The 112,522-nt window shown below is 71.8% G+C and carries 106 protein-coding genes, 2 tRNA genes, 1 rRNA gene and 1 riboswitch (1 of these 110 cut by a window edge); of the genes, 63 read left to right on the top strand and 46 right to left on the bottom strand.

Features of this window, described 5'->3' with window-relative positions:
• A protein-coding gene (locus ACBR40_RS44070; protein WP_344207048.1) for a TetR/AcrR family transcriptional regulator crosses the window boundary here: on the top strand, positions 1–56 show its 3' portion. 538 nt of this gene lie to the left of the window's left edge; 56 of the gene's 594 nt are visible here — the last part of the coding sequence; its start codon lies off the left edge, out of view; the stop codon is at positions 54–56.
• A gap of 69 nt (positions 57–125) precedes the next feature.
• On the opposite strand, the gene ACBR40_RS44065 is transcribed toward ACBR40_RS44070, so the two are convergent.
• Genes ACBR40_RS44065 through ACBR40_RS44040 form a run of 6 tightly spaced genes read right to left on the bottom strand, consistent with a single transcriptional unit; the run spans position 126 to position 6,339 of the window.
• Positions 126–1,757: a serine/threonine-protein kinase gene (locus tag ACBR40_RS44065; RefSeq protein WP_371252573.1), complete on the bottom strand. Its 1,632-nt coding sequence runs from the start codon at positions 1,755–1,757 to the stop codon at positions 126–128.
• 42 nt (positions 1,758–1,799) lie between these two features.
• A complete protein-coding gene (locus ACBR40_RS44060) occupies positions 1,800–2,429 on the bottom strand; it encodes an HAD family hydrolase (protein ID WP_371252572.1) in 630 nt (209 codons plus the stop codon).
• A complete protein-coding gene (locus ACBR40_RS44055; RefSeq protein WP_344207051.1) occupies positions 2,419–3,522 on the bottom strand; it encodes an ABC transporter ATP-binding protein in 1,104 nt (367 codons plus the stop codon). The genes ACBR40_RS44060 and ACBR40_RS44055 overlap by 11 nt, the downstream gene beginning before the upstream one ends.
• Positions 3,519–4,376 carry an ABC transporter permease subunit gene (locus tag ACBR40_RS44050; RefSeq protein ID WP_344207052.1) on the bottom strand — a complete coding sequence of 286 codons (858 nt, stop codon included), beginning with the start codon at positions 4,374–4,376 and terminating at the stop codon, positions 3,519–3,521. Before ACBR40_RS44050 ends, ACBR40_RS44055 begins: the two co-directional genes overlap by 4 nt.
• Positions 4,364–5,188, bottom strand: a complete 825-nt coding sequence (locus tag ACBR40_RS44045; protein ID WP_020542070.1) for an ABC transporter permease subunit — start codon at positions 5,186–5,188, stop codon at positions 4,364–4,366. The genes ACBR40_RS44050 and ACBR40_RS44045 overlap by 13 nt, the downstream gene beginning before the upstream one ends.
• On the bottom strand, positions 5,185–6,339 hold the full coding sequence (locus ACBR40_RS44040) for an ABC transporter substrate-binding protein (RefSeq protein WP_371252571.1): 1,155 nt from the start codon (positions 6,337–6,339) through the stop codon (positions 5,185–5,187). The genes ACBR40_RS44045 and ACBR40_RS44040 overlap by 4 nt, the downstream gene beginning before the upstream one ends.
• Positions 6,340–6,451: 112 nt before the next feature.
• Here ACBR40_RS44040 and ACBR40_RS44035 point away from each other — a divergent pair, with 112 nt between their 5' ends.
• From ACBR40_RS44035 to ACBR40_RS44025, 3 genes are read left to right on the top strand one after another with little or no spacing between them, the layout of a single operon-like run.
• Complete coding sequence (locus ACBR40_RS44035) at positions 6,452–7,219, top strand: GntR family transcriptional regulator (protein ID WP_371252570.1); 768 nt, start codon at positions 6,452–6,454, stop codon at positions 7,217–7,219.
• A 59-nt stretch (positions 7,220–7,278) separates the two neighbouring features.
• Entirely contained in the window at positions 7,279–7,545 is a 267-nt protein-coding gene (locus ACBR40_RS44030; protein ID WP_026214111.1) for a DUF6504 family protein, read from the top strand.
• The gene (locus tag ACBR40_RS44025; protein WP_371252576.1) at positions 7,545–11,171 is read left to right on the top strand and encodes a DNA polymerase III subunit alpha; all 3,627 of its coding nucleotides are present in this window, start codon (positions 7,545–7,547) and stop codon (positions 11,169–11,171) included. The genes ACBR40_RS44030 and ACBR40_RS44025 overlap by 1 nt, the downstream gene beginning before the upstream one ends.
• A gap of 4 nt (positions 11,172–11,175) precedes the next feature.
• Here ACBR40_RS44025 and ACBR40_RS44020 read toward each other — a convergent pair whose 3' ends face one another.
• Both ACBR40_RS44020 and ACBR40_RS44015 read right to left on the bottom strand, forming a co-directional pair.
• Positions 11,176–11,859 carry a DUF4328 domain-containing protein gene (locus tag ACBR40_RS44020; protein WP_344207055.1) on the bottom strand — a complete coding sequence of 228 codons (684 nt, stop codon included), beginning with the start codon at positions 11,857–11,859 and terminating at the stop codon, positions 11,176–11,178.
• A gap of 65 nt (positions 11,860–11,924) precedes the next feature.
• Entirely contained in the window at positions 11,925–12,575 is a 651-nt protein-coding gene (locus ACBR40_RS44015; RefSeq protein WP_091093801.1) for a response regulator transcription factor, read from the bottom strand.
• Positions 12,576–12,668: 93 nt separating this feature from the next.
• Between ACBR40_RS44015 and ACBR40_RS44010 the strand changes: the two genes are divergently transcribed.
• The 3 genes from ACBR40_RS44010 (at position 12,669) to ACBR40_RS44000 (ending at position 16,993) form a co-directional block, all read left to right on the top strand.
• Complete coding sequence (locus ACBR40_RS44010) at positions 12,669–13,349, top strand: ABC transporter ATP-binding protein (protein WP_344207056.1); 681 nt, start codon at positions 12,669–12,671, stop codon at positions 13,347–13,349.
• Entirely contained in the window at positions 13,346–15,280 is a 1,935-nt protein-coding gene (locus tag ACBR40_RS44005; protein ID WP_371252569.1) for an FtsX-like permease family protein, read from the top strand. Before ACBR40_RS44010 ends, ACBR40_RS44005 begins: the two co-directional genes overlap by 4 nt.
• 75 nt (positions 15,281–15,355) lie before the next feature.
• Complete coding sequence (locus tag ACBR40_RS44000; RefSeq protein WP_371252568.1) at positions 15,356–16,993, top strand: IS1634 family transposase; 1,638 nt, start codon at positions 15,356–15,358, stop codon at positions 16,991–16,993.
• A 26-nt stretch (positions 16,994–17,019) separates the two neighbouring features.
• Here the strand turns inward: ACBR40_RS44000 and ACBR40_RS43995 are convergent, their stop codons facing one another.
• Positions 17,020–18,021 (bottom strand): LLM class F420-dependent oxidoreductase, encoded by a 1,002-nt coding sequence (locus ACBR40_RS43995; protein WP_344207058.1) that lies wholly within the window; start codon positions 18,019–18,021, stop codon positions 17,020–17,022.
• Positions 18,022–18,147: 126 nt separating this feature from the next.
• On the opposite strand from ACBR40_RS43995, the gene ACBR40_RS43990 reads away from it, so the two are divergent.
• The gene (locus tag ACBR40_RS43990) at positions 18,148–19,533 is read left to right on the top strand and encodes a sulfatase (RefSeq protein ID WP_371252567.1); all 1,386 of its coding nucleotides are present in this window, start codon (positions 18,148–18,150) and stop codon (positions 19,531–19,533) included.
• Between the two features lie 44 nt (positions 19,534–19,577).
• On the opposite strand, the gene ACBR40_RS43985 is transcribed toward ACBR40_RS43990, so the two are convergent.
• Together ACBR40_RS43985 and ACBR40_RS43980 are read right to left on the bottom strand one after the other, a co-directional pair.
• Positions 19,578–20,774 carry an RNA-guided endonuclease InsQ/TnpB family protein gene (locus ACBR40_RS43985; RefSeq protein WP_371252566.1) on the bottom strand — a complete coding sequence of 399 codons (1,197 nt, stop codon included), beginning with the start codon at positions 20,772–20,774 and terminating at the stop codon, positions 19,578–19,580.
• Positions 20,775–20,871: 97 nt separating this feature from the next.
• A complete protein-coding gene (locus tag ACBR40_RS43980) occupies positions 20,872–21,585 on the bottom strand; it encodes a FadR/GntR family transcriptional regulator (RefSeq protein ID WP_371252565.1) in 714 nt (237 codons plus the stop codon).
• Between the two features lie 87 nt (positions 21,586–21,672).
• On the opposite strand from ACBR40_RS43980, the gene ACBR40_RS43975 reads away from it, so the two are divergent.
• From ACBR40_RS43975 to ACBR40_RS43965, 3 genes are read left to right on the top strand one after another with little or no spacing between them, the layout of a single operon-like run.
• Positions 21,673–22,404, top strand: a complete 732-nt coding sequence (locus ACBR40_RS43975; RefSeq protein WP_344207062.1) for a (Fe-S)-binding protein — start codon at positions 21,673–21,675, stop codon at positions 22,402–22,404.
• The gene (locus tag ACBR40_RS43970) at positions 22,401–23,795 is read left to right on the top strand and encodes a lactate utilization protein B (RefSeq protein ID WP_371252564.1); all 1,395 of its coding nucleotides are present in this window, start codon (positions 22,401–22,403) and stop codon (positions 23,793–23,795) included. The genes ACBR40_RS43975 and ACBR40_RS43970 overlap by 4 nt, the downstream gene beginning before the upstream one ends.
• A complete protein-coding gene (locus tag ACBR40_RS43965) occupies positions 23,782–24,345 on the top strand; it encodes a lactate utilization protein C (RefSeq protein ID WP_371252563.1) in 564 nt (187 codons plus the stop codon). The genes ACBR40_RS43970 and ACBR40_RS43965 overlap by 14 nt, the downstream gene beginning before the upstream one ends.
• On the opposite strand, the gene ACBR40_RS43960 is transcribed toward ACBR40_RS43965, so the two are convergent.
• Both ACBR40_RS43960 and ACBR40_RS43955 read right to left on the bottom strand, forming a co-directional pair.
• A complete protein-coding gene (locus ACBR40_RS43960) occupies positions 24,335–25,345 on the bottom strand; it encodes a Vms1/Ankzf1 family peptidyl-tRNA hydrolase (RefSeq protein WP_371252562.1) in 1,011 nt (336 codons plus the stop codon). The two genes, ACBR40_RS43965 and ACBR40_RS43960, sit on opposite strands and share 11 nt — an antisense overlap.
• Positions 25,346–25,348: 3 nt before the next feature.
• Complete coding sequence (locus tag ACBR40_RS43955; RefSeq protein ID WP_344207066.1) at positions 25,349–25,756, bottom strand: DUF2795 domain-containing protein; 408 nt, start codon at positions 25,754–25,756, stop codon at positions 25,349–25,351.
• Positions 25,757–25,833: 77 nt separating this feature from the next.
• Here ACBR40_RS43955 and ACBR40_RS43950 point away from each other — a divergent pair, with 77 nt between their 5' ends.
• From ACBR40_RS43950 to ettA, 11 genes are all read left to right on the top strand, one after another.
• A complete protein-coding gene (locus ACBR40_RS43950) occupies positions 25,834–26,922 on the top strand; it encodes a GNAT family N-acetyltransferase (protein ID WP_371252561.1) in 1,089 nt (362 codons plus the stop codon).
• Positions 26,923–27,007: 85 nt separating this feature from the next.
• Positions 27,008–28,186: a precorrin-6Y C5,15-methyltransferase (decarboxylating) subunit CbiT gene (locus ACBR40_RS43945; RefSeq protein WP_371252560.1), complete on the top strand. Its 1,179-nt coding sequence runs from the start codon at positions 27,008–27,010 to the stop codon at positions 28,184–28,186.
• A 70-nt stretch (positions 28,187–28,256) separates the two neighbouring features.
• Positions 28,257–29,096 carry a sirohydrochlorin chelatase gene (locus tag ACBR40_RS43940; RefSeq protein WP_344207069.1) on the top strand — a complete coding sequence of 280 codons (840 nt, stop codon included), beginning with the start codon at positions 28,257–28,259 and terminating at the stop codon, positions 29,094–29,096.
• Positions 29,097–29,129: 33 nt separating this feature from the next.
• Complete coding sequence (gene cobT, locus ACBR40_RS43935) at positions 29,130–30,206, top strand: nicotinate-nucleotide--dimethylbenzimidazole phosphoribosyltransferase (protein ID WP_371252559.1); 1,077 nt, start codon at positions 29,130–29,132, stop codon at positions 30,204–30,206.
• A gap of 27 nt (positions 30,207–30,233) precedes the next feature.
• A complete protein-coding gene (speB, locus tag ACBR40_RS43930) occupies positions 30,234–31,247 on the top strand; it encodes an agmatinase (protein WP_344207071.1) in 1,014 nt (337 codons plus the stop codon).
• A 93-nt stretch (positions 31,248–31,340) separates the two neighbouring features.
• Positions 31,341–32,573, top strand: coding sequence for a uroporphyrinogen-III C-methyltransferase (cobA, locus tag ACBR40_RS43925; RefSeq protein ID WP_371252558.1), 1,233 nt, complete (start codon positions 31,341–31,343; stop codon positions 32,571–32,573).
• Complete coding sequence (locus tag ACBR40_RS43920) at positions 32,570–35,962, top strand: dynamin family protein (RefSeq protein ID WP_371252557.1); 3,393 nt, start codon at positions 32,570–32,572, stop codon at positions 35,960–35,962. Before cobA ends, ACBR40_RS43920 begins: the two co-directional genes overlap by 4 nt.
• Positions 35,959–37,584 (top strand): GTP-binding protein, encoded by a 1,626-nt coding sequence (locus tag ACBR40_RS43915; protein ID WP_371252556.1) that lies wholly within the window; start codon positions 35,959–35,961, stop codon positions 37,582–37,584. The genes ACBR40_RS43920 and ACBR40_RS43915 overlap by 4 nt, the downstream gene beginning before the upstream one ends.
• Positions 37,585–37,750: 166 nt before the next feature.
• On the top strand, positions 37,751–38,308 hold the full coding sequence (locus ACBR40_RS43910) for a single-stranded DNA-binding protein (protein WP_344207075.1): 558 nt from the start codon (positions 37,751–37,753) through the stop codon (positions 38,306–38,308).
• Between the two features lie 811 nt (positions 38,309–39,119).
• Positions 39,120–40,895 carry a diguanylate cyclase gene (locus ACBR40_RS43905; RefSeq protein WP_371252555.1) on the top strand — a complete coding sequence of 592 codons (1,776 nt, stop codon included), beginning with the start codon at positions 39,120–39,122 and terminating at the stop codon, positions 40,893–40,895.
• 112 nt (positions 40,896–41,007) lie between these two features.
• Positions 41,008–42,672, top strand: a complete 1,665-nt coding sequence (gene ettA / locus ACBR40_RS43900; protein ID WP_344207077.1) for an energy-dependent translational throttle protein EttA — start codon at positions 41,008–41,010, stop codon at positions 42,670–42,672.
• Positions 42,673–42,745: 73 nt separating this feature from the next.
• Here ettA and ACBR40_RS43895 read toward each other — a convergent pair whose 3' ends face one another.
• A complete protein-coding gene (locus ACBR40_RS43895) occupies positions 42,746–44,059 on the bottom strand; it encodes an MFS transporter (RefSeq protein ID WP_344207078.1) in 1,314 nt (437 codons plus the stop codon).
• A gap of 164 nt (positions 44,060–44,223) precedes the next feature.
• Between ACBR40_RS43895 and ACBR40_RS43890 the strand changes: the two genes are divergently transcribed.
• The 3 genes from ACBR40_RS43890 (at position 44,224) to ACBR40_RS43880 (ending at position 46,355) form a co-directional block, all read left to right on the top strand.
• The gene (locus tag ACBR40_RS43890) at positions 44,224–44,736 is read left to right on the top strand and encodes a VOC family protein (protein ID WP_371252554.1); all 513 of its coding nucleotides are present in this window, start codon (positions 44,224–44,226) and stop codon (positions 44,734–44,736) included.
• Between the two features lie 75 nt (positions 44,737–44,811).
• A complete protein-coding gene (locus tag ACBR40_RS43885; protein ID WP_344207080.1) occupies positions 44,812–45,231 on the top strand; it encodes a Zn-ribbon domain-containing OB-fold protein in 420 nt (139 codons plus the stop codon).
• Positions 45,228–46,355: a thiolase gene (locus ACBR40_RS43880; RefSeq protein ID WP_344207081.1), complete on the top strand. Its 1,128-nt coding sequence runs from the start codon at positions 45,228–45,230 to the stop codon at positions 46,353–46,355. The genes ACBR40_RS43885 and ACBR40_RS43880 overlap by 4 nt, the downstream gene beginning before the upstream one ends.
• 46 nt (positions 46,356–46,401) lie before the next feature.
• Here the strand turns inward: ACBR40_RS43880 and ACBR40_RS43875 are convergent, their stop codons facing one another.
• The gene (locus ACBR40_RS43875) at positions 46,402–48,489 is read right to left on the bottom strand and encodes an acetate--CoA ligase family protein (RefSeq protein ID WP_371252553.1); all 2,088 of its coding nucleotides are present in this window, start codon (positions 48,487–48,489) and stop codon (positions 46,402–46,404) included.
• A 4-nt stretch (positions 48,490–48,493) separates the two neighbouring features.
• Positions 48,494–49,648, bottom strand: a complete 1,155-nt coding sequence (locus ACBR40_RS43870) for an acyl-CoA dehydrogenase family protein (protein WP_371252552.1) — start codon at positions 49,646–49,648, stop codon at positions 48,494–48,496.
• A gap of 115 nt (positions 49,649–49,763) precedes the next feature.
• On the opposite strand from ACBR40_RS43870, the gene ACBR40_RS43865 reads away from it, so the two are divergent.
• Entirely contained in the window at positions 49,764–50,375 is a 612-nt protein-coding gene (locus ACBR40_RS43865) for a TetR/AcrR family transcriptional regulator (RefSeq protein ID WP_020542109.1), read from the top strand.
• A 9-nt stretch (positions 50,376–50,384) separates the two neighbouring features.
• Here the strand turns inward: ACBR40_RS43865 and ACBR40_RS43860 are convergent, their stop codons facing one another.
• Positions 50,385–51,203 carry a MaoC/PaaZ C-terminal domain-containing protein gene (locus ACBR40_RS43860; protein ID WP_344207084.1) on the bottom strand — a complete coding sequence of 273 codons (819 nt, stop codon included), beginning with the start codon at positions 51,201–51,203 and terminating at the stop codon, positions 50,385–50,387.
• A gap of 1 nt (position 51,204) precedes the next feature.
• Positions 51,205–52,104: an SDR family oxidoreductase gene (locus ACBR40_RS43855; RefSeq protein WP_371252551.1), complete on the bottom strand. Its 900-nt coding sequence runs from the start codon at positions 52,102–52,104 to the stop codon at positions 51,205–51,207.
• 77 nt (positions 52,105–52,181) lie between these two features.
• Between ACBR40_RS43855 and ACBR40_RS43850 the strand changes: the two genes are divergently transcribed.
• Genes ACBR40_RS43850 through ACBR40_RS43840 form a run of 3 tightly spaced genes read left to right on the top strand, consistent with a single transcriptional unit; the run spans position 52,182 to position 55,217 of the window.
• A complete protein-coding gene (locus tag ACBR40_RS43850; RefSeq protein ID WP_371252550.1) occupies positions 52,182–53,615 on the top strand; it encodes an MFS transporter in 1,434 nt (477 codons plus the stop codon).
• Between the two features lie 22 nt (positions 53,616–53,637).
• Complete coding sequence (locus ACBR40_RS43845; protein ID WP_344207086.1) at positions 53,638–54,054, top strand: thioesterase family protein; 417 nt, start codon at positions 53,638–53,640, stop codon at positions 54,052–54,054.
• Positions 54,054–55,217, top strand: coding sequence for an MFS transporter (locus ACBR40_RS43840; protein WP_371252549.1), 1,164 nt, complete (start codon positions 54,054–54,056; stop codon positions 55,215–55,217). Before ACBR40_RS43845 ends, ACBR40_RS43840 begins: the two co-directional genes overlap by 1 nt.
• Before the next feature lie 3 nt (positions 55,218–55,220).
• Here the strand turns inward: ACBR40_RS43840 and ACBR40_RS43835 are convergent, their stop codons facing one another.
• The 4 genes from ACBR40_RS43835 to ACBR40_RS43820 all read right to left on the bottom strand — a co-directional run bounded on the left by ACBR40_RS43835 (position 55,221) and on the right by ACBR40_RS43820 (position 58,871).
• The gene (locus ACBR40_RS43835) at positions 55,221–56,729 is read right to left on the bottom strand and encodes a glycoside hydrolase family 13 protein (RefSeq protein WP_344207089.1); all 1,509 of its coding nucleotides are present in this window, start codon (positions 56,727–56,729) and stop codon (positions 55,221–55,223) included.
• Positions 56,730–56,746: 17 nt separating this feature from the next.
• The gene (locus ACBR40_RS43830; RefSeq protein WP_344207090.1) at positions 56,747–57,127 is read right to left on the bottom strand and encodes a globin; all 381 of its coding nucleotides are present in this window, start codon (positions 57,125–57,127) and stop codon (positions 56,747–56,749) included.
• Between the two features lie 9 nt (positions 57,128–57,136).
• On the bottom strand, positions 57,137–58,132 hold the full coding sequence (locus ACBR40_RS43825; RefSeq protein WP_344207091.1) for a mechanosensitive ion channel family protein: 996 nt from the start codon (positions 58,130–58,132) through the stop codon (positions 57,137–57,139).
• A 454-nt stretch (positions 58,133–58,586) separates the two neighbouring features.
• Complete coding sequence (locus ACBR40_RS43820) at positions 58,587–58,871, bottom strand: hypothetical protein (RefSeq protein ID WP_344207092.1); 285 nt, start codon at positions 58,869–58,871, stop codon at positions 58,587–58,589.
• A gap of 271 nt (positions 58,872–59,142) precedes the next feature.
• Here ACBR40_RS43820 and ACBR40_RS43815 point away from each other — a divergent pair, with 271 nt between their 5' ends.
• The 6 genes from ACBR40_RS43815 to ACBR40_RS43790 all read left to right on the top strand — a co-directional run bounded on the left by ACBR40_RS43815 (position 59,143) and on the right by ACBR40_RS43790 (position 66,153).
• Positions 59,143–60,693: an XRE family transcriptional regulator gene (locus ACBR40_RS43815; protein WP_344207093.1), complete on the top strand. Its 1,551-nt coding sequence runs from the start codon at positions 59,143–59,145 to the stop codon at positions 60,691–60,693.
• Positions 60,690–61,193 carry a GNAT family N-acetyltransferase gene (locus ACBR40_RS43810; RefSeq protein ID WP_344207094.1) on the top strand — a complete coding sequence of 168 codons (504 nt, stop codon included), beginning with the start codon at positions 60,690–60,692 and terminating at the stop codon, positions 61,191–61,193. The genes ACBR40_RS43815 and ACBR40_RS43810 overlap by 4 nt, the downstream gene beginning before the upstream one ends.
• Before the next feature lie 304 nt (positions 61,194–61,497).
• Complete coding sequence (locus ACBR40_RS43805; RefSeq protein WP_371252548.1) at positions 61,498–62,757, top strand: DMT family transporter; 1,260 nt, start codon at positions 61,498–61,500, stop codon at positions 62,755–62,757.
• Positions 62,758–62,958: 201 nt separating this feature from the next.
• Entirely contained in the window at positions 62,959–64,662 is a 1,704-nt protein-coding gene (locus tag ACBR40_RS43800; protein ID WP_371252547.1) for a tetratricopeptide repeat protein, read from the top strand.
• Positions 64,663–64,733: 71 nt separating this feature from the next.
• Positions 64,734–65,699, top strand: a complete 966-nt coding sequence (locus ACBR40_RS43795) for a DUF523 and DUF1722 domain-containing protein (protein WP_344207097.1) — start codon at positions 64,734–64,736, stop codon at positions 65,697–65,699.
• A 13-nt stretch (positions 65,700–65,712) separates the two neighbouring features.
• Complete coding sequence (locus ACBR40_RS43790) at positions 65,713–66,153, top strand: NUDIX domain-containing protein (protein ID WP_344207098.1); 441 nt, start codon at positions 65,713–65,715, stop codon at positions 66,151–66,153.
• Here ACBR40_RS43790 and ACBR40_RS43785 read toward each other — a convergent pair.
• Positions 66,140–66,937: a hypothetical protein gene (locus ACBR40_RS43785; RefSeq protein WP_344207099.1), complete on the bottom strand. Its 798-nt coding sequence runs from the start codon at positions 66,935–66,937 to the stop codon at positions 66,140–66,142. The genes ACBR40_RS43790 and ACBR40_RS43785 overlap by 14 nt on opposite strands.
• 17 nt (positions 66,938–66,954) lie before the next feature.
• A complete protein-coding gene (locus tag ACBR40_RS43780; RefSeq protein ID WP_344207100.1) occupies positions 66,955–67,581 on the bottom strand; it encodes a helix-turn-helix domain-containing protein in 627 nt (208 codons plus the stop codon).
• An 81-nt stretch (positions 67,582–67,662) separates the two neighbouring features.
• On the opposite strand from ACBR40_RS43780, the gene ACBR40_RS43775 reads away from it, so the two are divergent.
• Positions 67,663–68,589 carry a zinc-binding dehydrogenase gene (locus ACBR40_RS43775; protein ID WP_371252546.1) on the top strand — a complete coding sequence of 309 codons (927 nt, stop codon included), beginning with the start codon at positions 67,663–67,665 and terminating at the stop codon, positions 68,587–68,589.
• A 175-nt stretch (positions 68,590–68,764) separates the two neighbouring features.
• Here the strand turns inward: ACBR40_RS43775 and ACBR40_RS43770 are convergent, their stop codons facing one another.
• From ACBR40_RS43770 to ACBR40_RS43760, 3 genes are read right to left on the bottom strand one after another with little or no spacing between them, the layout of a single operon-like run.
• Positions 68,765–69,217: a hypothetical protein gene (locus tag ACBR40_RS43770; RefSeq protein ID WP_371252545.1), complete on the bottom strand. Its 453-nt coding sequence runs from the start codon at positions 69,215–69,217 to the stop codon at positions 68,765–68,767.
• A gap of 39 nt (positions 69,218–69,256) precedes the next feature.
• The gene (locus ACBR40_RS43765) at positions 69,257–69,892 is read right to left on the bottom strand and encodes a DUF47 family protein (RefSeq protein ID WP_344207103.1); all 636 of its coding nucleotides are present in this window, start codon (positions 69,890–69,892) and stop codon (positions 69,257–69,259) included.
• On the bottom strand, positions 69,889–70,836 hold the full coding sequence (locus ACBR40_RS43760; RefSeq protein WP_371252544.1) for an anion permease: 948 nt from the start codon (positions 70,834–70,836) through the stop codon (positions 69,889–69,891). Before ACBR40_RS43760 ends, ACBR40_RS43765 begins: the two co-directional genes overlap by 4 nt.
• A 187-nt stretch (positions 70,837–71,023) precedes the next feature.
• On the opposite strand from ACBR40_RS43760, the gene purU reads away from it, so the two are divergent.
• Positions 71,024–71,878 carry a formyltetrahydrofolate deformylase gene (purU, locus tag ACBR40_RS43755; RefSeq protein ID WP_344207105.1) on the top strand — a complete coding sequence of 285 codons (855 nt, stop codon included), beginning with the start codon at positions 71,024–71,026 and terminating at the stop codon, positions 71,876–71,878.
• Positions 71,879–71,891: 13 nt separating this feature from the next.
• Here the strand turns inward: purU and ACBR40_RS43750 are convergent, their stop codons facing one another.
• The 3 genes from ACBR40_RS43750 to ACBR40_RS43740 are packed head-to-tail and all read right to left on the bottom strand — an operon-like array spanning position 71,892 to position 75,103.
• On the bottom strand, positions 71,892–72,239 hold the full coding sequence (locus ACBR40_RS43750; protein WP_371252543.1) for a VOC family protein: 348 nt from the start codon (positions 72,237–72,239) through the stop codon (positions 71,892–71,894).
• 4 nt (positions 72,240–72,243) lie between these two features.
• The gene (locus tag ACBR40_RS43745) at positions 72,244–73,035 is read right to left on the bottom strand and encodes an AraC family transcriptional regulator (RefSeq protein ID WP_344207107.1); all 792 of its coding nucleotides are present in this window, start codon (positions 73,033–73,035) and stop codon (positions 72,244–72,246) included.
• Between the two features lie 10 nt (positions 73,036–73,045).
• The gene (locus ACBR40_RS43740; RefSeq protein WP_371252542.1) at positions 73,046–75,103 is read right to left on the bottom strand and encodes a prolyl oligopeptidase family protein; all 2,058 of its coding nucleotides are present in this window, start codon (positions 75,101–75,103) and stop codon (positions 73,046–73,048) included.
• Positions 75,104–75,382: 279 nt separating this feature from the next.
• On the opposite strand from ACBR40_RS43740, the gene ACBR40_RS43735 reads away from it, so the two are divergent.
• Genes ACBR40_RS43735 through ACBR40_RS43725 form a run of 3 tightly spaced genes read left to right on the top strand, consistent with a single transcriptional unit; the run spans position 75,383 to position 76,952 of the window.
• Complete coding sequence (locus tag ACBR40_RS43735; RefSeq protein WP_329591958.1) at positions 75,383–75,892, top strand: HNH endonuclease; 510 nt, start codon at positions 75,383–75,385, stop codon at positions 75,890–75,892.
• A 46-nt stretch (positions 75,893–75,938) separates the two neighbouring features.
• Positions 75,939–76,736 (top strand): GNAT family N-acetyltransferase, encoded by a 798-nt coding sequence (locus ACBR40_RS43730; protein ID WP_344207109.1) that lies wholly within the window; start codon positions 75,939–75,941, stop codon positions 76,734–76,736.
• Between the two features lie 3 nt (positions 76,737–76,739).
• Positions 76,740–76,952, top strand: a complete 213-nt coding sequence (locus tag ACBR40_RS43725; RefSeq protein ID WP_344207110.1) for a zinc ribbon domain-containing protein — start codon at positions 76,740–76,742, stop codon at positions 76,950–76,952.
• A gap of 82 nt (positions 76,953–77,034) precedes the next feature.
• On the opposite strand, the gene ACBR40_RS43720 is transcribed toward ACBR40_RS43725, so the two are convergent.
• The 3 genes from ACBR40_RS43720 to ACBR40_RS43710 form a co-directional block, all read right to left on the bottom strand.
• A complete protein-coding gene (locus ACBR40_RS43720; RefSeq protein ID WP_177241217.1) occupies positions 77,035–77,535 on the bottom strand; it encodes a WYL domain-containing protein in 501 nt (166 codons plus the stop codon).
• A gap of 110 nt (positions 77,536–77,645) precedes the next feature.
• Positions 77,646–79,484, bottom strand: a complete 1,839-nt coding sequence (ilvD, locus tag ACBR40_RS43715) for a dihydroxy-acid dehydratase (protein WP_344207113.1) — start codon at positions 79,482–79,484, stop codon at positions 77,646–77,648.
• A gap of 163 nt (positions 79,485–79,647) precedes the next feature.
• Complete coding sequence (locus ACBR40_RS43710; RefSeq protein ID WP_344207114.1) at positions 79,648–80,475, bottom strand: nuclease-related domain-containing protein; 828 nt, start codon at positions 80,473–80,475, stop codon at positions 79,648–79,650.
• A 202-nt stretch (positions 80,476–80,677) separates the two neighbouring features.
• On the opposite strand from ACBR40_RS43710, the gene ACBR40_RS43705 reads away from it, so the two are divergent.
• Together ACBR40_RS43705 and ACBR40_RS43700 are read left to right on the top strand one after the other, a co-directional pair.
• Positions 80,678–80,968, top strand: a complete 291-nt coding sequence (locus ACBR40_RS43705; RefSeq protein WP_344207115.1) for a hypothetical protein — start codon at positions 80,678–80,680, stop codon at positions 80,966–80,968.
• A gap of 21 nt (positions 80,969–80,989) precedes the next feature.
• Positions 80,990–81,355, top strand: coding sequence for a DUF5130 family protein (locus ACBR40_RS43700; RefSeq protein WP_344207116.1), 366 nt, complete (start codon positions 80,990–80,992; stop codon positions 81,353–81,355).
• 18 nt (positions 81,356–81,373) lie between these two features.
• Here the strand turns inward: ACBR40_RS43700 and ACBR40_RS43695 are convergent, their stop codons facing one another.
• From ACBR40_RS43695 to pepN, 3 genes are all read right to left on the bottom strand, one after another.
• The gene (locus ACBR40_RS43695; RefSeq protein WP_344207117.1) at positions 81,374–82,333 is read right to left on the bottom strand and encodes a hypothetical protein; all 960 of its coding nucleotides are present in this window, start codon (positions 82,331–82,333) and stop codon (positions 81,374–81,376) included.
• A 90-nt stretch (positions 82,334–82,423) separates the two neighbouring features.
• Positions 82,424–83,911 carry a protein kinase gene (locus ACBR40_RS43690; RefSeq protein WP_371252541.1) on the bottom strand — a complete coding sequence of 496 codons (1,488 nt, stop codon included), beginning with the start codon at positions 83,909–83,911 and terminating at the stop codon, positions 82,424–82,426.
• 150 nt (positions 83,912–84,061) lie between these two features.
• Positions 84,062–86,626 (bottom strand): aminopeptidase N, encoded by a 2,565-nt coding sequence (pepN, locus tag ACBR40_RS43685; RefSeq protein ID WP_371252540.1) that lies wholly within the window; start codon positions 86,624–86,626, stop codon positions 84,062–84,064.
• Positions 86,627–86,716: 90 nt separating this feature from the next.
• Here pepN and ACBR40_RS43680 point away from each other — a divergent pair, with 90 nt between their 5' ends.
• Positions 86,717–87,337, top strand: coding sequence for a disulfide bond formation protein DsbA (locus tag ACBR40_RS43680; protein ID WP_371252539.1), 621 nt, complete (start codon positions 86,717–86,719; stop codon positions 87,335–87,337).
• Positions 87,338–87,464: 127 nt separating this feature from the next.
• The gene (locus ACBR40_RS43675; RefSeq protein WP_371252538.1) at positions 87,465–88,868 is read left to right on the top strand and encodes an aldehyde dehydrogenase family protein; all 1,404 of its coding nucleotides are present in this window, start codon (positions 87,465–87,467) and stop codon (positions 88,866–88,868) included.
• A gap of 18 nt (positions 88,869–88,886) precedes the next feature.
• Here the strand turns inward: ACBR40_RS43675 and ACBR40_RS43670 are convergent, their stop codons facing one another.
• Positions 88,887–89,633, bottom strand: coding sequence for an SDR family oxidoreductase (locus ACBR40_RS43670; protein WP_371252537.1), 747 nt, complete (start codon positions 89,631–89,633; stop codon positions 88,887–88,889).
• A gap of 22 nt (positions 89,634–89,655) precedes the next feature.
• Positions 89,656–90,141 carry a peptide deformylase gene (gene def / locus ACBR40_RS43665; RefSeq protein WP_344207123.1) on the bottom strand — a complete coding sequence of 162 codons (486 nt, stop codon included), beginning with the start codon at positions 90,139–90,141 and terminating at the stop codon, positions 89,656–89,658.
• 89 nt (positions 90,142–90,230) lie between these two features.
• Between def and ACBR40_RS43660 the strand changes: the two genes are divergently transcribed.
• Positions 90,231–90,698, top strand: coding sequence for a ribose-5-phosphate isomerase (locus ACBR40_RS43660; RefSeq protein ID WP_344207124.1), 468 nt, complete (start codon positions 90,231–90,233; stop codon positions 90,696–90,698).
• Here ACBR40_RS43660 and ACBR40_RS43655 read toward each other — a convergent pair whose 3' ends face one another.
• Entirely contained in the window at positions 90,699–90,854 is a 156-nt protein-coding gene (locus ACBR40_RS43655) for a hypothetical protein (protein ID WP_344207125.1), read from the bottom strand.
• Between the two features lie 74 nt (positions 90,855–90,928).
• Positions 90,929–92,161, bottom strand: a complete 1,233-nt coding sequence (locus ACBR40_RS43650) for a GNAT family N-acetyltransferase (protein WP_371252536.1) — start codon at positions 92,159–92,161, stop codon at positions 90,929–90,931.
• 118 nt (positions 92,162–92,279) lie between these two features.
• Between ACBR40_RS43650 and ACBR40_RS43645 the strand changes: the two genes are divergently transcribed.
• Positions 92,280–93,395, top strand: a complete 1,116-nt coding sequence (locus ACBR40_RS43645) for a PP2C family protein-serine/threonine phosphatase (protein ID WP_344207127.1) — start codon at positions 92,280–92,282, stop codon at positions 93,393–93,395.
• Between the two features lie 141 nt (positions 93,396–93,536).
• Positions 93,537–94,841, top strand: a complete 1,305-nt coding sequence (locus ACBR40_RS43640) for a site-2 protease family protein (RefSeq protein WP_344207128.1) — start codon at positions 93,537–93,539, stop codon at positions 94,839–94,841.
• 231 nt (positions 94,842–95,072) lie between these two features.
• Here the strand turns inward: ACBR40_RS43640 and ACBR40_RS43635 are convergent, their stop codons facing one another.
• From ACBR40_RS43635 to ACBR40_RS43625, 3 genes are all read right to left on the bottom strand, one after another.
• Entirely contained in the window at positions 95,073–95,258 is a 186-nt protein-coding gene (locus ACBR40_RS43635) for a hypothetical protein (RefSeq protein ID WP_371252535.1), read from the bottom strand.
• Positions 95,259–95,294: 36 nt separating this feature from the next.
• Entirely contained in the window at positions 95,295–95,741 is a 447-nt protein-coding gene (locus ACBR40_RS43630; RefSeq protein WP_371252534.1) for a hypothetical protein, read from the bottom strand.
• A 75-nt stretch (positions 95,742–95,816) separates the two neighbouring features.
• Positions 95,817–95,893, bottom strand: a tRNA-Pro gene (locus ACBR40_RS43625).
• Between the two features lie 89 nt (positions 95,894–95,982).
• Here ACBR40_RS43625 and ACBR40_RS43620 point away from each other — a divergent pair.
• Positions 95,983–96,056: transfer RNA gene (locus ACBR40_RS43620), tRNA-Gly, on the top strand.
• A gap of 80 nt (positions 96,057–96,136) precedes the next feature.
• Here the strand turns inward: ACBR40_RS43620 and ACBR40_RS43615 are convergent.
• Positions 96,137–96,400, bottom strand: coding sequence for a hypothetical protein (locus tag ACBR40_RS43615; protein WP_371252533.1), 264 nt, complete (start codon positions 96,398–96,400; stop codon positions 96,137–96,139).
• A 225-nt stretch (positions 96,401–96,625) separates the two neighbouring features.
• On the opposite strand from ACBR40_RS43615, the gene ACBR40_RS43610 reads away from it, so the two are divergent.
• The 4 genes from ACBR40_RS43610 to ACBR40_RS43595 all read left to right on the top strand — a co-directional run bounded on the left by ACBR40_RS43610 (position 96,626) and on the right by ACBR40_RS43595 (position 99,159).
• Entirely contained in the window at positions 96,626–96,820 is a 195-nt protein-coding gene (locus tag ACBR40_RS43610) for a hypothetical protein (RefSeq protein WP_371252532.1), read from the top strand.
• Between the two features lie 130 nt (positions 96,821–96,950).
• Entirely contained in the window at positions 96,951–97,136 is a 186-nt protein-coding gene (locus tag ACBR40_RS43605; RefSeq protein ID WP_371252531.1) for a hypothetical protein, read from the top strand.
• A gap of 37 nt (positions 97,137–97,173) precedes the next feature.
• On the top strand, positions 97,174–97,806 hold the full coding sequence (locus ACBR40_RS43600) for a uridine kinase (protein WP_344207134.1): 633 nt from the start codon (positions 97,174–97,176) through the stop codon (positions 97,804–97,806).
• A gap of 42 nt (positions 97,807–97,848) precedes the next feature.
• On the top strand, positions 97,849–99,159 hold the full coding sequence (locus ACBR40_RS43595) for a TrpB-like pyridoxal phosphate-dependent enzyme (RefSeq protein WP_371252530.1): 1,311 nt from the start codon (positions 97,849–97,851) through the stop codon (positions 99,157–99,159).
• A 44-nt stretch (positions 99,160–99,203) separates the two neighbouring features.
• Here ACBR40_RS43595 and ACBR40_RS43590 read toward each other — a convergent pair whose 3' ends face one another.
• Positions 99,204–99,281: a 50S ribosomal protein bL37 gene (locus ACBR40_RS43590; RefSeq protein WP_371252575.1), complete on the bottom strand. Its 78-nt coding sequence runs from the start codon at positions 99,279–99,281 to the stop codon at positions 99,204–99,206.
• A 142-nt stretch (positions 99,282–99,423) separates the two neighbouring features.
• Here ACBR40_RS43590 and ACBR40_RS43585 point away from each other — a divergent pair, with 142 nt between their 5' ends.
• The 4 genes from ACBR40_RS43585 to ACBR40_RS43570 all read left to right on the top strand — a co-directional run bounded on the left by ACBR40_RS43585 (position 99,424) and on the right by ACBR40_RS43570 (position 102,971).
• Complete coding sequence (locus ACBR40_RS43585) at positions 99,424–100,206, top strand: DeoR/GlpR family DNA-binding transcription regulator (RefSeq protein WP_344207136.1); 783 nt, start codon at positions 99,424–99,426, stop codon at positions 100,204–100,206.
• Positions 100,203–101,282 (top strand): galactose-1-phosphate uridylyltransferase, encoded by a 1,080-nt coding sequence (gene galT, locus ACBR40_RS43580; RefSeq protein WP_344207137.1) that lies wholly within the window; start codon positions 100,203–100,205, stop codon positions 101,280–101,282. Before ACBR40_RS43585 ends, galT begins: the two co-directional genes overlap by 4 nt.
• A gap of 68 nt (positions 101,283–101,350) precedes the next feature.
• Positions 101,351–101,488, top strand: a riboswitch (cyclic di-AMP (ydaO/yuaA leader).
• A gap of 6 nt (positions 101,489–101,494) precedes the next feature.
• A complete protein-coding gene (locus ACBR40_RS43575) occupies positions 101,495–102,463 on the top strand; it encodes a coiled-coil domain-containing protein (RefSeq protein WP_371252529.1) in 969 nt (322 codons plus the stop codon).
• Between the two features lie 7 nt (positions 102,464–102,470).
• The gene (locus ACBR40_RS43570) at positions 102,471–102,971 is read left to right on the top strand and encodes a DinB family protein (protein WP_344207139.1); all 501 of its coding nucleotides are present in this window, start codon (positions 102,471–102,473) and stop codon (positions 102,969–102,971) included.
• Between the two features lie 14 nt (positions 102,972–102,985).
• On the opposite strand, the gene ACBR40_RS43565 is transcribed toward ACBR40_RS43570, so the two are convergent.
• The gene (locus tag ACBR40_RS43565; RefSeq protein ID WP_364460550.1) at positions 102,986–103,468 is read right to left on the bottom strand and encodes an ATP-binding protein; all 483 of its coding nucleotides are present in this window, start codon (positions 103,466–103,468) and stop codon (positions 102,986–102,988) included.
• A 236-nt stretch (positions 103,469–103,704) separates the two neighbouring features.
• Here ACBR40_RS43565 and ACBR40_RS43560 point away from each other — a divergent pair, with 236 nt between their 5' ends.
• From ACBR40_RS43560 to ACBR40_RS43530, 7 genes are all read left to right on the top strand, one after another.
• Positions 103,705–104,571, top strand: a complete 867-nt coding sequence (locus ACBR40_RS43560; protein ID WP_329592013.1) for a helix-turn-helix transcriptional regulator — start codon at positions 103,705–103,707, stop codon at positions 104,569–104,571.
• 188 nt (positions 104,572–104,759) lie between these two features.
• Positions 104,760–106,151: a trigger factor gene (gene tig / locus ACBR40_RS43555; RefSeq protein ID WP_344207141.1), complete on the top strand. Its 1,392-nt coding sequence runs from the start codon at positions 104,760–104,762 to the stop codon at positions 106,149–106,151.
• A 358-nt stretch (positions 106,152–106,509) separates the two neighbouring features.
• The gene (locus ACBR40_RS43550; RefSeq protein WP_020542170.1) at positions 106,510–107,142 is read left to right on the top strand and encodes a ClpP family protease; all 633 of its coding nucleotides are present in this window, start codon (positions 106,510–106,512) and stop codon (positions 107,140–107,142) included.
• An 11-nt stretch (positions 107,143–107,153) separates the two neighbouring features.
• Positions 107,154–107,777 carry an ATP-dependent Clp protease proteolytic subunit gene (locus ACBR40_RS43545; protein WP_329592018.1) on the top strand — a complete coding sequence of 208 codons (624 nt, stop codon included), beginning with the start codon at positions 107,154–107,156 and terminating at the stop codon, positions 107,775–107,777.
• A 186-nt stretch (positions 107,778–107,963) separates the two neighbouring features.
• The gene (gene clpX, locus ACBR40_RS43540; RefSeq protein WP_091093961.1) at positions 107,964–109,247 is read left to right on the top strand and encodes an ATP-dependent Clp protease ATP-binding subunit ClpX; all 1,284 of its coding nucleotides are present in this window, start codon (positions 107,964–107,966) and stop codon (positions 109,245–109,247) included.
• A gap of 130 nt (positions 109,248–109,377) precedes the next feature.
• Positions 109,378–111,951: a valine--tRNA ligase gene (locus ACBR40_RS43535; protein WP_371252528.1), complete on the top strand. Its 2,574-nt coding sequence runs from the start codon at positions 109,378–109,380 to the stop codon at positions 111,949–111,951.
• 447 nt (positions 111,952–112,398) lie between these two features.
• Positions 112,399–112,522: ribosomal RNA gene (locus ACBR40_RS43530) — 16S ribosomal RNA — on the top strand; the annotation flags it as partial.

Raw genomic sequence — 112,522 nt, 5'->3', positions numbered from 1 at the left:
ACGCCGACCGTGCCGCCGACGCCGCCCTGGCCGCCGCCCGCGCCGGAGTCCTCTGAGCCAAGCCTTGCGAGCAGAGGTCTCCTGAGGAGCCGGAGTCCTGGGAGCAGAGGCCGGCTGCGCCGTGATCAGGGGTCGGCCTTCTTGCCGCGCAGTTCGAAGTCGTCGAACGTGGTCCGCAGCAGCGACCCCTCGGCCTTCGTCGTACGCGCGAACAGCCCGAGCGTCCCGTTGCCGATCCCGTCCGGGTCCTCCACCTGGTGCACCCGGTCGTCGTTGACCCACATGGTCAGCCGCGTCGCCGTGTCCACCTGCTCGCACGCCACCACGATCCTGACCGGCCCGCCGGACAGCCCGTCCACCTGGACGGGAGGGGCGAGGGTGCCGCCCGCGCCGTCCACCACCCGCCGGATCCTGGCCTTGCCCGCCGTGTCCAGCCCGAACTCGTAGTAGGACTTGTCGTCGGCGGCGTGGCAGTAGACGCCGTACTCGCCGGTGCCCGACGCCTTCTTGACCTCGGCGGTGACGCCGATGACCACCGACGTCGGCAGCATCGGCGTGGGCTTGGCCGTCGGGTCGGGCGTGGTCGTCGGCGTGGCGACGAGGAAGGGGACGGGGGCCTCCGCCCACCGCTCCTCCCAGCCGCTGCCCTGCTTGACGTCCAGTCCGTACGTCCCGTCCGTCCGGTATCCGTAGGAGGCGTCGGCACTGGCGTCGTAGGTGCCGTTCCAGCCGCCGGAGGTCTGGGTGAAGTCCTCGGCGTACAGGACGCCGAGGTCGGGCGGGCCGCCGGGCGACAGCAGCGCCCACGCCCCGACGGACGCGGCCACGAGCAGCGCGGCCCCGGCGGCGACGGCCGCGTACAGCTTGCCGCGCCGCGCCCCGCCGACAGGCTGCGGCGCGTAAGGGACGCCGGCGTGCTGCCAGGTCGCCTGGACCGTCCGCGTGGCCTGCTCCGGCTCGGCGGCCCGCCCGACGAGGTGGTCGAGGAGCTGCTGGGCGGTCGGCCGGGCGGCCGGGTCCTTGCGCAGCGCGGCCCTGACCAGCTCGCGCATCCCCGGCTCGACACCGTCGAGCGCGGGCTCGGTGTTGAGCACCTGGTAGACGATGGTGGGCAGCGTGTCACCGGGGAACGGAGCCCGCCCGCTCGCCGCGAACGCCACCAGGCACCCCCACGAGAACACGTCGCAGGCCGGCGAGACCGGCTCGCCCCGCAGCACCTCGGGCGCCATGTAGCGGGGCGTGCCGACCAGCTCGCCGGTGCCGGTGACGCCGCCGAGCGTGTCGAGCGCCCGCGCGATGCCGAAGTCGATCACGCGCGGGCCGACCGGCGACAGCAGCACGTTGGACGGCTTGAGGTCGCGGTGGACGACCCCGGCCGCGTGGATGGCGGTCAGCGCCGTCGCCACGCTCACGGCCAGCGCGTCGAGGCTGGAGCCGCGCAGCGGGCCCGACTCGCGTACGGCCTGCTCCAGGCTGGGGCCCGGCACGTACTCGGTGACGACGTAGAGCTGGTCGCCGTCGAGCGCCGCCTCCAGGACCGCCGCCGTGCAGAACCTGCGCACCCGGCGCGCGGCGTCGGCCTCCCTGCGGAAGCGCAGGCGGAACTGCTCGTGCTGGCTCAGCTCGGGGTTGATGACCTTGACGGCGACCCGCTGGCCGGCGGGGTCCTCGGCGAGGTGAACCGTGCCCATGCCGCCCCGCCCCAGCACGCTCAGCACCCTGTAGCGCCCGATGTGGGAGGTTTCACCGTTCTTCACGCCGCGCAAGCTTACCGACACCGCCATGATCGCGGGAGTTGGTCACGAGGCCCCTCGGATCCTCGCCAGCGACGGCGGTCCCGCCGGCCCCGCCACCAGCACCCGGCATCCCGCGGCGGTGGCCGCCGCGACGCCCGCCGGGCTGTCCTCGACGGCCACGCAGCGCCGGGGGTCCGCGCCGAGCCGCCGGGCCGCCTCCAGGTACGGGTCCGGATACGGCTTGCCGCGCGCCGCCTCCCCGTCGGCGACGACCACGTGGAACGAGTGGCGCAGGCACGGCAGCACCAGCTCGACCACGCGCCGCGGGGACGCGCTGACCAGGGCCGTGGGGATGGACGCGGCCGCGAGGTCGGACAGGAGCTCAAGGGCCCCGGGCATCACCGGCACGCCGTCCCGGCCGAGCCGCTCGGCGAAGGCGTCCACCAGCCGCTCCGCCAGCGCGCCCACAGCTCCGCCCACATCCTCGGACACGGCTCCGGCCTCAGCGGCGGACGGGAGGAGGTGGGCGGCGGCGTCGGCGGCGGTGCGGCCGCGTACGTGCGGCACGTCGTCCGCCCCCAGCCGCCGCCCGAGCGTCGCGGCGACCCCGGCCACCGCCCGCCACCACGCCCCCTCGGTGTCCACGAGCGTCCCGTCCAGGTCGAGCAGGACCGCCTGAGGATCAGACGGCATCAGCGGCGGCCACGACGGGAGCGGGCGCCGTGACCGTACGGGCCGCCACCAGCACGGGCCGCTCCACCAGCCGCACCGCGACCCGCGTCCCTGGCCCGAGCCGCGCCGCCTCGTGGCCGGGCACGTCGGCCAGCACCTCGCCGCCGTCCACGGCGAGCCGGAGCCGTACGGACGCGCCACGGAAGGAGGCCGCCAGCACCTCGGCCGTCGCGTCCTCGGCGGACCCGTCCTCGGCGGGCTCCACCCGGACCGCCTCCGGCCGGACCAGCACGTCCACGTCCGCGCCGGCCGGTACGGGGCCGTCCACGGGCAGGCTCTGGCCGAGCACGCTCACCCGGTCGCCGCCGAGCGTCCCTGCGAGGTGGTTCATGGTGCCGACGAACTCCGCGACGAACGGCGTCGCGGGCCGGTCGTAGACCTCGGCGGGCGCGCCCACCTGCTCCAGCCGGCCCTCCCGCAGCACCGCGACCCGGTCGGCGACCGACAGGGCCTCCTCCTGGTCGTGGGTGACGAAGACGGTGGTGATGCCCAGGTCGAGCTGGAGCCGCCGGATCTCCTCGCGCAGGGTGACCCGTACCTTGGCGTCCAGCGCCGACAGCGGCTCGTCGAGCAGCAGCACGCGCGGCTCCAGGGCGAGCGCGCGGGCCAGCGCGACCCGCTGCTGCTGGCCGCCGGAGAGCTGGTGGGGGTAGCGGTCGGCGTGCTGGGGCAGGCCGACCAGCTCCAGCAGCTCGTCCGCGCGCGCCCGCCGGGTGGCGGCGGGCACCTTGCGCACGCGCAGCCCGAAGGCGACGTTGTCGCGGGCGTTCAGGTTGGGGAACAGCGAGTACGACTGGAAGACCATCCCGGCGTCGCGCTTGTTGGCGGGCACGCGGGTGACGTCCTTGCCGTCCACGAGCACCGCGCCGGAGTCGGGCCGCTCGAACCCGGCCACGCACCGCAGCGCCGTCGTCTTGCCGCATCCGGAAGGGCCGAGCAGGGCGACGAACTCGCCGGGCTCGATGAGCAGGTCGAGCCCGTCGAGCGCGACCGTCCTCCCGAACTCCCGCCGCAGCGCCCGGAATTCGACGGACGCCGGAGCCGATGCGGTCATTTCCTTTTCTCCCTACCGAAGACGGTCGACACGGCCAGCAGGAGCAGCCAGATGATGAGCAGGCTCAGGATGGAGACGGCCACCGAGAGCTGGCCCCTCGACCCCGACACGGTCACGATCCACACCGCGAACGGCTGGTAGCCCAGGAGGCTGGCGACGGTGTACTCGCCGAGGACGAGCGCGAGCGTCAGGAACGACGCGCTGGCGAGGGCCGAGCGCAGGTTGGGCACCACGACCCGGAACAGCACGTACGGCCACGAGGCCCCCAGGTTGCGCGCCGCCTCCACCAGCGTCCGCACGTCCATCGTGCGCAGCCCGGCGTCCAGCGACCGGTACACGAACGGCAGCACCAGCACCACGTACGCGAGCACCAGCACGATCGGGAAGCCAGGGTCCTGCACCGCGATGATCGTGGCCCAGAACGGCGTCGGCGCCAGCATCTCGGTGCCGTTCCGCAGCGCCGTGGACAGCCCCGCCACGAACGTGATCGGCGGCACCACCAGCGGCAGCGTGCACAGCACCTCCATGACAGGACGCAGCCGCGGCGCGAACAGCCGTACGGCCAGCATCGCGGGCAGCGCCAGCAGCAGCACCACGGCGATCGTGGCCGCGGCGAGCCCCAGCGACAGCGTCAGGGAGCTCGCGAAGCCCTCGGCCGTCAGCAGCTCGGCGTAGGGCGCGAACGACACCCCGGACCTGGGCGAGTAGAGGGTGTACCAGAGCGAGGCGCCGAGCGGCACCAGGAAGTAGAGCCCGGCCACCAGGAACACCAGCCCGCGCCACACCCGCGGCCGGGCGGGCGCCTTGGCGGGGGCGGCGGTGGCGACGGGCTCCAGCCCGGTCAGTGCAGCCATCGCGAGGTCCTCCTCTGCAGCGGCAGGTAGATCGCCATGACCAGGCCGGCCACCACGATCATGTCGAGGCTGAGCGCCAGCGCGATGTTCTCGTAGCCGATCAGCACGTCGCCGGTGAGCGCGGCGGCGATCTTCAGGGTGACGAGCGGCACGACGGTGCCGACCATGGCGTTGGCGGTGGCGTAGGCGGAGAAGGCCGAGCCGAACAGCAGCACCACGCCGCCCAGCATGGCCGGGGCGAGCACCGGCAGCGCCACGTAGCGCCAGTAGTGCCAGGCGGTGGCGCCGCTGTTGGCCGCAGCCTCCCGCCACTGCGGGCGCAGGCCGTCCAGCGCCGGCGCCATGGCGAGCACCATCAGCGGCACCGAGAAGTACAGGTAGACGACGGCGAGGCCCCAGAACGTGTAGAGCGACCCCGACGGCAGCCCGACCAGCCCGCTGACCACGCCGGAGTTGCCGAGCGTGGCGATCCAGAAGAACGCCAGCGGCACCCCGCCGAAGTTGGCCAGCACGCCGGAGGCGGTCAGCACCGCCTCCCGCAGCAGCCGCGAGCGCGAGGTCACGACGGCGTAGGCGAGGAACGTGCCGAGCACGGCCCCCGCCAGCGCCACCACGGCCGACAGCTTCACGCTGCCGAGCAGGGCGGTCAGGTAGCCGCCCTGCAGGCTCAGCGCCAGGTTGGCCGTGCTGGGCCGCCCCTCCGCGGTGAACGCCCCCGCCACCAGCACCACGGCGGGCACGCCGAAGACGAGCGCGAAGAACGTCAGCAGGGGCAGCGCGCCCAGCCAGCCGCTCGACCGGGGACGGCTCATCCGGAGATCGCGGCGTCCCAGCCGCTGGCCAGCTTGGCCTTGGCCGCGTCGACCTGCTCGGTGGTGGGGAAGGTCGGCTCGCCCTCCACCTTGGGCAGCTTGTCGGCGAGCGCCTGGTCGGCGGTGCCGTCGGCGGTCATGGCGGGCAGCAGCACGGGACGGGCGAAGCCCTTGAGGAAGAGGTTCTGGCCCTCGGCGCTGTAGAGGTACTCCTGCCACAGCCGGGCGGCGGCCGGGTGCGGGGCGTCCTTGTTGATCGCCTGGGCGTACATCTGGAAGTACTTGCCGTCGGAGGGGATGTTGACCTGCCAGTCGATGCCCTTGTCGGCCATCTGGGGGGCGTAGGCGGCGTTGTTGTAGTCCCAGTCGATGCTGATCTGGGTCTCGCCCTTCTCGATGGTGGCCGGCGTGGTCTCGACCGGGTTGTAGTTGCCGGCGTCCTTGAGCTTCTTGAAGAAGTCGATGCCGGGCTGGATGTCGTCGAACGAGCCGCCGTTCGCGAGCGCGGCGGCGTACACGCCGGCGAAGGCGGAGCCCGCCTTGGTCGGGTTGCCGTTCATCGCGACCTTGCCCTTGTACTCGGGCTTCAGCAGGTCCTGGAAGCTGGCAGGGCAGGTGGCGATCTTCTTGGCGTCGCAGCCGATGGACACGTAGCCGCCGTAGTCGTTGACCCAGAGGCCGCTCTGCTCCTTCTGGCCCTCGGGGATCTTGTCGAAGGTCTGCACCTTGTACGGCGAGAACAGCCCCTCGGCCGCGCCGCTGAGCGCGAACGACTGGCCGAGGTCGAGCACGTCGGGGGCGCGGTCCTGGCCCTTGCGGGTCTTGACGGCGTTGATCTCGTCGGCGCTGGACGCGTCGGGGGTCTCGCTCTCGATCTTGATGCCGTACTTGGCCTGGAACTTCTCGATGATCTCGCCGTAGTTCGCCCAGTCGGGAGGCAGGGCGATGACGTGCAGCGCGCCCTCCTTCTTGGCGGCCTCGACGAGCTTGTCCAGCCCGCCGAAGTCGGCGGCGGAGGTGGCGGTGGCGGCGTTCGCCCCGCCCTGTGACGCTTCGGTGGTCTGCTGGGTGCCGGGGGCGGCGCCGCAGGCCGCGGTGGCCAGTGCGAGTATTGCGGCGATTCCGGCCGCTCGGGCGCGAGAGGTGAGCACGACGCCTCCATGTGCAGGGGGGTATGGCACGAAAGTAAGGGAACTTGTACAAACAAGCGAGCACCAGTAAGTCGCATGAACGTTGCTCTTTCATGAACGGGGAGGGGCGGGCGTGGCTGCTCGCTATGAACTGATCGCTGATGACCTGCGGGAAGGCATCCTCTCCGGCGCGTACCCGGTGGGCTCGCAGCTCCCCAGCGAGGCCGAGCTGGCCCGGCGGCACGGCGCGGCGCGCGGCACGGTGCGCCAGGCGGTGGCGGTGCTCGCCGCCGAGGGGCTGGTGGGCTCCCGGCAGGGCGCCCGGCGCATCGTGCTCGGCGCGGCGCCCAGCCAGAGCTTCGCCGAGCTGCACAGCTTCGCGCAGTGGGCGCGCGCGGGCGGCCATCGCTTCGGCGGCCAGGTGATCGAGCAGCGCCGCCGCCCCGCGAGCGCCGCCGAGACGGCCAGGCTCGGCGGCGGCGAGGTGCTGGAGGTGCTGCGGCTGCGCACGCTGGAGGGCGAGCCGGTGCTGGTCGAGCGGACGGTGTACGCGGCCTGGGTGGCCCCCGCCGTCGAGGCGCTGCCCGCCGACTGCGAGTCGGTCACCCAGGCGCTGTACGACGCCGCCGGCCTCGTGTGCGCCTACGGCGAGCACCTCATCGACGCGGTCGCCGCCGGCGCCCAGGACGCCCGCCTGCTGGGGGTGCGCCGCGGCAGCCCGCTGCTGCGCCAGCGCCGCACCACGACGACCCACGAGGGCCGCCCCGTGGAGTCCTCCGACGACCGTTACCGCGCGGGCAGCGTGGCCTTCAGCATCCGCAACTCGATCGGCGCGAACCCGCTCGTACGGCAGGCGATCGACTTGCGTTCCGCGTCCGGAGAACATATGTTCGAGTCATAAGCGCCCGCCTTCCCCCGGGTGGCTCACGAACACGACCAGAGCCGCGTGGGAGAAGCGTCTTGAGCAGACTCTATGGCGATCCGATAGAGGTGTGGACGAGGGACGGGGAGCCGATCCAGTTCGTCTGGCGCGACCGGCTCTACCTGGTCCGCCGCGTCCTCGACCACTGGGTGGTCGCGCGCGAATGGTGGAAGACCAGCGAGGGAGATCCGGGCGAGCGCCGGTTCTGGCGCGTGGACGCCGGTCCCGGCCGCGAGGTGGGCTCCTACGAGCTGCGCTACGACACCGCCGCCAACGGCTGGCTGCTGCTGAGGGCGTGGGACTGATGGCGCCGCCGTTCCCGCACCTCAACGTGTGCTCGGCCTACTCCATGCGCTACGGCACCGCCTTCCCGCAGGCGCTCGCCGGCCGCGCCGCCGAGCACGGCATGGACATCCTGGCCCTGACCGACCGCGACGGGCTCTACGGCGCCGTCAAGCACGTCCAGGCGTGCGCCGACGCCGGGATCGCGCCGGTCGTCGGGGTCAACCTGGCGCTCGACGCCCCGCCGGCCGGTCCGGTGCCCGGCATGCGCGCCGAGCGGCCCCGCACCGGCCCCGAGGCCGAGGACCGCGTCACCGTGCTGGCCCGCGGCGAGGGCTGGTCGCGCCTGGCGCGCCTGGTGACGGCCGCCCACCGGGCCGGCGAGCGCGGCAGCCCGAAGGTGACCCGCGAGCTGATCGGCGCGTGGGCGGGCGGGCCGGGCGGCGAGCACGGGTTCGGGGCGGACGACGGGCTCGTGGTGCTGCTCGGCCCCCGTTCCGACGTGGGCCGCGCGGTGGCCGCGCGGCGCGACGAGCACGCGCGGACGCTGCTCGGCCTGTGGCGGGCGGCGGTGCCCGCCGTGGTGATCGAACTGGTCGACCAGTACGGCTTCCGCGACGCGACCACCGCCGTGCGCATGCTCGGCCTGGCCGAGTCCATGGGCGTGCCCGCCGTGCTCACCAACGCGGTGCGCTACCTCGACCCGGCCGACCACCAGGTGGGCGACGTGCTCGACGCGGCCCGCCAGCTCGTCCCCCTGCACCCGCGCCACCTCGACCGGACGACCTCGCACGCCTATCTCAAGAGCACCAAGGAGATGTGGCAGGTGGCGGCCAAGGTCTGCGGCGCCGACCGGACGCGGGTGGGGCGGCTGCTGCTCACCACCCGGCGGCTGGCCGAGGCGTGCGCGATGGACCCGCTGCGGCTGCTCGCGCTCCGCAACGACCCGCCCGACCTGCACCTGCCCGAGATCGGCAGGGACCCGGTGCCGCTGCTGCGCCACCGCGTCGAGGACGGCCTGCTCCGGCGCGGCCTCGGCCGCGACGCGGGCGCCCGGCGGCGGCTCGGCGAGGAGATGACGATCATCGAGCGCAAGCGCCTGTCCGGCTACTTCATCGCGGTGGCCGGCATCACCGACATGATCCGCGGCATGGGGGTGCGCTGCGCCATCCGCGGCTCGGGCGCCGGCAGCCTGGTCAACTACCTCATCGGCATCGGCGAGGTCAATCCGCTCGACCACGGCCTGCTCATGGAGCGGTTCCTGTCCGAGGGGCGCGTCGGGCTGCCCGACATCGACGTGGACGTCGAGTCCGCCCGCCGCCTCGACTGCTACAAGGCGATCTTCGAACGGTACGGCGAGGACCGCGTGGCCTGCGTGTCCATGATGGAGACCTATCGGGCGCGCAGCGCCATCCGCGACGTCGCCGGGGCGATGGGCCTGCCGCCGCACGAGATCGACACGATCGCCAAGGCGTTCCCGCACATCAGGGCCAGGCAGATCACCGCCTCGCTCGCCGACCTGCCCGAGCTGCGCGGCAGCCGGCTCGGCGACGCCGGGCTGGACCGGGTGTTCCGCCTCGCCGAGCGGCTCGACGGGCTGCCCCGGCACATCGCGCTGCACCCGTGCGGGGTGCTCGTCGGCAACTCCGGCCTCCTCGACCGGACGCCGGTCGAACGCAGCCTGCTGGAGTTCCCGATGTCGCAGTTCGACAAGGACGACGTGGAGGAGGCCGGGCTGCTCAAGCTGGACGTGCTGGGAGTGCGGATGCAGTCGGCGCTGGCGTACGCGCTGGGCGAGATCAAGCGCGTGGACGGCGTCACCGTCGAGCTGGACACCCAGCGCGGCGACGACCCGGGCGTCCAGTACGTCCCGCACGACGACCAGGAGACCTACGACATGGTCTGCGCGGCCCGGACGATCGGGTGCTTCCAGATCGAGTCGCCCGGTCAGCGGGAGCTGGTCGCCAAGCTGGAGCCGCGCAAGATGCACGACCTGATCGTGGACATCTCGCTGTTCCGGCCGGGGCCGGTCAACTCCGACATGATCACCCCGTACCTGGAGGCCAGGCAGGGGTGGCGGCAGCCGCACTACCCGCACGAGCGGCTGCGCGAGGCGCTGCGCGAGACGCACGGCGTCGTGGTGTTCCACGAGCAGGTCCTGAAGATCATCTCGGTGATGACCGGGCGCGACCTGTCCTTCGCCGAGCTGCTGCGGCGCACCCTCGGCACGCCGGAGGGACGCGAACGGGTGCGCAAGACGTTCGTGCCCCTGGCGCGGGCCAACGGCTTCGACGACGCGGCCGTGGACCGGGCCTGGCGGGTGCTGGACGCGTTCGGCGGGTTCGGGTTCTGCAAGGCGCACGCGGCGGCGTTCGCGCTGCCCACCTACCAGTCGGCGTGGCTGAAGCGGCACCACGCGGCGGCGTTCTTCGCGGGGGTGCTCACGCACGACCCCGGCATGTACCCCTCGCGGGTGATCATCGACGAGGCCAGGCAGTGCGGGGTCAAGATCCTGCCGCTCGACGTCAACAAGTCCGGCAAGGACTGGCGGGTGGAGCGGCTCGGGCCGCGCGTGCCGGTGCGGGTGCGGCCCGACCGCCTGGCCGGCGCACGACGGCGGGAGTTCCGGGCCGCGGACATCGGCAAGGGGTACGCGCTGCGGGTGCCGTTCTCGGCGGTCAAAGGGGTGAGCGAGGCCGAGGTCGAGCGGATGGTGGCCGGGCAGCCGTACACCTCGCTGGCCGACTTCTGGGACCGCGCCCGGCCCTCGCGGCCCGTCATCGAGCGGATCGTCCAGGTCGGCGGCCTCGACGCGCTGCACGACCTGCATCCCGGCGGGCCGCGCTGGAAGCCCGGCGAGCTGACCCGGCGCGACCTGATCGCGCGGATCGGCGCGCTCGAACGGTCGTCGGCGAGCGGCGTACGGGCCGGGCCGCGCGCCTCCAAGCGCTACACCCGCACCGCCACCCGAGCGGCGGAACCCCAGCCGTCGGCGCAGCTCCCGCTGGGCTTCACCGAGCACCTGCCGCCCGGCGAGCTGCCCGAGATGACCGAGGCCGAGATGGTCGAGGCCGAGCTGGAGATCCTCGGCATGGACGTCAGCCGGCACGTCATCAGCTTCCACGACGAGCTGCTCGACCTGCTCGGCGTGGTGCGCGCCCGCGACCTGCTGCGCATGCGCAACGGGTCCGAGGTGCTGGTGGCCGGGGTCAAGGTGGCCACGCAGACGCCCGCCGTGCGCTCGGGGCAGCGGGTCGTCTTCACCACCCTGGAGGACTCCACCGGGCCGATCGACCTGACCTTCTTCGAGTCGGTCCAGGGGCACTGCGCCGCGACCGTGTTCGGGGCGTGGCTCATGCTGGCCAAGGGGGTGGTGCGGCGCACCGGGGTGCGGGCGGTGTCGCTGCGGGCCCTCGACTGCTGGGACCTCGCCGACCTGGACGGGCTGTGGCGTTCGCAGGGCATCGACGCGGTCCGCGACCTGCTCCGCCGTACGCCGGGGGAGCAGACGGGCGTGGGCGGGCGGAGCATCGAGTATCCCAACGGCTTCCGGCTGTCGCCGTACGCCGACATCGCCCCGGCCGTCGTCAACCCGGCCCGCCGTCTCTGGCACGCCAGCCCCGGCAGCTCCGGCCCCACGGCCGCCTGACGGGTCACATGGGGTGGCTGAGAGAGGTGGAGTCGGGGGCGGGTTTGGCGGACAGAGGGCGGAGGGAGGCGAGGGGGGAGCGGGCGGCGCGCTGGAGCCGGGTCAGCTCGCGGACGGTGCCCGCGCAGAGGGCCGCGGCGACCGCCGCGCACAGCAGCTCGGGCGCCCCCACCCCGGTGAGGCCGCCGGACGCGGAGTCGAGCGGCAGCCGGATCGTGACCAGCGCGAGCGTGGCCAGCCAGCTCAGCCACCACCCGGCCAGCAGCGCCAGCCACCGGCCGCGCCGCCCCGCGGGCGGCCGGGCGCCGCGCCAGACCTCGTCGAGGAGCACCGCGGGCGCCACCAGGTTGACGCCGGGGATCAGCCAGGCCGCCGCCACCGGCGCGGTCGCCGCCGAGCGGTCGTTGGCCTGCCTGGCCCGGACGAGCCACGTCACGTACGCCGCCCCGGCCGCGACCGAGGTGCCCGCGACCAGCATGATCAGCACCGCGAACACGGTCACCGCGCCCACGACCGCCTCCGCCTCGGCCCCCTGGGGACGTCCGCCGAACGCGGCGAGCTGGGCGGCGAGCTGCCGCCCGCGCACCTGCTCGAAGATCACCAGAGCGGCGAGGGAGAGGACCTGCGCGGCGAGCGTGACGTAGACGGCGGAGGCGGCTCTGGTGGGCGGTGCCTGGGTGTGGCGCATGTTCTCTCCCCGGGCCTTGCGCTGCGGTTCTGATTCACTTTTTATCCCGCGGGCCCCGCCGTTAATCAGCTCACCACGCCGGATTCCCACGCCCAAGCAGCGATTTCGACCCGATTGCGCACGCCGAGTTTGGCGAAGATGCTGCCGAGGTGCGTCTTGACGGTCGACAGCGACACGAACAGCTCGGCCGCCACCTCCTGGTTGGTGCGCCCCCGCGCGATCAGCCGCACCACGTCCAGCTCGCGCTCGGTCAGCGGGTCGTTCATGGGCGGCGGCGCGGCCCGCCTCGGCTGGGCGAGGTGCTGCAGCAGCCGTACGGTGACCGACGGCGACACCAGCGCGTCCCCGGCCGCGGCCGCGCGCACCGCCTCGATGAGCAGCGTGGGCCCGCTGTCCTTGAGCAGGAACCCGGTCGCGCCGGAGCGCAGCGCGCCGTAGACGTACTCGTCGAGGTCGAACGTGGTGACGATGACCACCCGCAGCGGGTTCTCCACGCCGGGCCCGGCCAGGATCCTGGTCACCTCGATGCCGTCGAGCCTCGGCATCCTGATGTCCAGGAGGCACACGTCGGGCCGCAGCCGCCGCGCCTCCGCCACCGCCTCGGCGCCGTCGGCCACCGCGGCGACGACCTCCATGTCCGGTTGCGCGTCCAAAATCATCTGGAAGCCGGTACGTACCAGCTGCTGGTCGTCGGCGACGAGAACCCGAATAGTCACGACCCCAACTCTAAGGAGATCGGCCGTTCGGCCGAGACGGGATGGCCGCACGGCCGATCCGGCCCGTACGGGTCCGCCGCGAGGCTGGGACCCATGAACGACGTGCTTGTTGGACGGGCCCTGGTCAAGAGGTTCGGGCAGACGGTCGCCCTCGGCGGCGTGGACATCGCGGTGCGGGCCGGCGAGGCCGTGGCGATCATGGGGCCGAGCGGGTCGGGCAAGTCCACCCTGCTCCACTGCCTCGCGGGCATCATGCGGCCGGACGAGGGCGAGGTGCACCTGCTGGGGCAGCGCATCGACGCGATGGGGGAGCGCAAGCGCAGCGCGCTGCGGCGTACCCGGTTCGGCTTCGTCTTCCAGTTCGGGCAGCTCCTGCCCGAGCTGCCGGCCGAGGAGAACGTGGCCCTGCCGCTCATGCTGGGCGGCGTGTCCCGGCAGCAGGCGGTCAGGCAGGCGCGCGAGTGGTTCGCGCCGCTCGGGCTGCCGGGCATGGAGGCGCGGCGGCCGGGTGAGCTGTCCGGCGGGCAGGCGCAGCGGGTGGCCATCGCGCGGGCGCTGGTGACCAGGCCGGCGGTGGTGTTCGCGGACGAGCCGACCGGGGCGCTCGACCAGCGGACCGGGCAGGACACGATGCGGCTGCTGGTGGAGGCGACCCGGCACAACGACGCCTCGCTGATCGTCGTCACCCACGACCCGAACGTGGCCGCCTGGTGCGACCGCACCGTCGAGGTCCGCGACGGCCACCTCGTGACGATGAGCGGAGCGACGGCGTGAACCTGGATCTGACGTGGCGGCTGCTCAAGGGGGGCGGCCGCAAGGGGCTGCTGGGCGTCTGGCTGACGCTGGGGGCCGTCGCCGTGTCCACGGCGCTGCTGCTGTTCGCCGTGGCCGCGAACCTGGCCTTCGACGCCCGCGCCGAGCGCGGCGCCTGGCGCAACCCGGTTCCGGTCGCCAAGGACGCGGTCGCCGTCGAGGCGTCCCGGTTCGACTACGTACGCGACCGGGTGATCACCGTCGTGGACCTCGCCGCGCTCCGGCCCGACGCCGCGCCGCCGCCCGGCCTGCCGCGCTTCCCGAAGCCGGGGGAGACGTGGCTGTCGCCCGCGCTCGCGGAGCTGGCCCGCGAGCTGCCCCCCGCCGAGCTGGGCGACCGTTACCCGAACCGGGCGGGCGTCCTGGGGGACGAGGCCCTGGTGTACCCGGGGGAGCTGGTCGCGGTCGTCGGCCACGCGCCGGACGCGCCGGCGATGACCGCGGAGCGCAGCGACGACTGGCTCATGGGCAAGCCGCCGGTCAGGGTCGCGAGCCTGGCGGGGACGCCGAGCGAGGACGCGGAGGCGTACAAGGTGCTCGCGGTCATCGCGAGCGTGCTCATGGTGGTGCCGCTGCTGGTGTTCGGGGGCGCGGCGGCCCGGCTCACGGTGGCCAGGCGGGACACGCGGCTGGCCGCTCTCCGGCTGGTCGGCGCGACGCCCGGCCAGGTCGTGCGGATGACGGTGGCCGAGGCGGTGCTCGTGGCGCTGGCCGGGGCGTTGGCGGGCGCGGTGGCGTTCGCGCTGTCCGTGCCGCTGCTGACGCGGATCGAGATCCAGGGCGGCGCCTGGTTCGCGGGGGACCTGTTCCCCGGCCTCGCGGTGCTGGCCGGGGTGCTGGTGGCGGTGCCGCTGCTGGTGGGGCTGTCGGCGGTGGCGGGGCTGCGGCGGGTCGTGGTGAGCCCGCTCGGCGTGGCCAAGCGGGAGACGCCGCCCGGCATGCGTTTCGTCCGGGTGCTCGCGCTGGTCGTGGTGCTGGCCGCGTTCCCGATGCTGACCCAGGGGACCAGCGTGGCGATCGTGGCCGTGGCGCTGGGGCTCGCGTTCCTGTGCCTGAACCTGGCCGGGCCGTGGGTGGTGGGCCTCATCGGCCGGATCACGGCCGGTACGGCGCGTACCCCCGCGCGGCTGCTGGCCGGGCGCAGGCTGGTGGACGATCCGCGTTCGGCCTGGCGGACGGTGAGCGGGGTGGCGCTGACCGGGTTCGTGGCGGGCTTCCTCGGCCTGCTCAGCCCGGGCGCGTTCGCGGGGGACGACGGGCCGCTCCAGCTGCGTGTCCTCGCGCCCGCCGGGCAGGCGGAGCAGGTGGCCGGGCAGGCCCGCGAGCGGCTGGCGGCGGCGAAGGTGCCCGCCGCGGTCACGGTCGTCAAGCGGACCGTCGTCGCCGCGCCGTCGGGCTCGCCCGACGCCGCGGACGTGGACCGGGCGCGTACGGCGCTCGCCGGGCTCGTCCCCGGGCGCACCGCGACGACCGAGGCCGACGAGCGGAACTTCGGCGACCAGCTGCTGGCCGACGTGCGGGTGGGCACGATCGTGGTGCTGTCGGTGTCGTTCCTGGTGGCGATCGCGAGCGCGGGCATCACGGCCGCCTCGTCGATCCTCGACCGGCGGCAGACGTACGGGCTGCTACGCCTGGCCGGGACGCCGCTGGAGGTGCTGGACCGGGCCAGGCGGGCCGAGACGCTGATCCCGCTGGGCGTGATGGGCGGCGGCGCGATCCTGGTGGGGGCGTTCTGCGCGATGCCGTTCATGATCGGCGGGGTCAGCGTGGCCGGGGTCGTCACGCTGACGGTGTGCGTGGTGCTCGGGTTCGCCGGGGTGATCGGGGCGGGGGCGCTGAGCCGGCCGCTGCTGAGGTCGGTCACGGCCGACCCCGCGCCCCGACCGGACTGAACCGGCTAGCCCCGTTTTCCGCACGTTGAGGTAAGTGAAGATCGTTGGGCTTGCTGTGGTGATCGTAGCCGCGGTATGACCTGGCTGGTGAGACAGCGTGCGGAGTGGGGCCAGGCCAGTGTCGAGAAGATGCTCGGGGCGTTACCGGTCGCGGCCGGGTTCTGCTCGCGGTTGAGGATCCGGGAGTTGGTGGATGCGGCCTGTCCGGTGCGTGACACTGCGGAGTTGACCCATGGGCAGGTGATCGAGGTGCTGGTGGCCAACCGGCTGACCTCGCCCGCCCCGCTGGTGCATGTGCAGGACTGGGCCCGCGCCTGGGCGGTGGGTGAGGTATTCGGCGTCGAGCCGGGCCTGCTCAACGATGACCGCATCGGCCGCGCGCTGGATGCCATCGCCCCGCACCTGGACCAGTTGGCCGGGTCGGTCGGGCTGGCCGCGATCGAGGCGTTCGGCCTGGATGTGACCCGTTTGCATTGGGACATGACCTCGATCTCGCTGCACGGCGACTATGACGATGCCGAGCCCGGCTTCGCGCGGCCGCGCTTTGGCCACCCGAAGGACCGGCGGCCGGATCTGAAGCAGGTCCAGGCCGGGATCGCGGTCAGTTCCGATGGCGGCATCCCGGTCTTTCATCGTGCCTATGACGGCGCGGCCGGTGAGGTGGGGCAGGTCATCGGCGCGATGCAGGGCCTGCAGAAGCTGGCCGGCCCGCAGCGGATGCTGATGATCGGTGACTCCAAGCTGATCTCGTATGCCAACCTGGCCGCCATGGACGGTGCGGGTGTGTCCTTCGTCGCGCCGGCCTCCAAGCTCTACGTCAGCGCCGAGACGCTGGCCGGCCAGAAGATCGATGGTGCTGCCCGGGTGGACTACGTCGCCGCCCGGGACGCGGGCAAAGCCGCCGACCGGCGGGGCGTCTGGCACGTGCGCGAGGACGAAGATGACGTCATGACGCTGGCCGGGCCGCGTAAGAAGGACCCGGTGCTGAGGCTGCGCCGGATCTTCGTGCACTCCTCGGCCCGCGCCCAGGCCGCCGGGGCCGCCCGGGCCAAGAAGCTGGATCGGGCCCGCGATGATCTGGCCCGGCTGCAGCGCGGCCTGGGCAGCCGCCACTACCCGAGCGAGCATGCTGTGGCCGACCGCCTCGCCGCGATCGGCCGCGCCCGCCGCGTGACGGCCTACCTGACCGCGCGGACCGGCACCGACCCGGGCACCGGCAAACCCACCCCTGCCTGGCACTTCGACCAGCAGGTGATCGACGCCGAAGCCGCCACTGACGGCTGGTACGCCCTGCTCACCAACCTGCCGGCCGAGACCGCCGACGCCGAACAGGTGCTGCGCCACTACAAGGGTCAAGAAGCGGTCGAGCGCCGCTACCAGGCATTCAAGGGACCCTTGGCCGTTACCAGCCTGTACCTGAAGAACAACCGCCGCATCGCGGCGCTGATCACCGTCATCTGCCTGGCCCTGCTCATCTTCTGCCTGATCGAGCGCCAGGTCCGCCTCGCCCTGACCGCCCGCGGCCATGCCAAGGTGGACGGGCTGTATGCCGGCCGGCCCGCGATCCCCACCGGCAAGCTCATCCTGGACGCACTGGCCGGCATCCGACTGATCCCGGGCAACGGCCAGTCACCCCCGACCATCCCGCAACCCACCGACCTCCAACTCGATCTCCTGGACCTTCTCGACATCGATCCACGAGACCTACGCTGAAGATCACTCAGCTGCGGAAAACGGGGCTAGCCGAGGACCAGGTCGCGGACCAGTTTCAGTGTGGGCTCGTCGCGCGGGCCCATGACGAGCAGGCTCGTCACCGGGCTCTTGCGCCACAGCTCCAGGCGCTCCCTGATGCGGCCGGGCGGGCCGACGAGCGAGATGCCGTCGGCCAGCTCGTCGGGGATCGCCCGGAACGCCTCGTCCTTGCGCCCGGCCAGGTAGAGCGCCTGGATGTGCTCGGCGGCCTCGGCGTAGCCCATGCGGCCGATGATGTCGGCGTGGAAGTTGCGGTGCCGGGCGCCCATGCCGCCGATGTAGAGGGTGAGCATGAGCTTCACGCCGTCGAGTGCGGCCCGTACGTCGTCGGAGACCACGACGGTCACCATGGCCGCCACCTCGAAGCCCGCGGGGGCGCCGGCGAGCGCGCCGCCGTACATCTCCTCGATCTTCTCGGGGAAGGCGAACAGCGGCAGCCAGCCCTGGCCGATCTCGGCGGCCAGCGCGACGTTCTTGGGGCCCTCCGCGCCCAGGTAGACGGGGATGTCGGGGCGCAGTGGGTGGGTGATGAGCTTGAGCGGCTTGCCGAGGCCGTCCGGCAGCGGCAGCGGGTAGTGGGGGCCGTCGGCGGTGACCGGCTCCTCGCGGCGCCAGACCTTGCGCATGATCTCGACGTACTCGCGGGTCCTGGCGAGGGGCCTGGCGAACGGCTGGCCGTACCAGCCCTCGACGACCTGCGGGCCCGAGGCGCCCACGCCGAGCAGCAGCCGGCCGCCGGTCAGGTGGTCGAGGGTCATGGCCGTCATGGCGGTCGTCACCGGCGGCCTGGCCGACAACTGCGCGACCGACGTGCCGAGTTTGATGCGGCTGGTGCGCGCGCCGTACCAGGCGAGCGGGGTGAACGCGTCGCTGCCGTACGCCTCGGCCGTCCACACCGAGTCGTAGCCGAGGCGCTCGGCCGCCAGTACGGATGCGGTCGCGTCGTCGGCGTTGCGCTGCCAGTAGCCCAACTGGAGCCCGAGCTTCATATGACACCTCCGGAATTAAGTTCTATTACCCCCGTGCGGGGGCCGGGTGTCAATGGAGGATCCTCCGGGCAGTCACAGTCCGTGGTCAAAGGTCTCTGTCGCGTAGCCTGCGTCCTGCTCCTGCTGTTGCCCGCGGCCGAGCCCCTGGTGGCGGCGAGCGCGTCGCGGCCGAACATCGTCCTCATCGTCACCGACGACCTGGAGGCGGGCACGCTGGCGTACTTCCCCCAGATCACCCGGCAGCTGGTGCGCAAGGGGGCGACGTTCGACCGGTTCTTCGTGACGAACTCCTGGTGCTGCCCGTCGCGCGCGTCGATCCTGCGCTCCCAGTACGTCCACAGCCACGGCGTCCTCACCAACACCGCACCCGAGGGCGGCTTCGACCGGTTCCACACCCTCGGCCTGGAAAGCTCCACGGTCGGCACGTGGATGCAGGCGGCCGGCTACCGCACCGCGCTGATGGGCAAGTTCCTCAACCACTATCCGGGGCGCACCGCCACCGAGACGTACGTGCCGCCCGGCTGGGACGAGTGGGCCGTCCCGGTGACGAACCTCTACGAGGAGTACGGCTACCGGCTCAACGAGAACGGCGCGCTGACCGAGCACGGCTGGGGCCAGGAGGACTACCTGTCGGACGTGCTCGCCGAGAAGAGCCGGGAGTTCATCAAGAGCTCGGGCCGGCCGTTCTTCCTCTATCTGGCGCCCATCGCGCCGCACAACCCGGCCAATCCGGCCTGGCGGCACGAGGGCGCGTTCCCCCACGTGACCGCGCCCCGGACGCCGTCGTTCAACCAGGCCGACGTCAGCGCCGAGCCGCTGTGGCTGCGCGGCAGGCTCCCGCTGTCGCAGGAGCAGATCGACGCCGTGGACCGCCGCCACCGCGCCAGGCTTCGCGCCATGCTCGGCGTGGACGACCTGGTCGGCGCCGTCGTCGACGCGCTGCGCGACAGCGGGCACCTCGACGACACCTACATCATGTTCACCTCGGACAACGGCTTCCACCTAGGCACCCACCGGCTGCCGCAGGGCAAGACCACGCCGTACGAGGAGGCGATCAGGATCCCACTGGTGGTGCGCGGGCCCGGCATCCGGCCCGGGTCGAGGATCGGCCACATGGGCGCCACGGTCGACCTCGCGGCGACCGTGGCCGACCTGGGCGGGGCCATGCTGCCTCCGTTCGCCGAAGGGCGGTCGCTGAAGCCGCTGCTCAAAGGGTGCAAACCGCCGATATGGCGGCACAACGCGCTCATCGAGTTCCACCGGCCGGCCAACCGGTCGTCCGCGCGGCAGACGCCGGTGCCCGCCTACACCGCGCTGCGCACCGAGCACTACACCTACGTCCGCTACGTCACCGGCGAGAAGCAGCTCTACGACCTGCGGACGGATCCGTACGAGCTGCAGAACCTCGCGGCCACGGCCGACCCCAAGCTGCTGGCGAACCTGGACGTCCGGCTGGACACCATGGCGCGCTGCTCGGGCGCGGGCTGCCGCCAGGCCGACGTGCTTCATTGACATCCTCCCCCGCCTGAAGTGAAGGCGGGGGATTCCAACGGCGACTACCTCACGAGGAGGAGGTCACGTTGAGGTTCGCGGTTCGCAGGCCCGCCCAGCGGCGAGCCTCCCCGCGCAGCGACGGCATGCCCTGCCGCCGTGTCTCTGAGGTTCCCGGCCGCGTTGACGTCGGCGTGCGCCTGGTGCCCGCAGGCGACGCAGCGGAATCGAGATTGGCTCTTTCTCGACTCGGCCGCGCGGTGCCGGCAGGCGTTGCAGGTCTGCGACGTGTAACGCGGGTTGATCTTGTGGACGCGGCCGGGAGCCTTGTGCTCCAGCCGTTGCACGAGCCGGCCCCACCCGGCGGCGAGGATGCCCCGGTTCAGCCCGGCCTTCTGACGGACGCCACGGCCCGGCGCTTCGCCCGTCCCCCTGGCCGAGCGGGTCATGTGGGAGATCTTCAGGTCTTCGACGGCGATCACGTCGAACCGGCGGGCCAGGTCGGTCGAGGTCTTCTCCACCCAGTCCTTGCGCCGGTCGGCCTCACGCGCCCGCACCCTGGCGATGGCGGCCTTCACCCTGCCGCGCCGGTTCGACCCCCGCTCGGCGCGGGCCAGCCTGCGCAGCAGCCGCAGCAGGCGGGCCTTCTCCCCGGCGCGCAGGCCGGGGACGTTCAGCAGCTCGCCCGTGGACAGGGCGGCGCTCACCGCGACACCACGGTCCATGCCTACCGCCTCGCCCGTGCCGGGCGCGGGCACCGGCTCGGGGATCACGGCGAAGGCGACATGCCAGCGGCCCGCCGCATCGCGGGTGACCCGGTACGACTTCACGCCCGCAGGGACAGCGCGCGACCAGCGAAACCGCACCCAGCCCACCTTCGGGATCCTCACCTCGCCGATGTTGCGCGACAGCCGGCGCACGTCACCGGCCTTGACGGCGACGATCCGGAACCCTTCGCCCCGCCCCCGCCTGCGCCACGCCGGACGCTGGTGGGTCTTGCCGAAGAAGTTCGCCATGGCCTGCGCGAAGTCCTTCAAGGCCTGCTGCTGGACGACAACCGACCCGGCGCGCAGCCACGCGTTCTCCGCCCGCGCCTCGGTCAACTGGCGGCACTGCTCGGCGAAACCGGGAGCGCTCCTGCGGCCCGGCTTCCAGTGCGCGTGCTGCTCGACGGCGAGGTTCCACACGTAACGGGCGTGCCCGCAATGCTCCAGCAACACCCGCTCTTGAGCAGGCGAGGGCTGGAGCCGGTAGCGGGACACGCCGATCAACCTACCGACCACCACCGACAAAACCGGGAGACAGACGTGCCCGACCGTTCCGCGATTCCTCCCCGCCCTGAAGGGCCGGGCTCCCACGCTAAAGATGCGTGGTGAACAGCTCGGGGTAGGCGTCGGCGAGGTGCTCCGACACGGCCGCGGCGGCCTCGGCGGGGTCGCCCGCCTCGATCGCGGCCAGGATGCGGACGTGCCCGGCGCGCAGGATCGCGGTGTCGCCGAGGCGTTCGACCGCCTCGACCGAGAATTTGCGCATCGTGTCCCGGAGCGAGCGCATGACGGCGGAGACGAGCCGATTGCCGGAAGCGTCCGCGAGCGCGCAGTGGAAGGCGGTGTCGTGCTCGACGAACTCCTCGGCGGTGCGCGCCGCGTCCATGCCGGCGAGGGCGGCGGCCAGCGCCTCGGTGCCGGCGTGGCCGCCGCTCGGCTGCCCAGTGCCGGCACGGCCGGCGGCGGCGCGGGTGGCGGCCCACTGCTCGATCATGTGCCGGGTGTCGATGACCTCGCGCAGCTCCAGGGTGGCCAGGCCGAGGTGCAGCCGCAGCAGCCCGGTCATGGCCGAGTCGGGACGGGCGATGAGCACCGCGCCCGCGTCGGGGCCCCGTCCGACCTGGGAGGAGACCACGCCCAGCGTCTCCAGCACGCGCATGGCCTCGCGCACGGACGAGCGGCTGACGCCGAGCTGTTCGGCGAGTCGGCGCTCGGCGGGCAGGCGGTCACCGGCCGTGAGGCCGTCCTCGGCGATGCGCCGCTCGATCTGCGCGAGAACGTCCTCGAACGTGCGCGTGCGCTTCACCGGACCCCACCCGCTGCCGTCCACCCGGGCCTCCCTGCTATGGTCTGACCATATTGTGGTCAGACCATACTCTTCGAGAGGAGAGCGGTGCGAGTCGCCCTGTTCATCACGTGCGTGAACGACACGCTCTTCCCCGGCACGGGCAAGGCCGTGGTGTCCCTGCTGCGCAGGCTCGGCTGCGAGGTCGACTTCCCCGCCGCCCAGACGTGCTGCGGCCAGATGCACGTCAACACCGGCTACCGCGCGGAGGGGGTGCGCCTGGCCCGGCACTTCACCGAGGTCTTCGCCGGGTACGACGCCGTGGTGGCCCCGTCGGGGTCGTGCGCGGCCATGGTCCGCGAGCAGTACCCCAAGCTGGCCCGTCCGGGCAGCAAGGGGGCCGCGGCGATCGCGGAGGTCGCGCCCAGGGTGTATGAGCTGTCGGAGTTCCTGATCGACGTGCTCAAGGTCGAGGACGTGGGCGCGTACTTCCCGCACCGCGTCACCTACCACCCGACCTGCCACTCGCTGCGCGGCCTGCGCCTCGGCGACCGGCCCGCCCGGCTGCTGCGCAACGTACGCGGCCTGGAGCTGGTGCCGCTGCCCGGCGCGGAGGAGTGCTGCGGCTTCGGCGGCACGTTCGCGGTGAAGAACCCGGCGGTCTCGGCGGCGATGGGCGCCGACAAGACCCGCAACATCATGGACACCGGCGCCGAGGTGCTGTGCGCGGCCGACAACTCGTGCCTCATGCACATCGGCGGCACGCTGAGCCGCCAGAAGACCGGCGTGCGGACGATGCACCTGGCCGAGATCCTGGCGTCCACGGAGGAGAGCCAATGAGCGCGACATTCCTCGGCATGCCCGGAAATTTCCCGAAAAACTCGCAGAAGGCTGTCCAGGACTCTCAGCTCCGCTACAACCTCCGCAAAGCCACTCACACCATCCGCGGCAAGCGGGCCGGCGTCGTCGGCGAGCTGCCCGACTGGGCCGAGCTGCGCGCCGCCGGCAAGGCCATCAAGGACCACACGCTGCGCAACCTCGACCGCTACCTGGTCCAGCTCGAACGGGCCGTCCAGGACGCGGGCGGCACCGTCCACTGGGCGCGCGACGCCGCCGAGGCCAACCGCATCGTCACCGGCCTGGTCAAGGCCACCGGCGAGCGCGAGGTCGTCAAGGTCAAGTCGATGGCCACCCAGGAGATCGAGCTCAACCAGGCGCTGGCCGCCGAGGGCATCACCGCGTACGAGACCGACCTCGCCGAGCTGATCGTGCAGCTCGGCGACGACTTCCCCAGCCACATCCTGGTGCCCGCGATCCACCGCAACCGGTCGGAGATCCGCGAGATCTTCCTGGAGAAGATGCCGAAGACCCCGGAAGGGCTCACCGACGACCCGCCCGCGCTGGCCGAGGCCGCCCGGCTCCACCTGCGCGAACGGTTCCTGCGCAGCAAGGTCGCGATCTCCGGGGCCAACTTCATGGTGGCCGAGACCGGCACGCTGGTCGTGCTGGAGTCCGAGGGCAACGGCCGCATGTGCCTGACCCTGCCCGAGACGCTGATCAGCGTGGTGGGGATCGAGAAGCTCCTGCCCAGCTGGCGGGATCTGGAGGTGTTCCTCCAGCTCCTCCCCAGAAGCTCCACCGGTGAGCGGATGAACCCGTACACCAGCATGTGGACCGGCGCGGTCGAGGGCCAGGACTTCCACCTCGTGCTGCTCGACAACGGCCGCACCGGCGTGCTCGCCGACGAGGTCGGCCGTCAGGCGCTGCGCTGCATCCGCTGCTCGGCCTGCCTCAACGTGTGCCCGGTCTACGAGCGGGCGGGCGGCCACGCCTACGGCTCCGTCTACCCGGGCCCCATCGGCGCCATCCTCACGCCGCAGCTGCGCGGCATGGGCTCCGAGCTGGACGCCTCGCTGCCGTACGCCTCCAGCCTGTGCGGCGCCTGCTACGACGTCTGCCCGGTCGCCATCGACATCCCCGAGGTCCTGGTGGACCTGCGCGCCAAGGCCCCGCACGCGGCGGCGGAGAAGGCCGGCATGAAGGTCGCCGGCTGGATACTCGACGACCACCGGCGGCTGGCGGCGGCCCAGCGGCTCGCGTCCAAGGCGCGCGGGCTGGTGCCCAAGAAGCGGCTGCCCGGCCCGTTGTCGGCCTGGACCGAAACCCGGGACGTGCCGGAAATCCCGGAAGAATCATTCAGAGACTGGTGGGAGCGGAATGAGCGCGCGTGAGGAGATCCTCGCCCGGATCGCCAAGGCCGTGGCGGGCGCCGAGGACGTCGAGATCCCCCGCGACTACCGCACCGAGGCGGCGGCCGGCGACCTGGTCGAGCTGTTCGCCGAGCGGGTGGACGACTACCGCGCCGTCGTCCACGTCCTGCCGGCCGCCGAGGTGCCCGGCTGGATCGAGAAGCGCCTGGCCGGCCGCCGCATGATCGTCCCCGACGGCTTCGGCCTGGCGGGGCAGGAGAGCTGGCCCGACCTGCACACCGCCGACGGGGTCGTCACCGGCTGCGCCGTGGGCATCGCGGTGACCGGCACGATCGTCCTCGACCACGGCCCCGGCCAGGGCACCCGGGCCCAAACGCTGGTGCCCGACTACCACCTGTGCGTGGTGCGGGCCGACCAGATCGTCTCCTCGGTGCCCGAGGCCGTCGCCAGGCTCGACCCGGCCCGGCCGCTGACCTGGATCAGCGGCCCGTCGGCCACCAGCGACATCGAGCTCAACCGGGTCGAGGGCGTGCACGGCCCCCGCACCCTCGAAGTGGTCATCAGTACCTGAGCACCGCCGCCACGTCCTTGACGCCGTCCGTGAACCACAGCTCGGCGTCCGTCATCGCGGCGGCCCGCACCAGGGCGGCGTCCGCGCGCTCGCGCACGGGCTCGGTTACGCCCCAGTGCCGCAGCTCGCCCTGGTCGGTGTTGAGCTGGACGCCGCCCTCGCCGATCCAGATCGGCTCCGGCCGCTCACCGGGCAGCAGCAGCGCCTGCACCCGCCCGTCGCGCAGCGCCCGCGCCACCTGCGACAGGCCCACAGGACCGCCGCTCTCCTGGTGGCGCTCCAGCAGCTCGCCGCGGCGGCGGTCGAGCCAGTCGTCGAGCGTCTGCTCGACGTCCTCCTCGAACTGGCCGTGGTCGGAGCGGCTGCCGTGCTCGACCATCACCACCCGGTCGCTCGCCTTGGTGCCGAGGTGGTGCATCAGGAACGAACGGGACTTCGGCTCGCCGGCGATGATGATCAGCTCGGTGCCGAGGCGGCGTACCTGCTCGTCGATCTCGTGCGCGACCGCCTGCGCGTTCTGCTCCCAGGCGTTCTCGACGGACATCTCGTAGCGGCGCTGCGACCAGCCGCCCTGCGCGGTCTTCTGCAGCGGCCAGACCGCGGCCTGCACCGTGCGGCGGCGCGGCGCCCCGCTGCCGTACACGGTGAGCTCCGCCCCCGCGTGGTCCACGATGACCCGCAGGTGCGGCACGTTCTCGCCGCGCTCCAGCAGCATCGGCGCGATGTTCGGCAGTGGGGACCAGGTCGCCCGCTCGTACGGCGGCCGCGACAGCGGCTCGGCCAGCACCACCTCGCCGTGCGCGGCGAACAGCGCCTGCCCCGCGGCCGCCGCCTCGGCCCGCTCCGCCAGCGCCGCGACGGTCGCCGGGTCCGCCCCGTCGAGCGCGTCGCGCACGCTGTGCCAGTGCGTCTCACGCTCCGGGCCGGTCAGCGCCCCCAGATAGACGGAGGCGTACGGGCCCCGCCGCTCGTACAGCGGCCGGATGAAGTCGAGGCGCACCCGTCACCACCTCCGCTTCTCCACGCCGAGCCCGAGCGCCTCGCCCACGTCGGCCATGTTCGTGTACTCCCGCTCGGGGAGGGAGCGCACCATGTCCGTCACCCGGTCGGGAGCGTCCGCCTCCTCCGCCTGCCGGACCAGGTCCGCCTTCGACTTGGGCCAGTGGGTGTCGCTCAGCCACTTGGCCAGGTCGGCTCGGGCGTCCACGCTCTGCCCCGTCATGCCTTCCGGCACGCCGGGCTCGTGGCCGGGCGGGTACGACCGCATGGACTCCTCGCCTGGCGCCGGCATGGACTCGGGCTCCTTCCACTCCTCGGCGTGCGTGGTGCCGCCGCCGCGCATCATGCCCTCGGTCTCGTGCTTCTGCTGGTGGTCCAGACGGGGGCCGTGCTTGTCGCTCCCACGTTCCATATTCGCCTCACCTCTCTCTTCAGCGCCCCTACCCCCGCTTTCGTGGGCAAACATCGCCGCTGTGTACCCTGCCGTCCGTGTTCGATGCCGACATCACCATCGCGACGGCCCGCCTGACCCTGCGGCCGTTCGCCCCCCAGGACACCGCGCGGATCCGGTCGATCGTGGAGTCCGGCGCCGTCTTCCTGCCTCCCGGCGCGCCCGCCACGGCGTCCGGCGTCGAGCAGTGGCTCGACCGGGGCGTGCACGAGCTGCACAGGTCGGGCCAGGGCGTGCACCTCGCGATGATCGACGTGGACGGCCGCGTCGTGGGCGCCATCAGCCTCTTCAAGACCTCGTGGGAGTCCGGTACGACCGAGGTCGGCTACGGCGTGCACCCGCTGTACCGGGGCCGCGGCCTGGCCACCGAGGCCCTGCGCGGCCTCGCCGAGTGGGTCTTTGACAAAACCCGGCTGCGCCGGATCGACCTGACCGCCAACCTCGACAACCTGCCGTCGCTGCGCGTCGCCCAGAAAGCGGGCTTCACCTGGGAGGGCGTGCTGCGCGGCGCGGTGCTGGAGGACGACGGGCCGCACGACCTGGTCGTGTTCGGCCTGCTGCGGGGCGACGGCCGCGCCCCTGCCACCGTCCTGCCGCGCGCCGAGCTGCGCACGCCGCGCCTGCTCCTGCGCGCGCCCGAGCCCGCCGACGCGACCGACCTGGCCGCCACCGGGGCCGACCCGCTCACCCAGGCCAGGACCGGCGTCCCGCGCGGCTACACCGTCGAGCACGCGCTCGCCTTCATCGACCACGCCGAGCGGGTACGCGTCCGCGGCGCCGGCATCGCCTGGTCGGCCGTCGAGCAGGCGACCGGCCGCTTCGCCGTCAACGTGGACCTGCGCGACGTCGACTGGAGCCACCGCACCGCCGAGATCGGCTACATGACCGCCCCCTGGGCGCGCGGCAACGGCTACGCCGGCGAGGCGGTGCTCGCGGTCGCCCGCTGGCTGTTCGAGCGGCAGGGCTTCACCCGGCTCCAGCTCCGCGCCGCCGTGGACAACCCGCAGTCGCAGCGCGTCGCCGAGAAGGCCGGCTTCGTCCGCGAGGGCGTGGCCCGCTGCGCGCTCGCGGGGGAGGACCTGGTCGTCTTCAGCCTCGTGCCGTCCGACCTGGAGTCCGGCGCGTAGCCCCGAAGGCACGCCGTACTGGCTTTCGCAGTCCTTTGTGAAACCCGCCGGCAACCGTCACCCTTGAAGGGGAGGTGGAGGCACGATGATCACGGTTGTCGGCTGGGACGGGACGGAGCTGCCGCCCGCCGCGCTCGACCGGCTGCGCGAGGCCGCCCTTGTCGTGGGCCCCGACGCCCTGCTCGGCCGGCTCAGGCTCAACGCCGCGACCGTGGCCGACGGCGCGCTGCTCCAGGCGCTGGACGATCACCTCGAGAACGGCGACGGTCCCGCGGTCGTGATCGCGGAGGGCGACCCCGGCTTCTTCGGCGTCGTACGCACGCTCCGGGCGCACGGCCTCAAACCGGACGTCCTGCCCGCGACCTCGCTGGTCACCCGGGCCTTCGCCTGCGCCGGGCTCAACTGGGAGGACGCGCTGGTCGTCGCCCCCGCCGGCCCCCACCAGCTCGCCAGGGCGGTCAACGCCTGCCGCGCCCACCCCAAGGTCGCGCTGCTGGTCGCGCCCGGCGTCGGCCCCGCCGAGATCGCCCGCGAGCTGGCCCCCACCACGCCCCGCGCGCTCATCGTCTGCGAGGACCTCGGCGGGCCCGACCAGCGGGTCACGCACAGCCGCATGGGCGAGGCCACCACCCGGCCGTGGAAGGACCCCGACGTCGTCCTCGTCATCGACCCGCTCCACCAGGCCAAGGAGCCGGGCTGGGTGGCGGGGGCGCAGCCGGGGCCGGCCGAGTGGGCGCTGCCGTTCGAGGGGGGCGGGCTGCCGCCCGAGGTGCGGGCGTACGTGCTGGCCAAGCTCGGCCCCCGGCTCGGCGACCTCGTCTGGGACGTCGGCGCGGGCGTCGGCGAGATCGCCGTCGAGTGCGCCAGGCACGGCGCGGCCGTGGTCGCCGTCGAGCGCGAGGAGGCCAACTGCGCCCGGCTGCGCGCCAACGTGCTCGCCCACGGCGTCAAGGTCGCGCTCACCCGGGGCCAGGCCCCGCCTGCCCTGGAGCCCCTGCCCGACCCCGACGCGGTGTTCGTCGGCGGCGGCGGGGCCGACGTGGTGTCGGCCTGCGCCGCGCGCCGCCCGCGCTCGCTGGTGTGCGCGCTGCGCACCGTCGAGCAGGTCTCGGCCGTGCTCGACCGGCTGCGCGAGCACGGCTACCGGGGCACGGGCACCCAGATCATCGCCTCGGCGCTGACCGTCAACCCCGACGGGACGCACCGCCTGGCCGCCGCCGACCCCGTTTTCGTCGTCCACGCGACACCCGCGTACGGAACGTGACCTGTTCCCTACTGCCGCGCATCGGTTATCCTCGCGTGTCCTTGTCCAACGCCTCGGAGATTCCCTCACGATGAAGCCGCCGCTCCTGCTGATCGGGCAGGGCTCGCACGATGACGCCTACGCCGCGGAGTTCGGCAGGTTCGTACACCGGCTGCGCTGCCGCCTCGACCTGACGGCCGTCGACGTCTCCGGCGGCTACCTGGAGCGCGCCACGCCCCGGCTGAGCGACTCCGTCGCCTCCCTGGTCGCGAGGGGTCACCACCGTCTCGTCGCCCTGCCGCTCAGCCTCAGCAGGACGAGCGACGACCTCGGCGCCGCCATGGAACGCGAGCAGCGGCGCCACCCCACCCTCATGTACGACTACGGCCGCCCGCTCGGCCCCGACCCCCGCGTGCTGTCGCTGCTGGCCGAGCGGCTCACCGAGGCCGCCGCCGACCTGTCCAGGCCGCGCGCGCTGGAGCCCGCGGGCGCCCGCCCCCGGCTGCGCGCCGTGGACGCCCCCGTCGACGAGGACCTGCACGTCGAGCCGGGCGAGACCGGCATCGTGCTGGTCGGCGAGGGCTCGACCGACCCGGCGGCCAACGCCGAGATCCACCGCGTGTCCCGGCTGTTCTGGGAGACGCACGCCTACGACTTCATGACCGTCGAGACCGCGTTCGTCTCGGTCACGCCCCCCGGCGTGCCCGGCGGGCTCGAACGCTGCCGCCGTCTGGGGGCCAAGCGCGTGATCGTGGTGCCTTACCTGCTGTTCGCGGGCGGCATGCTGGAGCGCGTGTGGGCGCAGGCGCTGGCGTACGGCGCCGGCCACCCCGATCTCGACATCCGCTGCGCCGAGGTGATCGGCGACTGCGAGCCCCTGGCCGACGTCGTCATCGAGCGTTACGAGGAAGCACTCCAGCTCGTCCACTGAGCCCCCCAAGCCCTTTCTTCCCGGAGGTACGCCGTGCTGGCCGACACCCTCGCCGCGATCCGCGCCGCCGACCCGGTGGCGATCGCCGAGGCCCGAGCGTTCCAGGACCGTCTCACCAAGCCGCGCGGCTCGCTCGGCATGCTGGAGGACGTCGCGGTCCGTCTGGCGGGCGCGGCCGGCGTCTGCCCGCCGCCCCTGCCCGCCCCGGCCGCGCTGGCCATCTTCGCGGCCGACCACGGCGTGCACGCCGCGGGCGTCACGCCCTGGCCGCAGGAGGTCACCGTGCAGATGGTGGCCAACTTCCTGGCCGGCGGCGCGGTCGCCAACGCCTTCGCCGCCCAGGCCGGCGTCACGGTCACCGTCGTGGACGTCGGCGTCGCCGCCGACCTGCCCGACGCGCCCGCCCTGGTCAAGCGGAAGGTCGGCTACGGCACCGCCGACCTGTCGCGCGGGCCCGCCATGACCGTCGACCAGGCCGTCAGGGCCATGGAGGCGGGCATCGCGGTGGCCCGCGACCTGGTGGCGGGCGGGGCCCGCTGCCTGATCACCGGCGACATGGGCATCGCCAACACCACGGCCTCGGCCGCCCTGATCTCCGTCTTCACCGGCGCCGACCCTGCCGAGGTCACCGGCAGGGGCACCGGCATCGACGACGAGACGTACGAGCGGAAGGTCGGCATCGTCCGCGAGGCGCTGCGCGTGAACGGCCTCGACGCCGGCCCGCTCGGCTCCTCGGCGAGCGAGGCGCTGCGGGCGCTGGCCGCCGTCGGCGGGTTCGAGCACGCCGCGCTCGCCGGCTTCATTCTCGGCGGCGCGGCGGCCCGCGTGCCGGTGCTGCTCGACGGCGTGATCGCCGGGGCCGCGGCCCTGGTCGCCGCCGCCCTCGACCCGTCCGCGCTCGACCACTGCGTGGCCGGGCACCGCTCGGCCGAGCCCGGCCACGCCGCCGCGCTCGCCCGCCTCGGGCTGCGTCCCCTCGTGGACCTGGAGCTCCGGCTCGGCGAGGGCACCGGCGCGCTGCTGGCCCACCCCGTGCTGTGCGCGGCCGTACGGGTGATGCACGAGGTCGCGACGTTCGACTCGGCGGGGGTCACCGAGAAGCCCGTGTAAGGATGGTGCTCACTGGAGGTGAGCTCGTTGTCCCGATACGGCGCCATGTACGGCCCGGATTACACGTTCCTGGGGGTCGACCGCTGCGACCTGGGGGATCCCGCGTCCTACGAGGGCGCGGACGTCGTGATCCTGGGCGCCCCCTTCGACGGCGGCACCTCCCACCGGCCGGGCGCCAGGTTCGGCCCGCAGGCGCTGCGGCAGGCGTGCTACCTGCCGCACGACGGCTCACGTCCGAGCCTCGCGTTGCGCGTGGACGGGCTGAAGGACCTGCGGGTGCTCGACGCCGGTGATGTCGAGTGCTACTCGGGCGACGTCGAGGGCTCCTTGCAGGCCATCGAGGACGCCGTGCACCGCATCGCGGCCTCCGGCGCGGTGCCCCTGGTGCTGGGCGGCGACCACACGATCGCGCTGCCCGACGCGCGCGGCACGGCCAGGGCGCACCTCCCCGGCCGCACCTCGATGATCCACTTCGACGCGCACGCCGACACCGGCGACATCACCTTCGGCCACCTGTACGGCCACGGGCAGCCCATGCGGCGGCTCATCGAGTCCGGCGCCATCCGCGGCGACCGGTTTCTGCAGATCGGCCTGCGCGGCTACTGGCCCGAGCCTGAGACGCTGTCGTGGATGGCCGGGCAGCGGATGCGCTCGTACGAGATGACCGAGATCGTCGCCCGCGGGCTGGACGAGGTGCTGACGGAGGCGTCCGCGATCGCGCTGGACGAGTGCGACCAGATCTTCCTGTCGGTCGACATCGACGTCTGCGACCCCGGCCACGCGCCCGGCACCGGCACGCCCGAGCCCGGCGGCCTGACCGCCCGCCAGCTCCTCGACGCCGTACGCCGCCTCTGCTACGAGCTGCCCGTCGCCGGCATGGAGCTGGTCGAGGTCGCTCCGCCGTACGACCACGCGGACATCACCGCCTTCCTCGGCAACCGGGTCATCCTGGAGGCTCTGTCGGCGATGGCCAGACGCCGCAAGGACGACGAGGGCGGGCCGCGCTGGGATCCGCGTCAGCCGCTTCTCGACGGCCGTTGACTCGTGCCCGTTAACCTGTGCGCAGCAAATGACGGATGCGAAGCCGGTAGGTTTACCTCTTAACACAACCTGCGCGAACGGGAGATTTCCCTCATGGGCCCCTACCTCCTCGGCCTGCGGCTTTCCGGCCGCCGGGTGCTCGTCGTAGGCGGCGGCCGCGTCGCCCAGCGGCGGGTGCCCGCGCTCCTGGAGGCCGGTGCGGAGGTCACGGTCGTCTCGCCGAGCGTGACCCCGGCACTCGACGACCTCATCGCCGCCGGACGGATCACCTGGCACGCCCGGCCCTACGAGGTCGGCGACTGCGACGGCGCCTGGCTCGTCCAGGCGTGCGCCGACGACAGGTCCGTCAACACCGCGGTCGCCGCCGAGGCGGAGGCCAAGCGCGTGTGGTGCGTACGCGCCGACGACAAGGACGCCGCCGCCGCCTGGACCCCCGCCAGCGGGCGTGTCGGCGAGATCAGCGTGGCCGTCACGGCGGGCGGCGACCCCAGACGGGCCGCCGGCATCCGCGACGCCGTGGTCGAGGCCCTGCGCGACGGCACCGTCGACGCCCGCCGCAACCGCACCAAACCCGTCGGCGTCGCCCTCGTCGGCGGCGGTCCCGGCGATCCGGGGCTCATCACCGTACGCGGGCGGCAGCTCCTCGCGCAGGCCGACGTGGTCGTCGCCGACCGCCTCGCGCCGCGTGCCCTGCTCGACGAGCTCGCCCCCGACGTCGAGCTGATCGACGCCGCCAAGGTGCCCTACGGCCGCTCGCTGTCCCAGGAGACGATCAACGACATCCTCGTGGACCGCGCCAGACAGGGGAAGTTCGTGGTGCGGCTCAAGGGCGGCGACCCGTTCGTCTTCGGGCGGGGCGGCGAGGAGATGATCGCCTGCGCGGAGGCCGGCATCCCGGTTCTCGTCGTCCCCGGCATCACCAGCGCCGTCGCCGTCCCCGCGTCGGCCGGCGTGCCGGTGACGCACCGGGGGGTCAGCCAGGAGTTCCACGTCATATCGGTGCACGTGGCGCCCGACGACGAGCGCTCCACCGTCGACTGGCCCGGCCTGGCCCGTTCCCAGGGCACGCTGGTGCTCATGATGGCCGTCGAGCGGCTGGCGAAGGTGGCCGAGACGCTCGTTCGAGACGGACGTTCGCCGGATACTCCCGTAATGGTGGTGCAGGACGGTACCCTTCCGACGCAGCGGGCGGTCGTCGCTTCGCTTTCCACCGTGGCCGACCGCGTGTCGGCGGCTGGAATACGACCGCCGGCGATCGTCGTCGTCGGGGACGTCGTCAGGGTCGGCCAGGAGGTCGAGATGGTTCGAGCGGAGCGCCTGCCGTGAACACGGCCATGGATGACGGGCGGCCGGAGTCGCTGGGGGAGCAGACGCTGTCCTTCCCCTCGATCAGCGACGACGACACCTTCGACGCCTTCACCCCCTCCGGGGACACCAAGAAGAACCTCAAAGACACCCCGCGCGACCCGCGCCGCCCCCGCGACACCCAGGACCCCCGCGAGCGGCGACCTGGCGACGCCCAGGATCCCCGTGAACGACGGCCCGGCGATGCCCAGGATCCCCGTGAACGACGGCCCGGTGACGCTCAGGAGCGCCGCGAGCGGCGGCTCGGCGAGGCTGAGCACGTCCGCGAACTGCGCCGCGCCGGCGAACCGCCACAGGCCCGCGAGCCTCAGCCGGGCCGGGAGCCACGGCCCGCCAGCCAGCCTCAGTCGGGCCGGGAGCCGCTGCCTGCTCGCGAGCCGCAGGCGGGCCGGGAATCGCAGCCCGCTCGGGAGCCGCAGGCGGGCCGGGAGCCGCTGCCCACGCGCGAGCCGCAGCGGAGCCGCGAGCCGCTGCCCGTTCGCGAGCCGCGGCAGGGCCGCGAGCGGCGGCAGGTGGGAGAGCCCCAGCAGGGCCGCGAGCCGCAGCAGGCGCACGAGCCACTTCCGAGGCGTCGCCCCACGTCCCCCAATCGCCCTGCCTTCCCCGGCCACCCTGCCACGGGCGCCCCTGAGGGCCACGGCGCGCCGGGCGAGGTCAACCTGTTCGGCGCCCCCGCCAAGCCCGCCGACCGCGTTGACTTCTTCACCCCCCGCAAGCCCGCCGCCGGCACCTCCCCCGCCCCAGAGGACACCCCCTCAGCGGACCGACCCGCCCCCGGCCCTCAGGACCCCGCCCAGCCTGCCCCCGGCGCCCAGAGCCTTTTCCGGTCCGCCCCCACCAGACCCGCTCGCCCCGCCGCCGACGCCACCCCGGGCCGTCCCGCCGCTGCACCCTCCGGCGAACCCTCCCTCTTCGCCAGGCCCGCCGCACTGAACGTCCCACCCACCGGCGAGCCCTCCACCGCAACCCCCTCACCCACCGACGACCACCTCGCCCCCGAGCACCCGTACGCCCCCGAGCAGCCGACCGACGCCGAGCAGGGGACCGACGCCGAGCAGCCAACTGACGCTGACCGGCAGACTGACGCTGATCAGCTCAGCGACGTTGACCAGGTAGGCGACGCCGAGCAGACGCTCGCCGCCAAGCCCTCCGCCGACGAGCCGCCCGCCGTCGAAGCGCTTCCGCCCGCCACCGACCCCTCCGCCGACCACGACGCGAGCTCTCCAGAGGACCTGAACCCCTCAGAGGACCCGGACACCTCCACAGACCTCGCCCCCTCCGCGGAGCCCGACCTCTCCACCGAGCCCGCCCCCTCCGGCGAGGACTCCTCCGCAGACGCCGCCTCCACCGGGGACGTTGACGTCTCCGCCGGCCCGGACCTGGACCCATCGGCAGAACCGGACGACTCCGCGCCGGATCTCGCTCCGTCCACGGAGTCCCGCACCGCCGACGAGCCGGCCGACGACGAAGAGTCCACCTCCGTCCCCTCCACAGAAGCCGCACCCGCGGACGACACCTTGGCGGAGACCGCCTTCCTCCAGTCCGAGGCCACCACCCTCGACGAGGGCGAGGACGACGGCGAGGACGAAGACGAAGACGCGGAGAAGGCCGCGGAAGAGGAAGAGGAAGAGGACGCCGCCGCCGACGAGCAGCCCCCCGCCGACGGCACCCGTACCGAAGCCCTCCCCCCGGAGACCGTAGAAGCGCTCACCACCGCGCTCGACCAGCTCCGCGAGAGCATCACCGACATCCGCCTCGGCCTGGACCTCCCCGGCGTCAAAGACGCCAGGCAGGCCCGCACCGACCTCCTGGCCCAGCTCGACAACTACGTCCTGCCCAGGGTCCGCACCAGCACGGCCCCCGCCCTGATCGTGGTGGCCGGTTCCACCGGCGCGGGCAAGTCCACGCTGGTCAACAGCCTCGCCGAACGCAACGTCTCCCGCACCGGCATCCGCCGCCCGACCACCGGCACCCCCGTCCTGGTGTGTCATCCGGACGACCGCCAGTGGTTCGCCGAGGGCGAGCTGCTCGGCACCGTACAGCGTCTCGACCAGCCCGAGCCCACCGCCACCCGCGGCGGCGGCGCGGGCACGGGCACCAACGACGGCCTGGTCCTGGTCGCGACCGAGAAGCTGCCGCAGGGCGTGGCGCTGCTCGACACCCCCGACATCGACTCGGTCGTCGAGGAGCACCACGAGATCGCGCACCGCATGCTCGACGCCGCCGACCTGTGGATCTTCGTGACCACGGCGGCCCGCTACGCCGACGCCCCCGCATGGAGCCTGCTCAAGCTGGCCAAGGAGCGCGGCGCCCGGCTGGCGATCGTGCTGTCGCGGGTGCAGCCGAAGGCGATGGACGTCGTGCTGAAGCACTTCGTCCGCATGCTCACCGAATACGGTCTGGGCGACATCGACCGGTTCGTCATCCACGAGTCGGAGGTCACCGACGGCAGGCTGCCCGACAGCGAGGTCACCGACCTGCGCCTGTGGCTGGCCGAGCTGTCAGTTGACGAGGAGCGGCGCGCCCAGGCCGTCCGCGAGACGCTGAACGGCGTGCTCGACAGCTTCCGCACCCGCGTACCCGCGCTGGCCAAGCACCTGGAGGCGCAGGTCGCGTTCCGCGCGGAGCTGCGCAAGGACGTGGAGGCCGCGTTCTTCGGCGCGCTGAGCGACATCGACAAGGCGGCGAGGAGCGGTTCGCTGCTGCACGGCGAGGTGCTGGCCCGCTGGCAGGACTTCGCGGGCTCGGGCGACCTCATGCGCTCGCTGCAGCTCCGCCGGCGCGGCCGGGCGGCCAGGCAGGCGCCGGAGCGGGTGATCGCGTTCAGGGCGGCGATCCGCACCGGCCTGGAGTCGGTGATCGTCGCCGCCGCCAACCGCGCCACCGCCGAGGTCGTCGCGCGCTGGCGGCACCGCGCCGAGCTGGGCGGCAAGCTCGGCGAAGGGCTCGACGTCCCCTCCGACACGCTCGTACGCAACGCCGGCCGGGCCATCGCGTCCTGGCAGGATCACCTGGGCGAGCTCGTACGCACCGAAGGCGTGGCCAAGCGCTCGGTGTCGAAGATCGTGTCGTTCGACCCCGACGCGCTGGCCCTGATCTTCACGGTCGCCATGTTCAGCGGCGCGAACGGCGAGGGCGTGCCGCACCGCCTGGTCAACGCCCTGCTCGGCGCCGAGTCGCTGCGCGGCATCGGCGCGAAGGCGCTGAGCGACCTGCGGGCCAGGATCGGTATGTTGTTCGACGAGGAAGCCATGCGTTACGTGCAAGCGCTCGACTCCGCGGGCGTGCCCGACGAGTCCGCCGCGACCCGCCTCTACCAGGCGACGTACAACCTTGAGGTCGCCCGATGACCACCACGACCACCCCCAGGCCGGGGCTCGCCGCGCGGCTGACCGCGCTCACCAAGGTGGTCGAGGTGGGCGCGGGCCGGCTCGACAAGAAGCTGCTCGACGAGGCCACGGCGCTGCTGCAACGGGCCGGCGAACGCCTCAAGCTCTCCTCCGAGCACACCGTCGTCGCCCTCGCGGGCGGCACGGGCAGCGGCAAGTCGTCGTTGTTCAACGCCATCTCGGGGCTGGAGCTGTCGCCGACGGGCGTACGCCGGCCGACGACCGGCCGCACGCACGCCTGCGTGTGGGGGCTGGAGGGCTCGGCGCCGCTGCTCGACTGGCTGCAGATCCAGTGGCGGCACCGCTTCTCCCGGGCCAGCGCGCTCGACAAAGGCGACACCCAGCTCAACGGGCTCGTCCTGCTCGACCTGCCCGACCACGACTCGATCAGGGCGCTCACCGACACCGAGGCCGACCGGCTCATCGGCCTGGCCGACCTGGTCGTGTGGGTGCTCGACCCGCAGAAGTACGCCGACGCCTCGACGCACCGGCGCTACGTCACCGAGCTGGCGGGGCATGACGCGGTCACCGTGTTCGCGCTCAACCAGGCCGACAAGCTCGACACCGAGGAGCTGGCCGAGCTGCTCATCGACCTCAACGACCTGCTGCGCCGCGAGGGCGTCGAGCACCCGAGCGTGGTGCCGACCTCGGCGGTCACCGGGCGGGGCGTCGAGAGCCTGAAGAGCGTCATCGCCACCGCCGTCTCCCGCCGCCGCGCCGCGATCCAGAAGCTGGAGGCCGACCTGCAGCGGCTGGAGCAGCGCATCGCCGAGACCATGCCGCTCGGGGAGGCGCTGTCCGCGCCCGCCTCCGTGGACGAGGCCCGCCGCATGGGCCTGACGGACGCGCTGTGCGACGCTGTCGGCGTCCCGGCGGTGGGTGAGGCCATGGAGAACGTCTACGCCGAACGTTCCAGCAAGTGGGTGGGCTGGCCGTACCCGCGCTGGGCCGACAGGTTCCGCGCCGACCCGCTGAAGAGCCTGCGGCTCGAGGACGTCAGCGAGGAGATCCGCGGGATCACGACCGGCTCGGTGAGCGCCCAGTCGGCCGAGGTCGCCAACGCGGTGCACGCCCTGGCCGACGGTCTGTCCATGAACATGCACCCCGTGTGGCGCACGGCCGTACAGCAGGCGGCGAAGTCGCGTTCCAAGCAGTTGCCCAAGGCGCTGACCGAGGACCTGGCGGAGGTGGCGCCCCGCCTCGACCACGTGCCCGGCTGGTGGTGGGCGCTCAGGATCTGGCAGTACGTGCTGGTGGCGGCGTTCCTGGCGGGCGTGGTCTGGCTGGCGGCCGGGCTGCTCATGCCGGGCTCGCTGCCGCCGTCGCTGGAGCTGCTGGGCGACAGTGCGACGCTGCCGTGGGTGGGCCTCATGATGGCCTCGGTGCTGGGGCTGGGCGCTTTGTCCGGCATCGCGGCCCGCAACTTCGTGGAGCTGGGGGCCTCGCGGGAGCGCGAACGCCTCGAACGCGAGATGCGCCGTCGGGTCGCCGCCGTGTCGGCCACGATGGTCGTCGAGCCCGTGGAGCGCGAGCTGGCCCGCCACCACACGTTCTACACGGCCCTGCGCGACCTGTCCGCCTGACCTCCCGGCCGCGGGTGGGGGGCGTGAACGGGGGGCATGCGCCCTCCGCCCGTACGCCTCCATCCACAGAATCCCGTTCGCCCGCCCGCGGCCGTAGCCGTCTACGGCACCTTGTCACCAGGCCGCGGGCACCCCGCCCGCCGCCCGCAGCAGGGGAAGGCACAGGATGAACGACATCTACGTCACGCTCACCGGCAACGTCGCAGCAGAGCCCAGGCAATACACCTTCGAGGACGGCCTCAGGGTCACCTCGCTGAGGGTCCTCACCTCACATCGCTACTTCGACAAGAAGACCGGCCAGTGGACGGACGGCGACCGCGTCTGCTTCACGGTGCGCTGCTGGCGCGCCCTCGGCGACAACGTCGCCACGTCCGTACGGGCCGGGCAGCCCGTCGTGGTCTCCGGCAGGCTGCGCATCCGCGAGTTCGGCCCGGAGGGCGACCGCCGCTTCATGCCCGAGATCGAGGCCAGCGCCGTGGGCCACGACCTGCGCTGGGGCACCGGCGCCTTCACCAAGCCCGAGCGGGGCGGCGGCACGACCTCGATGAGCAAGGAGATGCGCGACCGCCTCGACGAGGAAACCCAGGACTGGGCCATGGCCACCCGCCCCGGCCGCGCCTCCTCGCCGACCGTACGCATTCTCGGGGCCCCCGACCAGGAGCAGCCCGAACCCTTGGACGACGACACTGAGACCCACCTGACGGAGGACCGAGCGGCAGCATAACCCCGACACCGCTGCGCCACGCGGGGCTGCCGCCCAGGCGAACCGCCACACCCCGACACACGAACAGCCCGGCAAACAACAGGACACCAACGCCACCCCGCCCCGTCCCGCCTCCCCGCCCTACGGACCGGGTCGGGCGGGCCGGGTGACTCTGCTGGGTTGGGCGGGCTGGGTTGGGCGGCCGGGTTGGGCCGGATGCGTTGGACTGGCTGCGTTTGGTCGGCTGGGTGAGCGGACCAGGTCGCGCAGGCCGGGCGAAGTCGTTCGCCTGACCCGTGGGTGTGAGCCGGCCCGCGCGAGAGCAGCGGGCCGCGGCGGCAGAAGGCGGCGAGTCTGTGATCGTCGCCCTCACCCCGGACCAGGCGAGCGCCCGACCAGGCGAGCAGTCCTGGCTCGGATCAGGCGAGCAGCTCTGGCTCCGATCAGGCGAGTAGTCCTGATCCGGACCAGGTGAGTAACCCTGGCCCGGATCAGGTGAGTGATCCTGATCCGGGCAAGCGGGCAACCGACCATCCAGGCAGGGACCGCCGCCGGAGGAGCGGGGGAGATGGGCGGGGAAAGCTGGGGGAGGGGGGCACCGGCCAGGCCCGTTACTTCACCCCGAGGGCGGCCGATGGCATGTTCACCAGCATTAGATCCCGAGAGAGCATCTATCAGGTCCAGATGACGCCCCGCACCATGGCTGCTCCTTTCCGGCACGGCCCGCTCGCGGAGTGAGCAGGCACGGTCCATGCCAACGTATAGGTTCCCATCGCACAACGCACACTCCGCAATTATTGTGTTACACATCGTTAGTTAGGGAGGAGACGAGATGGCGGCGACCAGTCACGCCTCGATCCAGCCTCGCGACGGTGTGTCAACACTGGTCGGCCGCTGGCCGTTGCTCGGGCAACGCCGCGCGCTCGTGATCTACCTGGCCGCGATGGTCGCTCTCGACCTCGTCGCGATCATGGTGTTCGCGGTAACACTGGAGTTCCGGTGGCCGGACGTGTACACCTTCGCCGCCCTCATGGGCTGCGGCGCGGTCTGCATCGAGGCGACCCGGCGGCTCGGGGTGCCGGCCGGAGTCTCACGCGACCTGCTGTCGGCCTGGTGGTTGCCGGTGGCGCTGCTCCTGCCACCGCTCTACGCGTTGTTCGCGCCGATCGTCCTGCACGCGCTCCTGCAGGTACGGGTCCGGGCGACCGTCCTCTACCGGCGGGTCACCAGCGCGGCCGCCATCGGCCTGGCGGGATGCACGGCTTCGGTGCTGTTCCATCGTTTCGTCGCGGAGCCGGGGCTGCTGTCGCAGGGCAGTGGGCCGCCGATCATCTTCGCGGTCGTGGCCGCCGTCCTCTTCGCGCTGCTCAACATCGCCCTCATCGCCATCGCAGCCCTGACCGCCGACCCGGACATGAGCTGGCGCGAGGTGCTCTGGGACAAAGAGAGCCTCCTGCTCGACATCGTCGAGCTGTGTCTGGGCATCTCCGTCGCGATCGTCTGCGGGCTCAACCTGGCCCTGCTCCTGCTCGCCCTGCCGCCTGTCGTCCTGCTGCAACGCAGTCTGCTGCACGCCCAGCTCCAGGCGGCGGCCCGTACGGACGCCAAGACCGGACTGCTCAACGCCGCCGCCTGGCATCGCGAGGCCGACATGGAGATCGTCCGGGCGCGACGCACCGGCGCGAGCCTGGCCCTTCTGATCATCGACATCGACCACTTCAAACGCGTCAACGACGCCCACGGGCACCTGGCCGGCGACCAGGTGCTCGTCGGTGTGGCGTCCACGTTGCGCGGTCAGCTCCGCGAGTACGACGTGGTGGGCCGCTTCGGCGGCGAGGAGTTCGTGGTGCTGCTGCCGGGCGCCGACTCCCATGAGGCCCGTCGCGTCGCCGAGCGCCTGCGCACCCGCATCCGCCACCTGGCCGTCCCCGCCGATGACACCCTGATCAGGGTCACCGTCTCGACCGGCGTGGCTCTGATGAACGTCCACGGCGACGATCTCATCGAGCTGCTGGCCGCCGCCGACCTGGCCCTCTACCGAGCCAAGGAGCTGGGCCGCGACCGCGTCTGCGTGTCCGTCATCCAACCGCAGCCCGGCTCCCTACCCGCCACCGAGCCCCCTCCGGAGCCCCACCTCCTCCCCGAGTCGCATCCGGAGTCTCATCTCCTCCCCGAGTCGCATCCGGAGCCCCACCTCCTCCCCGAGTCCTATCCGGAGCCCCGCCCTCTTCCCGAGCCCTATCCGGAGCTCCACCATCTTCCCGAGCCTCCTCCTCCGCACCCCGATAGCCCATCTCAGCCTCAGTCCTTGTCTCCGTCTCCGTTGTTGGATGCGTCTCCTTCCCAGGCTCTGTCTCGGTCGCAGCCCCAGCCCCAGCCCAAATCCGATCCCGAGCTCGCCCCTGGCCCCCGCCCCGACCTCGACGCCGGGCCCGACCTCGCCCCTCAGCTCGGTCTCGAGTCCCATCCTCGGCTCGGGCTCCATCCCGAGTCGCAAGTCGGGCCTCAGCCTCAGCCCTGGGCCCAGTCTCAGATCCAGGGTGAGTATCCGATTCCGGTCCAGCCCCAGGCCCACCAGGTTCAATCTGTTCCTGAGCCGGAGGTCTGAGAGGAGCGGTTGGAGGAGGACACTCGGAACCCGGCGGCCCAGAAGGCGGTCGCGTGGGTGTGGTGAGGAGGAGCGGCGGAAGCCTGGGTCAGGAGCCCCTAAGCTAGGGGGCATGCCGGAGTACATCTACACGCTGCAGCGCGTGCGTAAGGCGCACGGCGACAAGGTGGTCCTTGACGACGTCACGCTGTCGTTCCTGCCCGGAGCCAAGATCGGTGTTCTGGGGCCGAACGGCACCGGGAAGTCCACGCTGCTCCGGATGATGGCCGGCCTGGAGCAGCCGTCCAACGGTGACGCGCGGCTCATGCCGGGCTTCACGGTGGGCATGCTCCAGCAGGAGCCCCCGCTCAACGAGGAGAAGACGGTCCTCGGCAACGTGCAGGAGGGCGTCGCCGAGACGATGGCGATGCTCCAGCGCTTCAACGAGATCGCCGAGCAGATGGCCACCGACTACAGCGACGAGCTGATGGACGAGATGGGCAAGCTGCAGGACCAGTTGGAGCACCGCAACGCCTGGGATCTCGACAGCCAGCTCGAACAGGCGATGGACGCCCTGCGCTGCCCGCCGCCCGACGCCGACGTCACCACGCTGTCCGGTGGTGAGCGCCGCCGGGTCGCGCTGTGCAAGCTGCTGCTGGAGGCCCCCGACCTGCTGCTGCTCGACGAGCCCACCAACCACCTCGACGCCGAGAGCGTGCAGTGGCTGGAGCAGCACCTGGAGAAGTACGCCGGCACCGTGCTGGCCGTCACCCACGACCGCTACTTCCTGGACAACGTGGCGAACTGGATCCTGGAGCTCGACCGCGGCCGGGCCTACGCCTACGAGGGCAACTACTCGACCTACCTGGAGGCGAAGGCGCAGCGCCTCAAGGTCGAGGGGCAGAAGGACGTCAAGCGCAAGAAGCGCCTGGAGGACGAGCTGGAGTGGGTCCGCTCCAACCCGAAGGCCCGCCAGACCAAGAGCAAGGCCCGTCTCCAGCGGTACGAGGAGATGGCGGCCGAGGCTGACAAATACCGCAAGCTGGACTTCGACGAGATCCAGATCCCGCCGGGCCCGCGTCTCGGCACCACCGTCATCAGGGCCGAGGAGCTCACCAAGGGCTTCGACGACCGGCTGCTGATGGAGGGCCTGACGTTCGACCTGCCGCGCAACGGCATTGTCGGCATCATCGGTCCCAACGGCGTCGGCAAGACCACGCTGTTCCGGATGATCACCGGCGGTGAGACGCCCGACAAGGGGTCGATCACGATCGGCGACACGGTCAAGATCTCCTACGCGGACCAGAGCCGTGGCGGCATCGACCCGAACAAGAACGTCTGGGAGGTCGTCTCCGACGGGCTCGACCACATCAAGGTCGGCAACGTCGAGATGCCGTCGCGGGCCTACATCGCGGCGTTCGGGTTCAAGGGCCCCGACCAGCAGAAGAAGGCGGGGGTGCTGTCGGGCGGCGAGCGCAACCGGCTCAACCTGGCGCTCACCCTCAAGCAGGGCGGCAACGTGCTGCTGCTGGACGAGCCGACCAACGACCTCGACACCGAGACCCTGTCGTCGCTGGAGAACGCGCTGCTCGACTTCCCGGGCTGCGCGGTCATCACCTCGCACGACCGCTGGTTCCTCGACCGCATCGCCACGCACATCCTGGCGTGGGAGGAAGGGTCGAACTGGTTCTGGTTCGAGGGCAACTACGCCGACTACGAGAAGAACAAGATCGAGCGGCTGGGCGCGGACGCGGCACGCCCGCACCGGGTGACGTACCGCAAGCTGCACCGCGACTAAAAGCGGGTCGTACGTAAGGCGGCAGGCGCCGGTCCCCCATCGGGACCGGCGCCTGCCGTCATGAGGAGGCAGGTCAGCCTTCCGCCTTCACCGCCACCTTGACGGGGGTCCGGTCGGTACGCCGCCAGGGGCCGTTGAACATCAGGATCGCGGGGACGAACAGCACGAGGCAGCCGAGCGCCACGTACAGCCAGGTCTGCCAGCCGGTGGCCTCGACCACGCGCGGGATGACGAGCAGCCCGACCACCGCGATGCCCTTGGACAGGAAGCCGAACAGGCCCCACGCGGTGCCCTGCAGGCGCGGGTCGGCGTCCTCGGCGTCCTCGGAGTAGTTCGCCATCCACGGCGCGTACGCGACACCGAGCGAGCCGCCGAGCAGCGCGCCGACGACCATGAGCGTCCCAGAGGAGACGCCGGGCGAGCCGAGGAGCACGGCGAGGAAGGCGGTGACGAGCACGGCGGCGATCGTCCCGCCGAGGGTGAACGGCTTGCGGAGCTGGAGCCGGTCCGACAGGCGGCCGGTGATGATGAGCGTGATGAGGTTGAGGCTCCAGAACGCCGCCATGATCGTGGACGCCTCCGCGCTGCTCACGCCGAGGGCGCCGACCAGCATGGTCTGCCCGAACAGCGACAGCGTGATGTAGAGGACCAGCCACAGCGAGATGCCGACGACGTGCGCCCAGATGTTGGGCCGGGCGAACAGCGCCGAGATCCGGACCGGCCGCGTCACGTCCACGGCCTCGGTGGCGGCGCGTTCGGTGTGCTGGATCCTGGCCCGCAGCTCGGGGGAGAGGTCGGCGATGTTGAGCGCGATGACGATGGAGATGACCAGCGAGAAGCAGCCCATGATGACGAACTGCGAGCGCCAGGAGTCGTTGAAGATCGGCAGGGTCCAGCCGGCGACGGCGGCGGCCAGGAAGTTCGCGCCGACCGGCCCCCACGTCCAGAACCCGAACGCCTGCGCCCGGCCGAGCCGCGGGGAGAAGTCGCGGATCAGCGGAGCCGTGCTGGCCATCGCCACCCCGTCCACGAACGCCAGCACGATCCTGGCGATCAGCAGGTCGCGCGGGCTGTGCACGAGCGTCATGGCGAAGCAGCACACGGCGGTCAACGCCATGAGCGGGATGAGCAGCCGCACCCGCCCCACCCGGTCGGTGAGCCGGCCGCCGAGGATGGAGGCGATCGCGCCGGCCACGGCCGCCGCGCCGGACACGGCGCCGTACGTGGCCAGCGTCATGTCCAGGTCTTTCAGCAGCAGCGGGACGACGGGCGCGATCTGCCCTTCGTAGGAGCCGATGAGGATGGCCAGGACGGCCATGGTGAGGATCTTCATGCGCCGGGCGCCGGTCGGGTACTCGTCGAGCTCGCGGACGTAGGACAGCCTCATGGACGGCCTTTCTGATCGGGCTGGACCCCCGCCTAGTTCTAGAAGCTAGCTCTAGAATCGGTTTCTGCGATGCTGCTCCTCACACCGGGCCTCCGTCAAGGGTGAGTCGCGGTCCGCGCGCTAGAATGAAATTCTAGGATTCGACGGAGTAAGGGAGTCTCGCCTTGGACCTGGAACTCGACGGCCTTGAGGTGATCTTCGACCACACGGCCGTGGCCGCGCCGCGCATCAGGGACCTGCTGCCGATCTACGGCGACCTGCTCGGCGGCCGGCATCTGGGCGGCGGGGGCGACAACCGGGTCAGCGGCTACCGCACCCTGCAGCTCACGTACGCGAACGGCGGCAAGGTCGAGCTGATGGAGCCGCTGGCGGGCTCGTCCTTCTTCGACAGCTTCTTCGAGCTCACCCGGGGCCGGGGCGGCGTCCACCACCTGAACTTCCACGTCAACGACCTGGACGCGGCCGTCGCCCGGCTCACCGCCCGCGGCTTCCGCCTGCACGGGCTCAACCGGGCCGACGCGCGCTGGCAGGAGGTGTTCCTGCACCCCAAGGAGGCGCAGGGGGTGCTGATCCAGCTCGCCCAGCCGGGCTTCCGCGACCCGAACGAGCCGCGGCCGAGCCTGGAGGAGGTGCTCGCCGGGCGCGGCCGCAACGGCAACGGCATCCCCAGTCCCTGATCCGGCTTCGCGGGTCTTCCCTCTCTGGTCTCGCCAGATTTAGAGTGAGATTCTAGAACCAGATTGGGGAGGCCGATGAAGCCGGCACCTAAGCCCACACCCGACACCCAGCCGTTCTGGGACGGCACGGCCGCGGGAGAGCTCAGGATCCAGCGTTGCCAGACGTGCGCGCGCCACTACTTCTACCCGCGGCCGAGCTGCCCCCATTGCGGCAGTGACCAGGTCGAATGGGTCCGGGCCAGCGGCCGCGCGACCCTCTACTCGTACGTGATCAACCACCGCCCCGCCCCCGGCTTCGAGGACGAAGGACCGTACGCCATCGCGGTCGTCGAGCTGGAGGAGGGCGTACGCATGATGACCAACATCGTGGGCGTCGAGAACGTCCCCGAGAACCTGCCGCTGGACATGGAGCTGCGGGTGGTGTTCGAGCGGCGCGGCGAGGTGTCGGTGCCCCTCTTCGAGCCCGCCGCCACGGACGCTGGAGGCGCCCGATGAACGTCGTGATCGCCGGCGCCGCCGAGACCGACGAGGTCGGCCGCCTCCCGAACCACTCGACCCTCCAGCTCCACCTGGAGGCCGCCCGCAACGCGCTCGCCGACGCGGGGCTGACCAAGGACGACATCGACGGCGTCGCCACGGTCGGCACACCCGGCCCGATCCAGGTGGCCCACGCCCTCGGCATCACCCCCGCCTGGCTGGACGGCACGGGCGTGGGCGGCTCGTCGTTCCTGTTCCACGTACGGCACGCGGCGGCGGCCATCCGCGCCGGGCTGTGCCACACCGTGCTCATCACGCACGGCGAGTCGGGCCGCTCGCGGGTCGGGGCCGGCCGGTACGGCATGGGGCCGGACTCGCTGCTGGGCCAGTTCGAGGTGCCGTACGGCGTGGTCGGGCCGCCCACGTCGTTCACGATCACCGCGCTGCGCTACATGAAGGAGACCGGCCTCACCCACGAGCAGCTCGCCGAGGTGGCGGTGGCGCAGCGGCGCTGGTCGCACCTCAACCCGCGGGCGATGTTCCGCGATCTCATCACGGTCGAGGACGTGTTCGCCTCGCGGATGGTCGCCTACCCGTTCCACCTGCTGGAATGTTGCCTGGTCACGGACGGCGGCGGCGCCCTGGTCGTCACCTCCGCCGAGCGCGCCCGGCGCTCCCCGGTCCACCTGCTGGGCTCGGGGGAGTCGGCGGAGTCGCCGATCATCTCGCAGATGGAGGACTTCACCACCTCGAAGGCGTTCCGGCGGTCGGGGGAGGCGGCGTTCGCCGAGGCCAAGATCACGCACGAGGACGTCGACCACCTCATGGTGTACGACGCCTTCGCCCACGTGCCGATCTACGGCCTGGAGGATCTCGGGTTCGTGGGCCGGGGCGAGGCGGGGGCGTTCATCGCCGAGGGCCACACCTCGCCCGGCGGCCGGCTGCCCATGAACACCAACGGCGGCGGCCTGTCCTACACGCACACCGGCATGTACGGCATGTTCGCCATCCAGGAGGCGGTGCGCCAGCTCCGCGGCGAGGCGGCGGCGCAGGTGCCCGGGGTGGAGGTGAGCGTGGTGCTGGGCAACGGCGGCATGTTCGCCTCGGCCGCGACCCTCGTCCTCGCCAACCGCCTGCCCTGACGCGCCGAGCCGGCCGGGGGACCTCAAGCCCCCGGCCGGCCGGCGGTCAGTCGCGCCAGGTGACCAGCGCGTCCAGGGCCTCGACGCGGGAGCCGGTGACGAGGAGCGGGTTGATCTCCAGGGACTCCAGCCGTTCGCCGAGGCTCTCGGCGAACGCCGCGATCCGCGCCACCACCTCGGCCACCGCGCCGAGATCGGCGGGCTCGGCGCCCCGAGCCCCCTGCAGCAGCGCCGCGCCGCGCAGCTCCGACAGCGCCCGGCGGACCTCGGCGGCGTCCACCGGCAGCACGCGCAGCGCCGCGTCCCGCAGCACCTCGACCCACACCCCGCCGAGCCCGACGGCGAGCGTCAGCCCCCAGGTGGGATCGCGGACGATCCCGACCAGCAGCTCGATCCCGCCGCCGCGCTGCGGCTGCACGAGCACCCCGTCCGCGTCCGGCACCGCGGCCATGAGCTCGCCGTGGATCCGCCCGACCGCGGCGGCGTCCCGTACGTCCAGCCGGACCCCGCCGATGTCGCTCTTGTGGCCGAGCCCTTCGGCGGCCACCTTGAGCACGACGGGATAGCCGAAGCTCTCGGCCGCCGCGACCGCCTCGTCCGCGGTCCGGACGAGCGCCGACGGCACGACGGGCAGCCCGGCCGAGGCCAGCAGGGCGGCGGCCCGGTGCTCGGCCCACACCCCGGCCGCCCCTTCAGGAACGGCCACGGTGGCGGGCGGAGCCGCGGCGGGCCGGGACAGGGCGTGCTCCCGGGTCTCGGACCAGCGGACCGCGGCCGCGATGGCCTGGAGGCCGTGCTCGATCCCGCCCGCCACGTACGGATAGCCGGTCTCCCGCTGCACCTGCCGCCCGAACTCCGTGACGTCCGTCAGCACGTTGCTCACCACGACGACCGGCACCGGCGACTCGGCGATGCGCCGCGCGCTGGCCGCGTACAACGCGAAGACCGGCGCCGGGTCGGGCGGCGCGACCTTGGGCGGCTCGGACAGCAGCAGCACCACGTCGATGCCGGGATCGGCGGTGACCACCTCCAGCGCCCGCCCGAGCAGCGTCCGGTCGATGAGGACGTAGCCGGTGACGTCGAGCGGGTTCTGCACGGTGCCGAACGACGGCACGATCTCGGCCAGCTTGGCCACGGTGTCCGGCGCGAACGCCGGCAGCTCCAGCCCTTCGTCCTCGGCCCGGTCGGCGATGATCTCCGACGCGCCGCCGGAGGGCGTCACGACGCCGACCCGCCGGCCGGGCAGCGGCCCGGTCGCGGCCAGCAGCCCGGCCGTGATGATCAGATCCTCCAGCGAGCGCACCCGGATCACGCCGAGTTGCCGCAGGGCGGCGTCGATGACGTCGTCGTCGCCGACGAGCGCGCCCGTGTGGGCCTGCGCGGTACGCGAGGCCAGCGTGCTGCGCCCGATCTTCAGCGCCACGATGGGCTTGCCGGCCTCCAGCGCCCGCCGCGCCACCCGGGAGAACTCGGCAGGGTTCCTGATCGTCTCCAGGAACAGTGCGATCACCTTGGTCGCCGGATCGTCCACGAGGTAGTCGACCACGTCGGTGACCGTGACGACCGACTCGTTGCCCATCGAGGTGAGCAGGCTGACGCCGACGTTGCGGGCCAGCGCGAAGCCCAGCACCGAGCTGGCCAGCGCGCCGCTCTGCAGCACCACGCCGACCGAGCCGCGCAGCAGCGGCTCGGGGATGGGCAGCCCGTACGGGGTGATCCCGGCGGCGGCGTTGATGTAGCCGTTGCCGTTGGGCCCGAGGACGGTCAGGCCGTGCTCGCGGGCGAAGCCGGCGATCTCGGCCTCCATCCGCGCGCCCTCCTCGCCCGACTCGCCGAAGCCCGCCGTCAGCACCACGTAGTCGCGGATGCCGAGCTTGGCGCCCTCCTTGAGCACGCCGAGCACCGCCGGGGTCGGCACCATGACGTACGCGAGGTCGACGGGCTCGGGGATCTCGGTGAGGCTGCGGTGGGCGGGCTGCCCGTGCACCACGCCGCCGCGCGGGTTCACCAGGTGCACCGGCCCGGGGAACCCGTGCGTACGCAGGTTGAGCAGGGTGCTGACCGACCAGCCCGACTTGTCGGTGGCGCCGACCAGGGCGATCGAGCGCGGGTTGAACAGTGCGTGGACCGACATGCGATCACTCCCCGATGAGACCCAGCCGCGCGTGTCCCTTGATGAGGTTGCGGGCGATGGTGCGGCGCTGGATCTCGTCGGTGCCCTCGAAGATGCGCAGCAGCCGCAGCTCGCGGTACCACCGCTCGATCGGCAGCTCCTTCGTGTACCCCATACCCCCGTGGATCTGGAGCACCCGGTCGACGACCTGGTTGGCCATGACCGCGCCGTTGAGCTTGGCGATGGAGGAGGCGTGCCGGGCGTCCATGCCCTCCTGGACCCGCCAGGCCGCGTACAGCGTGAGCCACTTGGCGGCCTCGATCTCCACCTGGGAGTCGGCGATCATCCACTGGATGGCCTGGTACTCCGAGATCGCCTGCCCCATCGACTTGCGGATCTTGGCGTAGTCGACGGCCATCTGGAGCATGCGCTCGGCCGAGCCGATGGCGCGGGCGGGGATCATGTAGCGGCCCTGGCCGATCCACTGCATGGCCAGCTCGAAGCCCTTGCCCAGCTCGCCGAGGATGTTCTCCTCCGGCACCCGGACGTCCTGGAACACCAGCGACGCCGGGCCCCACTCGCCCATGGTCGGGATCGGCTCGGAGGTCCAGCCCATCTCCCTGTCCACCAGGAAGCAGGTGACGCCGTGCTCCTCAGCCACGGCGAACACCATGACGAAGTCGGCCTCGCTGCCGTTGGTGATGAAGGTCTTCTCGCCGTTGATGATCCACTCGCTGCCGTCGCGTACGGCCTTGGTGCGGATGTTGCGGGCGTCGGAGCCCGCGCCCGGCTCGGTGATCGCGAAGCAGGAGCGGCGCTCGCCCTCGATGGTGGGGATGAGGTAGCGGCGCTTCTGCTCCTCGGTGCCGGCGTAGAGGATGTTGTCGGCGGTGCCGCCGAAGGTGAACGGCACGAACGTACGGCCCAGCTCCATCGCGATGATCGCGGACATGACGGGACCGAGGGCGGCGCCGCCGTACTCCTCGGGGGTGTTGATGCCCCAGAACCCGGACTTCCTGGCCTTGGCGCGCAGCTCGACCAGTGTGTCGCGGTCGATCGCCGGCCGGCCTTCGCGCTCGTTGCGCAGGACCTCGGGCTCCAGCGGCATGACCTCTCTCTCGATGAAGGACCGTACGGTGTCGCGGATCTGCCGTTCCTCGGGGGTGAGTGAGAAGTCCACGGCCGCCTCCTGCCTGCGGAAATTTCTAGAATCTTTCTCTAGGAATACATTCGGGGCAAGGAGGTCCGGTGTCAAGAATCAGATTCTAGAATTTGGAGGCGCTAGCATGGCACGCATGGCACGCAAGTCGTCGTGGGAGTGGAGCCGCACCGCGCAGACCCGCAAGAGCATGCTGCAGGCGGCCCGTGAGGTCTTCAGCGAGCACGGCTTCGCCGAGGCCAACGTCTCCGAGGTGGTGGCCCGCGCCGGATCCAGCGTCGGCAGCCTCTATCACCACTTCGGCGGCAAGACCGAGCTGTTCCTCGCCCTCTACGAGGACCACCAGGCGGCGCACGAGCAGGCGTCGGCCGCCAGCGTGTCCAAGGCCAAGAAGGAGGGCGTGAGCGACCCGGTCGAGCTGCTGATCGCCGGGGCGCGCGCCTACCTCGCCGGGGCGTGGGAGCGCCGCGACCTGGTCCGGCTGTTCATCGACGGCGACGGGCCGCCCGGCTTCGAGCTGATCAGGCGCACCCGGGGCCGCGAGTGGGTCCGCCAGAACGCCGTGCTGCTCGGCGCCGGCGGCGACCCGCTCGACCGGTTCACCGTGGCCGTGCTGACCAGCATCATCGGCGAGGCCGCGCGCGAGGTCGCCACTTCCGACACCGAGGAGGAGGCGCAGGAGGTCATCGAGGCGGCGATGACGCTGATCCGCCGCCTCGACCCCCTGCGGGTCCTCGACGAGAGCTGAGCCCGGGGCTCAGGCGACGGTGGCCCGGCCGCGGTCGATGACCACCGTGCCGTCGTCCTTCGCCGTACGGAACAGCACGTCGGTCCCGTCCACCCAGATCGACACCGTCAGCGACTCGCCAGGGAAGACGGGACTGCTGAACCGGCCCGACATCGCTTTGAACCTGGCCGGGTCCGAGCCCGCGACCGCGTGCAGCAGCGCCCGCCCGGTCACCCCGTACGTGCACAGCCCGTGCAGGATCGGCCGGTCGAAGCCCGCCCGCGCGGCGAACTCCGGATCGCTGTGCAGCGGGTTGTAGTCGCCCGACAGCCGGTAGACCAGCGCCTGCTCGGGCCGCGTCGCGTAGGTGATCTTGTGGTCGGGAGCCCGGTCCGGCGCCCGCCAGTCGTCGCGCGGTCCGCGCTCGCCGCCGAAGCCGCCCTCGCCCCTGATGAACACCGAGCTCCGGCTGACGACGACCGGCTCGCCGGTCTCCAGGTCCACCGCCCGCGCCTCGGTCGTCACCAGCGCGCCGGAGCCCTTGTCGTAGATGCCGGTGACCGTGCTGGACGTGCGCACCCCGCCGGCCGGCGGCAGCTCGCGGAACAGCTCGAACGCCTGCTCGGCGTGGACCAGCATGGCCCGGTCGAAGTCGCCGAGCCGCCGCCCCGGCGACTGCGCGGCCAGCACCGCGAACGTCGGCAGCACCCGCTGGCCCTTCTCGGTCGCGAACTCCAGCTCCGACAGGCCCGCGCCGACGCCGAGCGCGTACAGCATGGTGTCCCTGGCCGTCCAGGTGCGCTCGTGCGCCGGCCCCTCCTGGCCGACCACGCCGTGGTCGAGCGGCATGTCAGTCCTCCCGTCCCGGGATGCGGCCGTTGGTGAGCGCGTTGGGCGCGGCCTTCTCGACCAGGCCGGGGATGACCGCGCCCAGCTCGGCCGGGTCCCACCGCGAGCCCTTGTCGACGCCGGGCCCCGCGTGCCAGCCCTCGGCCACGCTGATCGCGCCGCCGCGCACGTTGAACACCCGGCCGGTGATGCCGCGCGCCTCCGCGCTGGCCAGCCAGACCACCAGCGGCGCGATGTCCTCGGGGTCGGCGCCCTTGGCCCCGGAGGAAATGAGGTTCTCGGTCATGCGGGTGAGCGCGGCGGGGGCGACGGCGTTGACGGTGACGCCGTAACGCTCCAGCTCCCGCGCCGCGATGACGGTCAGGCCCGCGATGCCCGCCTTGGCCGCGCCGTAGTTGCCCTGCCCCGGGTTACCGTAGATGCCGGAGGACGAGGTCGTGTTGATGATCCGGGCATCCACCGGTTCGCCCGCCTTCGCCTTGCCCCGCCAGTAGGCGGCGGCGTGGCGCAGCGGCGCGAACGTCCCCCGCAGATGCACTCTGATGACGGCGTCCCACTCGTCGGCGGTCATGTTGACGAGCATCCGGTCCCGCAGGATGCCCGCGTTGTTGACCAGCACGTGCAGGTCGCCGAACCGCTCGATCGCGGCGCGCACCAGGCGTTCCGCGCCGTCGAAGTCGGAGACGTCCTCGCCGTTGACGATCGCCTCCCCGCCCATGGCCTCGATCTCGGCCACCACGTCCGCCGCGGCCCCGGACGAGCCGGTGCCGTCCACCTCCGCGCCCAGGTCGTTGACCACCACCTTGGCGCCCTGCCGGGCGAACTCCAGCGCGTGCCCGCGCCCGATGCCCCGCGCTCCGCCCGTGACGATGACCACGCGGCCCTCGACTATCCCGCTCATCCGACACCTCGATCCTTGACCGGCTGACGATGTGAATTGGATTCTAGTATTAAAATCTAGAAAGGACAGGGTTTCTCTTGACGCTCACGACCACCACTCCCATGGGCCAGGCCTGGCGAACGTTGTCGGTCGTGAGCCTCGCCAGCGTGCTGACCGGTCTCGGCGGCAGCTCGATGAACGTCGCGCTGCCCGAGATCGCCCGGCACACCGGGGCCGACGCCACCGCGGCCGGCTGGATCCTCCTGGGCTTCCAGTTGACCACGACCGTGCTCATGGTGGTATTAGGCAGGCTGGCCGACCTGTTCGGCCGCCGCCGGATGTACCTGCTCGGGCTGGGGATCTACACCTTCGCCGCCCTCCTCGCCGGCTTCTCGCCCAACGCCTGGGTGATCGTCGCGCTGCGCGTGGTGCAGGCCGCCGGGGCCGCCATGCTCCTCACCAACAGCGCCGCCCTCGTCAGCGACGCCTTCCCCCGCGAGCGGCTGGGCGAGGGCATGGGCGTGTACGTGGCCTCGTTCTCGATCGCCGGGCTCATCGGGCCGACGCTCGGCGGGTTCCTGGCCGAGAGCCTGGGCTGGCGGTGGGTGTTCTGGTTCAACGTGCCGATGGGCGTCGTGTGCCTGATCTGGGGTGCGCTCGTGCTGCGCGGCCCCGCGCCCGGCGACCGGGACCGCGGCCTCGACCTGCCCGGCAGCCTGCTCGTGCTGGTCACACTGGGCGGGCTGCTGCTGGCGCTGTCGGAGTTCACCCGGCTCGGCTGGAGCCACCCGGTCGTGGTGTCCGGGCTGGTGGCGGCCGTCGCCGGGCTGCCGCTCTTCCTGATCAGAGAGCGGCGGGCCGCGCACCCCGTGGTGGACCTGGGGCTCTTCCGCGACCGGGCGTTCGCCTTCGGGACGCTCGCCTCGTTCCTCAACGCCGTCGCCCGCATGGGCATGGTGTTCCTCGTCGCCCTCTACTTCCAGGCCGTACGCGGCGAGGACCCGGTGCAGGCCGGGCTCAAGGTGCTGCCGCTCGCGGTGGCCGCGATGACCGCCTCCGTGGTCTCCGGGTTCCTCCAGCGCCTGCTCACCGCCCGTACGCTGGCCGTCGGCGGCGCCGCCGCCACCACCTGCGGCCTGCTCGTCATGCTGGCCGTGATGTCCACCGACGTCCCCTATCCGGCCGTGGCGCTCGGGCTGGTGCTCATCGGGCTCGGCTCGGGGGTGTTCCTGCCCTCCAACACCACCGCCATCCTCGACGGCCTGCCCTCCGACCGGCTCGGCATCGTCAACGCCATGCGCCTCATGCTCCAGAACACCGGCAACGTCGTCGGCACCGCCCTGGTCCTGTCGATCCTCACCGCCCCGCTCCCGGCCGCCCTGCACCAGCAGGTCTTCGCCGGCACGCTCGGCCGGCTGTCGGGCGGCGCGGTCGAGCAGCTCGTCACCGGCTACCGCTACGCGCTCGCCGCCATGGCCGCGATCTCGGTGCTGACCGTGCTGGCCTGCCTGGCCCGGCGCAGGGCCACCTGACCGGGACCGGTACGGTGGCCGGGTGGTTGAACGCAACGGTCCCCGGCGACACGTCTACCTCCGCGCGGTGCGCTTCGGCGACGTCGACTCCCAAGGTCACGTCAACAACGTGCGCTTCCTCGACTACCTGGAGGACGCCCGCTTCGGCATGTTCGCCATCGACCCGCACAACGCGGGGGAGGAGCCGTTCGGCGGCCTGGTCGTCACCCGGCACGAGATCGACTACCGCCGCCCGCTCGGCTTCCGCCCCCAGCCGGTGCGCGTGGAGACCTGGGTGGAGGAGGTCCGCGCGGTGCGCTTCCGGCTGCGGTACGAGATCCGCGACGACGACGAGCTCTACGTCACGGCCACCTCCGTGATCGCCGCCTACGACGTCGAGCGGGCCGCCCCGCGCAGGCTCAGCGAGGCCGAGCTGGCCTACCTCAAGCGCTTCGCGTAATGAAGCGCTGGTGGATGCTGGCGCTGGGCGTCAACGCCCACGCCGGTGTCACTCTCGGGCTGTTCGGCTTACCGCTGGTCATGCCGGAGATCCAGCGCCACTTCGGGGTGTCGCTGCCGGTGGCCGGCATCATCGCCAACGCCTCCGCCGTCGGCATCCTCGCCGCCCTCGTCGCCTGGGGCGCGCTGGCCGACCGGCACGGCGAGCGGCTCGTGCTCGGCGCCGGCGTGGGCCTGGCGGCCGTGCTGTTCGCCGCCGCCTCCCGCGTCGAGAGCGTCTGGGGGGTGGCCGTGCTGCTCGCCCTGGCCGGCGCGGCGGGCTCGGCCGCGATGGTCGGCGGCGGGCGGATCGTGCTGCGCTGGTTCCGGCCGCCCGAGCGCGGCGTCGCCATGGGCGTGCGCCAGGTGTCCTTCACGCTGGGCATGGCGGTGAGCGCGTTCACGCTGCCGCCGGTCGCGGCGGCGTACGGGCTGCCCGGCGTGCTGCTCGTCTGCGCGGGCGTGAGCCTGCTGGCCGCGGTGCTGGCCGCGATCTTCCTGACCGAGCCGCCGCACGAGGCCGCCGGGCAGGGCGCGGCGCCGGCCGGCTCGCCGTACCGGCAGCCGGCGCTCTGGCGGGTGCACGCCACCAGCGCCCTGCACGTGGTGCCCCAGATCGTGGTCACCACGTACGGGGTGACCTGCCTGGTCGAGCTCTACGGCTGGGACGCCGTGTCGGCCGGCCGGCTGTTCGGCGTGGCGGCGATCGGCGGGGCCGCGGTGCGCGTCGCGGCCGGCCGTTGGTCGGACCGGGTCGGGCTGCGCATGCGGCCCCTGCTGCTGATCACCTTCGCCAACGTCGTCGTGCTGCTCCTGCTGGTCGCCGGGACGCTCACCCGCACCTGGCCGGGCCCCGTCATGCTGGCGCTGGCCGCCGTGATGACCGTGGCCGGCAACGGGCTCGCCTACCTCGCGGCGGGCGAGCTCGCCGGGCCCGCCTGGGCGGGGCGGGTGCTCGGCACCCACAACACCGTCCAGAACACCGTCTCCCTGGCCGCCATCCCGCTCACCGGCGTGCTCATGGAGAGCGCCGGGTTCTGGGCGGGCTTCGCCGCGGGGCTGGCGTGCACGCTGCTGTCGGTGCCGGTCGTGCCATGGCGGGGTGAGCGGGCCCGGCGGGGGTGAGGGCTACGCGGCCCGGCGCAGCCACACGGCCGTGTCGGCGGGCAGCAAGCCGCCCTTGACCGGGCCGCTCGCCAGGATCACCTCGTCGTGGGCGGGGAGGCGTACGGGGTGGGTGCCGCAGTTGACGGCGCAGATCAGCGGGCCGCGGGTGAAGAAAAGCGCACCTTCGGGAGAATCCAGCCACTCCAAGGTATAAGGAATTTCCTCCACCAGTTCGCGGCGCCGGGCCAGCGCCCGCCGGTAGAACTCCAGCGTCGAGTCGGCGTCGCCCTCCTGCTTCTCCACGCTCAGCTCCGCGAACTCCGGCGGCTGCGGCAGCCACGGCTCCACCGAGTCGGGGGAGAACCCGTGGGAGGGGGCGTCCACCGTCCACGGGATCGGCACCCGGCACCCGTCGCGCCCCGGCAGCTTGCCCTCCGACTGGAAGAACACCGGATCCTGACGGGCCTCGGCCGGCAGATCGGTGACCTCGGGCAGGCCCAGCTCCTCGCCCTGGTAGAGGTAGGCCGAGCCGGGCAGGGCCAGCATGGTCAGCAGCGCGGCCCGCGCCCGCGCCAGCCCCGTGCCGGGGTCGGCCGTGCCGTAGCGGGTGCGGTGGCGTACCACGTCGTGGTTGGACAGCACCCACGTCGCGTAGGGGACCGCGCCGAGCGTGTCGTCGATCACCTGCTTGAACGCCGTCGGCGACCAGGGCGCCTGCAGCCAGGCGAAGTTGAAGCTCTGCTGCAGCTCGTCGGGGCGCACGTAGAGCGCGAGGTCGTCGAGGCTGTCGGTCCAGACCTCGCCCACCGCCATGCGCTCGCCCGGATAGCTGTCGAGCAGCCGCCGCCAGTCGCGGTAGACGCCGTGCACCTCGGGCTGGCCCCACACCGGCGAGGCCGCCATGAACGACTGGTCGCCCACGTCGGGCAGGCCCTCCGCCTTGTAGAGGCCCATCGCCACGTCGATGCGGAACCCGTCGACGCCGCGGTCCAGCCAGAACCGCAGCACGTCGAGGAACTCCTCGTGCACCTCGGGGTTGCGCCAGTTGAAGTCGGGCTGGCCCGGGGCGAACAGGTGCAGGTAGTACTGGCCGTCGGGCACCTGCGTCCAGGCCGGGCCGCTGAAGGTGGACTGCCAGTTGTTGGTCGTGTCGCGGAAGATGTAGCGGTCGCGGCCCTCGCCCCGCAGCGCCGCCTGGAACCACGGATGCTGGTCGGAGCTGTGGTTGGGCACGATGTCGACCAGCACCCGCAGCCCCAGCTCGTGCGCCTCGGCCACCAGCGCGTCGAAGTCGGCCAGCGAGCCGAACAGCGGGTCCACGCCTCGGTAGTCGGCCACGTCGTAGCCGCCGTCGGCCATGGGGGAGGGGTAGAACGGGGTCAGCCAGATGGCGTCGATCCCCAGCCGCTTCAGGTAGGGCAGCCGCTGCCGCACCCCGGCCAGGTCGCCGACGCCGTCTCCCGAGGCGTCGGCGAAGCTGCGTACATAGATCTCGTAAACGACGGCGTCACGCCACCAGGGGATGTCCATGACGGCTCTCTGCCCCGTCAGGCGGGGGAGTTCACCAAGCTGTGGGCGGCGTAGACCAGATAGTCCCAGAGCCGGGTCTCCTGCTCCTCCGGCAGGTCGAGCGAGTCGACCGCGTCCCGCATGTGCCGCAGCCAGGCGTCCCGCTCGGGCTCGCCGATCACGAACGGCATGTGCCGCATCCGCAGCCGGGGATGCCCGCGCTGCTCGCTGTAGGTCTTGGGGCCGCCCCAGTACTGGACGAGGAAGCCCCGCAGCCGCTCCTCGGCGCCCGTCAGGTCGGGCTCGGGGTAGAGCGGCCGCAGGATCGGGTCGTCGGCGACCCCCTCGTAGAAACGGTGGACGAGGCGCCGGAAGGTCTCCTCGCCGCCTACGGCATCGTAGAAGGAGGTCTCAGTCACAGCATTAGCTTAGGCAATCGCGACCATGGGAATGCCCGCGGTGTCCATGGCCGTCTTGACCCGGAGCCGGAGCTCCCGCGCCACCTCGGCCTGCGCGGACGGCAGGGTCTTGACCGTGACGCGGAACACCATCGCGCTGTTGGACATCTGCTCCACGCCGAAGACCTGGGGCTGCTCGACCATCTTGCTCTCGCGCAGCTCGGAGTCGGCCCACATCTCCTCGGCGGTGTGCTCAAGCAGCACCTTCACGGTGACCACGTCGGCGTCATAGGCGACCGGGACGTCCACGAAGGCGCGCGACCAGCCCTGCGACTCGTTGCCGACTCGGGTGATCGTGCCGTTGCGCACGTACCAGACGCGGCCGTCGGAGTCGCGCAGGCGGGTCACCCGCAGGGTCACGGCCTCGACGGTGCCGACGGCGGCGCCCGCGTCGATCACGTCGCCGACGCCGTACTGGTCCTCCATCAGCATGAACAGGCCCGCGATGAAGTCCTTCACCAGCTCCTGGGCGCCGAAGCCGATGGCCACGCCGAGGATGCCGACGCTGGTCAGCACGGGCGCGATGGGGATGGTCAGCCGGTCGAGCACGGTCAGCGCCGCGGTGCCCAGGATGACGATCGAGGCGATGTACCTCAGCACCGAGCCCATGGTCTCGGCCCGCTGCTTGCGCCGCTCGTGCAGCAGCACGTCGATGCTGTCAGGGGGCGCGCCCTTGCGGAACCTGCTGGTGATCGAGCCGCCCGCGGCCGCCCGGTTGACCACCCGGGTGATCACCCGGTGGGCGATGTTGCGGATCACGAACGCGAACACCACGATCAGGACGATCGTGATGGCGGTCGCCACCAGCGGCGCCCAGGGCGCGTTGTCGAACACCCCCGCGAGCGTGGAGCAGAGCACCGTGTCGTTCTGGCAGACCGTGCTCACTCCGTTCGTGAGCGTGTCCAGGTCGGGCAGGACCGTGGACGTCGACGAGGGCTGTGGCGACGGTGTCACCAGCAGTAGCACTGGGTGGATCCCCCTCCGGAAGCGGTTCGATCGGCTTTGGACCGAGTTGATCTAGTTGATCTAGTTCGGATCCAAAATACCGCCGACCGAACCGCCCGCCGTCACATCACGCCGGGGAAGACGGGGACGCGGGCTCTCTGGGCCGCGGAGGGAGAGAGCCCACGCTCCGATGACGGACGGCTCGGAACGGGACACGCACCCGGAAGCATGTCCCGCGCCGGTTCCGGGAGGGATCCCCCGAACACCCGCCCCGGTGGGACGGGTGGCTTGGCCACGCGCACGGGTGCGAGCCGTGCGCGCGAGATCTGCCGCCCCCGAAAGGGCGGGAACCGGCGGAGTGACACAGGGCGCCTTCGGTCGGAGCCCTCCGCACCGGTCACCCCGCCGGCTCCGAGGAGCCGCCGTGGTCGCGGTGAGCCGTGATGGCCGCGTTCCATCCGGATCACCGCCGTCGTCACTCGCCCACGGCGGCGAGCACTCGGGCGACCTTCGTCGCCGCACCGGCCGGGTCGTCGGCCGTGTGCATCCGCTCGCCCCAGGACCAGCAGTACCACCAGTCCGGCATGTCGGAGATGGTGGCCGAGCGGCAGGTCACGTTCTCCGTCAGGCTGGTCGCCTTCGGGTTGATCACCCGTACGAACTGCCGGCCGCCCTGGGTCCGGACCACTCGGGCGAGCAACCCGCGGGCGCCGAGCTCCTTGACCAGACGTTCCAGCCGCTCGTAGTCGTCGTCCCCCACCGTGTCCTCCTAGGAATCGCTGCTGGTGGGCCAAAGATGGCTCAAGACGGCGGCGGGCGCAACGAGCGGAATCCGGCTACGGGGAGTTGCTTCTCCCTCATGGGATGTAAGAAACAGCCCCTGGGAGGACGATCCTTAACCGTAGGCTTGTCGCGGAGCGTTTCCTTCCAGTCTTCGTTGCTTCATAGTCATGGGTAGGCGCGCTGCGACTTGATGACTACGATCAGTCATCAGTTGCGGACCGGTCGAGACTTGCGGGAGAGGGGCCGGGATGTCCGGCAGGCAGCACAGGGAGACGGAGATCGCGCGGCGGATCCGGGCCAAGGGCCTCGCCGCGGGGCGCACTTCCGCCCAGATAGCCGACGAGATCCACGAAGCATGCGCGTCGCAGTTCAGCACGAGCCGGATCAAGGCGCATCGCCTGGCGCACGGCATCGCGCTGGCCGACGTGATCGAGCAGGTCAGGGCCCTGTTCGATCGAGATCAGAAACCAGCGCCGGGCATCGGCGAGACGCTGCTGTCCGCGTACGAGAGCGGGCTCAAGCGCCCGGGGCCCGAATACCTCCACTACCTCTGCACGGTCTACCGGGTCGAGCCCTCCTCGCTCGGCTTCGACGCGCCGTGCATCTGCGGGCACGGTCACCGCATGCCCGGCACCGTCAGCGGCGAGAACATCCCCCGCCCCCTGACGCTGGCCGAGCGCGACCTGGTGCTCCACCCGATGGTGATCGACCCGGAGACGGAGGAGGACGAGAACATCCTCCGCCGCACGCTGTTAAACCTGCTCAACACCGACACGAACCTCTCGGAGCAGCTCGACGGCCCCGTGCTCGGCGCGTGCGAGGGCATCAGGCGCCGCATGGACGAGACGCTCGTGGCGGCCACCGTCTCCGCCCAGATGCTCGACCAGTGGGAGGAGGCGACGGCCAGCTTCGGCCGCCAATACACCACGACGGCCCCGCTGCGGCTGCTGTGCGACGTGCTGCTGGAGCTGAGCGCGGTCCGTACGGCGATGTCCAGGCGCCAGCCCATCGACCTGACGGATCGGCTGTGCCGGATGGCCGCCCAGCTCTCCGGGCTGAGCGGCATGATCCTCATCAACCTCGGCGACCACCGCCTGGCCCGCTCGTTCTTCCGCACCGGGCGGGTGGCGGCCGACGAGACCGGCGACCGCGCGCTGCGGGCCTGGATCTGCGCCCGTGAGTCCCTCGTCCCTCTCTACTTCGGCGACGCCCGCGAGGCGCTGCACCTCGCGAAGAAGAGCCGCGACCTGGCCGGCAACACCCCGTGCGTCGCCCAGGCCATGGCTCCGGTCGTCGAGGCCAGGGCGCTGGCCATGATGTCGGGCATCGACAGCAAGAAGGAGGTCGTCGACCAGGCCAAGCGGGCGCTCGCCCGGGCCAGGAACGCCTTCAGCCACATGCAGGACGAGGACAAGGAAGACCTCGCCTTCGGCTACACCGAGAAGCAGCTCTACTTCTACCAGGGCGACGTGCTCACCAAGCTCGGCCAGACGCTGGAGGCCGAGGTGGTGCTCGACCAGGCGCTCAGCGCCTACGAGGACCACATCCTCGACCAGACGCTGATCCGGCTGGACCAGGCGCAGTGCCGGCTGATCGACGGCGACGTCGCCGAGGCGGTGTCCGTCGCGACCAAGGCGCTCCACCTGGTGGGCAACGAATACCTGACCGACTTCATCGTGCGCCCGGCCACGGCGCTGGAGCAGCTGATCGTGGCGCAGGACCCGCACGCGCCCGGTCTTGAGGAGTTCCGCGCCGCGCTGCGGCGCCCGAGGGCACAGATGAAAGGGGGCGGTGCGTGAAGCTGACCATCAGGCGCTATCGCTGGTCCGATCTCGACACCATTCTCACGCTGCACCAGATCTGCCTCGCCCAGGTGGGCCTGTTCCCCGGCGACGGCGTCTACTACGACGACGACTTCCCCCGCATCCAGGACCTCTACCTGGCCTGCGGCGGTGACTTCCTCGTCGGGGAGACCGGCGGGCGGGTCATCGCGATGGGCGGGCTGAGACCCGTCGACACCGTGACGGCCGAGGTCTGCCGGTTGCGCGTCCATCCCGAGTTCCAGCGGCGCGGCTTCGGCGCGGCCATGCTGCGCGCGCTCGAACAGCGCGCGGCGGAGCTCGGGTTCCGCAGCGTCAGAGGCGACACCACGCTCAACCAGGGTGCGGCGCTGTCGCTCTACCGGCGCCAGGGCTGGCGCGAGCTGTCCAGGGAGCGCGTGGGCGACCTGACCGTCGTCTACGGCGAGAAGCGCCTGGCTCCTCCCGCGGTCCTCGACGCGGCGTCCGGCGCGCTCTAGCCCGGCCCCCTCGCGTTTCCCCCTCCCGAGGCCATCCCCCTCCGGCCTCGTTCGGCGTGACCGTTCCGCCGATCCTCCCTGTTGTGGACAGGACGCGCCATTCCCGTGAAGCGGGATAAGTGAGGAGATGGGGCGACCCCCGGTGCGTGCGAGGTAGGGATGTACGAACCCGCGGGTGAGTGTCTTCACTCCAAGTGGTAGAGGAACCTGCCCGGCTCGCTGGCTGTACATCCACGGCTGCGAATAGTAGTGAGATGCTTCAGCCATGGCAGGTGTGCCCGCTCCCCGACCCCTCCTGGGAGCCGTGCTTCTGTTGTTCGTCAGCGCCGCTTGGGGGTCGGCGTTCCCGCTGATGAAAGACCTCATCCACCGGTTACCGGTCGAGGACCTCCTCGCCGAGCGCTATCTGCTCGCGGCGCTGACGCTCCTGCTGATCCGGCCGCGCTGCCTTCGGGGGCTGCCGCGCGAGACGTGGATCAACGGGGTCATCCTGGGGATCATGTTCGGCATCGGGCAGACCGCGCAGGCCGTGGCGCTGCACGGGCTGCCGTCGGCGGTGTCGGGGTTCGCCGTGGGGTGCAGCGTGGTGATCACGCCCATCCTGGCGCTCCTCATCCACAAGGCCCGGGTGCAGACCCGCATCTGGTACGGCGTCGTCTTCGCGCTCGCCGGGATGACCGCGTTCACGCTGATGCGCGGCGTCGAGGAGCACGAGATCTCGCTGATCGCGCTCGCGGCCACCCTCGCCGCGGCGGCGCTCTACTCCGGTCACACGCTCATGCTCGGGCATATCTCCAAGCAGCGGGCCTTCCAGCCGTACGCGCTGACCGCGATCCAGCTCGCCACCATCGGGCTGACCACGGGCCTCGCCGGCGCCAGGGACGGCATCACGCTCCCTTCGAGCGCGCCCGACTGGCTGCTGCTCGCGCACCTGTCGGTGGTGTCGTGCGCGCTGGGGTTCCTCGCCCGCTCCTACGGCCAGGCGCACGTGCCGGCCATCCCGAGCGCCGTCCTCATGTCGTCGCAGCCCGTTTTCGTGGCCCTCATCGCGGTGATCTGGTTCCACGAGCAGCTCGGCTGGAGCATGGTGGTGGGCGGCGGGCTCATGGCGGCCGCGATGCTGCTCGCCGTCCCCGCGCGGGCCACGCCGGACAAGCGGGCCGTCGCGCCGGACGAACGGGCCGCCCCGCCCGAGAAGGAGCGCGTGCCGGACCGACGCGAGCTTCTCGACCTGTCCCGCAGGGCCGCGAAGGTGCTGAAGGACCTCCGCGTCAAGCGCGAGGAGCCGGCGGCCCCCTGCGCCGGGCCGACCCCGATCATCGCCAAGAGCGCCTGCGTGGACACCGCCTCCTGCCCCTGGCACACCCGCTCGCTCAAGGGCGGCGGCGAGCCCAGCCTCGAACGCCTCATCGAGCGCGCCACCATCATCGTGCGCGCCAGGAACCTGCCCGGCCCCGGCTGCTGCCGATCGGTCACGCTCCTGGGCCGCTGCCTGTGTGAGTTGATGGAGGAGACCGAGCGCAATCGCATGGAGTCGATGCCTCGGTGGTTCGGCACCAAATAGGTTAGGGAAACCAGTCAAAAGGCAACTACTTCTTATCCCCGGCCCTCCGGCTTATCCACCGCGAACCTTGATATGCGTAGGGATGCCCTCCTGAAAGGGCATCACCCCCGCGCGAGTGGAGAGGCACGTCATGAAACGCATCGTCGTCCGCAAGCCTGGCCCCAAGAGGCTCGCCGGGACCTCCAGCGTCATCCACAAGGGGTGACCGGGTCCCACCTCAAGGTCGAGGGCGCACCGCCCGAGAGCTGGCAGGCCGCGCGGCTGCTGATGCCGATGATCGACGCGCACCGGCGGCCACGCGGCCCCTACACCGTCGCGGCGGCGCTGCTGCGCAGGCTGGTGCCCGAGACCCTCGAACGCTCGGCGGAGCTGGTGGCGGCCCACGACATCGAGATCCGGGCGGCGGCGCCCGAGCTGGCCGAGCTGGTCCCGGCCCGGCGGGTGACGATCGACGCCGCGCTGAGCGACGACGAACGCATCCTCGTGCCCGCGCCGCGCCGCACGCTGCGGCTGGCCAACGGCCTCGCCGAGTTCGTCCGCGCCGCCGTGCCGCCGGGGCGGGCGCTGGCCGTGTGCAACCTCGCCGAGGCCGACCCCACCGACCTCGAACTGCTCGACGTGCTGGCCCGCCGCCTACCGCCCGGCACGCTCACCCTGCTGCTCTGCACCGGCGGCCCCGAGCCGCCGCCCGACACGCGGGACGCCGCCGCGCTCTGGGCCGTCGTGGACCGCTCCATGCGCGAGGGCTTCCTGCACGCCGTCGCAGAACTGGGGGAGCGCGGTCTCGCCAGGACCGAGCCCGGCGGGGCCTCGTGGTGGGGCTTCGCGCAGCGCACCGCGACCGCGCTCGGCGGGCTCGGCCGTACCGCCGAGGCACGGGCGCTCTGGGACTGGGTGCGCGAGGTCAGCCAGGACCCGAAGATGCACGCGGCGGCGGCGTACGGCACCGCCATGCTGGACGCCCGCCACCCCGACCCCGCCCGTCGCGACCTCGGCCGCGCCCGGCGCTGGATCAACCTGGCCATCGCCGTCTCCTCCCTCCTGCCCGACCCCGCCGAACGGGCCTTCAAGCTCGGCTTCGACCGCAACGGCCTGGCCCTGGTCGAGCTGCGCGGGCAGCGGCCCGAGGCCGCGCTGGCGCTGGTGGAGTCGGCCATCGAGCTGGCCCGCGAGCTGGGGGAGCGGCATCCGCTGCACCGCATGGTGCTGCTGGCCAACCGGGCCCAGCTGCTCGCCGCGCTCGGCCGCGACAAGGAGGCCCTGGACGACTACGGGGCCGCCATCGCCCTCGACCCCGCCTTCCCCGACCACTACCTGGAGCGCGGCAACCTGCTGCTCAGGCTCGGCCGGCACGAGGAGGCGCTGGCCGACTACGAGCAGGCCATGCGGGCGGGGCCGCCGCTGCCGGAGGCGTACTACAACCGGGCCGAGCTGCGCGTGACGCGCGGCGACACCGAGGGCGCGCTCGCCGACCTCGCCCGGGTCGTCGAGCTCGACCCGGCTCACCTGGACGCCTCCATCAACCGGGCCGGGCTGCTGGCCGCCCTGGGACGCGACGAGGAGGCCGCGGCCGAGGTGGCCGCCGGGCTCGCCCGCGCGCCCGGCAACCCGCACCTGCTGACCGTGCTGGGGCAGCTGGAGACGTCGGCGGGCCGGTTCGACGCGGCCGCGGCGGCGCTGGACGAGGCCGTGTCGGCCGCGCCCGACCTGGCCGCGGCCTGGGGGAACCGGGGGGTGCTGCGGTACGCGACCGGCGACGTCGAAGGCGCGATCGAGGACCTGAGCCGGGCCATCGACCTCCAGCCCCAGCCCGAACTGTACGGCAACCGCGCCGTCGCGCTGCGCGCCCTGGGCCGCACGGAGGAGGCCGAGGCCGACGAGCGGCGCGCGAGCGCCTTCTCCTGAATCGGGCGGCCTTGCGGCGGATCTCCCCGGCCTTGGTTGCCCGCGCTCACCTGACGGGATTGGATGGAAGGATGATCACGGGCAGGCCGGACGCGCGACCGCGGGTGGCGGTGTCGAGCTGCCTGCTGGGCGAGCTGGTCAGATACAACGGCGGCCACAGCCGCGACCGCTTCCTCACCGACGCGCTCGACCCGTACGTCGACTGGATCCGCATCTGCCCCGAGATGGAGGCGGGCCTCGGCACGCCCCGCGAGACCCTGCGGCTGGAGGCCGCCGACGACGGCCCCCGGCTGAGGACCCGCGCCACCCACGTCGACCTGACCGACCGGATGCGCGCGCTCGCCGCCGAGCGGGCCGCCGCGCTCGACGTCGACGGGTACGTCTTCAAGGCCAAGAGCCCCACCTGCGGCATCCACGGCGTGCCCGTCTACCGCGCCGACGGGACGCCCGCCGACCGGCGCAACAGGGGCCTGTTCGCCGAGACGGTCATCGCGGCCCATCCGCTGCTGCCGGTCGAGGACGAAGGCCGCCTGCACGACGCGCTGCTGCGCGAGAGCTTCGTGGAGCGCGTGTTCGCGCACGCCCGGCTGCGGGCGCTGCTCGCCGGCGACTGGCGGCCCCGCGACCTGGTCGCCTTCCACGCCCGGCACAAGATGCAGCTCCTCGCCCACGACCCGCTCCGCTACCGGCAGGCCGGGCGGGTGGTCGCCGAGGCGGGCGTCCGGCCCCATGAGGAGGTGGCCGCCGCCTACGCCGCGCTCTTCCGCGAGGCGCTGGCGAGCAAGGCCACGCTGGGCAGGAACGTCAACGTGCTGCAGCACGCCATGGGCATGCTCGCCCTCGACCCGACCCGGCGCGCCGACCTGGCCGAGGTGATCGAGTCCTACCGGGCCGGCGTGGTGCCGCTGAGCGTCCCGACGACGCTGCTGCGCCACCACGCGCGGGGCGAGGCGGCCGATTACGTCCGCGACCAGACCTACTTCTCGCCCTACCCGGACGACCTGCGGCTCCGCAACCACGTGCCGGCTCTCGGATAGCTAGCCTCGGGGGATGGAGCACGTGAGCGCCCGTCCCGCCGCCCGCGTCGTCTGCCTCGACCGCGACGGCCGGGTGTTGCTGCTGCACTGGTACGACCGCGTCGCCCGGGCCGACCTGTGGGAACCGCCCGGGGGCGGCATCGACCCGGGGGAGACGGCGCTCGACGCCGCCCGCCGCGAGCTGACCGAGGAGACCGGGCTGCCCGGCTCGGCGGTGCTCGACCGGCACGTCGTGGTGGCCCGCGACTACGCCTGGCTGGGCGTCCGCTACGTCAAGGACGAGTCGTTCTACCTCGCCAGGTTCGCCGGGGCCCGGCCGGTCGTCAGGCCGGACGGGCTGACGGAGGAGGAGCGGGAGGCGTACCTCGGGTACGTGTGGGCCGAGGAGCTGCCCGCGGCGGGGCTGGAGCCGCCGGGCCTGGCAGAGGTCGTCCGCCGGCTCACGGACCAGTAGGCCGCCGGAGCTTCGCGCCGCCCAGCTCGGTCAGCGTCGTCGCCATCAGCCCGCGCAGCAGCGTGCCGGACAGCTGGTCGTGCACCTGCTCCACCGGCAGGCCCTTGCCCACCCGCTGCCGGTAGTCCTCGCGGGCGGCGGCGTCGGGGAAGGGCAGCGCGGTCATGCCGACGACGACGCTCACCCGGGTGCCGCCGCGCGGCAGCAGGGCGACCGCGTGGGTGCGCAGGCAGGTCTCGTCGGGGGCGCCGTACCAGCCGCACTTGACGGCCGCCTCGGCCGAGCCGAGCGCCTCCCGGACCCCGAACGTCTGCTCGCCCTCCACCTGCCGCATCCACTCCAGCACGTCGGCGGCCACCGGGTCGCCGGCCGCCGCGGACTGGGCGAGCACCGCGTACGCGGTCGCGACCTCCTCGGCGGCGACCTCGACCGAGCCGAAGCGCGAGGGGTCGCCGTTGGGCGGGGTCCAGGACACGCCCGTGCGCTCGCGGAGGTCGTCGAGGATGACGCCGGGCCCGACGCCGAGCCACAGGTTGAGCGTGTCGGCGTTGGAGGAGACCACGACCGCGGGCTCGGCGTGCCGGCGCCAGCGTTCCCGGTCGGGGATGCGGTCCGCGGCCACCCACGCGTAGAGGGGTTTCAGCAGCGACGCGCAGCGCAGCCGGGTCAAGCCGGCGCACGCGGACACCGTGCGGGGCGGCGGCCCGCCGTAGCCGCGCCGGATCCCGGCGGCCTGGGCCGCGGCGCTTTGGTCAAGGTCGTCGAGCAGGTCGTTGAACGCCACGCACCCCACCGTAGACCCTACGGGCGCTCTCCCCAGCGGCCTTCGTACCACTCCGCGCCCGGCGGCTCGCCGGGCAGCGGGGTGCGGCCGGGGGCGCGCAGGCCGTCGAGCGCGATGGCGAGCAGCCGCCGCTTGACGTGCTCCTGCGCGGGGTCGGGCGGGCCGGGCGCGGGGCGGCTGAACTGCTCGATGAGCAGGGAGAGGTCGAGGGCGGTCACGTCCCGCCTGAGCACGCCGGCCGCGTGCGCCCGCCCGACGAGCCGCCCGGCCAGCTCGGTGGCCCGGCGCGAGACGCGCCACATCTCGGGGGTGACCTCGATGGTGCCCGCGACGGGGGCGAGCGCGCCGGAGCGCAGGCCCACGCATTGCCGTACGTACCCCTCCAGGCCGGACCACGGGTCGTCGTCGGCGAGGGCCGTCTCGGCGGCCTCGGCGACGCGCTCCATGGCGATGAGGCACAGCCGCTGGAGCAGCTCCTCCTTGGTGCGGTAGCGGCGGTAGAGGCTGCCCATGCCCACGCCCGCCTGCCGGGCGATGGCCGAGACCGGCGCGTCGAACCCCTGCGTCGTGAACACCTCGTGCGCCGCCCGCAGCAGCCGCAGATCGTTGCGCGCCGCCTCGGCCTGCCTGCCGCGTCCGGACATGGTGACCACGATAGTCGCGGAGCGGTACGCTCCGATAAAGATTGCGGAGCGAATCGCTCCGATAACCGGAAGGGCTGGGACATGCGCGCGGTGGTCCTGAGGCGGTACGGCGGACCGGAGGAACTGGTCGCCGAGGAGGTGCCGGACCCGGTCGCCGGGCCGGGGCAGGTGCTGGTGCGGGTCACGGTGGCGGGCGTGACGTTCGTGGAGACGCAGGTGCGCGCCGACCGGGGCCCGCGGCGGGCCGAGCTGCCCGCCGTCCTCGGCAACGGGGTGGCGGGCACCGTGCTGGCGGTGGGGGAGGGCGTGGACCCTGCGTTGACCGGCACGCTCGTCGTCACCACGCTCGGCGGTCAGGGCGGCTACGCGGAGCTGGCGGTGGCCGGCGCCGAGGACGTCATCCCCGTTCCTGAGGGGCTGTCGCCCGAGCACGCCGTCGCGCTGCTGGCCGACGGGCGCACCGCGCTCGGCCTGGCACGCGCCGCCGCCCCTGCGCCGGGGGAGTGGGTGCTGGTGGAGGCGGCGGGCGGCGGCGTGGGCAGCCTGCTCGTGCAGCTCGCGAGCGCCGCCGGGGCCCGCGTGGTCGCGGCGGCCGGCTCCGCCGCCAAGCGCGAGCTGGCCGCCGGTTTGGGGGCCGAGCTGACCGTCGACTACACGCGGCCGGGCTGGGCCGGCGAGGTGCGCGCCGCGACGGGCGGGCTCGATCTCGTCTTCGACGGCGTCGGCGGCGACATCGGCGCGGCGGCGCAGGGGCTGCTGAAGGACGGCGGGCGGATCAGCGTGTACGGCATGGCGGGCGGCCCCATGACCACCCCCGACCCGCGCGTCAAGGCCGTCGCCTGGCCGGACACGGACCTGCGCGAGCTGTCACGGGCGGCGCTGGCCGAGGCCGCGGCCGGCCGTCTCCGCCCGGTGATCGGCGCGGTCGTCCCCCTGGCGTCCGCCGCGTCCGCCCACGCGGCCATCGAGGCCAGGACGGTCGTCGGCAAGACCCTGCTGGTCCCCTGAAGGCCGCCCCAAGAGGCGGTCTCTGAGACAGGGCCTTCAAAGGACCGCGGAGGAGCCATCGGCGGGCTGCGGACGCGGGCCGTCAACGGGCTGCGGGCGGGGACCTCAGCGGGCTGCGAACGGGGCCGTCAACGGGCTGCGGGCGGGGCCGTCAGCGGGCTGCGGGCGCGGGCCGTCAGAGGGGTGACCTGGCCAGGGTCAGGGCCAGGGCGAGTGGCGGCAGCGTGACCAGCGTCAGCGCCGCCGCCACCCGCCACCCCCGGTGGACCCGCGACTCGGTCACGAACGCCGCCACGACCCCCGCCCCCGCGAACGCCGCCCCCGCCGCCGCCAAGTCCGCCCACTGCGACGTCCACGACGGCAGCGCCTCCCCGGCCAGCCGGAACACCACCAGCGCCCCGGCGGCCACCAGCGCCACCCGCCGCGCGGGTCGTACGTCCACCCGCTCCAGCACCCGTACGGCCCCGGCCAGCAGCACCAGGCTGATCACCACGAGCAGCCCGACCGACGGCGCGAGGCACCCCCAGTCCGCGCAGCCCACGCCGAGCCAGGCGACGCGGACGGTGGCCCACCACAGCACCCCGAGGACGGCGCACACCGCGGCCGCCCGCCCCATTCGCCCCGCCATGACCTCCATGTTCTCATCCAGGGCCGGTGGGGGAGCCGCTCAGCGCTTCATGGCGCCGTCCGCGATGGCGTCCGCCGCCTCGCCGATCGCCACCCCGACGATCTCCAGCCGCCGCACCAGCTCCCGCTCCTTCATCTTCTCCGGGGTCAGCTCGTCGCCCGAGAAGATGCGCGAGATCTCGTACTGGTACATCCGCCGGATCGCCCCGCCCGCCTTCTTCGCCTCCAGCGCGTCCACCTCGACCGCCGACGGGCTCGCGGCCAGGTCGCGTACGGCCTGCTCCAGGGCGTCGATGCCGACGATCACCTGGTCGAGCATGGGCGTGAAGCGGATCTGCTCCGGCACCCGGTACAGATGGGACTCGCGCACGAAGTCCCGCAGCGAGTCCAGCACGTCGTCGATCGAGCGCGACAGCCGGAACAGGTCCTCCCTGTCGATCGGCGTGACGAGGGCGGACTGGAGCTCGTCCACGAGGCGGGCCCGCTCCTCGTCGCCCAGGTGCTCGATGGAGCGCATCCGCTCGTGCGCCCCCGTGCGCCCGACCTCGCCGCCGATCATGGCCATGGCCAGCCAGGCCCCCTCCTTGGTGGCTTCAAGCTGGCCGAGCAGCGCTTCGGTCACCCCGGCGTCCATGCGCCCGGAGATGAGATCCCTGATCCACCGCAGCCGCTTCACAACGCTCTCAGTCCTTTCACCGCCAGGGCCAGGACCCAGCCCGCCAGCGCGCTGGCCGGCAGGGTCAGCAGCCAGGCCGTCGCGATCTTCAACGCCGCGTACCAGCGCACCCGGCCGCTGCCCTGCGCGACGCCCGCGCCGATGAGGCCGCCCGCGATGGCCTGGGTCATGCTCACCGGCATCCCGGCCGCCGCGCAGCCGATGACCGCCAGCCCCGACGCCAGCTCGGCGGCGACGCCGTGCGGGGGCCTGGAGACGATGATCTCCCGGCTCAGCGTGCGGCCCGCCCTCGGCAACCCGTAGAGGACGCCGATCCCGAAGAGCACGGCCACCAGCGCCGTGTACGGGGCCGGCGCGTCGCGGAAGCCGATGGCGATCATGAAGAGCGCGAGCATCTTCTGGGCGTCGTTGGCGGCGTACGCGACGGTCTGCAGCAGGAAGCCCAGCCGGTGCCACCGCCCGAGCCCCCGCGAGCCCGTCACCAGCGCCAGCAGCCGGATCAGCACCCATGCCAGCAGCCCGCCGACGATCGGGGCGGCGACGCCGAAGGCGAGCACCTGCGCCACCGTCGCCCCCGACACCGGCAGCCCCCAGCCGAGGCCCGCCCCGGTGAGCCCGCCCACGACGGCGAGGGTGAGGCTGGTCGGGCGGCCCTTGACGCTGAGCGCGACGACCACGCCGAGCGCCGCGAGCACGGCCGCCGACGTCGCGATCCGCCCGCCGGGCGCGTCGAAGTGCGCCAGCCGGTCCACGAACGTCAACGCCACCTGGTAGGACAGCAGCGGCACGACCGCCACCATGAGGATCAGCCCGAGGATGCCCATCGCCGGCCGCACCGTGGGCAGCTTGAGCCCGGTGGCGAGCAGCGCGCCGCCGTCGTTGATCCCGGACACGATCGCGAACAGGGCGGCGACCACGACCAGGACGACGGCGTCCAAAGGCACGCGCTCCACCCCCGTCGGCTCAGGACGATGAGGCGGGACCCGGCCGAGTTACCCAAATCGTCCGCAATGCCGGATAACTACCCCATATTTGATCGCCCAGCGTGTCCCCGGCGACACTCCTCACGCCGGTACGCTCGACGTGACGCCCGATCCACGTCCCCACGACACTAAGCGCGAGAGTGACCGCATGACCAGCCCAGCCGAATACATCCTGACGCTCTCCTGCCCCGACCGCCCCGGCGTCGTGGCCGCCGTCTCCGGCCTGCTCGCCCGCCACGGGTGCAACATCATCGAGAGCCAGCAGTTCGGCGACCGGAAGGCGGAGCGCTTCTTCATGCGCGTGCAGTTCGCCGGAGGGCCGGCCGAGGACGACATCAGGGCGGCCTTCGCCGCGCTCGCCCCCGACTTCGCCATGGAGTTCACGGTCCGGGACGTCGCGCGCAAGCCGCGCGTGCTCATCATGGTCAGCAAGTTCGACCACTGCCTCAACGACCTGCTCTACCGGGTCAAGGCGCGGACGCTCGACATCGACGTGGTCGCCGTCGTCTCCAACCACCCCGACCTGCGCCCGCTCACGCAGTCGCACGGCATCGACTACCACCACCTGCCGGTCACCCCGGAGACCAAGCCCCGGCAGGAGGCCGAGGTGCTGGCGCTGGTCGAGCACTACCAGGTCGACCTCGTGGTGCTGGCCCGCTACATGCAGGTGCTCTCCCAGGACCTCTGCGAGAAGCTGGCCGGGCGGGCGATCAACATCCACCACTCGTTCCTGCCGTCGTTCAAGGGCGCCAAGCCCTACCACCAGGCGCACGACCGCGGCGTCAAGCTGATCGGCGCCACCGCCCACTACGTGACCTCCGACCTCGACGAGGGGCCGATCATCGAGCAGGAGGTGGCCAGGGTCAACCACAGCCACTCGCCCGAGGACCTCGCGGCCATCGGGCGCGACGTCGAGTGCGTGACGCTGGCGCGGGCCGTCAAGTGGCACGCCGAGCAGCGGGTGCTGCTCGACGGTCACAAGACGGTGGTCTTCCCGCGCTGAGCCCGCGCGGGGGTCAGGGCCGGTAGGTCCCGAACCACCAGGTGTTGCCCTCGGGGTCGGCGCAGCCGTACTCCCTGGACCCGTACGGCTGGTCCACCAGCCCCATGGTGACCCGGGCCCCCGCCGCCACCGCGCGGTCGTGGTGGGCGTCCACGTCGTCCACCGCGACGTAGATCCCCGGCCCGCCGGGCCGGCCCTGGCCGAGCATGATGATGTCGTCGCCTGCCAGCACTTCGACGTGGTAGACCACGCCCTCGTCGTTCTTGGACACCTCGTGCGCCCGGAAGCCGAACGCCTCCGTCAGGAAGTCGAGCGCCGCACCGCAGTCCTGGTAGCGGGCGAGCGCGTACACGGTTCGCATGGGCTCAGGATGCCGCGCGGCCGCCCCGGGGTCTTGGAGAAATCTGACCGGGCGTGACGCCGCCGAGCGCCCGGAACTCCCTGTTCAGGTGCGCCTGGTCGGAGAAGCCGCACTCGGCGGCCACCAGCGCGGGAGCCGCGCCCGAGCGCAGCAGCCGCGCCGCCCTCCCGAACCTGATCACCCGGGCCGCCCTCTTCGGCGGCAGCCCCACCTGGTCCTGGAACCGCGCCACCAGATGCCGGTGGCTCCAGCCGAGCGCGGCGGCGAGCTCGGGCGCGCGGACCCGCCCACCCGACTCCAGCAGCCGCGCCCACGCCCACGGCACCTCCGGCCCCACCTCGGGCCCCTGCCGGAGGCGGGCCAGCAGCAGCCGGTCGGCCAGCGCCAGCCGCTCCCGCCAGGACGGCGTGGCGGCCAGCCGCTCCACGACCGTCTCCGCCCACGACCCCAGCAGCTCGCCGGCCGGCAGGACGCGGTTGGTCAGGTGACGCATCGGCAGCCCGTGCAGCCGCCGGGCGCCGAACGGCGTGAGGAAAACCTGCACGCCCTCCGTCGGCCCCGCCGTGCGGGTGACGGTGAACCGGTCGCCCAGCCCGCCCGCGAACGCCGTGAGCCGCTGCCCGTCCACCTCCATCGGCGTGCCGAAGGCGAGGATGAGCACGGCACCGGGCATCGCCGGCTCCGCCCGCGTCACCGGCGCTCCGTGGCGCTCGCGGTAGGCGGTCAGGCGGGTGACGTAGGGGCGCAGGGCAGCGCTGGGGACGGCCTCGACCATGGCCAGCCCCAGCGCGCTCACCCCTCCGACTCTAGAGCCCGGTGTGGGCGGCGAGGAAGCTCAGCGTGTCGGCCGACAGGTCGACCGAGCGGCTGACCGAGCGGGCGCCGTGGCCCACCTCGGTCTCGTTGCGCAGCAGCACCGGCCGGTCGGAGGTCGTCGCGTGCTGCAGCGCCGCGCACATCTTCCAGGCGTGCAGCGGGTGCACCCGGGTGTCGGACTGGAAGACGGTGAACAGCGTCGCCGGGTATTCCACGCCCTCCTTGACGTGGTGGTACGGCGAGTAGCCCCAGAGCCAGCCGAACTGCTCGGGGTCGTCGGCGGAGCCGTACTCGACGTTCCAGGTCGCGCCCAGGCCGAACAGCTCGTACCTGACCATGTCGAGCAGCGGGGCCGAGCACACCACGGCGGCGTACAGGTCGGGCCGCTGGGTGAGCGCCGCGCCCACGAGCAGGCCGCCGTTGGAGCCGCCGGAGATGCCGAGCTGCCCGGCCGTGGTCACCCCGGTGGCGATCAGGTGCTCGGCCGCGGCGTGGAAGTCGTCGAAGACGTTCTGCTTGTTGCCCAGCATGCCGTCGCGGTGCCACTGCTCGCCCTCCTCGCCGCCGCCGCGCAGGTTGGCGATGGCGTAGACGCCGCCGGCCTCCACCCACGCGAGGATCGAGGCGGAGTAGCCGGGGGTCATGGAGATGCCGAAGCCGCCGTAGCCGTAGAGGATCGTCGGGCGGGGGCCGCTCGCCTCGCCGGGCGGCGAGATGACCAGCATCCGGACGTCGGTGCCGTCCGCGGAGCGGTAGACGACCTGCTCGGTGCGGACGTCCGGCACCTCCACGGCGCCCGGCGAGGCCGCCCACAGCGTGGTCTCGCCGGTGCGGGCGTCGTAGCGCTGGATGGTGGGCGGGGTGGTGTTGTCGGTGTAGCCGAACCAGGCTTCGTGGCCGCCCTCGGGGCGCTCGGCGATGCCGCCGATCGAGCCCAGGCCGGGCGTGGGCACCTCGCCGAGGCGCTCGCCGGTCTCCAGGTCGTGCAGGGTGAGCTCGCTGATCGCGTGGCGGGTCCAGCCCACCAGCAGCACCGGGCGCTCCAGGTCGTCGAGGATGGCGAAGTCGTTGAGCACCGCCTCGGGGTCCTCGGGGATCAGCTCGCGCCAGGTGTCGTAGCCGGGCTCGGCCGGGTCGGTGACGCACACCCGGCCGCGGGAGGCGTCGCGGTCGGTGTGGACGTACAGCCGGCCGTCGCGGCCGAAGACCAGCCCCGCCTGCGCGTCCACGCCCTCCTGGACGACCCTGAGGTCGGGCCGGTCGGCCGGGGACGCCGTCAGGTCGGCCACCCAGAGGTCGTTGCGCGGCGCGGTGCCCTCGTGCGCCGAGACCTGCAGCCAGCGGCCGTCGCGGGAGACCCCGACGCCGTAGTAGTTGGTCATCTTCAGCCCCTGGCCGAAGATCATGACGTCGTCCTCCGTGGAGGTGCCGACGCGGTGCAGGTAGACGCGGCGGTGGAACTGGCTCTCGTTCTCCGGCACCTCGGTGCTCGGCAGCCGGCGCACGTAGTAGAACGCCTCGCCGCCGGGCAGCCAGGCCACGGGGGAGTAGCGGCAGCGGTCGATCGGCCCCTCGACCCGGGCGCCCGTCGCCACGTCCATGATGTAGAGGACGGACTCCTCGTTGCCGCCCACCGAGATCTGGTAGGCCAGCAGCCGCCCCTCCTTGTCGGGCTGGACGGCGTCGAGCGTGGTCAGCCCGGACGGGTCGATGGCCATCGGGTCGATGAGCGCCCGCTCGGTGCCGTCGGCCTCGACGACGTAGTAGACCGCGTGCTCCTGGTCGGGCGTGCGGCGGCTGAAGAAGTAGCGCTCGCCGCGCCAGGCGGGCACGCCGACAGAACCGGACCGCAGCAGCTCGGCGATGCGGCTCTTGAACCGTTGCGGCCCCCTGCTCCGGCTGAACAGCTCGCTCTGCGCGAGCAGCCACCCCTTAGTCTCTGGACTGTCGGGATCCTCCAGCCATCGATAAGGGTCCGGTACGGGCGTTCCGTGCAGTTCGTCGATGATGTCTTCGCGACGCGCGGTCGGGTACGGCTCTCGGGTCATGCAGGGAACCCTACTGCCACGGAGCAGGCGTAAAACGCAGGTGAAGCGGGCATAAAACGTACCGTGCGTCCCTTTGGTCAGTCCGGTGAGTGGTTATGGGGTGGCGGGGACAGCGCTGCTAACGCCAGACTTGCTGACAGGACGGTGCCGTGGTGACCATCCGCTGGGCCGTCCGGCGGAGGTCCACGTGACGGAAGCACGAGTGCCCCAGGAGGGGCCGATAGCCGGGACATGCCACGGCATGTCCCCTCTCATACGCAAGCAGCGGGGAGAGGCCCGATGACGCGCCAGGTCCTGCTGCTGAACGCCACTTACGAGCCGCTCACCACGCTCTCCCTGCACCGCGCCGTCGTGCTGGTGCTCCGGGGCAAGGCCGACGTCGTGCACCGCGACGGCAGGGGCGCCGTGCTGCGCTCCGCCAGCTGCACGCTCGACGTGCCCTCGGTGATCAGGCTCCGCAGATATGTCCGCATCCCTTACCGGTCACGCATCCCCCTGACCAGGGCGGCGCTCATGCGCCGTGACAACTACCGCTGCGCCTACTGCGGGCAGCGGGCCGAGACCATCGACCACGTCATCCCGCGCTCGCGGGGCGGCACGCACACGTGGGAGAACTGCGTGGCGTCCTGCACCACCTGCAACCACAGCAAGGCCGACAAATACCTGGAAGAGCTGGGGTGGACGCTCCGCGTCCTCCCGGCGGTGCCGCGCGGGGCACACTGGCGGCTGATCGGCGCCTCCCTCGTCGGCGACCCCCAATGGGCGCCCTACCTGGAGGCGGCGGCCTGACCGCCTGCTTTGTCCGGGCAGGCCGGTGCCTGGCACCATGCCAGGCATGTGGACCTTCACCTCGGACCCCGAGGAGTACGCCGCGGTCGCCGAGCCCTTCCTGCTCGGCGACCCGGTGGGCAACACCGTCCCGCTGACCGTGCTGGCCGACCTGCGCGCCGGCACGCCGGCGAAGGACCCGCGATTCGGCTGGTGGACGGTGGGCGGGCAGGTGCGCGGGGCGGCCTTCCGCACGCCTCCTTACCCGATCGGGCTCGCCGTGATGCCGGTCGAGGCGGTCGCGCCCCTGGTCGAGGCGCTCGGCAGGGCCATCCCCGCGCTGGTCGGCCGGGTCGAGCTGACCGACGAGGTCGTCCGCCTGATGGGGCCGCCCGCGCGGACCGTCGCCGAGCGGCTCTACCGGCTCGGCACGCTGAGCGTCCCCGAGGTGCCGGGGCGGGGCAGGCTCGCCACGCCCGCCGACTTCCCGCTGCTGGTGAGCTGGTACCACGCCTTCGGCGAGGAGGCCGGGCTCGGCGAGGGCGACCCGGCCGAACGGGTGGCCCAGCGGCTCACCCGGCGCGAGCTGTTCGTGTGGGAGGACGGCGGCGCGCCGGTCGCCCTCGCGGCGCTGTCGCAGCCGGCGGGCGGGGTCTGCCGGATCGGGCCGGTCTACACGCCGCCCTCGCGCCGCCGGCGTGGCTACGGCTCCGCGGTCACCGCCCACGTCAGCCAGGTCGGGCTCGCGGAGCGGGGCGAGGAGGTCGTGCTCTTCACCGACCTGGCCAACCCCACCAGCAACGCCATCTACCAGGCCATCGGGTACGAGCCCGTGTCCGACTACGCGCACATCACCTACGCTTAGGCCATGCCGCGTTACGACTTCCGCTGCCGCGCGTGCGGCTCCACGTTCGAGGTGTCCCGCCCCATGTCGGCTTCCGACGCGCCGGCGTCCTGCCCCGAAGGCCACGACGACACGGTGAAGCTGCTGTCCACGGTCGCCATGACCGGCGGCGCCGCCGCACCCCGCCCGAGCGGTGGCGGCGGCGGTTGCTGCGGCGGGGGCTGCTGCTCCTCCTGACCCCGAAAGGCCGGGGTTGCTGTTTCCCCCTGACCCCTGATCCCGGGGCGGCGGTGCGCCGGCCGCCCCGGGCGTCCTGGCGCTAGGCCGCGCCGGCCCTGACCCGCTTGCGGCGCTGGAACGGCAGGAACCGGTCGGCCAGGTGCGGCCGCGCCGGCGTGAGCGTGGGCTCGACCGCGAGGATGCGGTCGAACCGGAAGGCCCTGATCCCGCGGCGCATCCGGCACACGCCGACGAGATACCAGTATTCGCGGTGCACCAGGCAGGTCACCGGCTCGACGTCGCGGACGGTGACGTTGCCCCCGGCGTCGCGGTAGTGCAGGCGGATCATGAGCCGGCTGGTGATGGCGTCGGCCATCAGCCTGGCCCGGGAGGCGATCTCCAGGGGCAGCGGCTCGGTCAGGGTGGTGAGCGTGGCGGCGATGACGTCGTCGTCGAGCTCCAGGTGCTGGAGCGCGTGCTGCAGGCCGCGCCGTGCGGTGACGGCCTGGGGTCCCGCGCCGAGGTGGGCGAGGGAGAGTGCGAGGGCGGCGATCTCGGCGGTCGTCAGCGGGCGAGTATCGTGCTTCACGACTGTCGTCATACCCAAAGAATACGGACCGCGACCGACATTTTTCGAAAACCTGTCCGGAAGGACAGGTGCCCGGACACGCGGAAGCGGCGGGTGGGAAACCCGCCGCTTCGGACGCCGGACTACTTCGACAGTTGTGACAGGTCCCGCGAGGCCCCCGTCGAGGCGGAGGTCGTCATCGCGGCGTAGGCCTGCAACGCCACGCTCACCGGCCGGTTGCGCTCGCGCGGCCGGTAGCCGCCCAGGTCGGCCAGCAGCCGCTCACGCCGCGCCGCCAGCTCCGCCTCGGGGACGCGCAGCTCCATCGACCGGCCGGGGATGTCGATCTCGATGAGGTCGCCGTCCTCGACCAGCGCGATCGTGCCGCCCTCGGCCGCCTCGGGGGAGGCGTGGCCGATGGACAGGCCCGAGGTGCCGCCGGAGAAGCGGCCGTCGGTGACCAGCGCGCACGCCTTGCCGAGGCCCTTGCCCTTGAGGAACGAGGTCGGGTAGAGCATCTCCTGCATGCCGGGGCCGCCCTTGGGGCCCTCGTAGCGGATGACGACGACGTCGCCCTCCTTGACCCGCCCGCCGAGGATGCCCTCGACGGCCTCCTCCTGCGACTCGAACACCACGGCGGGGCCGCTGAAGCGCCAGATCGACTCGTCCACGCCGGCGGTCTTCACCACCGCGCCGTCGCGCGAGATGTTGCCGTAGAGCACCGCGAGGCCGCCGTCGGCGGTGTAGGCGTGCTCCAGGTCGCGGACGCAGCCCTCGGCCCGGTCGAGGTCGAGGTCGTCCCAGCGGTTGTCCTGCGAGTACGCCTTGACCGTGCGCACGTTGCCGGGCGCGGCGTGCCAGAGCTCGACGGCCTCCGGCCGGACGGCGGGCGACTTGACGTCCCAGCCGGCCAGCAGGTCGGCCAGCGTGCCGCCGTTGACCGTGGGCACGTCGCGGTGCAGCAGCCCGGCCCGGTCGAGCTCGCCCAGGATGGCGGGGATGCCGCCGGCCCGGTGGACGTCCTCGACGTGGTATTTGCTGGTCGCCGGGGCGACCTTGCACAGGCACGGCACCCGCAGCGAGATCTCGTTGATCTCCTTGAGGCCGAAGTCGACCTCGGCCTCGCGGGCCGCGGCCAGGATGTGCAGGATCGTGTTGGTGGAGCCGCCCATGGCGACGTCGAGCGCCATGGCGTTCTCGAACGCCTCGCGGGTGGCGATCGAGCGCGGCAGCACCGACTCGTCGCCCTCCTCGTAGTAGCGGCGGGTGATCTCGACCAGCGTGCGGCCGGCGTCCTCGAAGAGCTGCTTGCGCGCCTTGTGCGTGGCCAGCGTGGTGCCGTTGCCGGGCAGCGCCAGGCCCATCGCCTCGGTCAGGCAGTTCATGGAGTTGGCGGTGAACATGCCGGAGCACGAGCCGCAGGTCGGGCAGGCGCTCTCCTCCATCGCCAGCAGCTCCTCATCGCTGACCGACTCGTCGGCGGAGGCGATCATCGGGTCGATGAGGTCGAGCTTGCGGCCAGGGGTCTTGCCTGCCTCCATCGGGCCGCCGGAGACGAAGACCGTCGGGATGTTGAGCCGGAAAGCGGCGAGCAGCATGCCCGGCGTGATCTTGTCGCAGTTGGAGACGCAGATGAGCGCGTCCGCGCAGTGCGCGTTGACCATGTACTCGACCGCGTCGGCGATCAGCTCGCGGGACGGCAGCGAGTAGAGCATGCCGCCGTGACCCATCGCGATGCCGTCGTCGACCGCGATCGTGTTGAACTCGCGGGGGATGGCGCCCGCCTCGCGCACCGCGCCGGCGACCACGTCGCCGACCTCGCGCAGGTGCACGTGACCGGGGACGAACTGCGTGAAGCTGTTGGCGATGGCCACGATCGGTTTGCCGAAATCGCTCCCGGCTACGCCGGTCGCCCGGAGCAGGGCCCGGGCACCGACCATGTTCCTGCCGTGAGTGACCGTACGTGACCTGAGGGCGGGCATCGCGCTTCTCCCATCGCTGTCGAGTCTTCACATGGTACGACCACCGCCCGGTGACTGAGACAAACCGTCCACGCTTCGGACGAGGCGACGACCCGGCGGGAGAGCGCGCGAAAGCGCCGCACGCCCGCCCGGGGAGGCGGCGTGCGGCGCTGCCGGTCGTCCGTCAGCCTTCGCCGTAGCGGGGAGGCAGCACCTTGCCGGCGATCTCGAAGATCTTCTCGATCTCGGCGTCGGTCAGCGCCCGCTCCCGCTTGGTGATCCACTTGCGGGCCCGGTCGCCCTGGTAGACGTCCACGCCCCGGATCGTCATGATCTTCCACGGCACGGGCGGCCCGTAGATCGCGAGCGAGGGCACGACGGGCACCTCGCGCCCGAACGACGCGCTGATCAGCTCGCTCGCCCTCGACGCCTCGAACTTGGCGTGGGTCAGCCGCTCCTTCTGGTCGAACGGCCCGTGGAAGAGCTTCTTGGCCATCTGCACGCGGACCGGGAGGCGCTTGTCCCACTTCTCGGAGTCGACGGCGTAGACGCCGGTCGGGCCGACCACGAGGTGGTCGATCTGCTGCTCGGTGTCGGGGATCGCGCGGGCGTGCAACGTGCGGTAGCCCAGGCGTTCCAGCTTGCGCAGTTGTGCCTCGGTGCGCCGCTCGGCCACGGAGGCGCGCCGCCAGGCGGGCACGGACGAATTGGAGCGTGCCCGGTAGGCCGCCTCCAGGATCGCCGCGACCACGCCCGCGGTCACGCCGATCCGCCAATCCTGCGCCAGGAAGCCCACCACGATCGCCGCGGCGACGCCCACCAGCAGGCGCGTGCGCCACCGGCGGAAACGCGGTTGTGCCAGCAGCTCGCGCACGGACGCGCGTGGCACGGGCGCGTACGTGGAGGTGGGCGCCGATGGCGTCGAGGCGGCGGTCCGCTCGCTCTCCGGCCGGTCGCTCACCCAGATCGGTGACGCGTTGTGACCGTCTTCTCGCTGGTTGTCGGTGTCCACGTGACTCACCGTAGCCCGGAAATCTTGCCGAATCCTAGTGTTGCCCTGTCCATAGTTTTATGGCCCAGCTCATCGTGTTCCACGCCCGTTTTCGGGGTATTAACTACGTTCTTCTCTAGAGAAGTGCCCCCTCACCCATGATCATAACTCCCGCCCCCGCCGGGGTCTGGCCGGACTCGCACACGAGGTTTACGTTCGTGGTGTGAACAGCGCGGCAGAGATCCTGCTCTATCTCTTCGGGGTGTCCTCAGGGCTGTTCGTGCTGATCAGCCTGCTGGTCATGCTGCCGGGACGCGGCGCGCAGCGGCGCGCGGAGGCGGGGCCGGTCTGGCTCGGCGGGCCGTTCCGCAGCGAGCGCGGCGTGAGCACGTCGGGGCTCGTCCTCGCCGACCGGGTGGCGCACTGGGCGGAGGTCCCCGAGAACGACTGGGTGTCAGCGGCCGAGACGGCGGAGCCGAGCCGGCACGTCGGCGGCGCCTCGGCCGGATGGTGAGGTGACGATGGGAGCACCGAGATGCGCGGACTGACCAGCGCCCAGGCCGACGACCTCCGCCAGGCCCTGCACACCGCCGAACGGCGGAGCGGGCTGCGCTTCGGGCTCTTCCTCGGCGCGCCCGCCGCCGGCGGCCGGCGGCACTTCGCCGAACGCCTGCACGCCGCGCTCGGCACGGAGTCCGCCGACGCCGTGGTGGTGCTGGTGGACCTGCACGGGCGCGGCATCGAGATCGTCACCGGCGAGCGCGCCCGCGCCCGCCTCGGCGACGCCGCCTGCCGGCTGACCGCGATGTCCATGGCCACGGCCTTCAGCGCCGGCGACCTGATCGGCGGCCTGCTGCACGGCATCAACGCCCTCGGCGAGCAGGCGACCGCCCGCCGCTGACGCGGGCGCGCGCGGAGGTCAGGCGGCCTCGTGCCGTTCGAGCAGCCGCACGACGTGCTCGCTGACGCCGTGCAGGAGCGTGGAGGGCTCGATGGCGGCGTCGGCGATGGCGGCGAACAGCGCGGGCAGCCCCGGCAGCGGGAACCCGTCGTCCTTGGAGGCGGCGGCGCCGATGGGGTTCTTGTCCAGCGCCAGGCGGCTGCGCTCCCAGGCGTCGAGCACCTCCTCCGGCGACGGCACCCCGAACCCGTGCCCCACGGGCGCGGCGTGCCGCAGCCGCACCAGCGGGGTCTCGGCGAAGGCCAGCGCCGTGCGGGCGCGCAGTTGCAGGTCGGCCCGGGGCTCGGGATCGATCCAGTCCATCGACGTGCAGGGGTTGCGGCAGGTGGCCACGCACACCGCCAGGGCGCCCGCGACCTGGCTGTGCTGCCGGTCGAAGTAGGCCCGCCAGCCCTCCGCCGGCTCCACCGACACCCGCAGGGTGCGGTTGGTGGCCGACTGCTCGGACTTGGTGTGGTCGCACTCCCGGTCGCCGATCACCCCGAACCTGCTCCCCGGCGCGCTCAGCCCGGCCGGCCAGCGGGCCGGATCGCCGGCGTGGCCGAGATGCGGCTCGAACGCCAGCAGCGGCAGGTATTCGCTGGCGATGTGCACGGCGGCGATCATCGGGCTCAGCTCCCGCCGGTGCCACCGCACCGCGATGGCCTCCAGCAGCAGCCCGTACGCCGGCCGCAGCGACTCCAGCGCCCCCCGCGGCTGCTCGCGCGGCGTCTGCGGCATGTGGCAGGCCCGGGCCCGGCGCCTCAGCTCGGCGGGCACCACCCTGGCCTCGGCCGCGAAGTCCTCCGCGTCGAGGGAGAGCAGCCGCTGCCCGAACTCGCACACCTCCGCGATCTCCGCCGCCGGCGCGAGCGCGCCGAGGTCGGCGAAGGCGTAGCGGCGGGCCAGGGCGATGAGCAGGTCACGAGTCGTCTCCACGGGACGACCTTCTCACGATCGCCGAGTGTTCGCGTACACCGGCAAAGCGCGCGGGCAGCCGATTCCGGGCACCCTGCTACGGGCAAACGGTCACGGGCACGGCTCGCGGACGCACTGGATGTCGCCCGGTGGGTCGCTCGGCGGCTCCGTCGCCGGCTCCTCCGGGCCGGATGACTGCGTGGGCTCGGAGGTGGGCTCCTTCGTCGGCTCCTTGCTCGGCTCGGGCGTGGTCGGGGCCGCCGTGGGCGTCTGCGTGGCCGACGCGGTCGGCGTGACCGTCACCGACGGGGTGGGCAGCGGGTCGGCGCCCTTCGTCGGCACGGCGGTCGGACTCTGCCGGACCGGAGGCACACTCTGCTGCCGGGAGGGGGCCGGGGTCTTGGGGCCGGTGGTGGCCGTGGTGTCGGTCACGCTGGTCGGCGTCACCGTGGCCTCGCTCGACGAGCGGTCCGGGCGCAGCCACACCGCTCCGGCGACGCCGGCCGACACCAGCACCGCGGCGGCGACGGTGAGCGCCACCCGCGCCGTCCGCCGCACACGCCGCTCGGGACGGGCGGGCAGGGTGCCGGCGGAGGCCCCGCCCGCGATGCCGCCTGCTGGTCCGCCTGCCGTCCCGGCCGTCGCGCCGGGATCGGTCCCGTGAACGCCGCCGCCCGGGAAAGCTCCCAGCCCTCCGGCCGCGACCGCACCCGCGACGCCGGTGCCCGGCGCCGCCGTGGGCCCCGTGTCGCCGGCCCCGTACGGCACGACGTCGGGGGCGGCCAGGGCCTGCCGGGCGGCCGCGGCCATGGCGGCGGCCGACTCCCAGCGCTGCTCGGGCGTCTTCTGCAGCGCCCGCGTCACCACGGCCCGCGGCCCTGCGGGCACCTCGCCGGGCAGCTCCGGCACCGGCGAGTTGAGGTGCTTGAAGATGATCTGCACGGGCGTTTCGCCCTGGAACGGCGGCCGCCCGGTCAGGCACTCGTACGCCACCACGCCGAGCGCGTAGACGTCGACCGCCGGCGTGACCTCGCTGGAGGTCGCCATCTCCGGCGCGCAGTAGCCCGCCGAGCACAACATCTGCCCGGTCGCCGTCAGGTGCCCCGCCGAGACCGAGTGCGCGATGCCGAAGTCGGTGAGCGCCACCCCGCCGCCCTCGCGGACCATGAGGTTGGCCGGCTTGACGTCGCGGTGCACGATGCCCTGGGCGTGCGCGGCGGCCAGCGCGTCGCCGACCTCGGCGACCAGCCGCATGGCGGCGGCCGGGTCGAGCGGGCCGCGGCGCAGCACCCGGTCGAGCGACTCGCCCCGCACGTGCTCCATGACGAGGAAGGTGACCTGGCGGCCGGAGATCTCGCAGGTGCCGTAGTCGTAGACGTCGACCACGCCGGGATGGGTGAGCGTGGCCATGGCCCTGGCTTCGTTCTGGAACCGCTGGGCGAAGGTGGCGTTCTCGGTCAGCGCGGGCGTCATCACCTTCACCGCGACCGAGCGGCCGAGCACCTTGTCCTCGGCACGCCAGACCTCGCCCATGCCGCCGCCGCCGAGGCGACCGGCCAGCACGTAGCGGTCGTTGAGCGTGGTCCCGGCGCCTAGCACGTAGTCGAATCTAACACCGGCTCTGAGGTGGCAGGACCAAGTCGGCGCGGGTGTCGGACGTCCCGCCCGTCCCCGCCCTCGCAGGTAGGGAACACTGACCTCACGGGTATGGTGCGCCGGGCGGAGCGGCACTCCGCCCGGCGCGCGGGATCAGGACGCCGCCGCGTCCTTCTCCTGGTTGCGCAGGGCGCGGCGGACGCCGTCGGCGCCCTCCAGGATCAGCCGGCGCAGCGCCTGCGGCGGCTGCTCGGCCGCGAGGTAGTCCTCGGCGGCCCGTACGGTCGCCTCCTCGATGAGCAGCGCGGGGAAGCAGCCCACCGCGAACGACGACGCCTGGTCGAACGTCCACTCCTTGTAGATGCGCCCGACCTCGGCGAAGTACTTCTCCCGGTACGGCGCGAGCAGCTCGGGGTGGTGCGGGTCCTGGAACCCGCCGATCGTGGCGCGCGCGATGTGGTTGGCGAGCTCGCCGCCCACGACGCGCTCCCACGCCGCCGCCTTGGCCTCGGCGGTCGGCAGCGCGGCCCGGCACTGGGCGGCCGAGCGCTCACCGGTCGCCGTGGGGTCGCGCTCCAGCTCGGCCGCGATGCCCGCCTCGTCGATCCGGCCGCCGACGACCAGCGCGTGCACCAGGCTCCAGCGCAGGTCGGCGTCCACGGTCAGCCCGTCGGGCACGGAGGTGCCGTCCAGGATGCCGGCCAGCAGGTCGAGGTCCTCGCCCGAGGTGGCCGCCGGCGCGAACGCGTGCAGGTAGGCGAGCTGGTGGTCCGAGCCGGGCGCGGCGGCGGCGAGCAGCGAGCGCAGCTCGTCGGCCAGCAGCCGCAGGCCCTCGGCCCGCCAGGCCGGGTCGGCGTACTGCTGGACGGCCTGGCGGGCCTGCCGCAGGATCGCCTGGAGCACGGTGAGGTCGGTGACCACGCTCGCGCCCGAGATGACCAGCCGGACGTAGTCGCGGGCCGGCATCTCGCCGTCGCGGGTCATGTCCCAGGCCGCCGACCAGCACAGCGCGCGCGGCAGCGAGTCGGTGAACGCGGCGATGCCGCCGTTCACCAGCGTCCGCAGCGAGTCGTCGTCGAGGCGGATCTTGGCGTAGGTGAGGTCGTCGTCGTTGATCAGCACCAGGTCGGGCCGCTCCGCGCCGACCAGCTCGGCCACGGGCGTCCGGGCGCCGACGACGTCCAGCTCGACCCGCTTGGTACGGGTCAGCGCGCCGTCCACCAGCGAGTACAGGCCGACGGCGATGCGGTGCGAGCGCAGCGTCGGATAGTCGGCGGGAGCCTCCTGCAGCACCTCGAAGCGGGTGAAACGGCCGTCCTCGACGTCGAACGACGGGCGCAGCGTGTTGACCCAGGCGGTCTCCAGCCAGTCCTTCGACCAGGCCGACAGGTCCCGGCCCGAGGTGCGCTCCAGCGCGTCGAGCAGGTCCTTCAGCTCGGTGTTGCCCCAGGCGTGGTCGGCGAAGTAGTCGCGCACGCCGGCGAGGAAGTTCTCCAGCCCCACGTACGCGACGAGCTGCTTGAGCACCGAGGCGCCCTTGGCGTACGTGATGCCGTCGAAGTTGACCTCGACCGCCTGCATGTCGGGGATGTCGGCGGCGATCGGGTGGGTGGAGGGGAGCTGGTCCTGACGGTAGGCCCAGGCCTTCTCCACGTTCGCGAACGTCGTCCAGGCGCCCCTGCCCCACCGCGTGGCCTCGGCCTGGCAGAGCACCGACATGTAGGTGGCGAACGACTCGTTGAGCCACAGGTCGTCCCACCAGCGCATGGTGACGAGGTCGCCGAACCACATGTGCGCCATCTCGTGCAGGATCGTCTCGGCGCGCCGCTCGACCAGGGCGTCGGTGACGCGGGAGCGGAAGACGTAGTCCTCCAGGAACGTCACGCAGCCCGCGTTCTCCATCGCGCCGGCGTTGAACTCGGGCACGAAGAGCTGGTCGTACTTGCCGAAGGGGTAGCGCACCCCGAACACCTTGTGGAAGAAGTCGAAGCCCTGCCGGGTGACCTCGAAGATGTTGTCGGCGTCGAGGTGCTCGGCGAGCGAGGCGCGGCAGTAGATGCCGAGCGGGATGCCGTCGTGCTCGGAGGTCGCCTTGTGGTACGGCCCGGCCACCAGCGCGGTGATGTAGGTGGACATGACCGGGGTGGTGTCGAACGTCCACCGCTTGGCCGCCTGCACGGTGCCGTGCCGCCCGGCCTGCTCGGGCAGGCTCTCGACGTTGGTCGCGGCGGCGTTGGAGACGACCTCCCAGTCGGCCGGGGCCAGCACGGTGAGCTGGAAGGTGGCCTTGAGGTCGGGCTGGTCGAAGCAGGCGTACATCCGGTGGGCGTCGGCCGTCTCGAACTGCGTGTGCAGGTAGACGCCCTGGTCGACCGGGTCGACGAAACGGTGCAGGCCCTCGCCGGTGCGCATGTAGGAGCAGTCGGCGTCCACGCGCAACTCGTTCGACTCGGCGATCGAGGGGAGCGGGAAGCGGCCCTTCTCCGCGTCGTAGGCGGACACGTCGAGGTCCTCGCCGTTCAGGGTCACCTGGCGGACGTGCGCGCCGTGCAGGTCGATGAAGGTGGACGAACCGGGGACCAGGCCGGAGAAGCGGACCGTGGTGACGCTTTCGAAGCGCTCCTCACCTTCCGTCAGATCGAGGGCGACCTCGTACGACTCGACCTTCAACAGCTTGGCGCGTTCGCGCGCTTCGTCCCTGGTCAGGTTGCCTGCCAAGTTCCGCTCCTTTTCAACCGCTTCGTCGGGGTTGTCGGTATCCTGTCACGGCGGGAATAGGATCCGAGCCACCCCAGGTTATGGCCCCACATGGCTGAGAAGATTCCCGTGGACCTCTGGTTCGATCCTTCCTGTCCCTTCGCATGGGTAACGTCACGGTGGCTGCTCGAAGTCGAGAAGGTTCGGCCCATCGAGCCCCGCTTCCGCTTCATGTCGCTCCACTACCTCAATGAGGGCAAGGACGTGCCCGCCGAATACAAGGAGCGGGCGCTCAAGGCGCACGGATCGGTCCGCGTCGTGGCGGCCGCCGCCGCCAAGCACGGCGAGGAGTACATCGGCCGGCTCTACACCGAGCTCGGCACCCGCCTGCACAACGAGGGCCTCGGCAAGGACCCGGAGAAGCTGCGCGAGATCAACGAGGCCGCCCTTGAGGCCGTGGGCCTCGACCCGCAGCTCGCCGACGCCATGGAGTCGGACGAGTGGGACGCCGGCATCCGCGCCTCGCACGACGAGGGCATCACGCTCGTCGGCCAGGAGGTCGGCACGCCGATCATCCGCGTCGGCGCCAACGCCTTCTTCGGGCCGGTCATCACCAGGATCATCAGGGGCGAGGACGCCGGTCGCCTGTGGGACGGCGTCGTCGCCGTGACGGAGTTCGACGACTTCTTCGAGCTGAAGCGCACGCGCACCCGCCGCCCGCAATTCGACTGAAAACCCGCTGTCAGCGCATTACGGATACCCCGCGGGGAGGAAAGACCCTGATCGCGGTGGAGAATCCTCATCCCCGGCTCAGTGAACCTCCCTCGCGAACGCCGGGACGCGCTGTCAGGATGGGGACATGCGTCAGCTGTACATCGGCGGCTCCTGGACCGCCTCAGCGTCCGACGAGTCCATAGAGGTCGTCAACCCGGCCACAGAAGAGGTCATCGACCACGTGCCCGCCGGCTCTCCCGACGATGTGGAGTCGGCCGTGGCCGCGGCGCGAAGAGCGTTCCCGTCCTGGTCGCGCAGCGCGCCGGCCGAACGCGGCAAGCTGCTCGCCGCCGCGGCCGAGCTGCTGAAGCAGCGCGCCGACGACGTCGCCGCGGCGATCGCCACCGACATGGGATCGCCGCTGGGCTTCGCGCTCAAGGTGCAGACCCTGATGCCCGCGGGGGTCCTCGCCTCCTTCGCCCACCTGGCCGAGAGCCATCCGCGCGAGCAGCGCGTCGGCTCCTCCCTGGTCGTCAAGGAGCCCATCGGGGTGGTCGCGGCCATCACGCCGTGGAACTACCCGCTGCACCAGATCGTCTGCAAGGTGGGCGCGGCGCTGGCCGCCGGGTGCACCGTCGTGCTCAAGCCGAGCGAGGTGGCGCCGCTGGCGGCGTACGAGCTGGCCGGCATCCTCGACGAGGTGGGCCTGCCACCGGGCGTGCTCAACCTCGTCAGCGGGCGCGGGCCGGTGGTCGGCGAGGCCATGGCCGCCCACCCCGAGGTCGACATGGTCTCCTTCACCGGCTCCACCGCCGCGGGCCGCCGGGTGGCCGCGCTCGCCGCCGAGACCGTCAAGCGGGTGGCGCTCGAACTCGGCGGCAAGTCCGCCAACATCATCCTCCCCGACGCCGACCTCAAGCTCGCCGTCAAGGTCGGCGTGGCCAACTGCTTCGTCAACGCCGGGCAGACCTGCTCGGCCTGGACCCGCATGCTCGTCCACCGCGACCAGTACGACGAGGCCGTCCGCCTGGCCGTCGAGGCCGCTCGCGGCTACACCGTCGGCGACCCCTTCGACGAGTCCACCCGGATCGGCCCGCTGGTCTCGCAGGTCCAGCGCGACCGGGTGGTCCGCTACATCAACCGCGGCCAGGAGGAGGGCGCCCGGCTGGTGGCCGGCGGCACCGAACGGCCGCACGAGCGCGGCTTCTACGTCGAGCCCACGGTGTTCGCGGGTGTCGAACCCGGCATGGCGATCGAGCAGGAGGAGATCTTCGGGCCGGTGCTGTCGGTGATCCCTTACACCACCGAGGACCAGGCCGTCTCCATCGCCAACGGCACCCGCTACGGCCTGGCCGGCGCGGTCTGGGCGGGCACCGAGGAGCGCGCCCTGGGGGTGGCCCGCCGCCTGCGCACCGGCCAGGTCGCCGTCAACGGCGGCCGGTTCAACCCGCTGGCCCCGTTCGGCGGCTACAAGCAGTCGGGCGTCGGCCGCGAGCTCGGCGAGTACGGCCTGGAGGAATACCTGGAGATCAAGTCGCTCCAGCTCTGACGCCCGCCGGCGGGCGGCTCAGACCAGCAGGCCCCCGCTGGCGATCAGGTTCTGGCCGGTGACCCACCGCCCGTCGGGCCCCGCCAGGAACGCCACCACCGAGGCGATGTCGTCCGGCCGCCCCAGCCGTCCGAGCGCCGTGAGCGCCTGCGTCCGCTCCAGCGCCTCGGGCGGGTTGGCGCCGCGCAGCATGTCGGTGTCCGTCGCGCCCGAGGAGACGACGTTGACGGTGATGCCGCGCCCGCCCAGCTCCCGCGCCGCCACCTTGGCGAACTGCTCGACCGCGCCCTTGCCGCCGCAGTAGAGCGCGAGCGTCGGGGCGGGCACCTGCGTGTTGAGCGAGGAGATCGTGACGATGCGCCCGCCGTCGCGCATCACCCCGGCGGCCCACCGCAGGGCGAGGAGGACGGCGCGCACGTTCACCGCGAACGAGCGCTCGAAGTCGTCGTCCGTGAGGTCCGCGAGCAGCTTCTGCCCGGTGGTGGTGGCCGCGTTGTTGACGAGGATGTCCACCCCGGGCAGCCGGGCCTCCGCCTCGGCGAACAGCCGCTCCAGATCCTCCTTGACGCCGAGGTCCGCCCGCACCGCCGTCGCGCCCGTCTCCTTCGCGACCCGCAGCGCGGCCTCCTCCGACCGCTCGTAGCAGAAGACGACCTCGGCGCCGTCCTGCCGCAACCGCTCCACGACGGCTCTGCCGATGCCACGGGAGCCACCCGTGACCAACGCGCCCTTGCCGGAAAGCCCCTTGCCGGAAAGCACAGTCATGCGGCCACGCTACGCCTCGGGGTCAGGCGCGCGACATGATCCCGCGGGCCTCGTCGCGCGGCAGGCGGTCGACGTACAGGCGGCCGTCGAGATGCTCGACCTCGTGCTGGAAGCAGCGCGCCAGCGAGCCGCGGGCGCGTACGCGCACCGGCCGCCTGAGCCGGTCCACGCCCTCCACGGTCACGCCCGCCGCGCGCGCGACGGGGGCGTAGATCGGCCGCCCGGTGCGCCGGTCGGGCACCGACAGGCAGCCCTCCTCGTCGGCGATCTCCTCCGGGTCGTCCACCGTCAGCACCGGGTTGATCACGTGGCCCTTGCGCCGGTTGATGTCGTAGACGAACAATCGCCGCGACACGCCGATCTGCGGGGCCGCCAGGCCCACCCCGTCGACCGCGTACATCGCCTCGAACATCTCCTCGATCAGGCGGCGCAGCTCGCGGTCGAAGTCCGTGACCGGCTCGGCGGGCGTGCGCAGCACGGGGTCGCCGATGACGCGGATCTCTCGCATGATCCCTGCCTTCGTAAGGGGTGGCGGACGGAAGTGATCCTTACTCTAGTGCGCGAGCCGCCACCCCGGGGCTGTGGAAGACTGGGCGGGTGCGTGTCTACATCGGTGCCGACCATGCCGGCTATGAGCTCAAGAACCACCTCGTGTCCTGGCTGAAGGACCACGGGCACGAGGTGACCGACTGCGGTCCCTTCGTCTACGACGCCGAGGACGACTATCCGGCGTTCGTGCTGCGCGCCGCCGAGGGCGTCGCGGGCGACCCGGCGAGCCTCGGCATCGTCATCGGCGGCTCGGGCAACGGCGAGCAGATCGCCGCCAACAAGGTGCGCGGCATCCGCGCGGCCCTGGCCTGGAGCGAGGACACCGCGCGCCTGGCCCGCGAGCACAACAACGCCAACGTCGTCAGCATCGGGGCGCGCATGCACTCCCTCGACGAGGCCACCCGCTTCGCCGAGGTGTTCCTGGGCACGCCCTTCTCCGGCAGCGAGCGCCACAGCCGGCGCATCGCGCAGCTGGCCTCGTACGAGACGATCGGCCAGCTCCCGCCGCTGCCCTGACTAGCTGTTCTGCCCTTTACGCCGGGTCTCGCGCTTCGGCATCTCGTCACGCAGGGGCCGCCGGTCGGCGGCCTCCTGCTGCTCCTTCGCCGGGCGCGACACGTCGCGGGCGCGCATGGCGATCGTCGCGGTGATCTGCAAGCTCTGCAAGGCCATGCCCCGAGCGTACGTCCGAAGCCCCGGCCCCTGGGAGTGGCGGCCCTGGAAGACCCGGCCCTAGAAGACCGGCCCTAGAAGACACGGCCCGCCCACGGCCTGGGGCTCCAGGACATCGCGGTGGCGAGGTCGCGCACCGCGCCCGGGGTGTGCTCGCGCAGCAGCCCCGCGCCGAGCATCGGGCCGAGCTGCCCGTCGCCCAGATACGCCGAGCCCAGGGCCGCCACCGGCACCGTGAGGTCCGGCTCGTCCTCGACCTGCTTGCACTCCGCGCCCGACGGGTCCGCGGTGAGCCGCCAGCGGCCGGCGTTCCACGGGCACACGTCGTCGTCCACCTCGATCACCAGGTCCACGGGGGCGGCGTAGGCGCGGGCGGCCAGTGCGCGGTCCACCTCGACCAGGCGTACCCACAGCTCGTCGCCGTAGGTCGCGCGGAGCTGGCGCGGGTCGGCCAGGAGCGTCTGCAGGGGGTCGTCCACCGGACGTCTGCCCGCCCGCAGCGTGGTCACGAGGTCCCGGTCCAGCAGGTGGCGCCACAGCAGCGCGTACGCCGCCGGATCGCTCGCCTCCAGCTCATGGAGCCGCACCTCGCCCTCGGGTACCCCGTTGTCGTCCCAGGACGACTTGATTCGGAACAACGCGTACCCGCGCACGCCCCCGTCGTCCTCCGCCAGTACGCAGCGCAGCGCGCCCATCCCGCCCCGGTCGGACTCGTCGTCGGCGAGGCTGCTGTTCCAGAAGGCGGCGTGCCGCTCGTAGCGGCCGGGCCGGGCGGTCACCACGGAGGCGAACAGGGCCTCCAATTCGTCCCGCACCTCGGCCGGCGGCGTCACCCTGATCCGCAACGACGGGTCCGCGGGCGCGTCCGGCACGAACGCCGCGGCACGCTTGGTGATGCGGAAGGACAGCTCGCTCGCGGCCCGGCCGTAGCCGAAGCGGCCGTAGATGCCCGACTCGGAGGCGTACAGCGCGGCCACAGCCTCCCCCCGCTCGCGGATGTCGGCGAGCTGGCGGCGCATCATCTGCGACAACACGCCGCGGCGCCGGTGCGAGGGCAGCACGCTCACGGACGTCACCCCGCCCACGGGCAACTGCCGCCCGCCGGGAAGCGTCATCCTGAGGCTGAGGGTGTCGGTGGTGCCCACCATGACCTCGCCGTCGAAGACGGCCAGCGTCCGGTCGAACTCGGTCTCGGCCTTGAACCGCTCGATCATCCCGGGCGGCGCGGTCCAGCCGAACCCTTCGTTCATGACGTTGACGTACGCCGTCCACTCGGATTCGGCGATCGGACGGATGGGGAAGCTCATCCGTCCACGGTAGGAGCGGGCAAAGGGGGAGAGCCACCGAATATCCGCACGTAATGATCAAGGCCTTGGTCAAGTGGACTGCCCAAACGGGATGCGGACCGATACAGTCAGGCCCATCATGAGTTCCCGTCCGGCGCCGCTGATCCCGCCACGGGTCCGCGCCGCGCTGGCGCGGGTGCCCTTCCTCGTGTCCATCGTCCGCTTCGTCCGCAGAGGGCCGCTCGCCCGCGACCGCAATCTGCTCATCACGCTCGCCGTGCTCGCGCTGCTCATCGGGGTGCTGGCCGGCCAGGTGTCCACCGAGTGGTTCTCGCCGTCCCTGCTCATCCTCGTCACCCTGGTCGGCGGGCTGCAGCTGCGCCTGCGCAGCCTGGTCGTGCTGCTCGTGGCGGTGGGCGCGGCGCTCGGCTACGTCGCGGTCACGCTCGGCGCGGGCAGTGTCGGGGTGGGACTCATGGTGACGATCGGGTTCACCACCGTGCTCGCCGTGCTCATGGCGCGCACCCGCGGCAAGCTCGGCGTGCAGGGGCTGCGCGGTGACGCGATGCTGCTGGAGCTGCGCGACCGGCTCAAGAGACAGGGCGAGCTGCCGCCGCTGCCCAAGGACTGGGGCGCCAAGGTGGTGCTCAAGCAGGCCGGCGGGTCCTCCTTCGGCGGGGACTTCCTCGTGTCCATGCGTGACGGCGACAGCGTCGAGATCGCCCTGGTCGACGTCTCCGGCAAGGGCGTGGACGCGGGCACCAGGGCGCTGCTGCTGTCGGGGACGTTCGGCGGCCTGCTCGGCTCGGTCGACGACTTCCTGCCCGCCTGCAACGCCTACCTGCACCGCCAGCGGGGCGACGAGGGCTTCGTGACCGCCGTGCACCTGCGCCTCGACCTCGCCACGGGCGACTACACGATCACCTCGGCCGGCCATCCGCCGGTGGTGAAGTTCGACGCCGGCACCGGGAGCTGGCAGGTCGCCGCGGCCAAGGGCGTCGTGCTCGGCGTGGTGCCCGACCTGCACTGCGAGCCCGACAGCGGCACCCTGCGCAAGGGCGACGCGCTGCTGCTGTTCACCGATGGGCTCATCGAGCAGCCCGGCCGCGACATCGACGCCGGGCTCGACCGGCTGCTCGGCGAGGCCGAGCGGCTGCTGCCCTCGGGGTTCCGCGACGGCGCCCGCGCGCTGGTCAACGCCATGGCCTCGGGGCACAACGACGACTGCGCGCTGGTGCTCATCTGGCGGCCGTGACCCTGACGTTCGACACGGGCCAGGTCGTGAGAAGGGCGTACTGTCAACGCCTGCCCAAAATGTCTGAGGCCCTTGAGGACCGGGGAAGTCGACTACCCTGAAGCTGTCTGGACCGTCCGCCTTGCCCTGGAGCGCGCATAGATGAACTGGCTCTATCTGGTGGGGATCATCCTCTTCCTGCTCGGGTTGATGTTCTCCATCGCGCTGCACGAGATCGGCCACCTCATCCCCGCCAAGCTCTTCGGGGTCAAGGTCACCCAGTACATGGTGGGCTTCGGCTCGACCGCCTGGTCCAGGCGCAGGGGCGAGACCGAGTACGGCATCAAGTGGATCCCGTTCGGCGGCTACATCCGCATGATCGGCATGCTGCCGCCGCGCCCCGGTGACGACCCGAACAAACTGCGCAACACCGCCACCGGCCCCTGGCAGGGCCTCATCGAGTCGGCCAGGGACGCCGCCCAGGAGGAGGTGCGGCCCGGCGACGAGGACCGCGTCTTCTACCGCAAGAAGTGGTGGCAGAAGATCATCATCATGTCCGGCGGGCCGCTGATGAACTTCGTGCTCGCGTTCGTCTTCTTCAGCATCCTGCTGGTCGGCATCGGCCTGCCCGCCTGGGCCCCGGTCGTCTCGCCCGAGACCTCCACCTGCGTGATCCCGGTCAGCGAGCAGCGCAAGACCTGCCAGGCCGGCGACCAGCCCACTCCCGCGGCGCAGGCCGGGCTCAAGCCCGGCGACCGGATGGTCACCTTCGACGGCCAGAAGATCACCACGTGGGAGGACGCCACCCGGCTCATCCGCTCCCACGGCCCCGGCCCGGTCGAGCTGGGCGTCGTACGCGACGGCAAGCCGCTGACGCTCGACGTCACCCTCATCGCCCAGGACCGCCCCAACCTCCAGGACCCGAGCAAGATCGACAAGAACGTCGGCTTCCTCGGCGTCCTGCCCACCGAGGTCATGCAGCGCCAGAGCATGGGCGCGGTCGTCGGCTACATGGGCGAGCTGACCGGCCGCGTGGCGGGCTCCCTGCTGAACCTGCCGGACAAGATGGTCGGCGTCTGGCACGCGGCCTTCTCTGGCGAGAAGCGCGACCCCGAGGGCCCGGTCGGCGTCGTGGGCGCGGGCCGCATGGGCGGCGAGATCCTGGCCAGCGACCTGACCAACGAGAAGAAGATCGCCATCTTCGTCAACCTGCTGGCCGGCTTCAACCTGGCGATCGGCATGTTCAACCTCATCCCGCTGCTGCCCCTGGACGGCGGGCACATCGCCGGCGGGATCTGGGAGGGCATCAAGCGGGCGTACGCGAAGATCATGCGACGGCCGGAGCCGAAGTACGTGGACATCGCGAAGGTGCTGCCGCTGACGTACGCGATCGCGCTCGTCATGATGGTGATGGCCGGGCTCCTGGTCTACGCCGACCTGGTCAACCCGCTCACCCTGACCGGCTGACCGGCGACCCTACTTCCCAGGCCGGCTGTTGGAGCAATGTGGCGGTCGCGCCAGGACCGTGAGTTCTGGACGCAGGAGGAAGACCCCGTCGAAGAGCAGTACGGCGTCTGGGGAAGCGGGCGCGGCCGCGGGGGACCACGGTGTGTCGGAACCTCCGATCTCCGACCGGGCCCAGCGAATCGAGCAGGACCCGGCACGATCGCGGGGGTCGAAGTAACAGCCTTCGGCCGACTACCGGCCGCGTCGATAGCGCTGCGCACGGGCGAAGAGGAAGTCGTCGACGGTCACGCGGATGGTGTCGCGGTCCTGCGCGCGCAGGACGACGGCGAGCTCATCGGCCGACGTGGTCCTACCGGCGGCGGGCGGCCCGCCGACGACGACCCGCAGCGGGTGCGCGGCCGCGACGGACCCGATCACCTCGACCAGCCGGCTGATGAGCTCGCCGCGGCCCGCTCAGCCCTCGTCCCCATACGAGTAGGGGGCGACCGACACCCCTTCGACGATCGACCGTTCGTCCTCCTCGTCCGCGTCAGGGTCCAGATCGAGAGCCCACAGAGATCCCATCGACCACACGGAGAAGCCGGCGTGGAAGGTGAACCCGATGTCCGAAGACGTGCCCGTGTGGCCCTTCGCGGCCAGCTCGGAAACCACCTCGTCCATGAACCGGTAGGTCAGCTGCACGCCGTCGAAGAACACCTCTTCCCCACCGTGGCCCGAGTAGGCGATCTCCACCAGCTCGACCCGGTCGTCCGGGTCGTAGTGGACGATCAACATGGGAGCGGTGTCGTAGACGTTCTTACTGCCGGGGCCATGCACCGGGGCCCCGATCCGGCCCTCAACCTCGGCTCGCTGGTCCCCGACCTTCACCAGGGCCACACCCGCGCCCGGAAGTATCTCCATGCGCCCATAGTCTGCCGACTGATGACCCGCGCCCGGACGCACAAGGCCCCTCCCGCATCGGAAGGGGCCTTGAACTGGTCGGGGCGACAGGATTTGAACCTGCGACTTCTTGCTCCCAAAGCAAGCGCGCTGCCAAGCTGCGCCACGCCCCGCTTCGCCGAGTGCGCATGCGCCCCGGGACTCCGGTACGCTTACGCTCTGACGACCGGATGAAGTCTAGACCAGAGTTCGACCGGTTCGCGCGGACGTAGCTCAATGGTAGAGCCCTAGTCTTCCAAACTAGCTACGCGGGTTCGATTCCCGTCGTCCGCTCCAAGCACGAAGGCCCAGGTCAGGGAGTTGATCCCGAGTCTGGGCCTTGCTGTTATCCGACCTTGTCTCTCTGACCGTGCCACTCACGCGCCGCTCGTCTCGTCGGCCTGACCGCCCCTTGCCACCCGCCGCGCTTCCCCGAGCGCCTGAGTGGACGGCCCCACCATGGCGAGCCGATCCTTGCGCCACCGTCGTACGTCTGCCTCTCGGATGCCGGTCAGACTGCGATTGCCGACAGCCGGGGCAAAGTGGTTCTTGAGCAAGCTCCGGTAGAGATCTTCCATCGTGGGCTTGATCACGCTGCCGGAGATCCACTGCTCGGCGTATGCGCCGAACGAGATCTTCACCAGCCAAAGATCAGCGTCATGGTACCTGCCGGAGGGAAGCGCTCGGATGCTGCCGAAGTGTCGTCGGGCACCGGCCATCATGCAGCCCTCCCTCGCCCTGCGGTGACCGGCTCAACCACGTTGCCGGCGAGGAAGGCTCCAAGGCGGCGGCCCTCCGCGCTGCGCGTGCGGCCTTGGGCCGTTCTCGCGCGGGAGCCGCGCGGGCTGAGGAAACAGGGGTCACCTATGATCAGCATGACGACAGGAGGCTCAGCGATCTTCCATCCGTTCGCGCTCTTCGTGCTCGTGATTCTGCTCGGCGGAGTTGCCCTGTTCGTTGTGATGAGCATCCAGCTCTGGAAGCTGTTCTGTGCAGGCGACGCCTGCGGCGGGGGCACTCGGCTCCGGGATGATCGCGAAAGCGGTCCAGCCTTCGAGTAGTCAGTGGCTGAGGGCCCGATCTTCCCGTCCGCCACGTCCCGGGCAGAGCCCAGCAGTCAGTCGCACGCGGCTGCCTGGCCTTTCCCTTCTCGTGATCGACACGTCCGCGCGGCGGGAGTAGCGTCGCCTCGTGACCTGGGTCGAGATCGTGCAGACGCTTGCCCTCGTGTCCGTGGCCATCACGCTGGTCATGAGAGCGCGGCGGCGCGGCAGGAATGCTCAGAACCACCGGCAGCTCCGTACGGGGATCATCCTGATGTTCGCCTGCTGGTTCGGCGCGATGCTGCTCGTGCGGATCACGGCCTGGACAGCCTGATCCGAGGTCGGCGGGGGGCGATCGTAAGCTGAGAAGGATGATGCGCGCGCGACCGATCTCCCGTGACGTCCTGGTCGAGGAGCTGGCCGAGCTGATCGCCGGCCGGCCGCGGGAGGCATGGGTGCGGGTGGCCGTGGACGGCGCCCCCGCGGCGCGGCCGGAGGCGCTGGCCGACGAGCTGGTCGCCCCGCTGCGGTTGCGCGGGAGGCCGGTGCTGCGGGTGTCCGCCGGCGACTTCCTGCGTCCGGCGTCGCTGCGGCTGGAGCACGGCAGGACCGATCCCGACGCCTTCTACGAGGACTGGCTGGACGTCAAGGCGTTGCGGCGGGAGGTGCTGGAGCCGCTGGACGCGGGCGGGTCGGGGCGGGTCCTGCCGGCGCTGTGGAACAGCAGCGTGGACCGCGCCTACCGGGCGCCGTACGAGGAGCTGCCGCCCGGCGGGGTGGCGCTGGTCGACGGGACGTTGCTGCTGGGGCACGGGCTGCCGTTCGACGTGAGCGTGCACGTGTGGCTGTCGCCGGGCGCGCTGAGCCGCGGCACGCCGGAGGAGGAGCGGTGGCGGCTGCCCGCGTACGAGCGCTACGAGCGCGAGGCCCGCCCCCAACGCTCGGCCGACGTCGTCGTCCGGGCCGACCACCCCGATCGGCCGGCGGTGTTGACCGGTAGCTGAGAGTTACTGGATTGCCGTGCGTAACGGGCGCAGACTGAAACAGTGATCCCGAGCAACTGGTACAACATCGTTCCCGACCTGCCCGCTCCTCCGCCGCCGCCGCTGCACCCGGCCACCCGCGAGCCCGTCGGGCCGGACGACCTGGCCCCGCTGTTCCCGATGGAGCTGATCGCGCAGGAGGTCAGCGCCGAGCGGTTCGTCCCGATCCCGCAGGAGGTCATGGAGGTCTACCGGCTCTGGCGGCCGACGCCGCTGATCCGGGCCCGCCGCCTGGAGCGGGCCCTCGGCACGCCGGCCAGGATCTACTACAAGTACGAGGGCGTCTCACCGGCCGGCTCCCACAAGCCGAACACCGCCGTCCCGCAGGCGTACTACAACGCCAAGGAAGGCGTCCGGCTGCTCACGAGCGAGACCGGCGCGGGGCAGTGGGGATCGTCGCTGGCCTTCGCCTGCGCCCAGTTCGATGTGGAATGCCAGATCTGGATGGTGCGCGCCTCCTACGACCAGAAGCCCTACCGCCGCTCGCTCATGCAGGTGTACGGGGCGACGGTGCACGCCAGCCCGTCCCCGGTGACCGGCGCGGGCAGCAAGGTCCTGGCCGACGATCCGGACTCGCCGGGCAGCCTCGGCATCGCGATCAGCGAGGCCGTCGAGGTGGCGGCCGCGACCCCCGACGCCCGTTACGCGCTCGGCTCGGTGCTCAACCACGTGCTCATGCACCAGACGCTCATCGGCGAGGAGGCACTGGAGCAGCTCCCCGAGCTGCCCGACCTGGTCATCGGCTGCACGGGCGGCGGCTCCAACTTCGCCGGGCTGATGTTCCCGTTCCTGCGCGAGAAGCTGGCGGGCCGCCTGGACACGGTGTTCCGCGCGGTCGAGCCGGCCGCGTGCCCCTCGTTCACCCGCGGCGTGTACGCCTACGACTTCGGCGACACCGCCGGCCTGACACCGCTGCTCAAGATGCACACGCTGGGCCACTCGTTCGTACCGGACCCGATCCACGCGGGCGGCCTGCGCTATCACGGCATGTCGCCGCTGCTGTCGCACATGTACGACCTGGGCCTGTTCGAGGCCGTCACCCGAGCCCAGAGCGAGTGCTTCGAGGCCGGCGTCCGCTTCGCCCGTACCGAGGGCATCGTGCCGGCCCCCGAGCCCACGCACGCGCTGGCCGAGACGATCGCGGAGGCGTTGCGCTGCAAGGAGAGCGGCGAGGAGAAGGTCATCCTGACCGCGCTGTGCGGCCACGGGCACTTCGACCTCGCGGCCTACGACCGGCACCTGGGCGGCGAGCTGGAGGACTACACGCTGCCGCAGGAGCGCATCGACCAGGCGCTCACGGAGCTGCCGACCTGACCTCGATCGCCGGGTGGCCGCAGGAGGCGGCCACCCGGCGGTTCCTAACGTGCGGTGGGGCGCTTGCCGTGGTTCGCCTTCTTCTTCTTGCGCGCCTTGCCTTTGCGTGCTCGCCTGGCCATGAAGCTCGCCTCCCGCGTTCGGGGTCCGGCATGGATCCCCACCGTCCTCCCACCGCGCCGACCAGGCAAGTGATCCACGCGAACTAACATTTCCCACCATTCTCATGTCATAATTTGGTGGAATCTGTTGGAAGGGGCAAGGGTGCTCGCACAGCAGCGTCAGCAGGCGATCCTCGAACGCGTACGCAGCAACGGCGGCGTACGCGTGGCCGACCTCGTACGCGAGCTCGGCGTCTCCGACATGACCATCCGCCGCGACCTCGAGGTGCTGGCCGAGCGCGGCCTGCTGGAGAAGGTGCACGGCGGCGCGACCGCACTCGGCCCCGGTTCGACCGAGGAGCCGGGCTTCACCGCCAAGTCCGCCCGCCAGCAGCCGGAGAAGCAGGCGATCGCGCGCCGCGCCGCGCAGCTCGTCCGGCCGGGCACCGCCGTCGCGCTGTCGGCGGGCACCACCACGTGGGCCCTCGCCCATCACCTGATCGCCGTGCCCGAGCTGACCGTGATCACCAACTCGGTCCCCGTCGCCGACGTCTTCCACCGCAACCCGCGTGCCGACCGCACGGTGGTGCTGACCGGCGGCGTCCGTACACCCTCGGACGCGCTGGTGGGCCCGGTCGCCGTGGCCGCGATCCGCCGCCTGCACGTGGACACGCTCTTCCTCGGCGTCCACGGCATGAGCGTCCGGGCCGGCTTCACCACGCCCAACCTGCTGGAGTCCGAGACCGACAGGGAGCTGGTGAGCGCCGCCGGCCGCCTGGTGGTGCCCGCCGACCACACCAAGTGGAACACGGTCGGCATCAGCACCATCGCCGAGCTGAGCGAGGCCGACGTGGTCATCAGCGACGCGGCGCTGCCCGAGGAAGCACGCACGGAGCTGGCCGACCGGGCCGGCGAACTCATCATCGCGGAAGAGGGCACGCTGTGAAGCGCACCATCACCCATCTGGCCGACGGCCGGGAGCTCATCTACTTCGACCGGAGGGACGACGCCGACCGGAGCGCGGTGGACCGGCGCGAGCTCGGCCCCCGGCCGGTGGCCTCCGAGCTGCGTTACGACCCGCTGACCGAGGAGTGGATCGCGATGGCGGGGCACCGCCAGACCCGTACGTTCCAGCCGAAGGGCACGGCGGCCGAGTGCCCGCTGTGCCCGTCGGCGCCCGGCCGCGACACGGAGATCCCGGCGTACGACTACGACGTCGTGGTGTTCGAGAACCGCTTCCCGTCCTTCTCCCGAAATTTCGGCACCTATGAGGATGTGGGCGGCCTGAGCGAGGTCCGTCCCGGCGCCGGCCGCTGCGAGGTCGTCTGCTTCACCTCCGACCACGACTCCAGCTTCTCCCGCCTCTCCGACGACCAGGTCGAGCTGGTCATGGAGGCATGGGCCGACCGCACCGCCGAGCTGTCCGCCGTCGAGGGCGTGGAGCAGGTGTTCTGCTTCGAGAACCGCGGCTCGGAGATCGGCATCACGCTCGCGCATCCGCACGGTCAGATCTACGCCTACCCGTACGTCACCCCGCGCACCAAGCTCAACCTCGGCGCGGCCTCCCGGCACAAGGGCCCCGGCAACCTGTTCGCCGACGTCCTCGCCGCCGAGCGCGCGGCGGGCACGCGGGTCGTGACCTCCAACGAGCACTGGACGGCGTTCGTGCCGGCCGCCGCGCGCTGGCCGTTCGAGGTGCACGTCTACCCGCACCGGCAGGTGCCGGACCTGCCGGCGCTGACGGAGGCGGAGCGGGCCGCGTTCGCGCCGCTCTACACCTCGGTGCTGCGGGCCTTCGACGGGCTGTTCGGGGTCGTGATGCCGTACATCGCGGCCTGGCACCAGGCGCCCGTGCGCGAGGGGCGGGACCTCGCCTACCTGCGGCTTGAGCTGTTCAGCATCAGGCGGGCGCCCGAGAAGCTGAAATATCTGGCGGGGTCGGAGTCGGCGATGGGCGCCTTCGTCAACGACGTGCTGCCGGAGGAGGCGGCACGCATGCTCCGATCACAACTCGATCACTAATAGATTTCTACTTAAGGTCGCATTACTTGTGATCTACCACTAATATCCCCATAAGCAACGGCCTCACCAGCCGTCGCACGCCTAATCCCGGGCGCGTCGCCCGGGAGCCGGGGACCCACCGCACCTGGGGTGAATCCACTTCGGTGGTAGGGACGCTCTCACGCCCGAACCCGTCAGCTAACCCGGCCGGCAGAGGGAGAGGAACCCTGTACGTGGCGGCTTCGTCCCCCGTGCCCTTCGCCGTCGGTCTCGTCACCGCCGCCGCCGTCCTCCTGTCGACGCCTTACCCTGCGCAGGCGGCCGCTGTGATGGCGGCCGCGCCCAAGCCGTCGGAGTCACAGCTCCGCGCCCAGCTCAAGCGGCTCAACACCAAGGTCGACAAGCTGATCGAGCAGTACAACCTCAAACGCGTCGAGCTGGCCAAGGCACAGGAGACCGCCGAGACCGCCAAGGAACGCCTGGCCACGGCCGAGCGCACGCTCGCCGCCTCCGAACAGCGCGTCGCCGAGCTCGCCCGCCTCCGCTACCAGAACGGCAACCCCCCGGTGCCGGGCTTCATGCTCGACGGGGCCAGCGCGGCCGTGCTCGACCAGCTCACCACCGAGCAGCAGGCGCTGGTGCAGGGCGTGGCAACGGCCCGCGACGAGAAGAAGAAGGCCGCCGCCGAGGCCGAGGCGCTGGCGGTCAAGATCCGCGCGGACGCGGCCGAGGTCGCCAAGCAGCGCGACGAGGCCGAGGACGTCATCGACGACATCAAGGACAAGCTGGCCGATCTGGTCCCGTACGGCACTGGCCGCAACTCCGACGGCAGCTGGGCCCCCGAGCTGCCGGCCGGCTCGGACAACATCACCGCGCGCACCCGGCTCATGCGCGAGCAGGTGACGAAGAACTTCGCGCTGCCGTTCTCGGTGGGCTGCTTCCGCTCCGGCTCCAGCGGTGAGCACCCGCTCGGCCGCGCCTGCGACTTCATGATGAGCTCGGGCGGCACCATGCCCAGCGCGGCCAACAACGCCCTGGGCGACCGCATCGCCGCCTGGGCCCTGCAGAACCAGAGCAAACTGGGCGTCAAGTACGTGATCTGGAAGCAGCGCATCAACTCGGGCTCCGGCTGGCGCGCGATGTCCGACCGCGGCAGCATCACCGAGAACCACTACGACCACGTCCACATCTCGATGAACTGAACGGAACATGGAAGACCCTCGCACCCCTCCGCCGCTGACCGGCGACGAGCGCACCGTGCTGAACAACTGGCTCGAATGGCATCGCGGCACCCTCGCGGTCAAGTGCGCCGGCCTGACCGACGAGCAGTTGCGCCTGCGCAGTGCCGAGCCCTCCGGAATGTCCCTGCTCGGCCTGGTACGGCACATGGCGAACGTCGAGCGCGCCTGGTTCCGCCGGGTGCTCGCCGGCGAGGACGTGCCGAAGCTGTGGGACAAGGACCGCGACAACGACGCCGACTTCAAGGAAGTGGACACCGCGTCGGTGGAGGAGGCGTTCGAGACCTGGCGGGACGAGATCGAGCGAGCCCGCGCCATCTCGGCCGCGCGGCCGCTCGACGCCGTGGGGGAGCGCAACGGCGGCGACTGCTCGCACCGCTGGATCCTCGTCCACATGATCGAGGAGTACGCCCGGCACAACGGCCACGCCGATCTCCTGCGCGAACGCATCGACGGCGCCACGGGGGAGTGATCAGAAGAAGGCGGTCACGGCTCGGTGCGGAAGAGCGCCCAGACGGCCTTGCCGCCGCGGGCCAGCCGGTCCCAGCCCCAGCTCTGGCTGTAGGTCTCGACGATGTAGAGGCCGCGGCCGTTCTCGGAGATGAAGTCGGGCTCCTTGCGCCGCGGCACCTCGTCGCTGGGGTCGGCCACGGCCAGCAGCACGTGGGGGCTGACCCGCATGAGCAGCAGCTCGATCTCGCGCCGGCCCGAGGAGCGCATCGCGTACCTGACCGCGTTCGTCACCAGCTCGGAGACCACGAGCGCGGCGTCGTCGCTCAGGTCGTGCAGCCCCCAGCCCCGGAGGGTGTTGCGGGTGACGTCCCTGGCGGTCTTCACCGAGTCGGCCTGGAAGGGCAACGGGCACGAGGTGGTGTACGGCTTGCCGCCACGACCAGTGAGCAACTGGTCGAAACCGACCTCGCGGGTTATCTGGAGGCAGTCGGCAGTGGCCAGAGGGTCCTCTACCATCCTGCCAATACCTCCCCGTAAAGCCTTGGTTAGTGCATGTTTGGCCCAATATGCACTAAGCCATCATGGGTCACGAGCGGCTGCGGCTGCAAGACCCAAATGCACGTGCAGCTGCAATGTGCAGCCGCAAGCGGCGTTTTCCCCGGTGGACAAGGCGAATCGGACACCTGGTTGGGACCTTGTCATAGCAGGCAATGTGGTGTCACTGTGTGGTGCGGACCTTGATAGGAGGCAAAGTGACGCAGAACCAGCCGGGTTCCGGGCCGACGGCGCTGCGCATCCTCCTGGGCTCCCAACTGCGCAAGCTCAGGGAAGCGAAGAACGTCACCCGCGAGGAGGCGGGCCACCTCATCCGTGGCTCAGAATCCAAGATCAGCCGCATGGAGCTGGGCCGGGTGGGGTTCAAAGAGCGTGACGTGGCCGACCTGCTGACCCTGTACGGGGTCGTCGACCAGCAGGCCCGCTCCGCCGTGCTCGACCTGGTCGCCACCGCCAACGAGCCGGGCTGGTGGCACCGGTTCAACGATGTCCTGCCCACGTGGTTCCAGGCGTACGTCGGCCTTGAGGAGGCCGCCACCAGGATCAGGACCTACGAGGTCCAGTTCGTGCCAGGACTGCTGCAGACCAAGGAGTACGCGAGGGCTGTGGTGACCGCCGGGACGGCGGGCATCGGAGCGGAGGAGATCGCCAGGAGGGTCGATCTCCGACTGGAGCGCCAGAGGATCTTCGAAAGGCCGGACGGGCCCGTCTTCTGGGCGGTGATCGACGAGGCGGCGCTACGCCGCCCGATCGGCGGCGCCGAGGTGATGAAGGCTCAACTGGAGCACCTCATCGACCTCATGCGCCAGCCGAGCATCACGATCCAGATCATGCCCTTCAGCTTCGGCGGGCACAGCGCGGAGGGCGGGGCGTTCAGCGTCCTGCGCTTCCCCGACCCCGACCTGCCCGACGTCGTGTACGTCGAGCAACTCGCCAGCGCCCTCTACCTGGACAAGCGCGAGGACGTCGACCGCTACACCGAGGTCATGGAGCGGCTCTGCGCCGTCAGCACCACTCCGGACGAGACGATCGAGCTGCTGAGGAAGATCGCGGACGAGTTCTGACGGCATGCGGACGTCGTTGTGACCGCCGGGACGTCGTTGTTGGGTATGCATCTGCCCTAGACTGGACCACCGGCGTTGGATGCCGCCGAGGCGGAGCATGCCCAACACCGCTCATGTGGGCGCGGCGCGTGAGCCGACCGAATGGACGCGCCCGCGATCACTCGTAGCTTGATCAAGGAGACCATTCCGTGAAGACCGCTGTCGAGGAGCTCAGCCCGACCCGGGTCAAGCTCACTGTCGAGGTGCCGTTCGACGAGCTGCGCCCGAGCATGGATGCGGCGTACAAGAAGGTCGCGCAGCAGGTGCGCGTCCCCGGGTTCCGGCCTGGCAAGGTTCCGGCCCGCATCATCGAGCAGCGCTTCGGCCGGGCGGTCGTCCTGGAGGAGACCCTCAACGACGCCGTGCCCAAGCTGTACGGCCAGGCCGTCGACGAGGCCGACGTGTTCCCGGTCAGCCAGCCTGACATCGAGGTCACGAAGATCGACGACGGTGAGCAGATCGAGTTCACCGCCGAGGTCGACGTCCGGCCCAACTTCGACGTGCCCGACTACCAGGGCATCGAGGTCACCGTCGACTCCGCCGAGGTCACCGACGAGGACGTCGACCGCCAGCTCGACGCGCTGCGCCAGCGCTTCGCGACGCTGACGGGCGTCGAGCGCGCCGCCACCGCGGGCGACTACGTCGTGATGGACCTGCGCGCCGAGATCGACGGCAAGAACATCGAGGAGCAGGCCGCCAGCGAGGTGTCCTACGAGGTCGGCGCGGGCTCCGTGCTCCAGGGCCTCGACGACGCCCTGGAGGGCATGTCCGCCGGCGACGAGAAGAGCTTCCAGACCGAGCTGGTCGGCGGCGAGAACGCCGGCGAGCAGGCTGACGTCATCATCAACGTCAAGTCGGTCAAGGAGAAGGTGCTGCCCGAGCTCGACGACGAGTTCGCCCAGCTCGCCAGCGAGTTCGACACGCTCGACGAGCTCAAGGCCAGCATCCGCGAGCAGGCCCGCCGCAACAAGCTGATCGACCAGGTCGTCCAGTCCCGCGAGAAGGCCCTCGACGCGGTGCTCGACCAGCTCGACCTCCCGCTGCCCGAAAGCGCGCTCAAGGCCGAGATCGACGCCCGCAAGCACAACCTCGACCACCAGGTGGCCGAGAGCGGGCTGAGCCGCGACGCCTTCTTCCGCCTCTACCAGACGACGGAGGAGGAGCGCTTCGCCGAGTTCGAGAAGAACTCCGCCCGCGCGCTCAAGGTCGGCTTCGTGCTCGACAAGGTCGCCAAGTCCGAGGAGCTGGGCGTCTCCGAGCAGGAGCTGACCAACTTCGTCGTGCGCCGCGCCATGGAGATGGGCGTCCAGCCCAACGAGCTGGCCAAGCACCTGGCCGACAACGACCAGCTCACGCTGGCCATGGTCGAGATCGTCCGCGACAAGGCCAAGTCCGTGATCGGTGACGCCGCCAAGGTCGTCGACACCGACGGCAACGAGGTCGACCTCAAGGCCATCTACACCGAGATCAACGGCGAGGCCCCCGTCGAGGAGGAGGCCGCCGCCGAGGACGGCACCACCGAGGACAAGGGCGAGGCGTAACCCTCACCCGCGCCCTCACCGGCGCTTCGCAGGAGCCCCCGGACCTCCCGTCCGGGGGCTCCGCCGTTTTTCCATGAGGCGCGGCCGCGACCGCTTCGGAGGGGCTGAGACGCCCGCCACAGGACGCAGCGCGCCCCGGCCCTCGTGACCCGCCGTCACGGCCCCTGGCGCGCGTCCCGCCGTCTCAGGGCGCTCCAGGGACATCCGCCCGCACTCCGCCGCAGCACGCTTCTCCCGCGCGGGCGCCGGGACATGCGCCGTCAGCGAACAGTCCGGCAGAGCGGGCATGACCTGTGGGCGGCGCGCGTTAAGGTCACAAGCAAAGCCAATCGATTACGACGCATCGGAAGGTGACGCTGTGACCAGCCCGCCGACCTTCTATCAGCCTGAGTCTCGAGGCCGTGAGAACGGCTCCGCCTTCCGGCTTGAGGACCAGCTTTACCAGCGCCTGCTCCGGGAGCGGATCATCGTGCTCGGGCAGGAGGTCAACGACGAGATCGCCAACCGCATCTGCGCTGAGCTGCTGCTGCTCGCGGCCGACGACCCCAACCGCGACATCACGCTCTACATCAACTCGCCGGGTGGCTCGGTGAGTGCCGGCATGGCCATCTACGACATGATGGAATACGTGCCGAACGACGTCTCCACCGTGGTCATGGGCATGGCGGCCTCCATGGGCCAGTTCCTGCTCACCGCGGGCGCCAGGGGCAAGCGCTACGCCCTGCCGCACGCGCGGGTCATGATGCACCAGCCGTCGGGCGGCATCGGCGGCACCGCCGCCGACATCGCCATCCAGGCCGAGCAGATGCTCTACGTGAAGAAGACGCTGGCCGAGCGGATCGCCTTCCACACGGGGCAGTCGCTGGACCAGATCGAGTCCGACTCCGACCGCGACCGTTGGTTCACCGCCGAGGAGGCCAAGGACTACGGCTTCATCGACCACGTGGTCCGCAGCGCGCGACAGGTGCCCTCGGCCGGGCCCGTCTCCTAGGGGGAGCTGACATGAACATCGAAAGCCGTTACGTTCTCCCCTCCTTCGTCGAGCGCACGTCGTACGGCGTGAAGGAGATGAACCCTTACAACAAGCTCTTCGAGGACCGCATCATCTTCCTCGGAGTGCAGATCGACGACGCGTCGGCCAACGACGTGATGGCCCAGCTGCTCACGCTGGAGTCGCTCGACCCCGACCGTGACATCAGCATCTACATCAACTCGCCGGGCGGTTCGTTCACCGCCATGACGGCGATCTACGACACGATGCAGTTCGTCCGGCCGGAGATCCAGACCGTCTGCCTCGGCCAGGCCGCCTCCGCCGCGGCCGTGCTGCTGGCGGGCGGCACCCCGGGCAAGCGCTTCGCGCTGCCGAACGCCCGGGTGCTGATCCACCAGCCGTCCACCGAGGGCGGCGGCCAGGGCAGCGACATCGAGATCCAGGCCCGCGAGATCCTCCGCATGCGCACGCTGCTGGAGGACATCGTGGCCAGGCACACCGGTAAGGCCTCCGCCGAAGTCCGTAAGGACATCGAACGCGACAAAATTCTCAACGCGGACGAGGCAAAGGCGTATGGTCTGATCGACGACATCATCCCGTCCAGGAAGAAGCGAGCTCAGGCCGTGGCTTCCTAGACGAGACGTGACGCACCGGAGCGCTGCCCAATAGGGCACGTTCCGGTGCGACTCGCCGCTAGGGGGCTCACTGAGGGCCCAGAAGACGGTAACGTCGAAACCTGAGCGGTTCGGCCAAGTCCGGAGGATGTCCGGAGACACTGCTCTCGCGAGAGCAGGGCGGTCCCACGCAAAGGAGTATCTGGGGTGGCACGCATCGGCGACGGGGGAGACCTGCTGAAGTGCTCTTTCTGCGGAAAGAGCCAGAAGCAAGTCAAGAAGCTCATTGCCGGTCCAGGCGTCTACATCTGCGATGAGTGCATCGATCTCTGCAACGAGATCATCGAGGAGGAGCTCTCGGAGTCCTCCGAGCTCAAGTGGGACAACCTGCCCAAGCCGAGGGAGATCTACGAGTTCCTCGACGCCTACGTCATCGGTCAGGACAAGGCGAAGAAGGCGCTCTCGGTGGCGGTCTACAACCACTACAAGCGGGTGCAGTCGGGCGACCGGGGCAGAGACGACGGCCTGGAGCTGGCCAAGAGCAACATCTTGTTGCTCGGGCCCACCGGCTCCGGCAAGACGCTGCTGGCGCAGACCCTGGCGAAGATGCTCAACGTGCCCTTCGCCATCGCCGACGCCACGGCCCTCACCGAGGCCGGCTACGTCGGCGAGGACGTCGAGAACATCCTGCTCAAGCTGATCCAGGCCGCCGACTACGACGTCAAGAAGGCCGAGACCGGCATCATCTACATCGACGAGGTCGACAAGATCGCCCGCAAGAGCGAAAACCCTTCGATCACGCGCGACGTCTCCGGCGAGGGTGTGCAGCAGGCGCTGCTCAAGATACTGGAGGGCACCACGGCATCGGTGCCTCCGCAGGGCGGCCGCAAGCACCCGCACCAGGAGTTCATCCAGATCGACACCACCAACGTGCTGTTCATCTGCGGCGGCGCGTTCGCGGGCCTCGAAAAGATCATCGAGTCGCGCATCGGCAAGAAGGGCATCGGCTTCAACGCGATCATCCGGTCCAAGGAAGAGATCGACACCGCCGACATCTTCTCCGACGTCATGCCGGAGGACCTGCTGAAGTTCGGCATGATCCCCGAGTTCGTCGGCCGGCTGCCGGTCATCACCTCGGTCCACAACCTCGACCGCGAGGCGCTCATCCAGATCCTCACCGAGCCGCGCAACGCGCTGGTGAAGCAATACCGCAAGCTCCTGGAGCTCGACGGCGTGGAGCTGGAGTTCACCGACGGCGCCCTGGAGGCCATCGCCGACCAGGCGATCCTGCGCGGCACCGGCGCCCGCGGCCTGCGCGCCATCCTGGAGGAGGTGCTCCAGTCCGTCATGTACGAAGTGCCCTCCCGCCAGGACGTCGCCCGCGTCGTCATCACCCGCGAGTCGGTGCTGGAGCACGCGATCCCGACGCTCGTCCCGCGCGACCAGCTCGCCGTCAAGCAGCAGCGCACGCCGCGCGAGAAGTCTGCCTGACCCGGCCCGCACCGTTCACGCCCGAGCGCCCCGTGGCAGCACGCCACGCGGGCGCTTTCGGCGCTTCGGACCCATTTCCAGCCCGCATTCGAGCAAGCGGGGCGTTTTCCGCTTGCCGCCCTCCCTAGAATTGGTCACTGTGACAACGCCAGAGCTGCCTACTCAATACACACCGGCCGACGTCGAGACCCGCAGCTACGAGCGCTGGGTATCCCGAGGCTACTTCGGCGCCGACCCGGGCAGCTCGCGCGAGCCGTACAGCATCGTCCTGCCCCCGCCCAACGTGACCGGCGTCCTGCACATCGGGCACGCGCTCGACCACTCCATCCAGGACGCGCTCACCCGCCGCGCCCGCATGCAGGGCCGCGAGACGTTGTGGGTGCCCGGCATGGACCACGCCGGCATCGCCACCCAGAACGTCGTGGAGCGGGAGCTGGCCAAGGAGGGCCTGTCCCGGCACGACCTCGGGCGCGAGGCGTTCGTCGAGCGGGTCTGGCAGTGGAAGGAGGAGTCCGGCGGCCGGATCCTCGGCCAGATGCGCAAGCTGGGCGACGGCGTCGACTGGTCGCGCGAGCGCTTCACCATGGACCCGGGCCTGTCGCGGGCCGTGCAGACCATCTTCAAGCGCCTGTTCGACGACGGCCTCATCTACCGCGCCGAGCGCATCATCAACTGGTGCCCGCGCTGCCACACCGCGCTGTCCGACATCGAGGTCGAGCACAGCGAGGACGAGGGCGAGCTCGTCTCGATCCGCTACTCCGACGACCTCGTGGTCGCCACCACCCGCGCCGAGACCATGCTCGGCGACACCGCCGTGGCGGTCCACCCCAGCGACGAGCGCTACACCCACCTGGTCGGCACCATGGTCGAGCTGCCGCTCACCGGCCGCATGATCCCGGTGGTCGCCGACGAGCACGTCGACCCGGCCTTCGGCACCGGCGCGGTCAAGGTCACCCCGGCCCACGACCCCAACGACTTCGAGATCGGGCGGCGCCACTCGCTGCCGTCCATCACCGTCATGGACGAGCGCGGCGTCATCACCGCGCACGGCCCGTTCGAAGGGCTCGACCGCTTCGAGGCCAGGCCCGCCGTCGTGGCCGCCTTGCGCGCCGAGGGCCGCATCGTCGCCGAGAAGCGCCCCTACCTGCACGCGGTCGGCCACTGCTCGCGCTGCAAGACCGTCGTCGAGCCGCGGCTGTCGCTGCAGTGGTTCGTCAACGTCTCGCCGCTGGCCAAGGCCGCCGGCGACGCCGTCCGTGACGGCCGCACCCGCATCCACCCGCCGGAGATGGCCAAGCGCTACTTCGACTGGGTGGACGACATGCACGACTGGTGCATCTCCCGCCAGCTCTGGTGGGGCCACCGCATCCCGGTCTGGTACGGCCCCGACGGCGAGGTCGTCTGCGTCGGCCCCGACGAGGACCCGCCCGCCGGCTACACCCAGGACTCCGACGTCCTCGACACCTGGTTCTCCTCCGGGCTGTGGCCGTTCTCCACGCTGGGCTGGCCCGACCACACGCCGGAGCTGGAGCGCTTCTACCCGACGTCCGTGCTCGTCACCGGTTACGACATCCTGTTCTTCTGGGTGGCCCGGATGATGATGTTCGGGCTCTACGCCATGGACGGCGAGCCGCCGTTCCGGGTCGTGGCGCTGCACGGCATGGTCCGCGACCAGTACGGCAAGAAGATGTCCAAGTCGTTCGGCAACGTCGTCGACCCGCTCGACTGGGTCGAGCGCTTCGGCGCCGACGCCACCCGCTTCACGCTCCTGCGCGGCGCCAACCCCGGCGCGGACGTCGCGGTGAGCGAGGAGTGGGCGGCCGGCTCCCGCAACTTCTGCAACAAGATCTGGAACGCCACCCGCTTCGCGCTCATGAACGGCGCTGCCGTCGGCTCGCTCGACGGCGCCGACCTGACCGCGGCCGACCGGTGGATCCTGTCACGGCTGCAGACCGTCATCGGCGCGGCCGACGCCGCACTGGAGGACTTCGAGTTCGCCAAGGCGGCCGACCTGCTCTACCACTTCGCGTGGGACGAGGTCTGCGACTGGTACCTCGAGCTGGCCAAGATCCAGCTCGGTGAGGGGCTCGACCACACGCGGCTGGTGCTCGGCAACGTCTTCGACGCGCTGCTGCGGATGCTGCACCCGCTGGTGCCGTTCGTGACGGAGGAGCTGTGGCGGGCGGTCACGGGCGGCGAGTCGATCGTCGTGGCCCCGTGGCCGGTGCCCGACCCTCGCTACGCCGACCCCGAGGCCGAGGCCGAGATCGTCGCGCTGCAGGACCTCGTGACGGAGGTCCGCCGGTTCCGCTCCGACCAGGGGCTCAAGCCGGGTCAGAAGGTCGCGGCCCGCCTTGGGCTGGCCGGCACGCCGCTTGCGGCGCAGGAGACGGCCGCGCGGGTGCTGCTGCGGCTGACCGAGCCCGGCGAGTCCTTCAACCCCACGGCGCGCCTGGAAGTGGGCGGGGTGAGCGTCGAGCTCGACACCGCCGGCGCCATCGACGTGGCAGCTGAGCGCAAGCGGCTGGAGAAGGATCTCGCCGCCGCGCGCAAGGAGGCGGCGCAGGTGGCCGCCAAGCTGGGCAACGAGCAGTTCATGGCCAAGGCGCCCGACAACGTGGTCGCCAAGGTCAGGGGCCGCGCCGAGCAGGCCGCGGCCGACATCGCGCGGCTTGAGGCACAGCTGGCCGCGCTGGGGGTTTGAACCTTCCGAACGCAGGGAAGGTCTATTCGTTACCGAAGAACGACCTTCCCTGCCCGTGAGGGCTGCTAGAGTTTTCTGTGTAGGGCGAGTACGCCCTGCCACTCCTCACAACGAACCCCGACATTCGGGCTGGGTCCGACCAGGCGGTTGGACAAGCGGCGAAAGTTGGAGTAAGTTACGAGGGTTGCCTCGACGAGGGGCAAGTCCGGAAGCTCCCGGAACGGGCGGTTTGACAAGAATCGTCCGGATCTGGTAAGCTGAAGAGGAAGCGAAGTGCGCCTCCGGCGCCGGGACTTGAGAAAGTGTCCGGTGAGGAAGTACGCGTCCGTTTCTTGAGAACTCAACAGTGTGTTAAAAGCCAGTGCATGTGCATCACACATGTATGACCCCGTCATTTTTGACGGATTCTTGCTTGGATGATTCATCCGAACAAGCCTTGAAAAGCATTGTTTGGAGAGTTTGATCCTGGCTCAGGACGAACGCTGGCGGCGTGCTTAACACATGCAAGTCGAGCGGAAAGGCCCTTCGGGGTACTCGAGCGGCGAACGGGTGAGTAACACGTGAGCAACCT

Origin of the sequence: Nonomuraea sp. AD125B (assembly GCF_041402765.1) — a bacterium.
Lineage (GTDB): Bacteria > Actinomycetota > Actinomycetes > Streptosporangiales > Streptosporangiaceae > Nonomuraea > Nonomuraea bangladeshensis.
Note: the sequence above shows the minus strand (reverse complement) of the source record. Positions and strands in the feature narration are given on the sequence as shown.

Bases quoted from the DNA above. Each gene is read 5' to 3' on its own strand.
- def (WP_344207123.1), bottom strand. From the start codon at position 90,141: ATGCGAGAGATCCGCGTCATCGGCGACCCCGTGCTGCGCACGCCCGCC.
- ACBR40_RS43730 (WP_344207109.1), top strand. From the start codon at position 75,939: ATGTGGACCTTCACCTCGGACCCCGAGGAGTACGCCGCGGTCGCCGAG.
- ACBR40_RS43885 (WP_344207080.1), top strand. From the start codon at position 44,812: ATGAAGCCGGCACCTAAGCCCACACCCGACACCCAGCCGTTCTGGGAC.
- ACBR40_RS43680 (WP_371252539.1), top strand. From the start codon at position 86,717: ATGGCTGAGAAGATTCCCGTGGACCTCTGGTTCGATCCTTCCTGTCCC.
- ACBR40_RS43735 (WP_329591958.1), top strand. From the start codon at position 75,383: ATGACGCGCCAGGTCCTGCTGCTGAACGCCACTTACGAGCCGCTCACC.
- ACBR40_RS43640 (WP_344207128.1), top strand. From the start codon at position 93,537: ATGAACTGGCTCTATCTGGTGGGGATCATCCTCTTCCTGCTCGGGTTG.
- ACBR40_RS43600 (WP_344207134.1), top strand. From the start codon at position 97,174: ATGATGCGCGCGCGACCGATCTCCCGTGACGTCCTGGTCGAGGAGCTG.
- ACBR40_RS44000 (WP_371252568.1), top strand. From the start codon at position 15,356: ATGACCTGGCTGGTGAGACAGCGTGCGGAGTGGGGCCAGGCCAGTGTC.
- ACBR40_RS43570 (WP_344207139.1), top strand. From the start codon at position 102,471: ATGGAAGACCCTCGCACCCCTCCGCCGCTGACCGGCGACGAGCGCACC.
- ACBR40_RS43895 (WP_344207078.1), bottom strand. From the start codon at position 44,059: ATGAGGCTGTCCTACGTCCGCGAGCTCGACGAGTACCCGACCGGCGCC.
- ACBR40_RS43565 (WP_364460550.1), bottom strand. From the start codon at position 103,468: ATGGTAGAGGACCCTCTGGCCACTGCCGACTGCCTCCAGATAACCCGC.
- ACBR40_RS43590 (WP_371252575.1), bottom strand. From the start codon at position 99,281: ATGGCCAGGCGAGCACGCAAAGGCAAGGCGCGCAAGAAGAAGAAGGCG.
- ACBR40_RS43955 (WP_344207066.1), bottom strand. From the start codon at position 25,756: ATGGAACGTGGGAGCGACAAGCACGGCCCCCGTCTGGACCACCAGCAG.
- ACBR40_RS43790 (WP_344207098.1), top strand. From the start codon at position 65,713: ATGGAGCACGTGAGCGCCCGTCCCGCCGCCCGCGTCGTCTGCCTCGAC.
- ACBR40_RS43855 (WP_371252551.1), bottom strand. From the start codon at position 52,104: ATGAGCGGGATAGTCGAGGGCCGCGTGGTCATCGTCACGGGCGGAGCG.
- ACBR40_RS44055 (WP_344207051.1), bottom strand. From the start codon at position 3,522: ATGACCGCATCGGCTCCGGCGTCCGTCGAATTCCGGGCGCTGCGGCGG.
- ACBR40_RS43655 (WP_344207125.1), bottom strand. From the start codon at position 90,854: ATGGCCTTGCAGAGCTTGCAGATCACCGCGACGATCGCCATGCGCGCC.
- ACBR40_RS43995 (WP_344207058.1), bottom strand. From the start codon at position 18,021: ATGAAGCTCGGGCTCCAGTTGGGCTACTGGCAGCGCAACGCCGACGAC.
- ACBR40_RS43795 (WP_344207097.1), top strand. From the start codon at position 64,734: ATGATCACGGGCAGGCCGGACGCGCGACCGCGGGTGGCGGTGTCGAGC.
- ACBR40_RS43965 (WP_371252563.1), top strand. From the start codon at position 23,782: ATGAGCGCGCGTGAGGAGATCCTCGCCCGGATCGCCAAGGCCGTGGCG.
- ACBR40_RS43610 (WP_371252532.1), top strand. From the start codon at position 96,626: ATGATCAGCATGACGACAGGAGGCTCAGCGATCTTCCATCCGTTCGCG.
- ACBR40_RS43720 (WP_177241217.1), bottom strand. From the start codon at position 77,535: ATGACGACAGTCGTGAAGCACGATACTCGCCCGCTGACGACCGCCGAG.
- ACBR40_RS43840 (WP_371252549.1), top strand. From the start codon at position 54,054: ATGAAGCGCTGGTGGATGCTGGCGCTGGGCGTCAACGCCCACGCCGGT.
- ACBR40_RS44060 (WP_371252572.1), bottom strand. From the start codon at position 2,429: ATGCCGTCTGATCCTCAGGCGGTCCTGCTCGACCTGGACGGGACGCTC.
- ACBR40_RS43545 (WP_329592018.1), top strand. From the start codon at position 107,154: ATGAACATCGAAAGCCGTTACGTTCTCCCCTCCTTCGTCGAGCGCACG.
- ACBR40_RS43630 (WP_371252534.1), bottom strand. From the start codon at position 95,741: ATGGAGATACTTCCGGGCGCGGGTGTGGCCCTGGTGAAGGTCGGGGAC.
- ACBR40_RS43700 (WP_344207116.1), top strand. From the start codon at position 80,990: ATGCGCGGACTGACCAGCGCCCAGGCCGACGACCTCCGCCAGGCCCTG.
- ACBR40_RS43750 (WP_371252543.1), bottom strand. From the start codon at position 72,239: ATGCGAACCGTGTACGCGCTCGCCCGCTACCAGGACTGCGGTGCGGCG.
- ACBR40_RS44010 (WP_344207056.1), top strand. From the start codon at position 12,669: ATGAACGACGTGCTTGTTGGACGGGCCCTGGTCAAGAGGTTCGGGCAG.
- cobA (WP_371252558.1), top strand. From the start codon at position 31,341: ATGGGCCCCTACCTCCTCGGCCTGCGGCTTTCCGGCCGCCGGGTGCTC.
- ACBR40_RS43910 (WP_344207075.1), top strand. From the start codon at position 37,751: ATGAACGACATCTACGTCACGCTCACCGGCAACGTCGCAGCAGAGCCC.
- ACBR40_RS43645 (WP_344207127.1), top strand. From the start codon at position 92,280: ATGAGTTCCCGTCCGGCGCCGCTGATCCCGCCACGGGTCCGCGCCGCG.
- ACBR40_RS43945 (WP_371252560.1), top strand. From the start codon at position 27,008: ATGATCACGGTTGTCGGCTGGGACGGGACGGAGCTGCCGCCCGCCGCG.
- purU (WP_344207105.1), top strand. From the start codon at position 71,024: ATGACCAGCCCAGCCGAATACATCCTGACGCTCTCCTGCCCCGACCGC.
- ACBR40_RS43880 (WP_344207081.1), top strand. From the start codon at position 45,228: ATGAACGTCGTGATCGCCGGCGCCGCCGAGACCGACGAGGTCGGCCGC.
- ACBR40_RS43725 (WP_344207110.1), top strand. From the start codon at position 76,740: ATGCCGCGTTACGACTTCCGCTGCCGCGCGTGCGGCTCCACGTTCGAG.
- ACBR40_RS43650 (WP_371252536.1), bottom strand. From the start codon at position 92,161: ATGAGCTTCCCCATCCGTCCGATCGCCGAATCCGAGTGGACGGCGTAC.
- ACBR40_RS43835 (WP_344207089.1), bottom strand. From the start codon at position 56,729: ATGGACATCCCCTGGTGGCGTGACGCCGTCGTTTACGAGATCTATGTA.
- ettA (WP_344207077.1), top strand. From the start codon at position 41,008: ATGCCGGAGTACATCTACACGCTGCAGCGCGTGCGTAAGGCGCACGGC.
- ACBR40_RS44020 (WP_344207055.1), bottom strand. From the start codon at position 11,859: ATGCGCCACACCCAGGCACCGCCCACCAGAGCCGCCTCCGCCGTCTAC.
- ACBR40_RS43780 (WP_344207100.1), bottom strand. From the start codon at position 67,581: ATGTCCGGACGCGGCAGGCAGGCCGAGGCGGCGCGCAACGATCTGCGG.
- ACBR40_RS43675 (WP_371252538.1), top strand. From the start codon at position 87,465: ATGCGTCAGCTGTACATCGGCGGCTCCTGGACCGCCTCAGCGTCCGAC.
- ACBR40_RS43775 (WP_371252546.1), top strand. From the start codon at position 67,663: ATGCGCGCGGTGGTCCTGAGGCGGTACGGCGGACCGGAGGAACTGGTC.
- ACBR40_RS43740 (WP_371252542.1), bottom strand. From the start codon at position 75,103: ATGACCCGAGAGCCGTACCCGACCGCGCGTCGCGAAGACATCATCGAC.
- ACBR40_RS44050 (WP_344207052.1), bottom strand. From the start codon at position 4,376: ATGGCTGCACTGACCGGGCTGGAGCCCGTCGCCACCGCCGCCCCCGCC.
- ACBR40_RS43815 (WP_344207093.1), top strand. From the start codon at position 59,143: ATGTCCGGCAGGCAGCACAGGGAGACGGAGATCGCGCGGCGGATCCGG.
- ACBR40_RS44045 (WP_020542070.1), bottom strand. From the start codon at position 5,188: ATGAGCCGTCCCCGGTCGAGCGGCTGGCTGGGCGCGCTGCCCCTGCTG.
- ACBR40_RS43860 (WP_344207084.1), bottom strand. From the start codon at position 51,203: ATGCCGCTCGACCACGGCGTGGTCGGCCAGGAGGGGCCGGCGCACGAG.
- ACBR40_RS43865 (WP_020542109.1), top strand. From the start codon at position 49,764: ATGGCACGCAAGTCGTCGTGGGAGTGGAGCCGCACCGCGCAGACCCGC.
- ACBR40_RS44025 (WP_371252576.1), top strand. From the start codon at position 7,545: ATGGCGCCGCCGTTCCCGCACCTCAACGTGTGCTCGGCCTACTCCATG.
- ACBR40_RS43875 (WP_371252553.1), bottom strand. From the start codon at position 48,489: ATGTCGGTCCACGCACTGTTCAACCCGCGCTCGATCGCCCTGGTCGGC.
- ACBR40_RS43905 (WP_371252555.1), top strand. From the start codon at position 39,120: ATGGCGGCGACCAGTCACGCCTCGATCCAGCCTCGCGACGGTGTGTCA.
- ACBR40_RS43940 (WP_344207069.1), top strand. From the start codon at position 28,257: ATGAAGCCGCCGCTCCTGCTGATCGGGCAGGGCTCGCACGATGACGCC.
- ACBR40_RS43770 (WP_371252545.1), bottom strand. From the start codon at position 69,217: ATGGCGGGGCGAATGGGGCGGGCGGCCGCGGTGTGCGCCGTCCTCGGG.
- ACBR40_RS43970 (WP_371252564.1), top strand. From the start codon at position 22,401: ATGAGCGCGACATTCCTCGGCATGCCCGGAAATTTCCCGAAAAACTCG.
- ACBR40_RS43915 (WP_371252556.1), top strand. From the start codon at position 35,959: ATGACCACCACGACCACCCCCAGGCCGGGGCTCGCCGCGCGGCTGACC.
- ACBR40_RS43670 (WP_371252537.1), bottom strand. From the start codon at position 89,633: ATGACTGTGCTTTCCGGCAAGGGGCTTTCCGGCAAGGGCGCGTTGGTC.
- ilvD (WP_344207113.1), bottom strand. From the start codon at position 79,484: ATGCCCGCCCTCAGGTCACGTACGGTCACTCACGGCAGGAACATGGTC.